The following is a 115,343-nucleotide window of genomic DNA, read 5'->3' on the forward strand; positions in this document are numbered from 1 at the left end:
AACTTCTTAACAAGCGACTCAATTAGTTTATCAAGAACCCAACATGATGTCAAGAACTTTTTAAAATAATTTTTCAACGACTATCGAGTTGGAGGCTCTCAAGCCGTTGTCGCCGTTGCTCTGTCGCAACAACAAATAATATATTACTAGTTGGTTATCATCATTGCAAGTACTTTTTAAAAGTTTTTTCATTTTTATTGAAAATACTTTTATTGATACTCGTTTGAAGTTGCGATTTCAGTAACTATTGTACAAAATGCTACTATAGTATGTCAATAATTCTCGCAGCATACTTTGTTTCAATTTATGTGCCAGCTGCATCATATGATTTTTTCCAACAGTTGAGACAAGCCTACCGGTAATATAGATATCTCCAAACAAAAAGGCATTCCTTCAAGGAATGCCAACATTGATTATTCTTGTGTAGGGTTATGAAATGCCATTGGTGCTGTATCTGGCATCTGGTTCAAGGTTCTCATATCTTCATCACTAATGGTAAAGTCCAACTTCGCATTAGCTTCAATATGTGGAAGTTGTGTTGCCTTTGGTAATGGCAATACTCCATTTTGAATTACAAACTTAATAGCTAGTTGTGGCACACTCACACCATACTTCGTAGCTATTTCATTGATATCAGCATTGTTTAGCAAACCACCAGTAGCTAATGGTGAATATGCTTCTACCAAAATGTCATTATCTTTTGAAAACTTGGTGATCTTAGGTTCTGTATAGCCGACATAATATTGAATTTGATCAACCATTGGCTTTACTTTAGCCATACTCATCACATTCTGTAAATCATGTACATTAAAGTTAGAAACACCGATTGCCTTAACACGGCCGGTTTCATAAATTTCTTCCATTGCACGCCAAACATCAAGATTCTCTTTGTCATAGTTGGAACCCATTTGTCCCCATGGCCATGGGGCGTGTACCAAGTATAGATCCAAATAATCAATATCGAGGTTGTTCATAGTCGTATTGAAGTCTCTGAGAGCACCTTCATATGTTTTGGTTTCACCTGGTAATTTTGAAGTTACGAAGATCTCACTACGATCGATTCCTGAATCTCTAACCGCTTGTCCAACTTCTTTTTCATTTGCATAGGCAAGTGCTGTATCGATATGGCGATAGCCAACTGTCAAAGCATCAAGTACTGCCTTATGTGCCTTACTTGCTGGAATTTGCCATGTGCCAAATGCTACTTGAGGAATTTCTACGTCATTAGATAATTTAAAAGTTTCTGTTAATTGTGTCATTACAATACCTTCTTTAATAGGTTTAAGACTGATTGTTTCCAATCAATAAATGCATCATAAACCTTGAAGTGAACTTTAAGGCAAGTCATTTATTCAATTTTTTTAAAAACTTTTATTGGATTCATTTCATGCACATGCTCATTCAATGTTTTCTGCATCCAAATAATGTCCAGCCAATTTCCAAATTTGAAGCCTGCTTTTTCAAATCTACCCATATCTGAATATCCCATTTTCTTATGAAAGTTGACACTACCTTGATTATTCCCAGTAATACAGGCAAAAAGATTAACGATCCCTTGTTTAGTAAGATCAGCTTCCAAAGATTGATACAACATCCCTCCAATCCCTTTTCCCTTGCTTTCACTATCCAAATATATGCTTGTCTCGGCTGTCCAATCATATGCGGCTCTATCATTGTATTTACTTGCATAAGCATATCCAAGGATTTGACCGTCTTCTTCAGCAATCAAGTACGGATATACCTGTGAAATACTTCGGATACGTTTGGTGAATTCTTCTATTGAGGGAACATCATATTCAAAAGTAATATCAGTTTTTAAAACATACGGTTTGTAAATATCCAATAATGCTTGAACATCACTTTCCATAGCCGATCTGATTTTTATCATTAGTTCATCTACCTTCTATATAACTAGTTCGTTATATCAAATTGACTATTATACAATTCAGAATAAAATCCATGCTTGGCTAGCAAGCTCTGATGCGTTCCTTGTTCAATTATCTTCCCATCATTAATAACTAATATTTGATCAGCACGCTGAATAGTCGACAAACGATGAGCAATTACGAAACTAGTCTTATTTCGCATTAGTGCAGTCATCGCTAATTGCACATCAGCTTCAGTATTACTATCAATTGAAGCTGTTGCCTCATCCAACACTAAGACTGGTGCACCAGTCACAAAAGCCCGAGCGATACTCAATAGTTGTCGCTGGCCTTGAGATAAACTACGAGCATTTTCAGTCAATATTGTGTCATATCCATCAGGAAGCTGGTTAATAAATGTATCAGCGTTAGCTTGTTTCGCCGCTTCTTCAACTTCATTATCAGTTGCTGATGGGCGACCTAGCCGAATATTTTCACGAATGCTCATCGTGAACAAGAATGATTCCTGTTGCACTACAGTGACTAAGCGCCTTAAGTCATACATATGAATAGCAGTAACATCCCTGCCATCAAGCAAAACACGTCCCTTCTTAAGCGGATAAAGATTGGTCAGTAAATTCATAATCGTAGTTTTACCTGCTCCAGTTGGTCCCACGAGTGCTACGACTTCTCCTTGTTTAGCCGTTAAATTGATATCCTTTAGAATGGTCTTTTTGTCATAAGCAAATGTGACATGATCAAACTGAACATTGCCCGCAGTCTGCTTCACAGCCACTGCGTCACTATTATCTTGTTCTGGTTCCTCATCAATCAATTCGAAAACACGTTCTGCACTGGCCAAAGATAGTTGCAATGTATTGATTAAATTCAACACATTATTGATTGGACCAGTGAAATTACGTAAGTAAATTAAAAATGTAAATATTGTCCCGACCGTAATTGCCTTACTACCGGATAATATTGATATTGCGCCAGCCATTGTTATCAATAAATAAGCAACGTTATTTGTCATATTATTGAATGGGCCGATTATTGAAGAAAGTGACTGCGCCTTAAATGCAGCTTTAGTATATTCCCCGTTCGTTCGATCAAATTCTGACATAGTGCTTTCTGTGTGATCAAACAACTGCACCAATTGTTTGCCCGAAACTGACTCTTCGATTTGAGTATTTAAACTACCCAGATCCCGTTGTTGTGTCATAAATGCTTTTTGAGTGATTTTGGAAATAGCTTTTGAAAAAAAGTATGTAGCAACGGAACTCAACAAAGTAATACCAGTCAATAAAGGCGACAAAATCAGCATGGCCATTCCCATGCCAATAACACTGATTATTCCCGTGAATAATTGAACGAATGTTTGCATCAAGGCTGTATTAATATTATCCACATCATTAGTCAAGCGACTCATAACATCTCCGTTATCATGAGTGTCAAAATATTTCATTGGTAGACGCTGTAAATTAGTAAAGACGTCATGTCTAATTCTGGCACTAGTATCTTGGGCAACTTTTATAATGATTGAATTTTGAAAGTACGTAAAAAAACTCGAAACAACATACATTACTGCCATTATTGAACAAATAACTAATAATGCATGCAATTGATTTTTAGAAATGTAGTCATCTATTACCAAACCATTTATACGATTTCCGACAATGGTGACCGCTGTAGTAACGATAGTTAATAAAAAGACAATAAAAAGTTTGATTTTTCGAGCATCCAAATAATTCCAAACCCGTTTCACTGTATCTTTCCAATTGTTAAGTTGAACCTTTTCAGGATGAATATTCCGTGGAACACGTCTATGCATGTCCATTTATGCCACCACCTAACTGTGTCTGAACCAGTTGCCTATAAAACGTTGATTCTTTCAATAGCTCTTTATGCGTACCACTTGCTGATATTCTTCCATTTATCAGAACTATTATTTGATTACAATCCATTACATTAGTAACACGTTGTGAAATGATAATTGTTGTCTTATTCTTACGATATTTTTCAAGACGATTTTTAATTCTGGCATTGGTCTCCTGATCTACAGCACTGGTGGCATCATCCATCACCAGAATATCCGAATTTGGAACAATTGACCGAGCAATATTAAGTCGCTGACGTTGACCTCCAGAAAAGTTCTTACCAGTTTGTTCTACAACGGAATCATAGCGTTTGGGTAATTTATCAATGAATTCTGATGCGTCAGCAATATCTGATGAAACATCTAGATCCTCATCAGTAGCAGACTCATTGCCATAAGTTAAATTACTACGAACAGTTCCTGAAAATAATAACGAATCCTGTAGTGCAACCGTCATTTTCTGATGAACGTCTTGGAGATTCATTTTTTGAATATCAACTCCACCAATTTTTATAATCCCATCGTATTCGTCAAAACTTCTAGTTAATAGTTTTATCAATGAACTTTTGCCTGAACCGGTTGCACCAATTATTCCAAGCCAATCACCATCTGGAACATTAAAAGTCACTTTGTCCAAGATGGGTTCACTAGTCTGATAACCAAAAGTTACATCATCAAATGAAATACTGTCGTCTACAGGTTTATCGTTCGAAGAAGTTGTAACTTGCTTTTTTGGTTCTTCATCAAGTACCGCTTGCACCCTAGCTGAACTAGTTATTGCACGTGAGAATGAAGTAATAATATTTACGGTCTGAATCATTGCGCTAGTAATTTGAATCATATAATTGACGAAAGCAATGATTTGACCATTACTAATAGTTTTACTGATTGCCAAACTACCACCATAACCTAATGCCACAACTACGCCTAGATTAAGCATCAATTGAATGATTGGTGACAAGATCACCGTTGCCATTGCCGCATTTTGACTGGTTTGGCGTAAATGATTGTTTTCATCTTTAAATTGGTTCATTTGGTGATTTTCCAAAACATAGGACTTTATAGTTTTGGCACCCTGTAAGTTTTCTCGCATAATTCTATTAACGGTATCAATTGCTTGCTGCATTTTGGTATATTTTGGAATACTCTTCAATACAACTATCAATAAAAAAATAACTAAAATTGGCATGATAACAAAAAGGATCGGCGCTAAATCGGGACATATAATTATCGACATAACAATGCCACCAAATAAAAGCATTGGGGATCTAACCATACCTCTTGTCATCATCATAACTAATGTTTGCATCTGAGTAACATCGTTAGTAATTCTTGTAATCAAAGTTGCCGGTTCCAAACCACCCGGATTACGATCTATCAACGATATTTCTAACATATGACTGCGTAATTGTTGGCCCATCTTCAAAGATGCATAACTGCCTAAGGTTCCGCCTGTAGCACCAAAAATCAATCCCAACATAGCGAACATAAGCATTAATAGTGCATGATTGATAACGTAATGTAAATCGTTTTTAGCAAGTCCATTGTCAATGATCTGCGACATCAAGGTTGGTTGTTGTAAATCACAAAACACCTCACCCATCATTATTAGTGGTGACATAAAAAAGAATAATTTGGCTCTTCCATGAATGTGCTGCATGATAATCTTAAACAATCCAGAACCTCCTAAATCTAAAAAAAGCGTCACGTATCCATAGCCTAGTAAGGACTAAGATTCCGTAACGCTTATTAGTTTGTCGTTGAATCGTTATAATTCTAGCGCAATCGTTTATTTTTAACAAACAAATAGACCGCACCTACCTTTGTAGATACGATCTATCAATTTATACAAACATATTCCTGTCAACGAAGTCAGTATCATCAATCGGAACTTGATTAATAATTTCATCATGTACCAATAACGATCTGGTCTCAACACCTACTTTGTCATCAGCAACCGTGATGATATTATAACTGGTTGCATCCATTACCAAGTGATTATGATGATTATCACAATTAATGTGATACGCACTCGAATCAGCAGTACTGCATAAAATGTTTTCACGATTAAACTCAGTTGGAAAATGGATATGTCCTGAAAAAATAGCTTTGACACTGCTACCTTGAACAATATCTAATAATTCTTCACTGTTTTGTAAAATACTGTAACGCATATGTATTACTGCCGGACCATCGACTGGATGATGCATGAAGATCAACGACATTTTCTTATCTGAATTCTGGAGCGACCGCTTGAGCCAATCCAGTTGTTCATTATTGATATAGCCCTGCTCAATGTCACCGTAAGTACTATCAATAAAATAAATATCACATAACCCTGTTGCAATACCGTAATAGTACTTCTCTTGTGGTTCTTCTTCTAAATAGCCACGATAAAAGGCCTCTGTTCGATCATGATTGCCTAATATTACATAAATGGGAATATGTAACCTTTGACTCTGATAATCAATGATGTCTTTTAATTTTTGGTAATCAAACTCAACACCTTCATGAACTAAATCACCGCTTATAACAGCCATGTCTGGCCGATCAGGCATTAATTCTACATCTTGAAAAATATTTTGTAGTTTAATGTATGGATCAACTCGCTGATGGTTAGCTGGTTTAGCATCTCTTGGCGTTAAATGAGTATCAGTTATTTGAACTATTTTTAACTCATTAGTTTTCATAAAAGTTAAACCCTGTCCCAGTAAATATTTTTTTGAGAATCTTTATCAAAAATAATACTTGTCCGTTCATCAATTCTAATAAAAACTGTGTCATCAATTTTGCAATCTATATCTTTAGTTACTGCTTTAATGACATGCTGACCATTTAGATCCAGTGTCAACTGAATATATCGTCCGTAATCAACAATCTTAGTTACTTTAGTAGGAACAGAGAATTCACTTTCAGAGTTTTTTGAAACTTTGATATGCTCGGGACGTACTCCTAAAAGGTAATCCTTTGGATCAATACTATTTATTCGATCTAGTTTGACCAACTTTGTTTCATCCATCGTTAAATATCCATCTTGATACCATACTGGCAGCACATTTATTTGTGGAGTACCAATGAATTTGGCTACAAATAAATTAGTTGGATTTTTATAAATATTTTCGGGAGTGTCAACCATTTGAATGATTCCATCATTCATCACAGCAATTCTATCCCCCAAAGCCATAGCTTCTAATTGATCATGTGTCACGTAAACAATAGTTTGTTTATTTCTATCATGAAGGCTTTGAATTTCATCACGAGCTTTTTCTCGTAACTGGACATCGATATTAGACAACGGCTCATCCAAAAGAAATATTTTACTTTTTTTAGCCATTCCCCTGCCCAGAGCCACACGCTGTTTCTGACCACCGGATAATTCTGACGGTAAACGATCCCTGTAATCAGATAAATTCAGCGTTTCCAAAATAGATTCTAAACGTTTCTGTCTTTCATCTTTGGCGACTTTATGAACTTTTAAGGCATATTCCAAATTTTGGTAAACAGTCATGTTCGGATATAGAGCATAATCCTGGAAAACCATCGCAATTGTATGACCATCGTTTGCCTTTTTTTTCAAATCATCCCCATCAATTAAAACTTCTCCATTACTTACAGACTCCAGACCAGCGATCATTCGTAAAGTAGTAGATTTACCACATCCAGAAGGACCTAATAGAACTAAAAATTCTCCTGCCGCAACTTTTAAGTTCAGCTGATCGATAACCTTAGTATTCTTAAAATCTTTAGTAATCTCTTTTAATTCAATAGTTGCGTTATTATCGCTCATTCTCTACCCCTTACTTCAGTCCGCTATTGCTGATGCTATTCAAAATATAACGTTGGAAAATCAAATAAATGATCAATGGTACAACAATCATAATTGATGATAATGCCATAGCTAATGGAAAATTAGTCCCACCCTCACTAGAAATATAATTTTGAAGCGCTAATGGCAAAGTAAAACTACTCTTGTCTTTCAAAATCAACGTTGGCCAAACATATTCATTCCATGAGTTAATGAAGAACATGGCTCCAACACTGATAATGCTTGGTTTTAAAATTGGTAAAACAATATTAAAGAAAATTCGACGATTTGGAATATCATCAATCTTTAATGAATCAAACAAACTTCCTGGAATCTTCTCCATCGTTTTCAAAAAAATCATAATACCCGTTGCATCACATAATTGTGGTAACGCAACTCCTATCACACTATTCAAAAGATTCAGCTTGGCTATAACAAGATAATTGGGAATCATCACAATAGTGAATGGTACAAAAATCGTTGCAACAAACAAAAGATAAATTAAATTCTTATGTTTGAATTGATAATATCGAAAAGCATAGGCAGCTAATAAACCGGTAAATAACTTACCCAAAGTAACTAATGTTGCCATGAAAAATGTGTTCCAGGCCAACCGAGCCAAGTTCACTTGATGATTCAAGGTAGTGTAATTAATTGTCGTTGGTTTATTCGGAATCAAACTCAAAATCGACTGATATGACTCTTGCAATGTCTTAAATGAGTTGGAAATCATGAAGACTACCGGTAACAATGCGATAATTCCAATAATCATCAAAGGTAAATGCCATAAAGCATTCTTCTTCCTATTCATATCTTGACCTGCCTTCCACAAATCTGATTTCTAAGTAGAGCAGTACTAAAAAAATCAAAAATGTTGTAATGGCAAGTGCCGAAGCATTACCTGTCTTATATAGAACAAATGCATTCAAATATGTGTGATACAAAACATTAGAAGATCCATAGTAAGGACCACCAGTTGTAATAACGTTAATTGGCGTAAAAACATATTGAAGTCCTTGCACGATAGTCAGAATCAAAACATAAATGGCAATACTCTTATTCATTGGTAAAACAATATTCCAAATCATACGCCATTTAGGAATTCGATCGATTGTCGTAGCATCTACGATATTCTTCGGTATTGAACCTAACCCTGTTAATAACAAAATGAAATTATATCCAAAAACTTTCCAATTAGTAATCAAACAGATCACTACAATTGCTAGTCCACCTGAGTTAGTCCAATTCGGAAGTACAAAACCACTTTCTCTAAATAGGAACGCAACTGGTCCAGAAACTGGATTCAAGAGCCAAGAAAAAATCATTGCTCCTACTACCAATGAGAACAAACTGGGAATAAAGAAAATAATCTTATATGCACCCTGCATTCGTTTAATAAAAAATTTAACTATTAAAGAAATTACGTATGGAACTATAAAATTCAAAACTAGTAATAAAATAATATAAAAGAAAGTATTCATTAATACTTTTTGATTAACCGGATCAGTAAAGACTTCGATATAGTTTCTCATCCCCACAAAATCCTTCGTTGGCGCGATAAGATTCCAATCAAAGAAACTTAAATAGAAAGTATAAATAATTGGAATAACCATAAAAATAGTTAGTAAAATTCCCGTGGGTAATAAATATATAAACGGTAGAATTTTTTTATTGTTGTGCATTTATCTTTTCCTGCGCCGATTTCAATGTAGATGAAATATCACTACCAGATAAAATCTTGTCACGGGCATCGATCATTGCTTGTTCTGCTTGTAAACCATTCTTAGGGAATGAAGTCCACGGAATTGCCTTGTCTAGTGTATTAACCGCTGGAACTAACATTGGATTCTCACTAACATGGTCTTTGAATTCTTTTGATTCTAGAGCATCCTTAGTTGGAGGTAAGTATCCTGTACCCTTGCTCCAAGTAACTGATGAACTAGTTTTGAACATGAATTTCTCAAATTCCCATGCGGCTTTTTGTTGTGTAGCATCTTGGGCAGTGATAGCCAACATTGAACCACCAACTGGAACAGTAGTCTTATGACCTTCGAAATGTGGAGCAATGATAGCACTTGCGTTGAAGCTGGCACCCTTCTTGATATGTGATGCTTGGGCAATTGTTGTGAATGCCATGGCAACGTCACCCTTAACGAATGAATCCATCCCTTGTGCCCATGGCGTGTGAAGCGCAGTCTTATCTGTAACCATTTCTTGATAAAGCTTGTACGCACCTTCGCCATTTTCACTGGCAAATGCAGCCTTACCGTTCTTTTGAATATCAGCACCATTACTTAACATAATAGCTTGTTGTGCCCAGGTATCACCTGGTTCTTGGATGTACAATCCATACTTGCCACTTTGCTCATTGATACTCTTAGCGGCTTTTTGTACACCTTCCCAAGTGTCTAATGACTTAACATCAATATTGTATTGCTTTAATAAATCCTTATTAACGAATAAAACTGGGGTACTTAATGAATAAGGTAAACCAACTAACTTCTTGTTAGCATCCTTAGCGAATGACAAAGTCTTCGTTGTAAAATGATCAGTAATAAATTTGTCATTACCGTCGAATTTCTTAGCCGCATCAGTTGATGTCATGTATTTGAAGTTACTAGAGAAGTAATTATCATAAGCCCAACCCACTTGGGTAACGTCAGGGACCTTACCTGAGGCTTGAGCCGATTGAAGATTTTGCATCAATCCTTTATACATATTGGGATTGTACTTAGCGGTAACCTTAATATTCTTGTGGGTCTTATTGAACTCTTTAACTAGTTCATCAACCGTCGCGCCACCTTGAGTTTGAGCGTTAACGTGCCAGTAAGTAATGTGTGTCACTGCATTAGCTGAAGTCTTAGAAGTTGATGAGCAGCCTGCAAAAATGACAGCCATCAATGCTAATCCAACCAAAGCTAAAAATTGCTTAAAATATTTTGTTTTCAATTCTTTCCCTCCTGTGTGTAATATATATTAGGGAACGAATGTATATTTCTTATATACTTAATGTATTGTTTGTGTAAAGTTTTTATATTGAGAAATTTCTGTGCCAATATTTTTTAAGCAACTAGCTATACAGCAATAAAAACAATATGTTATTATGTTATAAATTAAATATGATAGATCGGTTGGCGAAAGCTTCAAGGTGATTCCTGCTCAGGGGTGTGAGGAGGGTTATTTTGGGGCTTTTTTTAATCCTCTAAAGGAGAAATATAATTTATGGGTTTCTTAGGAATCTTAGTCCTAATACTAATTACCACAACAATCGTAGGTCATTACTCATCACGCATCGGTGTTCCGGCCGTCATCGGACAACTATTGGTCGGTATCATACTAGGTCCGGCAATCCTCAATTGGGTCAGACCAACTGAGTTTATTCACGTTTTCTCAGAAATGGGAGTAATTATTTTAATGTTCATCGCTGGTATCGAAAGCGACATGAAATTGCTGAAGAAATATCTTAAACCTAGTTTTCTGGTTGCGATTCTCGGAGTTATCGTACCAGTAGCACTAACCTATGGCGTCGGTATGATGTTTCATATGAATGCTATTGAGAGTTTATTCTTGAGTGTTATTTTTGCTGCCACTTCAGTTTCAATCTCTGTAGCAGTCTTAAAAGAACTCAACGTTTTGAATGGAAAAGCTGGCGCAACTATCCTTGGTGCCGCAGTAGTTGATGACATTTTAGCCGTTGTTATTTTAAGTGTTATGGTCAGTCTGCTCGGAGGTGGAAAAACTTCATCTGGAGGACCATCCCTCCTAATAACATTTGCTGAACAAATAATTTATTTCGTCGCAATTTACTTTGTCGTTAAATTTGTAGCTCCGTACATGGCTAAAATCGGTGAAAAATTATTTATCCCCGTTGGCCCTACTATTATGGCAATGATTCTCTGCTTTGGTATGGCATACATTGCTGACTCGATCGGATTAAGTTCCGTTGTTGGTGCTTTTTTTGCCGGAATTGCCATCTCACAAACCCAAGTACGTGAAGAAGTTGACCGTAGTATCGAACCAATCGGATATGCCATCTTCATTCCTGTTTTCTTCGTAAGTATCGGCTTGAATATGACTCTAAACGGGATTGAACATGACCTCTGGTTCATTGTAGTTCTAACTATCGTGGCAATTATTTCGAAGTTACTCGGAGCTGGACTTGGTGCTCGCATATCCAAATTCAATATGAACGAATCGTACATGGTCGGTGCAGGAATGGTTTCTCGTGGAGAAATGGCTCTTATCATTGCACAAATTGGTTATCAATCCAAACTGATTTCCTCAGATTACTACTCCGCTATCATTGCAGCGGTTATCCTAACCACCTTGATTGCTCCATTCCTACTCAAACATGCTGCCAAAACTTCTCCACAAGACTTAAACTAAAAAATCGTTCCCAATTCAAATTTGAATTGAGAACGATTTTTTTATTACGTAAATTATTCAGCTACTTCAATACTTTCCATAACAACAGCATCATTAGGCTTGTCATTATGGTCGCGTTTTACTTTGGCGATTTCTCTAACAACATCCATACCGTCGATAACTTGACCAAAAACTGTATGTCTGTGATCCAACCAAGGTGTTCCACCATTTTTGTATGCAGCAATAACTTCCTCTGGATAACCTGCAGGAGCCATTTGTTTGATCATACGCTTAGGAAGATTTTGATTCGAAACTATAAAGAATTGACTACCGTTAGTATTTGGGCCAGAATTTGCCATTGATAACGCTCCGTCCAAGTTGAATAACTCACTTGAAAATTCATCTTCAAAGGCATCACCATAAATACTTTCGCCACCCATACCAGTACCAGTTGGATCGCCACCCTGAATCATGAAATCAGGAATCACACGGTGAAAAATAACGCCGTTATAATATTCCTTCTTAGCCAATTCAACGAAGTTTTTAACTGTCTTAGGTACTAGTTCATCAAATAATTGAATCTTGATATCACCGTGATTTGTTTTAATAGTAACCTTTGTGCCTGTAGCACTGTCTAAATTTAATTGTGGATACATTTTTTATTCCTTTCGAAGTTCATTTTAATATTTTTCTCGTAATTTAAATTATACCAATAATTATCAGGTATATCTTAATTCAGGACTTATATAAAGGAGTTTTTTCATGCACACGCTAGAAATCATCAATCACGACGTAATCAATGATGATCAGTTAATGATCCATGCCACAGGACAAAATAATTTTACCAATGAATTGCGTCTCAAGGCCGCTATTGCACTAATAAATTCACTATCAGATCTCGACTACACAACTCAAGAAGAATATGACTCCTACATCAAACTATGTAGTACCTTAAAAAAATCCGTTCAATATCTCTAAAATCACGAAATTTTAATTATGTCGTAAAAACGACAAAATAATAAATGGAGAATCACAATGGCAAAAATAGGTATTGAACGACACGACTTAGAATCTGGTGAGGTTCTGAAGATCCTCATTTCAGAAAATTCTCACGTCGATTATTTCGGAGATGACTTAAAGGTCAAGGCAGCCTTGGCACTATTAGATACTTCTGATCCTAATAGATTTTTTGAATGGGGCAAAGATGAATTGTATTACGACCTCTGTGACGCCCTAAAAAGTGCCGTTGAACATTTCGAGAATTAAAAAAAATGGATTCAGAATTACATCTGAATCCATTTTTTTAAAACCACATAGTACCTGCTAACATGGCTGTCAATGCTGTAGCATCATACTTCACGGCGTAATGCTTAACTTGTTCATGCAATACGACCAAAGCCCTTAACGGTTCCTTGGGATGTGAAAAACAATAAGCGGCAATCTTCTTACACAATCTAGTTGAAACCAAATCAACGTCTTCTGACTTCTCTAATTCCTTGGCAGAATCAAGAAGTATCTTCTTAGCATCAGCATTCTGCTTAACATCAGGATCAGAGTATGCCGCACTAATTTGATCCATCATTGTTTTAACTTTTTCATCTCTGGTTTTCATATTCAAATACTCCTTAAAGAGTAAAGTCACTCGTTCAGCTTCAGCTCTTTCCTTTTTGAACCTGGAACGTTTCTTTTCGCGTAGTCCTAACAATGAATCTACACTGATACCAAATGTCTTACTCAAAATGATCAATGATTCTATGTCAGGATAGCTGCGTTCTAATTCCCACTTAGAAATAGTTTGTCGTGAAACATTTAATTTATTTGCCAAATCTACTTGTGTCATTTCATGTTCAACCCGGCATTGCTTAATATTATTTCCAAGTTCTAACGTCAATATAGCACCTCATTCTCCAAAAGACTATGTTTCAAGATGCTCTATTTCGTTGCACCGATACTTTTTTAGTTTCCATTATACATTTTTATCGTTATAACGATAAAAAAAGTACATCTAATTAAAGACATACTTTTCAAAAATTATATTATACTAACGTCAATAGTAGTGAAACTTCCATCTTTATAAATCAAAACAGCACCATAAATGTCGTCATTACCAACTCCCCAATCAGGAATTGGCCCTCCGGCAAAGAACAGGCGCTTGGCTTCCAATTCACCTTCGATGGAATTTTTTACAAAAACTGTCACACCTGCTAAATCAGTGTCCAAAGGATATCCAGTTCTTGGATCAATGACATGATGATACTTCTTGCCATTTATTTCTAAATAACGTTCATAAATTCCAGTTGTGACAGCGGAACATTCGCCAATGCGAACATTACCGATTGTTTCACCACGACTGCTTGTAGGATCTTGCACTCCAACGATCCAATGTCTGTCATCATGAGTGGGACTCTTGCCAACAAAGAGTATATTGCCGCCGAGATCAATAATCCCACTGCCAATACCCATAGCACGCCACAAATCACGAATTCTATCCGCAATATAGCCTTTGGCAATGCCGCCAAGATCTAACTCCATTCCTGACTTCATTAAGAAAACTGACATTTGATTGTCGTCTAACTTAACATCATCAGGATTAATAATGTTCATCCGTTTTTTGATGTCATTGTCATTAGGAAGATTGGCACCCACAAATCCAATTTTCCATAACTTAACTAATGGACCGATCGTTGTATTGAAGCCAAAATTCTGACGACTATATTCAATCGCTGTTTTAATTAAATCGTACGTCGCACTGGAGACCTGAACAGCTTCCACTCCGGCAGCATGATTAATAGCCATCACCTCTGAATGACTGCGATTGACCGTCAATGAATCTTCATATGTTTGGATCAGCTTAAAAGCTTCATTAACCCCACGATCATCGATTGTACCAAAAGTGGTCAAGTTAATAGTTGTTCCTAACGCATAACCAGATTTATCGACACGATGTTGTGCTAAATCAGCTATCATAATTATTCAGTCTTATCTTCTTTTTCTTCATCATGCTCTGAAGCACCAGTTGTAGCATCAGCTTCTGTATCTGCAGCAGCTGGTCCAGTAGCTTCTGCGTCATCATCATGCTTTGAAGCACCTGATGTAGCATCTGGGAAACCATCGAACTTACCATCTTTAACTAGGTTAACAAGGTGACCCACGTTACCAGTGAATTCCATTGTTCCCAAGTATCTTCCGTTCTCATCACGAACTGCGAAATAATTGATCCACACTTTGTGGCCATTCAATGGTAAACAACGTTCAACATGGTCTTGTGTGCCAAGTTTGAATGAATCTAAGATGGCTCTAACACCTGGCAAAGCCTTTGGTGGATGACATTCTTCAACAGTTTCACCAATTTCATTCGGATAACGAACGTGCTCACGATCAGGTTTATCTGAATAAAATGAAAAGTGATCTGTAGCATCAATGAAATCTATTTCAAATGGTAATGTATTAAAGATTTGTTGGATCTCTTTAATTTTCAAACTACCTGTACGGAATTGAACTTTTGCTTCACTACTGATATTTGGTTGTGCCATATTAACGTCTCCCTCTTCTAAGTAACGCATATTTGATTTTACAAATTTATTGAATGCTGCAAAACTATCTTCCAAGTTATGAACAATATTAATATCTGTCACAAAACCATTTTTGTCAAAGGTCTTTGCGGCATTACCGATCAAGACCTCACTACCAGGAAGAACATCCGAGTTCAAGTCAGGTGATAGCAACATTTGACGTAATTGTTGTTGTGCACGTGATGTTCCTTGTGTCCCATAAGAAACACCCACAATCATGACTGGTTTTTCCTTCATAGTCTTATGCTTGTATGACAACCATTCCAAACCACTCTTTAATGCTGCAGGGATCGAGTGATCATATTCTGGTGTTGCAATAATCACACCATCAGCAGTATTGACCTTATTATTAAATCTCCAAACCTCAGTTTGTTCACTGTAAGGCAGGTCCTCGTTGAATGGTGGTAATTGTTTTACTTCTAGTACTTCGATTTCGGCGGCTGTTCTGAAATGCCATTTCATATATTCTAATAATTTACGATTATATGAAAAATCAGCGTTTGTTCCGACAATAGCAACAAGTTTCATAGAGTATTCTTCCTTCCTAAATTATTTGACCTTTTTGAAATCATTAATTTCTTCTGCATATTTTTTGAATCCGGTAAAACATTGTTCCAAGAAACCAACCGTTCCTTGATTGATCAATTCTCCATCATCAGTAAATGCCTTTTTAGCCGTTCCCAAGAAAAATTCATTTCCAGGAAATACTTCTGCAAAAACACCTGGTGAATCTAATATCTCACGTAAGTGTGTTTGTGAGCGAGAGGAACCTTGAGGGTGAATTGATGCACCTACGATCATGACTGGTTTGCCATGTAGTGGATGAATACGATATGATAACCATTCGATGGCACTCTTTAGTGCTGATGGGACCGAATGATTATATTCCGGGCAACCAATAATCACAGCATCGGCTGCTTCAATTCTTTTGGCCAATTCTGTAATTAGTTCAGGATCATGAGCTTCTTCACCTTCAGGATAGTTTTCATTGAACATGGGAAAATCTTTGACCTCATTAATATTTATTTCATCGTCAGCAAAATGATCCTTCATAAATTGTAATAATTTACGATTGTAGGATAATTTTTTATTGGAACCCACGATAGCCTCAATTTTCATAAATAGCCTCCCGCTAATTTATATTTTGGTGTAAATTGCATAATACTTCACAAATATAATTTTAATATTATTTTCCAATATAGGCAAGCGCTTTCAGAATTTATATATACAAATTTATATATTTTATTTAAATTATTGGAATTTTATTTTTTATGACCTCATAAGATATAATAATAAGCATTGAAAGGAAGTCTCGCTGTGAACCTTATCGCTAGCATAAATCGCTTTATAAAAAATATTTTCTTCAAAGTCAACTGGGAAGGAATGGCTCAGCACGCCCTAGGAGTTGTGACTCAGCTAATCCTGCTAACAGTTGTATTACTATTAATAAATTGGATCGGGAAAAAAATAATTAAGCACATTTTTAATAGTAATCTTAAACTAAGCAAAAATCCGATTCCACAGAATAAAATGGATACGATACACACGATCATTTTGAATATTTTTAAATATATTCTCTTATTTTTTTGGATCTATGCCATCCTTTCCGCAATTGGCATCCCTGTTGGAACACTAATCGCCGGTGCTGGAATTTTTAGTTTGGCGATTGGACTTGGCGCACAAGGATTTGTTTCTGATATGGTCAATGGATTTTTCATCCTATTAGAACAACAAATCAGTGTTGGCGACTACATAAATGTCAACGGCATTGAAGGAACAGTTACTTACGTTGGAATTCGAACGACCCAGTTGAAAAGTGTCGATGGGACATTGAACTTCATCCCCAATCGTAATATTACTGTCGTCAGTAATCAATCACGAAATGACATGCGAGCACTAATTGAGATACCTGTTTCCAGTAGTTCTCCATTCGACAATATCAAACAAGTTATTGAACATGTCAGTAAAGAACTCGATTTAAAAGTTTTAAAAATCACTAAAGAACCTTCTATTTTAGGATTCTCCAACTTAAACGATGGTACGCTAGTAATTCAAGTCGTTACTTATACCAAACATGGCGAACAATTTAACGTTAAAAATCTTTTGATGAAAAAATATTTAATTGCCTTAAATAAAGCTGGCATTGAATTACCAAAATAAAAAAGCTGTGATATAACTGTAAAAGGCCCTTGCATTTACATAGTAAATACAAGGGCCTTTTACGTTACACTCTTTTTTTATTAATGGCCGACACAATCAACATCATTGGTCGACGCATTTCGTCTTTCATTCCCGGAATATTCATCATATCTTTCGGTGGCATTGGTTCCACGACCCGACTGATCTGAAAATTATTCGTCAACAGACCATCCAAATAAGTAGTTAAAGTTTTGTGATATTTGACCACTACTTTGCCTAAGAAATCTGTTTCTCTTTTACCTTCATAGAAGTAATTATCAACTGGAAAATCTTTTATCTTACCGTCAGCAGAGTAATTCCATTCTTCACTACCTTGAGCCGTAAAAATTGGATGCTCAACCGAAAAAACAAAGGTCCCATTTGGTTTGAGATACTTACTTATTTTCTGAACAACCTCTTCAAAAGATTCAATATAGTGTAATGCTAAGGAACTAATTACAACATCGAACTTGTTATCTGCAAAATTGATTTTAGAAATATCATCATGCACATAAATTATTTTATCAGTCGCTGTTTTATCTCGAGCCACCTCAAGCATTTTTTCAGACATATCGACTCCGACAATCTCATCGGCTCCTTGTTCAATCGCATAACGGTCATGCCAGCCATAACCACAGCCAAGATCCAGAACGGATTTACCTTTAAAATCAGGTAATATCGGTTTTAGGGTACTCCATTCGCCAGCACCAGTCAGGCCCTTTTGACTACGATTCATTTGACTATATTTTTCAAAAAAATCTTCATTATCATATATATTTTTCATATTTATCTCCATGCAGTTAATTTTTTATTTTTGTACCACATGGAGCAATGCTCTCTTAAATGTAATCATCTTTTATCCCTCTTATAAAGCTCCATGTTCAGTCATGCTGTCGACTGAATCTAAAATAATTTTACTATTATCAGCAATAGGATGCCATCCCAGCACCGACTTAGCTTTTTGATTACTAACATTTCGATTCATATCCAAGAATAATTTTCCTTCTTGAGCTTGGTTATTGAACAAAGCCGTCATTTTGATAAACCAATTAGGCATTTGATGCGACGGAATACCTTCGGCAATATCAGGACATTTTTCTTTTAATAATTCCGCTATTTCTAACATTGAAATTTGTCCGTCAGCAGAGGCTATAAATCTTTGTCCATTTGCTTCTGGGGTTATCATTGCTCGAATATGAATATCAGCTACATCCCTAACGTCAACAATGTTCAACGGTATATTGACCAGGAACTTTTCAGAACCATTTAATAAATTTGTCAGAAGATCAAAACTACCAGAAAAATGACCATTTAACGATGGACCAAATATTGCAACAGGATTAACTGTCGCAAATTCCAAATCAACATCTGGACGTTCTATGTACTGCCAAGCAGCTTTTTCAGCTAATAATTTGGATTTCTCATAGATTGACATACCTGATTGATTTTCATCGGTCCAATCATTTTCAGTCGTTGCTACGTCATGAACCTTTTTACTAAAACCAACTGCTCCAAAATTAGATGTCATCACTACCCGTCTGACATGTGCCTTATTCGCAAGTCTCAATATCCTCACGATGCCTTCAACTGCTGGACGAATCGCGTCTGCCTCATTATCTGGTTTGTTGAAAAAAACTGGCGAAGCAACACTGAATACATAATCAACATTCATCATAGCTGTTTCCCAATTGTTGTCACTAGCTAAATCCGCTTCATAAAAATGTAGATTATCAAATTTTGTGATTCCATTATCCTGCAATGTATTTATTATTTTGTTCTTACTCTTAATTGATCTCATCGTTGTTCTAACTACGTATCCCTGTTGCAATAATTGAAGAATCAATTGTATTCCTAAGAATCCTGTTCCACCTGTTACTAATACTGTTTTTGTCATTATAATTGCTCCATGTTTTTTAATTGAAATATTCATATAATTTCATTAACATGAGAATAAACCCTAAACTATGGTTTATGGCAAATACTTTTTTCAAGGAGTTATAAAATGGAACAAACTTACTCTATAAAAGAAGTCGCCGAATACTTTAATCTATCGATTTCTACAATCAGATATTACGACAAACGCGGATTACTACCGTTTGTATCTAAAAACGATGCTGGATATCGTATTTTCACCTCTTCAGACATGGCATTGATCAAGACTATCTGTTGTTTAAAAGATACCAGCATGCCAATCCGTGACATTAAACTGTACATCGATTACTGCATGGAAGGTACAAAATCGATCGACAAACGAAAAGATTTATTACTAAAACACAAACGCCAAGTCATCCTTGAACAACAAACACTTGAAAATAATCTCAAAGAAATAAATATGAAAATTGACCGTTATTCATCCGGCAATGCTGAAAATATTATTGATACACAAATAAAATACATGCAGCGAGAAAAAAAGAATCTGCATTTGGCAGATCCATTCCATATCAATTGATTTTGAAGATTTATTAAAAAGGTTATAATGGTATCTAATAATCTTAAAAAGGAGTGTCCTTTCATAATGAAAAAAAGAATCAAAGGTTCATGTACAACCATCCTAGTTGGTAAAGACGCCTCCATCGATGGATCAACCATTATCTCAAGAAATGATGACGGCCATGAAGCACTTGATCCTCAGCGATTCGTAGTCGTTCAACCACAAGATCAACCTAGACATTATCAATCAGTTATCAGCAAAGTCGAAATTGAATTGCCTAACGATCCCATGCGTTACACATCAATTCCTAATGCCATTTTAGACAATGGTATCTGGCCCGCAGCTGGTATCAATAGCGAAAACGTCACGATGTCAGCGACTGAAACGATCACGACTAATTCACGCGTACTTGGTGCTGATCCGCTAGTTGCTGGCGGTGTTGGTGAGGAAGATTTGGTAACACTAGTCTTACCATACGTTCACAACGCTCGTGAAGGTGTACAACGTCTTGGTGACATCATTGAAAAATACGGAACTTATGAAACCAACGGTATTGCCTTCTCAGATAATCAAGAGGTTTGGTGGTTAGAAACAATCGGTGGACACCACTGGGCTGCCGAACGTATTCCTGATGATGCATATGTTGTTGCTCCAAATCGGATGAACATTGATGATTTCGATTTTGACTCCGATGACACTATGAACTCAGTTGACTTAAGGGACATTATCGAAAAGTATAATCTTAATCCTGACTTAGATGGAAAATACAATCTTCGTCATATCTTTGGTAGTGCAACGATCAAGGACACTGTCTACAACAATCCTCGTACTTGGTATGGTCAACAATACTTCAATCCTGAAATCAAACAAGATCCAATGGAACAAAATTTGCCATTCATCTGTCATGCAAATCGTAAAATTTCGATTGAAGATGTTAAATTCGTACTAAGTTCTCACTTTGAAAACACTAAATATGATCCTTATGGTAATGGTTCTGAAGCCGATAAGAAGTTATTCCGTCCTATCGGTATCAACCGTAACCATAACGTTCATATCCTCCAAGTTAGAAACAATGTACCTGCTGAAATTGCCGGTGTTCAATGGCTAGCTTACGGTGCTAATACCTTCAATACTGTTGTCCCATTCTACACAAATATCAACGATACTCCCGCAGCGTACAAAGATGCTACTGGAACATTTGATTTGAACAATATGTACTGGTTAAGCACAACAACTGCCCTACTTGGTGACACTGACTATGACTTATACGTCGACATGCGTAACGATTACGAACTCGACGCCATGAGTGCATATCGCAAGATTCAAAATGACACTGACACAGTAGCTGATGGTGCAGATATTTCTAAGGTTCTTGAAGATGCTAATGATAAACTGGCTGACACGGCTTTGAAATTACAAACTAAATTACTTGGTGATATGGTCATCATGGGTTCTGAACATATGAAACTTAGATATAATTTGAATGATTAATTTAAATAGTCCCTATGAGTTCTGTTAAACAGAATTCATAGGGACTATTTTTACATCATCTCACCTATATCAAAATTAAGCCGTTATTATTTGGTTTCCACACTCTATAAGATTTAGAATAGAATAGTATAAATATTTAAATATCAGTATTTCAAAGGAGTCCAATCATGGACGAAACAGAAAAAATTCAAGTTTTATCTGACCTAGTTGCTATCAATACTGCCAATAATAATGAAAAAGAAGTTGCGGAATATCTTCAAAACTTATTTTCTAATCATGGCATCAAATCGAAGATGATCAAATATTCTGATACTCGTTATAACTTGGTAGCTGAAATTGGTTCTGGCAAACCAGTTCTAGCCGTGAGTGGTCACATGGATACGGTTGATACCGGAGATACCACGCAATGGAACACCGATCCACATAAATTAACAGAAAAAGATGGTAACCTCTATGGTCTAGGCGCCGTTGATATGAAGAGTGGTCTCTCCGCATTAGTCATCGCTATGATCGAACTTCACGAAAATAATCAGCCCACATCTGGTACCGTTAGATTATTGGCCACTATTGCGGAAGAAGTTGGCGAATACGGTGCTGACCAGCTAACATCAGAGGGTTATATGGATGATGCCGATGCTTTATTAATCGGTGAACCAGGCGGTTACAATTTTGTTTATACACATATGGGTTCACTCGATCTCAAAGTTACATCTGAGGGCAAAGCCGCTCACAGTTCCATGCCCGACTCTGGTAATAATGCCATTGACCATTTGCTGAACTTCTTGTCCCAAGCTAATTCACAGTTTAAGAACACTGGTAAGAGCGACCCGGTTATGGGTAATTTTATTTTTAACGTCACTACTATCAAAGGTGGTACTCAAGTCAACGCCATCCCTGGTCATGCTGAGGCAGAAATAAATTCTAGAACTCTACCCCAATACACTAGTGACCAAGTTTTGAATGACATCCGATTATTAGTAGACAAATTAAATTCTGAAAATAACGACTATCATTTGAATATCAAAGTCATTATGAAATTGAATCCTGTTAAAGCTGCCAAGGATTCCAAACTATTAAAAATTTCTAGACAAGTGGCTAAAGAACATACTGGCCTAGATGTTGGTAAATACGGCATCGCCGGAACAACTGATGCCGCAATGTTTTTACGTGATAAACCAGATGATTTTGCTTTCGTTATGTTTGGACCAGGAAACGACACTCCACACCAAGTTAATGAATATGTTAATAAAGAAATGTATCTTAAATTTATCGATATGTACAAGGATATATTTGTTAAATATTTGTAATATTAAATCAATAGACAATCATGAACTTTGCTTGTAGACTATGTAGACAAATGTCTAAGGAAAGAAGTTATACATGAGAAGACACATTACGTCATTAGTGCCGTTGTTTGTTTTGGGTGGAATATTTTTAGCTGAATATACAAATGTTTTACCCACGACACTGCAAGCACAAATCGTTACTAATTTATCCAAATCAAAAAATTATTTAGAGTCAACCTTTGACGAGTATGCCCCAAAAATCAAATCACTGACTAACTCTACTAACACTGCCACCGAGAATTCTACCAAACAAGAAACAGCCACATCAAAAGATAAACAAACTGGATCTGCCAACGGTACTCCAGCATTCTCGATGGTAAATAAATTTGTTCTAGGTAATACCTACTACTACCACTTCACTAAAAAAACACCCAAGGTGGCACGACAAGCCTTCAATGACGCCATCTATGCTTACAATCAAACTGGTGTAGTCAAACTGATCGAAGGTAAAGGTAATTCTAGCGTCAACACAGTAACCTTCTCGATTTACTACAAAGATGAAGGACAACGTGCTCAGACATTAGAGCTTGGAACCGGTGGACCTGAATTGACTTATAAGACTAATGATCCCTCCAAGGCGGCCATCAATCATGCTTCAGCCAAGATCAATATGACCTATCCTGAATCTGTTAGCGACTCAGTCACCATGCATGAACTAGGCCACGCTTTAGGATTGAACCATAGTACTGAAACTAGCTCGATTATGTACCCTACTAATCAAGGCGTTAAAACATTGTCTGATGATGATATTATTGGATTGAAAAATATCTATAATAAATAAAATTATTTGATTATACTAATACTTCTAAAATTTAAGGTATGACTGTCATAACAGACTTTGTGCACATAAATAAATTACAAACATTTGAAATTTATTAGTATTTTTTTAATTTAAGCTTTACTTTTTTAAAACAAATGATTATTATAAGTGTCACAAGATAAAGACGACAAGAAAGAAGAGTAAGATCCTTCAGCCTGACAGTGAATTGGGATTAGTGAGAACCCAACCAGTGCTTGAATCATCTGAATAACACTTTCTTATGTTTCTAGCTGAAATGGCTTGTCCAAAGTAGGTTTAGACGTAACCGGTACGTTACCATCGGCAGAGTATAGTAATTTTGTACTCTTATTGAGGTGGCTTATTTTAGATAAGCAACTTGGGTGGTACCGCGAAAGTCTTTCGTCCCTTTTATTAGGGATGGAAGACTTTTTTTGTTACCTGTCTTTCATCAATTAATCAAAAATCAAGGGAGATAATCTTATGCAATTAACAATTCCAGAATCATATGATCCAAAGCTATCAGTCATCGACACACAAAAAGCTATCCGCTACATTCGTGAAACATTCCAAAATGAATTCGGTAAGGAATTAAACCTTTCACGTCTATCAGCACCAATGTTTGTTGAAAAATCAACAGGTCTAAATGATAACTTGAACGGTGTTGAAACACCTGTTTCATTCGACATGAAAGATATGCCTGACCAAACTATTGAAATTGTTCACTCACTTGCTAAGTGGAAACGTGTTGCTTTGAAACGTTACGGCTTCGGAATGCATGAGGGTCTCTACACAAATATGAATGCTATTCGTAAAGACGAAGATTTGGATAACATTCACTCGATTTACGTCGACCAATGGGACTGGGAAAAAATCATCTCTAAAGACGAACGTAATATCGATACTCTAAAGAGTACTGTTCGCGATATTTTCAAAGTTATCAAACACATGGAACACGAAGTTTGGTACAAATTCCCTGAAGCTGTTTATCACTTACCAGACGAAATTCACTTCGTTACAACACAGGAATTAGAAGATAGATTCCCTGACATGACACCTAAAGAACGTGAGAATGCCATTACTAAGGAACTCGGTTGTGTCTTCTTAATGCAAATCGGTGGCAAAATGAAATCAGGAAAACGTCATGATGGCCGTGCTCCTGACTACGATGACTGGAAGCTAAATGGTGATATCTTATTCTGGTACGAACCCCTCCAAATGGCTCTTGAAATATCAAGTATGGGTATCCGTGTCAGCGAAGAATCAATGAAAACTCAACTAAAAGATGCTGATGCTGAAGATCGTCTAAAACTTCCATATCACAAGATGCTCGAAAACGGTGAACTACCTTACACAATTGGTGGTGGTATCGGACAATCACGTCTATGTATGTTGCTGCTTGGCAAGGCTCACGTTGGTGAAGTTCAAGCTAGTGTATGGCCACAAGATATGATCGACAAGTGTTATGAAAACCATATTCAAATTTTGTAATTAGATAAATAATAGGACCCGCTGAAGAATGAATATCTTCAGTGAGTCCTATTTTAATTTTTAAAAACAAATTCTCGATGATATTCCAAATACTCTTTTTTAGGAGAATAACGCTTATGCATTAAAAGTTTCTTATATTGATACTTAGAAAGTTTTTCAAATAATTCACTGTCTATCCGCTTTGAAATAATCATCTTACCCGCATCAGAATAAGTCACTAGTCCCTGTTCAAATGCATCCGCTAACCAATCAACCAAACAAAGTCCATTTTTGAAATCCATCCGTGCATTCTTATTAGAATTCCATGGAACAATTCGCACGACTGACAATTTATCGATATTATCTTCACTGGTAATCGCACACTTATAATTATAATTTGCTTCAATCAAATCAATGAACACTTTTGATGCGGGTTTAAATGTATCCATTTCTCCAATCTCATCTTCAACGAAGAATTCACCCATTTGCTCACTCTGATAAATATATGCGGCAAGTTTTTCTTCATTCTCAGTCAAAATCGAATTATCATTACACAATTCATTTTGGTATTCGATCAATCCGACAAAGTCCTCTTTAGTAACTTGGGTAATTCCGTTCATATTGAAGAAATTATTCCACAATCCACTATGTTTTTTAAAATGCCAATCAAAAGTCTCCAAGTCCGACTTGAATAGTTTGCGATTAAAGACAAATGGCTTTTCTATTTTAATAATAGCCCGGGAAGTTTTCTTATTATCTTGAATCGTTTGACCAATTTCTCCAGCACCGAATAAATAAAACTGATTACGATATTCTGAACCACCACCAGATCTGCGGTAGATAAATAAATCCCCTGGCCGTAATTTTTTATTCAAATCCTTACGCCAACTGTAAATTTTAAAATCCATGTCGTCATGATTAACATTTGAACCCGAATCAATCACGAAATAATTTGTTTTTGAATTATTTAATTCTTCATCATAATTTTGCATATCCGTAGTATAACATTTCAAAAAATTCTACAATCGGCATCATAAATTATAAATAGATTTATACTAATCATAGAAACATTGGAAAAAGGAGTGAAGGAAATGTTTAAAGATAAATATACAAGTTGGGACGCAACTTATGATGTTGCCGTATTAGGTTTCGGTGGTGCCGGTGCTACTGCTGCTCGATTTGCAGCAGATAATGGTGCCAAAGTATTGCTGGTCGATTCAGCTCCTGAGGGTCATGAAGGCGGTAATACTCGCTACGCTGGACAAGTTATTTCATCCGGTGACAGTCTTGACGACTTGAAAGAATACTATAAACAACTCGCTTATCCACTTTCATATGACGAGAAATTGATGAATACATATGTTGAGGGATTATATAAGATTCCTGAATTTCTAGAGAAATACCTTGGTGTTAAACCATTCATCATGGGCGAACACAAAGATTCTCCACTATATGCCGGCTTAAACTTTATGGCTCACGAATATCCTGAACTACCTGGTTCAAAGACTCACGAATTAGTTGCAGTTCATGAAGGAGTGGCAGATGCTGCCCTTTGGAAAAATTTGAGACAACAAGTTTTGGATCGTTCAGACCAAATCGATGTTTTGTATAACACACCTGCTGTCCATTTGATTCAAGATTCCAACAGCAAAAAAATTATTGGAGTTCAAATAAAACGTGATGGTAAGTTACTAGATATCAAAGCAAATCATGGTGTCATTCTGACAACTGGTGGATTTGAAAATAACTCTGAAATGGTCGAAACATACTTGGGTGAAACAAGCTTACACCCAATCGGTTCTCTCTATAATAAGGGTGCCGGTGTTTCAATGGCTGAGGATGTTGGAGCTAAGATGTATAACATGGCAAATTATGAATCTTATGGTATTTTCCATGGGCTAACACCTAAACCTGAAGAAGGACAACGTGCTTTATTCATGCCATTTGATTGGCCAGCATTCCATCAAGGTAGTGTCTTTGTTGTCGGAGACGACGGAACACGTTACTTTGATGAGAATGAAATCCACAGACACGGTCACATTCAAGATCATGGACAATGGAGAATCCCAAATGCTCAATTACATCCATATGTTGTCTTCGATCAGAAGAAATATGATGAATTATCAAGTGATGAGAATGCCCCATATCCTGAATTCTTGAAGATAGTTATTAAGGCTGATAATTTAAATGATCTAGCTAAGGCTATGAATGTTGATGCTGACAAAATTAAAGGTACGATCAATGACTTCAATCACTTTGCAAAAGAAAAACGTGACTATGCTTTCAATCGTGATTCAGAAACATTGACTGCCTTTGATGATGGTCCTTTATATGCCGTTCCATTAGCTCAAGGACTATTGAATACCGTTGGTGGTCCTGTTCATAATGCAAAGGCTGAAGTAGTTGATGCAGATGGAAAAGTCATCCCTAACTTATATGCTGCCGGTGAATTAGGCAGTATGATGGGACGTAAATATAATGGTGGTAGCAATCTTGCTGAAGACTTGATCATTGGTAAAATTGCTGGTGAAAATGCGGCTAAAGGCGTTACATCTGATTTAACCGGGTATGATGCTGAAACATCTGCTAGCCAACACGATGAACACAAAAGTAATGGTACATTAGGTTCAGATATTGCAGAAGATAATTTCGAAACTGGACCTAATCAATATTTGGGTAAATCAACCGCTGGCATGGGCAATGAAATAGTTGTTCGTGTAACTGTTGATGAAAATAATGATATTAAGAATGTTGAAATCCTGAAGCAGAGTGAGTCTGACGATTATGGTAAAAAAGCTGTTGAGCAATTGCCAAAAGATATCGTGGCTAAGAATTCTGTTGATGTGGATGCCATTTCTGGTGCATCTGCCTCTAGCCGTGCTATTAAGGAAGCCGTTAGTGATGCTTTGAAACATGCACAAACTGAGGTCAAAGAATAACTTATAATTTTAGGGGTCAGAAATTTTACAATTTCTGGCTCTTTTTGTTTGGAAAACGTAATTTATTGTATGCAGTATTTGCTACAATTATCTTAATATGGAGGAATTAATATGAAACTTCTACACACTGCTGACTGGCACATTGGACGTACACTGAATGGGTATTCATTATTGGACGAACAAAAGTATGCCTTCAAACAAATTTTACAGATTGCCAAAGACGAACAAGTCGACGGCGTTGTTATTGCTGGAGATATTTATGATCGTGCTATTCCAGGAACTGACGCTATTACTACCTTGAATGAAATGTTCAAATCATTAAACATTGATAACAAATTCCCTATCTTTGCTATCTCAGGAAATCATGACGGTGCCAAGCGTTTAAACTACGGTCGTGATTGGATGCAATTCAATAATTTCCACATTAATACTTTGCTTAAAGAAGCTTTCACACCGGTAGAGACTCAGGATACACAAATATTTATGTTACCGTTTTTCGATCCCATGGATGCTCGCGTTTATTATCAACAACAAGGCATGGCCGAAGAAAAGGTTAAAGATATTAAGACAATTGGGGATGCCATGCAATTAGTTCTAGCAGATATATACGCTGAATTTGATCCTAACAAGAAGCATCTGTTAATTACTCACTTCGCAGTCTCAGCTAGTGCTGATAAGGAAATTGACTTAACTAGTGAAACCACTTCTAAGGTCGGTGGACTGCAAACTCTAACGGCTTCACAATTCGATAAGTTTGATTACGTTATGTTAGGACACATTCACACAAAAAATGCTTCTCCTAGTCTCAATATCAGATATTCTGGTAGCCCTGTAAAATTCAATGTTAAAGAAGCCAAACCTGGATTAAAAAAGGGCGTCTACATTGTTGATACCAATGAAGAAGCTACTAAAACCGACTTCCGAGAAATATTACCCGGCACTGACCTAATTCCACTTGAAGAAACTTGGGAAACTTTATTAGATCCTGACTTTTATTCTAAGCAACCTGTGCGAAAAGACTGGTTCGCGATAACTATAAAAGATTTCGATCGTAGTCAACATACTTCAACTAATGTGCGTGCTCAATTACAAAATATTTATGGAACAGTTGTCGAACTCGATTACGATAATATTGCAAAAAAGTCAGACGAACAAAACACCTCAGAAAATATCAGCCAATTGAGCAATGAAGCAGTTGTCGGGCAATTTTTTGAATCCATTACTGGAGATCCATTATCAAAAACGCAAAAAGCATTAGTTGACGATATTTTTGTTGAATTAGAGAGAGGAGAATAGTTGTGAAACCTGTTTATCTAGAAATGAATTATTTTGGACCACATGAACATTCCATCATCGACTTCAGGCGCTTGGAAGAAGCCCCGATATTTTTAATTGGTGGTGATACTGGTGCTGGTAAATCCACAATTTTTGATGCGATGACCTTTGCCTTATTTGGCAGCACCACCAGTGACCGCAATGCCAAAGAAATGCGTAGTCAATTTGCTCCTGACGATAAGATCACTAGTGTTACTTTTTACTTTGAACAAGGGAATAATCTCTACAAAATAGTTCGCACGCCTGAACAAGAATTAGCTAAAAAAAATAAAGGAACTGGTACAACCAAGAAAAAAACTACCGCCACTTTGAGTATCGTTGACAAAGTTGGTGGTGTTGAAATTCAAAGTATCGCCAGCAAACCCATGGATGTCGGCAATGAAATAGCTGATATTCTTAATCTCTCAGCTGATCAATTCAAAAAAATCATCCTACTACCACAGAATGACTTCTCAGAATTCTTGAAGTCTCCTACTAACAATAAAGAGACTATTCTCAAAAAAATTTTTGGTACACAAATATTTAGTGACTTTACCAACAAACTAAAAGAAAACTACGATGCCGTCAAACAACAAAGTTCAGATTTCGAAACTGAGTTAAAAACTCAAATCAACTCAATGAATCTAAGTGATGAAGAATTAGAATCTCTAGGGCAAGTCGCTGACGATCAACAAGTTGCCTTACTCAAAGAATTCGTAGACAAGCGCAAGACCGCTATGGCGCAATCCCAAACTGCTTCTGATAAAAGTAAAAAAGCAATGGATACCGCTGATGAGAAACTACAAAAAGCTAATAGTATTGCGCAACAATTCGAACAACTAGCTGAACTAAAAAAATCTTATCAAGAAAATATTGTCGATAGAACTTCAGAAATAAACCACTACAAACAGCATATTTCAGAATTAGACTGGGCCAATGGATTCAAAGACACAATACGTGATTTAGATCGAACTAAACGCGAGCATGCACAGAGTTCTCACGATGAACAAACTCTGCAAGAGCAGTTAGAAACTGTTCAAATTCAATTTGATTCTGTTCAAAAGAAGCTAACTGATTTAACTGACAGATCTGATGAATTCGATGCCAAACATAAACGTCTAGATGTACTAGCTAATCTAATTCCTGCAGTAATCCGTTATGAAGAATTAATTAAGAATCTTGAAACAATCAGGCCACAAATCGCAGAATTGAATAAAAAGATCGACGAACAAACTGCTATCTCTGCTTCACTGACTGATGAAATCAAAACTAAACAAGCTAATTTGCTTTCTATTGAAAATCTACAAAAACAAAAAGATGCCGTCTCACATGAAAAAGAAACTTTAGTCGACATTCTTTCTCCTGTTAAAAACCAACAGGACAGTTTGAAAACAGAAATCACCGAATTCGAACGTAAAATTGTTAAATTAAATGATGAATATCAACAGAAGCAAGCTCACTTAGATGCGACTAAAAAAGATTATCAACAAAAAATCGGTACTAGACAATCACTGATGATTGCTCAATTACGACAAGAACTAGTCGCTGGCGAACCCTGCGCTGTCTGTGGTTCTACAGAACATCCCACAGCCACTTTGACTGTTAAAGCTGATGAAACTGAACTAAAGAAATCTATGGAAGAAGTTGATGAATCTCAAAAAGCTTATGCTGCTTCTGAAAACAGTTTAAAAATTGCTCGGGACAACTTAGATGAATTCAACAAAACACTAGCTGATAAAAAAACTGAATTAGCTGAAGTAACAAAACAACTGAATGATAAATATCAAAAGCTAGTAGACACCTCTGAGTTGAACTTTCCTGATAAATTTGAAATGAATGATGTTAAAAATATTTTTGATAAAAAAATTAATGACATCGAAAACAGCCTCACTAAGGCACGCAATTTAGCTAAAGAAATTCAGAATTTGACAGAACAACTAGATCATAATAATCAACAAATCACAAAAATTCAGTTAAATCTGACGGAAAACAAATCTAAACAAGCCACCTACTCTGCTGATTTGAAACAAGTAACTGCAGATATCGATACTGAAAATGAAAAAAATAGTTCCGATCTAAATGAAGAAAAAACTCAGTTGAATCAGGAAATTAGAGACTATGATAAGGAGTTAAAAGAATCTCAAGACAAAGTACATCAGAGTGAAATATCTTTAAAGACTGGTAAGACCCAACTTGCGGATATTGAAAAGCAAATTAAGAAGCAAGCTGCAGTAATGGAACAACTACAAGATAATCTAACAACAGCTCTCAATTCCGAAGATGCCAAAACCAATAATTACGATATTTTGAATAATTGGATCTCTGAACTGAATGCTGATAAATATACAAATATTCAGAAGAATATTTCTCAATACAACAAAGAAAAAGAAATGCTAGACGCCGATATCAAAAAAATATCTGTCTCATTAACTAACGTTAAAGTACCTGATCTTGAAATATTGAAACAAAACTTAGCTGAACAAAAAACCGCCAATAACATTGCTGTTACTAGAGCGGCTCAATTGAAATTGACTTTTGATAATACTGCTAAAATCTTTAAACGGATTCAAAAAATTGTTACTGATCAAAGTAGCTTCTCTAAAAAACTCACCGAAATAACTAGTCTATATAACGTTATCACCGGTAAGGATGGCAATGATGACAAACTAAAGCTAGAAACATATGTTGTTCAAAACTATCTGCGTAAAGTTCTAGATTATGCCAATTCCCACTTCATCAATCTATTATCAAACAATCGTTATACATTTGAATTATCTAGTCAAGGATCTGACAAACGTACTGATCATGGTTTAGATATTAACGTTTATGATAATGAAACTGGAGCGATGCGTTCATCCGACACCCTATCTGGTGGTGAAACCTTTATCGCTGCCTTGTCGATTGCCTTATCATTAAGTGAGGTCGTACAATCCTCTACCAATGGTGTACAGATCGATGCCCTATTCATTGATGAAGGCTTCGGTTCACTCGATCATGAGACCTTAAGTAAAGCTATGACAGCCCTAGAAACAATCGGAGAAAACCGTATGGTCGGTGTGATCAGTCACATTGAAACTATGAAGGCTACTATCGGCCAACAAGTTCTGATCAAGAAGGTCGGCGATGGTAGGAGTACAGTTGAAATTGTTACAAAATAGGATTTAATATAATTGAGGATTACAAAAATTCAGGGAGGGATTTTTATGAATCAACAAGCATGGGTTCCAATACCTGCTGTACTCTATTGGCTGTGGCTGATTCCAATATTCTTTGGAATCAGCTTTGGCGTAGCTTATCATCATGAAAAAAGGCGATTAAGCAATGGAATCTGGTTTAACTTATTCCTATATTCTTTTTTACCAGTAACCGCAATGACAATTCTGGGAACAGATAATCATCCACTTATTATTGTTAGTGTCGCAATATTTGTAATATTTCTACTATTTGTGGGTGTCGCGTTTGCCTTGCAGGCCTTGTTATTATTGTGGAATGCCTGGATTGTTTGGAAACGTGAGAGTCATTCGTTGGCAAATATGCTGACCCTGGTACTCGGAATTGCAATTTTGATTCTGCCGTTCTTTTCCGGATGGCTATCAACACATCTGCCAGCTCTTGCCGTAGAATACATTACTTTAACTGTTAACTTCATTCTATTTTACGTACTATTCTGGTTCTACAATTACCTGACTATGCTTGTGTTATACCAATTCAATCATCCCAAGTATAATCAAGATTACATCATCGTCCTTGGTGCCGGATTATTGAATGGAGACCAAGTTTCACCTCTATTGGGACAACGTATAGACCGGGGATTAACTTTCTACCGTAAGCAAATCAAGAAAACTGGTAAAATTGCCAAGATGATTTTTTCTGGTGGACAAGGTGGAGACGAAAAAATCCCTGAAGGTACCGCTATGTTAAGTTATGCCTTGAAACAGGGATTACCAAAAACTGACGGATTGGCTGAAGTAGAGTCTACAAATACTTATCAAAATATGATCTATTCTAAAAAAATAATTGATGAAGATAACGATAATAATGATTCCAAAGCAATCTTCGTAACCAATGGATATCACACCTTCCGTGCCGGGATGGTTGCCAAACAAGCTGGATTAAAGGCTGATGGAATTGGGGCTCACACTGCTAAGTTCTTCTTGCCTAATGCCATTATTCGTGAGTATATTGCAATATTCATGCGCAATAAATATTGGCATGCGGCTGCTATTGTGTTGATTGTTATTGGATCCGGTGTACTTACTTGGATCAGTTACAGATATGGTGGCAAATAATGAAGAGTAAAGTCATCGTCGTTAGTGGCGTAACTGCTGGTGGTAAAACAACATTGATCAATGCAATTAAAAAGCAATTAAACAATTGCTCGATAGTGTCATTTGATGATTACAGTATTGATGCACTACCATCAGCACCCGATATTTTTACACCCGTTAAAGAAACTGTAAATCAATATGATATTTCCGACCTGCTTGACGATTTGAAAGAAAAGCTAGATAAATTTGAATATATCTTAGTAGATTTTCCTTTTGCTAAAAGGCATAAGAATCTTAATCCTTATATTGACCTATCAATATATATCAACACTCCCTTGGATATTGCGCTAGCACGTGGCATTCTACGTGACTACTCTGATGGAGAAAATATATCGGCTGTGTTTGACTGGTTAAACATATATCTGGATAAAGCCCGCCCTGTGTTTGTGGATTTTCAAGATTATGTTATGAATAGTGCTGATTTGGTTATTGACGGCTCTTTGGAATTAGATAAGAAGTTGGAGATTGCTGAAAGTAAAATAAATGGTATTTAAAAAGAATTGTAGAAATCTATTAAATTGGATTCTACAATTCTTTTTTAATTTTCTTCAAAGTAATAATCATCAATAGAATACGTTCGAACTGGCGTAACATGCAATTGATATTTTTCAATCAATTCTGAAATACCTTGACCATCAATCAATGTAACAGTTTTACCTCCTTGTACCGCTTTTAATCTAGCTTGCAGTGTAAAAAAGCTCGTTGTTATAAAAATGCCATAGTCTACATTCATGCTAAGCATGACACCCTTAAATTTATCTATTTCTGGTTCTGAAACCGACCCATCCGTATATTTCTTACACTGTATGGCCACACGACTAGTCCTAAATTCATCAGATTTAAAATAACCATATCCATCTATTCCATGATCTCCGGACATCATTACTCCCTTTTTGTTATCAAAAATAACTCCCATTTTTGAAATCAAAAGTCTGGAAAAACTTTCAAATTTCTTAGGTGAAAATTGTTTAATTTGATCTAATATTTCTATTTTCCATGTATCCGAAGGATCATCAGAGGAATCATCAGTATTCAATTGGATTTTTTTTATTTTTTTGTCATTATCATTTTTTTCTTTTTCCAATTTTGATTTATTTCGTTTTGCTCTTAGCAAATCTTTTTCATCCCAGTAGTCTCTTATCTGTTGGGATTCTTTCTTATTTGGAAAGTTTGAATGATCGTTTGAACGGCCTTTCTCTGTTAAAACAATATCCTGTCCTCTTTTATATTCCTCTATATAACCCGTTACTACTAATTCTTTCAATCCAAAATTAAAGTCAAAGTCAAAAGGATGATATTTGTTACCATTTGAGGAAATTACTTCTCCAAATGCATCATCATATGAAATAGTATTATCATCCACTATTCCATTTTTTATTGCTTTTCTTGATGCGCTACCTCCTAGAATTTGTAAAGAATCCAAAATATATCTTCTCAACGGTTGTCTTTTATAATTAGCCATTTCATTTTCCCCTTAATGCTAAACATTAATTACATTATATATCTCTCAAACCTGCAATCCATCCCAAGATTTGTTACAATATTCAATACCAAAAGGAGGGCAATAAATGCAATCAATAGACAAAGCAAGAGCCACTGGTTTGGCTCGATTCACTTCTCTGGTGTACTTATACACTGGACTGGGTGTGGCTTTCTGGACTTTGGCAGCTAATGCTATTGCTAGAAACACTTCACTCTCATATACAATTATGAATATGATGAGTGGGCATGCTCTTATCTTTTCACTAGTAATAATCGCGGTCGCCTTTGCGTTCATAAATATGGCAAATCGCTTTGCGACAAGATCGTATGCTATGACGTTCGTCAGTTATGTTCTGTTCTTACTAACAATGTCAGTCTTCGGTGTTCCAGTATTCTACATTTACACAGCTCAAAGTATCGTTCAATCTCTTGCAGTAACATCAGTTATTTTCGTAGTAGCTGCCGGAATTGGTTTCTTCACTAAGAAGGACTTAACAAGTTGGAATAGAACTTTATTGATCGGATTAATTTCAATCATTGTTGTTTCATTTATCAACCTGGTTATCTTCCACAGTACTGTTGCGGCATTACTAGTTAACATTGCTGTTATCATTGTATTCTTGTTCTACATCGCCTTTGATTCACAAAATATCAAACGCATCTATGCCAATGCTCAAGATTCTGAAAACCTTGGTGCTATCGCATTAGTTGCCTCAATTAGTTTGGTAATGGATTTCATTAACATCTTCTTGAGTATTCTTTCTATCTTTGGCAATAGTAACTAGAATTTTGCTTTTAATTGAGGTTTGATTTAATACCTGTTAAAATGTGCTTGTAATAAAAAAGCGACAAACCCTTACAGTAGGTTTGCCGTTACAACTCCACCAAAGTGGTGGCAGGTGTTCAACTAAAGAATAAGCCTAGACCGCCAAGTCTTCGAGGCTTATTTTTTTAGCGTCTTTTTTAGTACCCTGTAAACCAACACTAGACGTATGACCGCAATCAACAGCTGCTCCACTGAAGTAACGATTACCCTTAGTACGCCCAGCATTACAAGTAACACTAGCAAAATATACATCGCTATTCCTTTCATTCAAAATATCCACCACAATATTCACTATCATAGCTTCTACCTCTCTTTCCAGAAGATAGCCACCACTCCGACAAGTTGTAATTACTAGTATGAATTAACAACATTGGAAAACAAAACAATAACCCTAAATATAACAATTTAAATAGAGCTCTAGAAATCCTATAATATAAAGATTTCTAGAGCTCTATTATTTTAATTAGAATATATAAAACATGGAAAGCTATTTAACAATTTCAGCAACTGCCGCATTAACAGCAGCCTTTTCAGCTTCAATCAATGCAACACGAGTTTCAACAACTTTGATATCCATAGTGATTTCACGGGTCATACCAGGTGTATTCAACTTAGGTTCAAAGAATGCTTTGAACTCTGCTAAACGTTCTGGTGTGTGGAAAATCATTGCTGTGACAGTGATGTAAGTAGTGAATTCCATATCTCCACCAACTGTATCATCAAGCCATTGCCAATCATTTCTAATCCAATCCCAAGCGGCTTGTTGTCCGTCATCATTTGCCAAGACACCACGATACCAAGCACGTAAATCTTGTGGCTTGATTGTTTCAGCATCTTCGAATTTACCAATCAATTTGACAATCAACTTAGCGTCAGGTGTGGCTGTCAAAGCGACACATAGGTCTTGTTTGTAACTAGCATCTGAAGATTTACGATATTCATTTAATAGATTATCGAACAAGTCTTCATTACCAAAATTCTTAACTTCATTACGCAGAACATAAGGACGAATGTCAGCTGACATACCAGCCAGATCACTTACATTAGCCGTAAATAATTCATGTGCTGACGCAATTGCATCAGCGTTCTTAGCATACAAAGCAGCATTCAAAACGTATGGACGAGTCAATTGATCGTCATTTGATTCGCCGTCTTTTGGAGTCCAGCCAAGTCTTGCGACTTCTTTGGCACTCAACTTGTCGAACAATACTTGTAGTTGTTTCTCTTCATCAGAACCAGGAGCTACAAACTTCTTCAAATCATTGGCAACACGGTACAGAGCAGCGTTGACAACTGTTGAATGACTGTCCGCAAATTTAGGCAACAATGGAACAATTGATGCATAAGAAATTTGTTTTCCTTCTGCCAACAAACGTAAGTCTTGCAAGACTTGAAGTTGTGAAATAGCATCTAATTCTTCATGATGATCCAAAATATCTTGTAACAAAGTATCATCATACTTAACGATAAAGTGTGAATTATTACCAACATTAACACGGAATGGTTTATCAGCTGCTTGACGTAATTCAGCATAATCACCCAGTGTAATAGCCTTGTCGCTCATGATTGTTGGCACAGCATCGTAGTTACCGTTTAGAGGAATTTGCCATTGACGGCCCTTATCTTCGCCAGCACCGATGAAAAATTGTTGCTGTGACAATGTTAATTTACCATCAACTACTGAGGCACTGACAACTGGATAACCTGGTTGTTGTAACCATGAATTCATGATTCCACCAATGTCCATCCCAGCTGCTTCACCAACGGCTGACCAAAGATCATTACCCTGGGCGTTACTGTATTGATGTGCAGCAAAGTAGTTCTTCAGGCCCTTGCGAAGAGCATCATCACCGACCAAAGCACGCATCATAACTAACATTCTGGCACCCTTAGCATAGACAATGGCACTATCGAATAATGCATCAATTTCAGCTGGATCTTCAACATCAACATGAACTGATTGAACCCCATCAGTAGCGTCACGTTGCAACGCCGCAGGAACATCGGAAGTTTGGAACATTTCCCAAACATGCCAGTCCGGTTCAATTGCATCAACTGAAACATATTCCATCATGTTGGCAAAACTCTCGTTCAACCATAAATCATCCCACCACTTCATAGTTACCAAGTCACCAAACCATTGGTGAGCCAGTTCATGAGTGATCACTGTAGCAACTAATTGCTTAGTATCAAGTGAAGTATTGTCTGGATCAAGCGTTAAGTAGGCTTCACGATAAGTTACTAGACCCCAGTTCTCCATCGCACCAGCTGAGAAATCAGGAAGTGCCAATTGCCATGAATGTGGTAGTGGATATGGTGTTTGATAGAAGTCTTCATAGAATTCAATGGCACGTTTAGCAATATCCAAAGCAAAGTCGAGTTCGTTAGCTTTGTGTGCTTTAGTAGCGAAGACGCCAACTTTTACGCCACTCTTAGTTGTTGTGATCTTGCTTTGAAGATCACCGAAGGCAAAGGCAATAAGGTATGTTGACATGCGAACAGTCGTGTCAAAGTAGTGCACACCATTTTCCTTACGAACTTCAGGCATATTTGCCAAAATTGTTTCGCCAGGTTGCTCATCGAACTTGATAGCCAAATCAAACTTAGCTTTGGCTTCTGGTTCATCAACACTTGGGAATGCTTGACGAGCAAAAGTTGTTTCGAATTGTGTGCCAATGATTTCTTTCTTAACACCAGCAACTTCATAATATGAAGGATAAATTCCCATCATCGAGTCTGTTAGAGGAGCTTTGTATGTCACTGCCAATGTTACTTCACCAGTTTTTAGCAAAGTAATATTGATAGCTTCTTTTTTATTATCAACTTCAAAAGGAACATCGTTACCGTCAGCTTGAACAGATTCAATTTCCATATTTTTTTGTTGAATAAAAATATCTTTCTGTTTAGCTTCACCGTCAATAACGGATTTTCCAGAAATTTGTTTAGTTCCACGATTGATATCTATAAAAATATCGTAATGTGTGGGTTTAAATGTATCATAAGCATGTGTAATTCCAGTCATAAGTCCCTCCGTAATTAAAAAATTATATTCCTTTTCATTATACGACTTTTATTAAATTTTCTCTCATATGATGAAAACATAAAAAAGGATTGATTTTCATCAATCCTTCAGTTTATTTAACTAATTTTCCAACAACAGGCAACTTCGGCAAAACTGACTTCTTGTGTGGAGCATGAGGAATTACTTCTGATAAATCTTGTCCAGCAACATTACCATGATGCTTGCCACCCTTCCATGGCTCAACGTCAGTCATATCATAGACAACACCGTCAATTGCCACGTAAGCCTTATTACCGTTTTGACCATCATACTGTTTCAATTCATCCAGTGTAAATTCTTTATCTGCCATAATCTCTCTCCCTCACCCAAATTATTTTATAAATACATTATGACATTTTAAATTAATTTTAAACAGACATTTGAATTCGTATAAGTTTACTTTACTTTTATAAAACTATACATTACAATAAATTTGTGAGGTGAGATAGATGAAAAAGGACTTCGGTGACAACATCTCGAACAAGGTTTACGAACATCGAGTACTAAAAAGACTGTCACAACAAGAATTAGCTGCCAAGGTTGGAGTTTCCAAACAGACAATTTTTGTCATGGAAAAAGGCAACTACGTCCCTACTCTGTTGTTGGCATTTAGAATCGCAGATTATTTCCAAGTACCATTGACTGAAATTTTTCAATATGAGGAAGGAAACAACAATGATATACACTGACATCTTTACTGGACTCCACCTTTGGGCTGGAGAGTCAATTGCCAATTGGAATCAATTAGTTGGCGGAAGTTTTGTCCTGTTCTTTATTAGTTTTGCGATTATTATGAGAGGATATTATCTCTTTAATGGCTGGAATATTTTTAATAGTGGTGACGAACGTACAAGCAGAATCATCGCTTGTGCCGCTGCTTTTATGTTTGTGGCCTTCATGTGGCAAATTTTCTTTTTACTCAAATACTCCATCGTTTTTCTCATTGGAGGAATATATTTAATGTGGCAACATCATAGAGATTTTAGTTAAAATAATCCAGACAAAATGAATATTCAAATTTCCTTCAAAAAATGTTTGCATTAAAGTCAACTTCAAGGTGTAAGTTATAGCATAGAAATACGAGAGGAAGACTTATAAATGAATAAAACATTTTCTTTTGACAACGACTTGAATATCAACCGTTTAGGTTACGGAACCATGCAACTACCTGGCAAGGGTGTCTGGGGACCATCTAGCGACCCTGAAAATGCCGCCAAAGTTATTACTACTGCTATCGATAATGGAGTAAGCTTCATTGATACCGCTGATGCTTATGGTCCTTTCTACGCAAACTTGTATGTTAGAGAAGCCTTGCGACAGCGACAAGATGCCAAGGTTATGGTTGCCACAAAAGTTGGTAACACTCGCCAAGGTCCTGATTTGTGGGCTCCAGTTGGTGCACCAGCTTATCTTCGTCAGCAAGTAGAATTAAATATGATGTCACTTGGACTAGATCACATTGACCTATTACAATTACACCGTGTTGATCCAAATTATACTTTGGAGGAACAAGTCGGTGAACTTGCTAAGATGCAACAAGAAGGCAAAATCAAGCACATCGGATTAAGCCAAGTTTCAGTTGATGAACTCAAAGCTGCCGAAAAAATTGCACCAATTGTGTCTGTTCAAAATCGTTATAACTTGATTGATCGTACAGATGAAGATGTTCTAAACTATGCCGAATCACAACACATGGCCTTCATCCCTTGGTTCCCGCTCGCAACTGGTGAACTTGCAAAAGGCCAAGAGTTGCAGACTATTGCTACGAAATATAATGCTCAACCCGCTCAAATCGCACTCGCATGGTTACTAAAACGCTCCGATGTAATCCTACCAATCCCTGGTACTAGTTCAACTGACCACGTTGTCCAAAACATCAAGGCACAAAATATTGAATTGAGCCAAGTAGACTTCGATACATTGGATAAACTTGGAAAATAATTTTTCTTGATTTATATCAAGTTCAAAATTGCTGTCACCTCCTATAATAAAAGCATCAAATGAAAAGAGGTTCCTACAATGACTGCAATTCAAGACTACTTAGATGAACGCCAAGAAAAATTAGAATTCTACACCAAAGCAATTACCAACGCTCATGGAAAGAATCACCCCGAAGTATTCAATGTCCGTGATGAATATGTAAAATTACAACTGGCACTCGAGTCCCAGGATAACTTGGATAGTAACTTTGCTGAATTACGTAAAACAACTAATAACTACGCTATTCCTAATGATGTCTGCCCAGTGTTTGAGGCAACCTACCACATGTTAGAAACAGCCGATGCCATCCATACACAAGTTTAGAATCTTAAATAAAGAGGACTAAAAATTCCAAATGGAATTTTTAGTCCTCTTTTAATTTAAATCACCAATACCTATGTGCTTAAAATTACTATACATTATAATCTTCACTGACAATAACAAGTGACTTAATAGCTTCACGTTTATCCATCGCATCATAACCTGCTTTAATGTCATCCAATGCAAACTTCTTAGTAAATACTTTTCCCGGATTTATTTTACCTTTTAACACTGCATCCAAAAGAATTTCCTTATCATAAGTAGTAACGGCTGCGATTCCGCCGCGTAATCCAATGTTCTTAAAGAATAAATTATTAGTATTCATTTCTGGTTTTTGTGGGATCCCGACACGGCCAACAACAGCACCTGGACGACCAACTTTGACCGCTGTATCAACTGATTGTTCTGTTCCAACACATTCAAGAACTGCATCAGCACCAACATTATTTGTCAAAGCCATAATGTGTTCAACTGCTTCATCCCCACGTTCAGGGACAATATCAGTGGCACCGAATTCTTTAGCCATCTTTTGACGGTCTTCGTGACGACTCATGGCAATAATTCGTTTGGCTCCACGCAACTTGGCCGCAATTACACCGCATAATCCAACTGCACCGTCACCCATAACAACAACTGTATCGCCAGCCTTAACCTCGGCTGTTCTAGCAGCATGATAACCTGTTGCCATAACATCGGCCAATGTTAATAGTGAATTGAGCATCGTTTCAGAGTAATCCCTAGGTTGACCCGGAATCTTGACCAAGGCCCAATTAGCGTTAGAAAATCTCAAATACTCAGCTTGATAGCCAGTATTACCTGCGGGCTCTTGATTCATACAGTCGCCATCGAATCCAGCCAAACATGCTGGACAGTGACCACAGCCACAGGTGAAAGGCACAATAACAAAATCACCCTTCTTGATGTCTGTAACGTCTGAACCGACTTCGTCCACAATACCTAATGCTTCGTGACCAACAATTGATCCAATGGGACGATCGGCGAGTCCACGATACCACCACAGGTCCGATCCACAAACACAAGCACGAATGATTTTGATTACCGCATCAGTTGGCTTTTGAAGTGTCGGTTTCGGTGCATCCTCAATTTCAACTCTACCTGGTCCTCTAAATACTGTTGCCTTCATACTACTTCCCCCAATTATTCTTTATTTGTAATCCATATCCAAGAATATCTTACAATTTAAAACGAATCGTTACCAATATTTGAGGGAAATAAATTTAATATGTGCTGGCTGTTTGGTTAGAAATCAGCCACTGACCATTTTGTTTAACAAAGTACATCTTCATTTGTAGAGGCCAAGTATTGACCCCACCACCCCAGATGCTAGCTCTGACTTGATTTTGTCCGATTAGACTGGCCTTGTCACCATCAATCTTAATATCTTTGATATTATCTTCCACTGAATCAAAGTATTTCATCTGTTCATTCTGAATCTGATCGATCCAATCCAGCTTCTTCTGAACATAGCCAGTCATGTGCGTTAATTCCATTGATGGCGTCAAAATTTCATTTAACTTGCTGATGTCCTTTGCGACCATAGCCCTATTTTCTGTTCGATATAATTCAACGATTTTTTCTTTATCAGTCATAATTTATCTCCTTGATTAACTTAGATAATACTATGCTGTTTGATATAGAGCTATTTGTAATTTTGTTGTTATTAATAAGTGTTACTTATGCAAAAAACTTTTCTTGAGTAATTCCGCAAACGATTCGATATAATAACCTGAATTATCAGCCTGCCAATAAGCATAATACTTCTGAATCATCTGTTGTTTACCATTGAACAAGTTGACTGTTCTAATAATCTCAGCATCAAGTTGATTCTGTGTACGATCATTTACGATCAGATAACCTTGATTGGAAGCCACCATAATCTGTGCTTCATCATAGTTTTTTGCCAAAACAAACTCACTCTTAACTCCTAATATCTCTCGATAATAAGACTCATCAACTTCACGCTGTTCTTTATCAGCGATTAGTACACATGGGATATCAGCTAACTCTGACACATCCATTTGTGTCCTTTCATCAGCGAAAGCTGAACGACTGACTGCCAACATGAACTTACTGTCAGTCAAAAATTCATTCACGTATTCATTTGAGAGTGCTCTGCGTTGATCCGCAAAATTAACATCCACCTGACCATTTTTTAGTAGCTCATATAACTGTTCATGATTACCACTAGTAATATTTATCTTCACTTGTGGAAATGATTTAGAAAATTGTGAAACTGTTTTTAAAAATTCCGTTGTACCAAAATTGCGCAAATATCCAACTTTTAATTCCACCTGTTCAGGTTTAACTATTTTGACGGTATTCTCGATCAACTGACTGACACTCTCCAAAATATCTTGACTGTGCGTATAAAAATATTGTCCAGCTTCAGTCACTTCGAAACTGCGACCTTTACGATTGAGTAATTGGATCCCCAATCTACTCTCCAACTCTTTCATTTGTTGCGAGATAGCGGATTGCGAAATATTACACTCCTCTGCTGCTTGAGTGAAACTGTGATTTTTTACGATTGATATAAAATATTGCATTTGTTGAAACATAATTAGCCTCGTAATGTTAGTTTCATCAATTATATCAAAAAAGAGTTAAGGGATTTTCTTCCCTAACTCTCATATTTTTTTATTTTTCACTAATAATCAATAATGACTTAATAGCTTCACGTTTATCCATTGCCTCATAGGCATCTTGAATTTGATCAAGATCAAATCTCTTAGTAAATACTTTTCCAGGATTAATTTCACCATTCAATACTGCATCTAACAAAATTTCCTTGTCATCTGTTGTGACTGAGGCAATCCCCCCACGTAATTCAATATTTTTCCAGAACAAATTATTAGTATTCATTTCGGCTTTTTGTGGGACACCGACACGGCCAACGACTGCACCCGGACGACCAACTTTGACCGCTGTATCAACTGATTGCTCTGTTCCGACACATTCCAGTACAGCATCAGCACCACTGCCAGTTAATTCCATAACTTTTGCGACTGCTTCGTCACCACGTTCAGCGATAATATCAGTTGCACCAAATTCCTTGGCTAACTTTTGTCTATCTTCATGGCGACTCATGGCAATGATCCGTTTGGCTCCAAGTAATTTAGCCGAAAGAACACCACTCAAGCCAACTGCACCGTCACCCATGACAACGACTGTATCTCCCTTTTTAACTTCCGCACTTTTGGCAGCGTGGAAGCCGGTAGCCATGACATCAGCTAGGGCCAAAAAGTTATTCAACATTTCATCTGAATAATCTTCAGGCTTGCCAGGAACCTTAACTAGGGCCCAGTTAGCATTGGTAAATCTCAAGTATTCACCTTGATAGCCACCATTACCACCGGCTTCTTGATTCAAACAATCACCATCAAAGCCTGCAAGACAGGCGGCGCAATGACCACATCCATGTGTGAATGGGGCAATGACAAAATCGCCCTCTTTGATATCAGTCACATCTGATCCAACTTCTTCAACCACACCGATCGCTTCATGACCAACTAATGAGTTGTGATCACGTTTGGAAATACCACGATACCACCATAGATCTGATCCACAAACACAAGCTCTAATGACACGAATAATCGCATCGGTTGGTTTCTCGATTGTTGGTTTTGGTGTTTCTGTAACTGTCATTTTACCTGGTTCGACGAATAAAGCTGCTTTCATAATTTGTATCTCCTTTTGATTTTTGATTACTGAACCTAGCTCTTAACTAAGATTCATATTCAAAATTTTTCCGACTCTTCCACTGTCTAATTTCTAACTTCTGAAACATTGCCATACCAATACTGTGCAGTAATTCCACCATCAGCGAGGAAGTCACTTCCGGTAATAAAAGCACTGCGACGATCCATTAATAATTCTGCCAAACTCGCAATTTCATCTGGTGTCCCTGGACGTTTGGTTACCATCGACTCGAACATCTTCTTATAACCAGCACCACGTGGACCGTTCAATTCATCTAGGGCAAGTGGTGTCATAACGATACCAGGGCTGATGGCGTTGATTCTGGCACCACGAGCTTGCCACTTGACTGATTCCGCCGCCACACGTAAGACATTGGTTCGTTTCGCATATTGATATGCGGCTAGAGAATCTGTGATAACATCTGCTTGTAGAATTGGTAGACTCAACAATTCTTCAGTCGGCGTCATTGCCAAAGCCTTGTTATCTTCAATTGATAATCCCGGTAAACGATGTCCTGATTGAGAAGAAATAACAATTCCCGCTCCATCTGGTGCCATGACCTTTCCGAATTCTTCTAATAAAACTGAAGTTCCATACAGATCAACTTTCAAAACTTCTTCGGCACTGGCTTGTGATGGCGAAACACCAGCAGCGTTGACCAGCCCCATAATATCACCAAGTGATTGTGCTTTGGAGACTACTTCTTTGATTGAATCTCTTGAAGAAAGATTCGCCTTGATAGTTTCCACTGAAAACCCTGCTTCTTGTAATTCTTTTTTCATCATTGCTAATTTATCTTCACTGTAATCAGCCAATAATAATTTACGACCGGCTGAAACTCTTCTAACAATTGCTTCACCGATAGCACCGGCACCAAATAATACGATAACTTCATTGTTCATTATGTATATATCCTCCATTTGTTAACTTTCGAGGTTTATATTACAAGGTGGTGAAGTTTTTACCAATTCCGATTATTGGGTCAATTGATAAGTTAAACTTATCATTCATTTTTACTCAAAATATACTATGATATACATGTAAACAAAAGGAGTGTTATTGTCATGGAAACATTGAATATGATCAATTCACGTAAAGCTGTTCGTGAATACTCAGGTCAAATAACTGATGAACAATTGAACAAAATTCTCATTGCCGCCAACGCTGGTCCTGTTGGTATGGGTAATTATGATGATTACCGTTTAACTGTCATTCAAAATCCAAATGTGCTATCAAAATTAAACAACATTTATGATGCACCAACTGTTGTTGTAGTTTCAGCCAAGAACCCTAGCCGCATGGAATATATTTCATCCGGTGCCATCGTCCACAATATGGAACTTGCTGCCGAAGATTTAGGAATCGGTGCTAACTACAATATGGCCTGCATTGCTTCAATTCCTGAAGGTACAGTTCCAGAATTCTTCAATCCAGTTTTTGCCATTACATTAGGACAAACTAGCGAGAAGTTTGTGGATCGTAAGATTTCTCTGGAGAAAATCAAGACTAATATCGTTAAATAAAAAATAAGTGGGGATTTGTCGATGTATGAAGTCAAAGTCGTAAAATACAAAGATTCATTAGCATTCAAATTACCAAAAAATATAGATATAAATAAAAACGATACATGGATACTAGCAAAAATGTCTAATGGATACTGTTTGGTTCCCAAAATTAACAATCCCTATAAAGGTGCTAAACCAGGATCAATGTATGTACCCGAAGAATGGTAAAAAAATAAGCTAGAACAAATTTTTAAAATCTGTTCTAACTTATTTTTTTAATCATTTTCTTCCAACCACTCATTCAATCGTTTCATGTAAGCATCCGTCTCATCAATAAAAGCCATGTGCCGGCTGTTCGCAAACAAAATCCATTTTGCATTAGGCAATTGATCATACATGGTTTTGGCAATCAACGGCGTACACAAATCATCCGTTCCACTAGTTACCAATGTTGGTGTATCAACGTTCTTTAATCTATTCGTATAATCATAATTTTTCAAATTACCAGTTGGATAATACTCGTTTGGTCCCCAGGCAGTTTCATAAGCTGAATCTCCAAAAATCTTGTCACGGCGTAAAAATTCAGGTGACTCATCCGTAACTGGTCCAGAAGCGTGTTGTTCCATAAAATGGTCATTAGCAACTAAGTAGTCTGGAGCCGTAAAATCATTAGTAGCTTCAGCCTGCACAATTGCCTTCTGATCTTCTGACGACATAAACTTGATCATCCGATGCTGTTCCTGCGCCCAAAGTTGTGATGATGACAAAGTACTGGCAAGGATCATGCTCTTAACACCGCTAGGATTATAGTCACACATATAGATAATCTCCAACATCCCACCCCAAGATTGACCAAGTAAATGAACTTGTTGTAATCCTAAATATTCACGCAATGTCTGTAATTCATCGACCCACGTAGCCGCAGTGTATAATCCATTATCTTCGGGTATATCTGACTTACCACAACCAAGTTGATCATACATAACAATGGGACGTCCAGTCCTTTCAGTTAATTGATCAAACACCTCAAAGTAATTGTGAGTCGAACCCGGCCCGCCATGCAGTAATAATAATGGTGTCTTACCTGAATTCAAATCACCAGTCACTCGGTAGTAAGTTTTGTATTCGTGAAATGGCATGTATCCATCTGTAATTTTCAATTAAACGTCCTCCTATGAAAACAATTATTGACTTTTTAAAAAAGCTAATCAATCAAAAAACAATTACAAAATTGAAATTTGTAATTGTTTTTTGATTATATATAACAAATCTTAACTCCAGCCAGTGAAGAGTACCCATGCAACGTAACGGTCGGACTATCTTCAGTAACAACCGGCGTACCTTCTTCAGTAATACCACTCATACTATTATTATCAATTTGCTTAACAATATTCCAGTCTCTAGGAACATATAACTCAACACCACCAAGTGATACGTCGACATTAATTGTTGCCGTATCTTGAACTGTCACATTTTCAAAATAAACCTTGACGTTACCCATCGTAACATCGATATTAGCTTGCCTAAAATCCTGTGACGTTACATATCTAACACTACTACCCATCTTGACGCTGACATTAATATCCGACTCATCGACTGTCTCAACGTCAACGTTGTGATCATATCTTCTTTGTTGATGCCAATTATAACTACCATGATGATTATATCTCATCCAAGGATGATGCTTGATCAAGAACGGACGAAGGATCAATGACAAACCAATTGAGATCAAAATTGCGGCCCCAATAACCGTCCAAGGAACTATTGCCGTGATGTGCAATGGTTTGGCATACAGTATTGCCAAGAATGCCAGTGAGAACACCGTTCCCGGTACCATAAAATACACCAAGCTCTTAATTAAAATCGCCACAAGAAAAATCGTTGCCACCACTGTCCAAAAACTAAATGTGTAAGTGATCAAATGTAATTGACTGACTACTAAGATCCCCGCACTCAGCAACAAGAACAAACCCCAGAATATTCCATTCCTATTTTTCATCTTCAAAACTCCTTTTTATCTAATCTATTTTTCAATTCCTTCAAGAATCGTCTTGAAACATATAGCGTCTTATAGGTATTTTTGAATTGAACCAAGTTACCAGTCACTGACCTAGTCAGTGAACTTATTTCATCCAAGTTCAAGATCGACGACTTCGATATTCGCAAAAAATTATCCGGTAATTTCTCTTCCAACTCATAGAGACGATGGTGAATCAAAAAGGCATTGTTAGTTGTGTGGGCATAAACATTTCGATCATTAGTTTCGAAGAACAAAATATTCTTGAGTTCCAACGAATAAACCGTCTCACCAACGTAACCGTTGAGCTGACTGAATTCATTTTGTAACTTTTTGATTTGTTTAACTAAATTTTTTAATTCGTCATCATCCGATGGAGATTTTATAACAATCTCTTTTTCCGGATAATCCGAAGATACGTCCACTCTTATTTTCATCCCCAACAACCCTTTCGTTAGATTCATTACACCACATCAAAGTTACCATGTATAGATATTATGACTGAGTGGTTATTTTTGATGTTTAAGTGGTAAGTATTGTCAATACGGCATAATATGTCGTATTGAAATTTTATAATAGTCTCATCAAACAAGAGGAGCGAATAAAATGGCAGGAGAAATAAACCTCGATATCGAAAAGTACTTAGACGAAAAACGCTGGGCTGTTAACATGTTGATCTACAACTACAGTGAACCAACCAGAATTTCTGATGATACGTCAGTCACTTTGTTATCAGATGAAAGACGACGTTTAACCAAACGTGAAGCTCGATTCCAACTGTTTAATGAATATGGTGAATTATATATTGATGGCGCTGATCTAGATGATTTCAGATCTCAGTTCTTCAAGCGACTGGCCGAAAAAAAATCTAAAATCCTACCGCAAGGCACGCCTAACTTACGAATTGTTATTGATCTAATTAACGAGATCGATAAGATGGGACTGCGAGTCGTTGGATCACATCAGGAACTCGATGAATCATGGGATTGTGTCTACGATAACGTAATTCCTGATTTAAAAAATCATGATCTTTCGTTCAAAAAAGAACCTGTGCCCAAAAAATTCGCTTGGGACCATGTTTTTTATGATGTTGTTGATTCTGATGATAACCTCGTTCTCAAACAAATTCCTGAAAAAATGCTTGGTGCAGCATTACTGAGTCTAGTACTGAAAATAAAACCTTACAATATCAAACAAATATTACTATTTCCAAAAATATCTAGTGATATTGCCGCTAACGCCGACACACGTCTGAGATTAGAAAATCACTATTGTTCTGGCTTCAGAGTGGTTAGGTCTATCTCCGACATCAAATTGCTCCCAAATATTCCTATTAAAAAAAGCGACAATTACTTAATAAAGAAGTTTCAATTCGTAAATTCTAAGAATGACCTCGAGTATGGTGGTCCATTTGTGGAAGGCGATGCTCGTGATGCTCTCATACAAGTCTCCTATGACCTTCCTGATGCAAGTAAAGATGATTCCAAAAAACTATCTGACTGGATCGTCAAAACCGCTGACAAAGCTCACGTCTATATTCAACGAAGCGAAAGGCGACAAGACAACAGCTATCTCGTCGAACATTTCATCATCAAGGACAATACCATCGATGACCTGATTGGCAACACACAAATAGCTGATCCGGAATACAATCACGAGACTGTCTTCGAAGTCTTCGATAGCTCAACTGAAGAATCAATGCGTTATGATCTTTCATTCGGTGAACTAGTGACTTACCTATTATCACTACTAATAAAAGAATCTTAAATTATTAATCTAAAATAGCTAAAACGACATATTATGTCGTATCAAAATAATAAAATAGCTTTATCAAATAAGGGAGAGATTAAATTATGACAAACAATACTAATGCATTACCATTCAATACTGTTGATAGCTGGGCTATCTGGAATACACCTGCTGAATCATTAGCCGGTAAAAGCGACATCGAAAGAGAAAAACTATTCGGTGCATCTTATCAACCTGATAGTTTCCCAGACGATGCCTTAACTGGTGATATCTCCGAACAATTGAAACAAGTAAAATATGTTCTCGTTGGTCTAAATCCTGGTAATGCTGCAGTGAAACAAGATCCTAATACTAACTTCTTAAACTTCCACGGTGCAAAGAAGAGTATGGATTATCGCCTAGCTGCCACTCTCTACAACACTGACATGTGGGGTGCCTTCATGACTGACCTAACACCTGTTATCGAAAGTAACAGTAAAAAAGTAAATCCTAGTCAAAGCGATGTCGATATTCTTGAAGCTCATCTCGATGAATTGAATATTCCAAAAGATGCCACAATCGTTGCCTTAGGTGGTGCTTCATATGAAGCCTTGTCGGCACATGCTAAGAGAAATGTTGTAACCATTCCTCATTATTCAGGCGCCAATGGTCATTGGAATGCTGAAAACACACATGCCAAGATTCTTGAAATCACTAAATAAACAATCACCAAAAAACACCTTTCGAACGATCTTGTTCCAAAGGTGTTTTTGAATTAGACATAATATGTCGTATTGAATTGATAAAATATTATTATTAAATAGAGGGAGCGAACAGTATGACTGATGAAAACAATAATATCAATGAACTACTGAAAAATAACATGGGTTTAAATCTGTACACATATGAGTATTCGTCACCTGTAACGTTGGTCAAAGACAGCTTGATCACATTATTCTCTGATGAAAGTTGGCGCTTGAGCCATCATGTTAATCGCTTTGAGACGATAAAAATAGATTCTGAAATAGAATCTAGTATGCTAGATATAAATGATCTCGAAAACTCCATCAATGACCGTTATAATTCTAATGAAATTCCATTACTTTATCATTCAGAATTTCACCCCGACTTCGTTGTCCGCTTCGTGGATAACCTAAATCAACGAGATTTCAATTATGAATATACCGCATGCACTTTCACACAAAGTGCTACAGATTCTTATGAAATATTGAACGATAATTTATTGATTGCAGCATTAAAAAAAGAGAAGCAGACTCATTATCCACAGCTAGTACCTGTCGAAGAAGACAATGACACATTCATGGTTGACCTTGAATACAATAAAGTAATGAAACAAATACCGCACATAGACTCAATCCAAGGTTTATGCAGTGTTTTACCACTTATGGGACCAGAGTTCGATTCCGTGTCACCTGAATCTGTCAGCGCTGTACTATACGCTATCAGTCTAGGGATTAGTAACGATAACATAAAAAAATCAATATTATATCCTACTATGACTCCTGATGAATTAGCCGGCGCAAAATTGATGTATTTGAAATACTGCCATTCTGATATGAATGACTTATCTGCTGAAGCTGCTGTCGATAATATAGGTTATGATTACCCGGATAAAAATGATTCCAATCCTGCATATGACTGTTACTTCTACAGCCCTGACAGTGAAGAACTAACTACATTGATAGCTCACGACGATATTGATTCTGCGTTAACTTACATTTACCACAAAGAATATGATCCTGAACTGAACGCTGATCAACACAAGCTAACCAATGCTTTAATTGATATTGCTGATAAGCACCACTTGTCCATTCAACGTCAGTTACGTCGCAAATCGACTCTCAGTCAAATCAGCCATATTGATTTTGAAAATAAAAAAATAACTGCATACAACAGTACATTAACAAAAGACTACAAAAATAATTGCTGGATCGAATCTGTTTTTGACGTTATTGAAAAAGACAGTCAAAATAAGATTATGTACGATATGACAATAGGTCAACTATTCTCCTACATCGTATCATTAGATTACCCATCTCTGGAGGAATAAATATGAGTGTAAATGACCGCGTTGCTTCAATGTTCATCCGCATGATTCAAGGTGAAACACTTTATCGTGACGAAGAAGCATCTCGCTACAGCAGAACTCCTGATACCATTCAACGAGATATGAAATCCATTAGGGAGTATATCGAAGATAGTGGCACAAATGTCAATTTTGTCAGAAAAGTTGATCCCGCTCGCTACTACATTATCAAGAATACTGATATTCCATTTGAAGAAATCCTTGCTCTACTAAAAATAGTCATTGGGACTCGTTCCTTCAACAAGCCGGAATTTGCTCAATTGCGTAATCGTCTGCTCAGTCAGTTATCAAAAGAAGACCGCGATAAAGCCGCCCGTTTGACCAATAGTACCGTCGCAAAATATATACCTGTCAAATCAAAGTACAACCTACTAGGACGTATCAAGGACTTCTCAGACTACATCGATGATAATCTGGCAATTGATTACAAATATAATAGCAGTACTGGAATCCTACGACAGGGACTGTCTCTACCTGTAAGTATCTACTTTGATACGTTTTATTTTTACGTCATCATGTATAACGAAGAGTCCAATAAGAGTTTCCCTTGCCGACTTGATCGATTCGAAGAATACCATGCTTCGAGGTCCAAAAAAATCAAGCTGCCTCAACAATTAAAAAAGGACGATGGTTCTGAACGTAATAATACTTACTTGTTGAATTATGGTAATTCTGTCCACTTCGAATTATATTTTTCTGGTTATCCGCAAACCGCCCTTGATCGTTTTCCTAATTCTAAGGTCAAACAGACTTTAGATAACGAGGTCCTCATTGAGGGAAATGCTTATACTCAAGGATTAGTCTTATGGATTATGGGACAAGGATCCCGGGTTCGTGTGAAGTCACCTGCTTCACTTATTAGTGCTGTTAAAGACGAGCTAGAGAAGACTATTAAATATTACGAATAAAAATAACACATTAAGAATATAGGAAATTAAAACTCCTAATTCTAATGTGTTATTTTTTTATAGCTCTCAAAATCAATTTAATAGATGCATCACATGTATCTTTAAAATCTATTCCCTGGGTATAAATATTTCTTGCCTGATATAACTTCCATTTTTTATTCATTTCTTTGTTATTCTTTAAAACATTTAATCGCTCATAATACTTATCCAACATAATACCAGTATTCCTATTATTATTTGTAGCTAATAGCGCTTTGTGTAGTAAATTAAAATCAATCTCCAATTTACCGCTATTACAAAATAAATATAAATCATAAAAATCCTTCAATCTGGTATTAAGCTCCATTCTACTAACAGCAGTTTCTAATTTTTCTGCAATGATTGTTTCAATATTATAAGTCATAATATTAATTACTCTATCTTCTAGTAATAATTTATGGCCATAACTAATCGCATGCTCTGTAATTACATCCCCTGTAGAAATATCTATTTTAATATCTACATTTGTGGAATACACAGACGCATCAATATAGATACGATATCCAGAATATTCTGCTTCTTCACGAATATCTTCAATTTTTCTAATTTTTAAATTAATAATATCTTCTGGAACCTTTATTACACAAATCTCCGTAAATACTTCTTTCATTTTTTCTTTACTGACTAAAATACCTGTAACGGAAGTATCAATATCACGGGTAGATCTGGTACTAATACCTAGTATAGATCCAATTAAAAACCCACCTTTTAATATGAGATTATCACAATATTCAGAATATGAAATTCGATCCAATAAGTCATCCAGTATTACTTCCTGCAACATTATTTGTGGCGTTACTTTCTTTTCTCTGGCTATCTTCCTAACATTATACAAAAATTGCTTTTTATCAGAAAAGTCGAGTTTCAAAGTAGAACCTCCATATAATTACTAACTTCTTTTTGAACTTTAAAAATTTTTGAATATTCAACTAATCTATCGAGTTTCTTGCCAGATATCTTTACGTAGCTGTTCATAGCTTGTTTAATGGTTTCAGAATCAGAACGGTCTCTACTTCTCAAAATATCGCACAAAGTTCTTTCAACATTATAGGTAAATACATAATGTCCACCAGGACTTTTAATTTCTTCGATTCCAATATCGTACAATTCATTTTTTTGTCGATAAATTTTTAGCGGTACATCCAAATCGGCACTGTAGCTGTAAGTTAAAGGAAAATTCATTTCGTATGTGTCAGGTGTACGATCAATCATTCCATGAAGAAATAAGGAAGTATCTTTGAAATAAATTCCTTTGGAAAACCTAAACTGCAGTGCAGAAATGTCATCCCCAAACTCATAGGGTTTTACATATACTCCTCGAGCTATCCTATCCAACTTACCTTTGCTATATAGCCAACTCAACATTTTGGTGGAGATACCGTTTTCCTTAGCTTCTTTAGTATTTATTTGTCCCTGATTTTGTTTCAAAAATTCATCGATTATTTCTGTCTGAGTTATCATACTTATCACCTCCACAGTTCCTTGCTGTTCACATATGATACCATATAGTGTGTATAAAAAGGAACTAATAAGGTCAACACTATTTGATTAGATACAAAAAGCGAACCAACAAAGATACACTTTATTGATTCGCATATTTTAAAAACTAAATAATCAAATACTACATTGGTATTCCATGAAAAATTCCACCAACATTAGGATTGATATCATTAAGAATGTCTACACAACCTTCATCACCTTGATCTAGGAACTCCACGGCTTGTGCATAGGTTGTTAATAGTAATGGATCTGATATTTGTGCTAATCCACTAGGATTACATTTATAATCATTTACTAACATTGTACGAATATCGCTAGCAGACTTGCCAAGAACCGTATTTCCAACAGGACTGAAGTTCTTATCATATTGAATATTACTTTGATCACCAGTTACTGTTGATACACCTTCTTTAGCTGTACCATCAAGATTACCGTTGATCCACGTATGACTAGCTACTCGATAGAATGTACCAAAATCATTTCTCACTATTTTGCTTACCTTAAAGGATCCAATTAGAGGTTGTCCTCCTCTATAAGCTGAATCATGAACGACTGTACCGTCATTATCGTTATAACCGATAGAACCAGCCCGATCTGTTGTCAAAATAACGTTGCTATTATTTGAGTTTGTATTAACCTTGCCAGCATTAGCATCATAAGTAACTTCACTAGATTTAACATATTCGCTAGTTGCGACTTGATACATTGATACACCGTTGATCGTCTTAGTCTTGCCAACTCTCCATGGTGTATTAGGTCCTAAAGCACGATTCTTTACTAAAGCTCCATCTGGACTGTAGATGCGAACAATTTCGTTCCCAGTAGTTGCTACACCTGCAGCTGATACGTCTGTTAAGTTGCTTACGGCACTTAGTGAAATAGCAGCGAATCCTGCCATTGCTAAGCTACCAATTAGTTTTTTATTCATTTGTTTTCCCCAGATTATTTATTTTTAATTAGCTTGTTTGTACCAAACTTCATGAGTAGAGTTTGATTCTAGTTTGTTACCAGTTAGAGTATATGTTTCTATACCTGTCTTAGCTTCCCATAGATAACTATATGTAATGGTAATTTGATTACCATTAATTGATACTATACTGTAATTGGCTGGTTCAGTATCTCCAACAGAAACACCACCGGCATTGAAGTATATTTGAGAAGGATTTTTGGAAATGCCTAAAACAGATTGTGATCCAATCCAAGTACCCTTAAAGTCATCTTTAGTTACAACTGAACTAGCTGGGCCATCATAATCAGTTTCTGAAGCTTTAACATATTCTGTTGTAGCAACTTGATACATTTTTTCACCGTTGATAACCTTAGTCTTACCAACTCTCCAAGCTGTGTTAGGGCCTAAGGCACGGTTCTTAACTAAGTTACCATTGGGACTGTAAATTCTAACAATACTGCTACGTGTTGTTGTTACCCCTGCGGCTGATACGTTTGTCATATTGCTGAAGGCACCGATTGAAACGGCTGCGAATCCAGCAATTACTAGACTACCCATAGTACTTTTTCTCATAATACATTTCCCCTTTATATGTATGTATATATTTAAATCATCTTAATTATATATATACAATTACGTATAATCAAGACGATTATTTATAAATCGCTTGTATCCCTCCAAAAATAATTGCATATGTGTTAATCTTTCATACATATAACAATCATTGATTGGGGGAACTTCATGCTTGAAGAAATCGGCATAACAATTCGCAAACAACGAAAATCGCTGAACATGACAATTGAACAATTAGCCGAAAAATCTGGATCATCACCTAGTTTGATTTCGATAATCGAACGTGGCAAGCTAGATAACATTAAGATGCAAAAGCTAAATGACATCGCAGTTGCATTAAACCTACAATTATCAGATTTCTTTCTCAACGAGAATCTACAAGATCCTGATACCTTGAACTTAATCAACTACTTATCGACACTTCCAGAAGACAAACGTCGAGATATAGCCAAATTAATTATGAAGCTAAAAAATCTATAAATTATATTTTTTGACGATCGACCATGCAATTTGTTCAATTGTGTGGTCTTTTTTTAGTACCTTATATTCCTCATCCAATTTAATTGGATCTGGTAAATGATTCAACGTCAAAATATTAAAATTATGAAAATCTACACGACGATGACTTAGTTCATAAATCAAGAACTTCAAGTCTTGTAACTTCTTCATATTTTGAAATATATCCCCCTCTGCTTCCATATATAAATTCCCCCTTTGTATTCTTGTTGAACATTTATGAGGTTACTTTAGCATTCCAATACGGCATAATATGTCGTATTAACTTAATAATAAAAAAAACTCTCGTATATGATATACAAGAGTCAATTTTTAAAACATCGAACTAATTGAAGCGATACTTGATGCAATAACTAAGATGATAATGACATCAATGAATGAAATAACAGCACCGGCAATTGCTAATCCCTTAGGATTTCTAAAAATACCGACAATTGAAAGTGCTGCCCCAACAATCCATAATAACCAGCCTATAAATGGTACCCAGCCTATAAACAAATCGACTAATGCACAAATAAATCCTGCTGTTCCCATTGGATTGGACTGTGCCTTATCCGTCGTGTAATTATTTACAATTACATGTTCTTTTTTTGCGTCTTGATTGTCTTGCATAATATTTCTCCCCTATTAATTTTATGTAATCACCTATTGAATATTACCATATTTTACGTCATTGTATACATATTATCGAATGAAATTTAGTATGTAATGACACAATTCACGATTACTGGAACATTTTACTAAACTGATTAGACATATTATGTCTAATCCAAAAAACTAGACGCCACAGGCGTCTTTTTTAATACCTCGGAACAAATAAAAACTCAGAGGTAGTACATATTATGAAACAGGAAAAGGTATTTGATCTATTTATATTGGACAGTATTCACTTTGCATCAGTCAGGACATTTCAAAATTTGAAATTACATGATAAATTTCAAACAACTATTAATGCAGAGAGTTGTTCATTCAAAATAATTGAAACTGGACAAGTTGATAATTTTAACAAGCAAACTATTGCACCTTATCAAACTGTCTTGCTAAGCGACACTCAAGCAAATAAGTTCATGATCATTGAACCGTGCTAAAAAGGGAGAACTCCTAATCGAGTTCTCCCTTTTTTTTCACATCCTGTAAAATAATATTCTTAAATTCATTCAAATCAATTTCATATAGATCTGCCAGGATAAATAATAATTTACCATCAATGAATTTATTTTTGTTGGTCTCAATCGCACTCAAAACCGAAGTCGATGTCGAATAGCCATATTGTTCTCTAACATCATCGACAACCTGTTGAAGCGTCAGCTCTTTAAAGAATCTTTTTGTTTTTAAATACTTTCCGATTGCAATCATACGCTAAATATAACCTCTATCTATCATATATGCAATTTTACCGTAAAATCTGTTATTTTCCTCATAATCTGTTGAAACATTTGCAAAAATAAATTAATATATAAGTTGTAATCCTGAATTAAGGAAATATTCCTTAATTCAATATGTAAAAGGGTGGAAATTTATATATGTACAGTAATAAATATCTCAAAGCATACTTAATGATCCACAATATCAAACAATCGGATATTGCATTGCTGTTAAGTAAGTCCACATCAACAATTCATAGGAAGAACGAAGATCTAGGATATACGCAAAAAGAAATAATTTTATTACATCAAAAATTGCATATCCCGTTCAAAGTCTTTTTCTATGATTTGTCTGCGGAAGATAGTGAATTCCTGCCTAATTTGTAATGGATTAGTGTCAAAAATATACGCTTGGGGGCGTGCGTATGGAATGACGTGAGAAAAACAAACGTTAAATTATCAAATAGAAATCAAAGGGGATTTTATTATGAATTTATTTATTAAATCAGCAGTCACAAGTATGGCCGCAATCACATTGCTTTCAACTGGCGTATTGGCTACATCACAAAAAGTCGAAGCATCAGCTTCACCGATCGCACGTACTTCTAAAGTTACACGTATTTATACCAAAAAAGGAAATCTAGTAACTAATCGTTCACTAGCATCTAATACTGACTGGCTAACTGGTAAGGTCATAACTTTAAATGGTGAAGATTACACACAAGTTGCTACTAATGAATACGTAAAGAATAATGACGTTTCATTTATTGACCCATATACAGCCGTAGATCCTAACAAGGACAAGATGGTTGGACGTGTCATCATGGGTTCTGACAGAGTCTTTGATACCGCAACTAATAGTGTTAGTTCGACAACACTTGAAGGTGGCAGCGAATGGATCGTTTCTAAGGCTATCTCAAACAAAAACGGACAAACATTCTATAAGATCTCTAAGACGCAATGGGCATTTGGAGAAAACATGATGCTAAATCATCAACTAAATTCGACCTACGATGCTGACTTCGGTGTTACACCAGATAATGATCCCGTTGCTACTGGCAGCTTTGGACCAGCTAGTCAAAGTAATGATGGACTTGTAGTAACGATTAATGCTGGTGATGCCAATATCTATGATGACAGAACTGGTTTGCCAACTTCTAAGACTGTTCCAGAAGGTTCTCAATGGAAAGTCAGCCGTGTTGTTACAGTCAATAATGGTCCTTATTACTTCAAGATTGGTTCACACGAATGGATCGAGGGTGAACACGCCGAAGTAAGTCAGATGCCAAGTCCTGATCACGTTAACTCATTCGGCCCAGCACTATTAGACGGTACTGAATATGGTCATAATCCTTCAAGATACAATGGTTCAACAGTTGTAACTGGTAACGATGATTCCAATACTAGTTCAAATACAAACACTAACACTAATACAAATACCAATAACAACACTACTGGCGATACTAATAACAACAGTGGTTCAACGAATACCAACACTAATACCGGCTCGTACAAGCCAAATGTTGCCAACATCAACAATTATTTTGTTCAATATCTAAATGCCTTACACAAGGCTAACGGTACGGCTCCAGTACATTCATCCGCTGATATGATCAACTACGCTCAACAACGTGCTGCTCAACAAAATGGCGGCAACTTGGATCACTCAACTGCTGCCAAAGACACATCAGAAAATCTATCAAGTACTGGTTTCAAGTACATGAACTATGCTGGCGTTAAGTCTGATAAAGATGCTGCTTACTACCTATTAAAGGGCTGGTATGATGAAGAAGGTAATTACGCTGCCTTAGGACAAGCTGGTCACTTCGGTCACCGTGCCGCTTTGATTTATTCTGGTCCTACAGTTGGTTTGGGTATTACTGACAGTGACGCTTCTTTCGATGCTGACTGGAATGACAGCACATTGAATGCACAGAATGTCCTTTACAATTACACCGGTACAAATCCTAATACTCAATTCATTTCTAAAGATGCAATTTAGTAGAAATCATGACATTAGACATTAGATTTTCCAAAATAATCGAAGAAATCACTGAGGATCTTGAACTCCAAACTGGACTAGTCCTAAATGGTGCTCAATTGCGGGAACTAAAAATCAAACAACACGTGATACTCAATAATTCAGAAGTAAGTCCTTACTTCGACGACATCACAGAGTACCTTGCCAACACCTCACCCAGTGAACGCGTCTGGGAATGCTACAAAGTATTATCAAATAACACTTACATAATCGCTGTACATGTTGAAACTCCCTATATCAGATTAGATACAGCTGATCTCAATGGATAATAATAAACCCCAACCAATTAAGGTTGAGGTTTGTTTTTGTAGCCAAATGTATTAATTAGAATTGCTAAAATAATAACCATAAGTCCCAGCAAGTAGATCCAATGCAATCCACCATATAATACTTGTCTCAAGACCGGTAAGTCATCAGCAGACAGACCTGCCGCAGTTTTTGGATTGATCAATTGGTTGACCATCGTCAAATTAGTCCCTTGATGAGTTGAAATACCATGTTGTATACCAACATTCAACATAATTCCAAAAATAGAAACCATCAAAGTTTGACCCAATGTTTTGGCCAGTGTATTAAATGACGTAGCCACACCAACGTTGTTTTTTGAAACCAAATGTTGTGATTCTACCGTCGTTGTTACAATCGTTATCCCGAATCCAAAACCACTGATGGCAGTTATAACAAGGAACCAGCCGAACTCTGTCATCATTGGAATAAATGCTAGCAGAATACCCGCGAATAATACGATCAATAAACTAAATCTCAGAATTTTACGTGGCGTCCACCTAGTTATCAAATAACTAGTTACGAAGGACCCGATTATCCAGAATATTGAATGTGGTGTTACCGCAAATCCAGCATAAGACACTGGCGTTCCCAATACACCTTGTACCCAAATCGGTATGTAGACTGTTATCGCCATTAAGTAACCACTTATCAAAGCTGCTACTGAATTTTGAACCATGAACGGTCTATTCTTAAATAATTTCAATGAGACAACTGGATTCTCCGCATAACGCTCATGCCGGATAAATTGCCAAAAGGTAACTAAACTAACTACAATAAATGCAGCAACGCTGAGCCAATCTATATCTTTGTAACTCAAAAATTGAAAACTCAACATTAAAAACAACACGCTGATCATCAACCAAAAACTTCCCCAAAGATCGACATTAACCTTACTGTGCTGCTTAGATTCGTGTAAGAATATTTGAAATAATACCATGATAAGTATGCGCAACGGTATATTGACGAAGAACACCCAATGCCAACTTAAGGTATTAACGACAATTCCACCAATCAAGGGTGCTGACAGAGTTGCAATTCCCCAGACTAAATTATTGAGTCCCAAAATTTGTGGTCGTTTTTCGTATGGATATAAGTCTGCAATAATCGTCACAGTTGCTGTCGGCAAGGCCCCGGCACCAACTCCTTGGATCGCGCGCCAAAATACTAGTTCAAGCATGGAATTAGATAACCCGCTCATTAATGAACCAAAAGTAAAAATGGCTAGGCCCACTTGGACGACAGGCTTTCTACCAATCAGGTCTGTTAACTTCCCGTATATTGGGGTCACCATTGCGGTGACTAATAAATAAATCGAAAATACCCAATTCATTAGTGAGACTCCGTGTAAATCACCAACGATAGTGGGTAAGGCCGTCGATAGAATTGTTCCCTCAACAGAACTGACAAAAGTAGCAATGTAAATCGCGATAGTCACCGCAATTACATTTGTTTTTGATTGCGTCAATATTCAAATCCCCCTTTTGAACTGGCAATTAAAATTAAAATAGATACTTTTTATAATGCTACCACTTAATGTGCATACAAGTCATTATTTGTCGAATAAAAGAGGCATTGAATAATTCATTTCAAAGTTAAAACCCCAACCAATTAAGGTTGAGGTTTGTTTTTATCTACTATTCATCTTGGACAGATAATTGTAATTTTTTAACTTCGCGTAATCCCGCATGAATCATTACGAAGACTGTTACCCAAGTTATCACGGCTAGAACTGCGTATCTAATATAACCAAGGTTATCAAACATCGACCAATCCCATAGCATGTGAATAACAATTACTAGCACTAGAAAACGTAAAAAACGAATATTGGTAAATGTACTAGTAGTCAGTTTTTCTGAGCCTTTGACAATTACTAATGCTGCGGTCGCAATTGCACACCACTCAGTATGATCTGAAATTGAACAGAACGTTCTAATCAATGCTGAACTAAGCGATGCTAACTGGTTACCCTCAAACATATATTGAATATTTTCAAATGCAGCGAAACCTGTACCTACTGCTGCACCTATCAATAAACCATTAAATATTCTTTTGATATTCAATTTGTTAACAAAATAGGCCGCAATTAATAATTTTGACGTTTCTTCAATTATTCCAGTCAAAAGAGCCCCTATAAAATCCAAATTAGAAACTATAACTAAATTGTTTATTATAATGGTCAAAATCAAGGATAGAATTCCACCCAATAACATGATTTTCCCAATTCGATAAAAGCTAATATTTTTGAAAATATTAATTTCAAAAAATAATACTAATGCCGACATTGGCACGGCAATACTAATTATCACATCCGTAGCCATTAAATCGCCCATACTCTGATTCAAATTAGTTAATATCGACAGTAGTATTCCGGCAACAATAATTACGATCAGGATTCTCGAGAACAACCACGGCTGTACTTTTTCATCCGAAATTTCTGACAACGCTGGCGTCGTCTTCTTAGTTCCCGCAATAAAAATGTCTTCCGCTTCATCTTCCGTATGCGATTTTAGTACTTCTGCGAAAAAATCTTTCCAGCTGACTTTGACTGCACCAGTTCCACCGGTCCAACCATTCAATCGTGACGTTGCTGAATCAAAGATAGATTTTTTTGGTTCAACAGATTCATTCTTAGTCTCTGTTCCATCATCATTAACCGCCACCAATGGTTTCCCGCATTTAGTACAGAACTTAGCTTTAGCGTTGTTCTCCATTCCACAGTTTGTACAAAAAACTGTACTTGTTGCTTCTTTCAAATCAATTCCCCCATTGTATTAGAAAAACAATCCCAGCAGTCCACCTGCGGTATTTGCATCGCTATTATTTTTTTGATCATTCTCTGCAGTATTCTCATCCCGTTGGACCCACAGCTGATGTTGCTTACGACAATCGCTAGTGTTCTGATAACGGTGAGTCTCACTCTTGCCAGTAAACTGCCACAACAAGTGCGCTGTATCTTTGTATTTGCTCTGCGTTAAACTGATCTTCCAATTACCTAGTGTCTTCGAAGAAATCGCCTGCGCTACACTATTCAACCGGTATTCAATCGCAATTGGACTGGTATCGAAGTGCGAGCTGTTCAGACCTCGCTCAATATCGTAAACGCCCTTTTCACCTGCATTGATCTCAATTGTCTTGGTCACCGGATTAGTCGTCACCTTGTAATCATTTTGAGAAGTGAAATTCTCTCGACTCAGTACGGAATTAACCGTCATCGGAACGTATACCACCCAATAAGCTATCAGCACTATTATCACAGCCGTAAGAGCGATAATCACTTTTTTGTTATGACCGTATTTTTTTATTATTGTGATTTTTTCGGTAGTATTGTTCTCTTTAACTGGTTTTTTAGTTAGTAAATTTTGTCCGCACTTAGGACAGAACTTAACGCCATTTTCAACTTTGTAGCCACATTTTGAACAAAACATCTTCGAGCCCCCTATTATTTACCAACGTGATGCTGAACCTATGAAACCATCGAGCGCCGATTGAACTTCTTGGTCACTAGCATCTTTTTTCTCAGCTGCTTCTTTAGCAGCTTGCTTGGCTTGTCTGAATTCATTGGAATCTTGATAACGGACACTCTCCTGGTTATTAGAATATTCCCACATGATTCTTGGTACATCACTATGCGTAGTCTGAATGATTTGAATCGTCCAACTGCCTGGCAGAGCCTTGCCCATCTTGACGAGTTCCTCCTCAGCACCAATTTGAGCCGTTGAATAATTATTATTCGTTGATGCCGCAACTAAGTTATAAACTTTCGCCTCATCTGCTGTAATGACGATTGTTTTACTTAAGACATTTGCCTGAGTTGAATAACCATTGACTGTGAAACCGTACTTTTGTACGTCAGTTTTTACGACTGTTGGTAAATAGATAAACCGGTAACCTAGAAAGGCCACCAAGACCACAAGCGCAGCCACAATTAATTTTATGATCGTTTTCCTTTTAGTATGCGGTTTAATAGTTCGTTTGTTTTTTGAAACTGTCTCATTGGATGCACTAGAAACCCTTTCGACCTTTTGCCCACAATTAGGACAGAATTCAGCATTTTCTGGTATTTCAACTCCACAATTACTACAATGCATTTTTCTTCCCTCCTAATTTTTCTTAATAATCCAATTAGAACCTGAAGTATCCATTGAATAAGGGGAAGTTTCTCCTTTAAATACGTTAACTAGTTCCCAGTTACCATCCCTTAACGTATATTCCATTTGGTAATCTTCCATTTCTGTCTTAGTACTTCCAAGTTTGGGACCATCGTCCGTTCTGAATTCATGTTGATCTGTATCTGTCTTTTTAACTTTGGCAAATATTTGAACATACAAGTTTGTTACACCGATAGTACTTGTTTCACTATTATTTTTAATTACGACATATGTTGCCTTTTCAGCATCAAAATTATTGTCGGTATCACTTTTGTATAAGGCCGACTTCTTATCAAAGTATTGTTCCATCACTTGATAATTTGCCGCTGAGTCCCCTCGAAGATTATTCGTTCCATCTAATGAATTGCGTAATTCTTCTGATTGATTAGGTAGTTTAGAAGGATCATTGGTACTTGCAGCATCTAAATACTTAGGTAAATCACCAAAGGCCATATCGCTAACACCTTGATTATCTAAATGTGTTAATTTTGTAATCATCTCAACACCATTTCCACTGTTGTAAGATAAGACTCGTTCAAGATTGAATTCTTTATCAAATTTATCAGAATCATCCATTGTTGCCTCGGTTGAATTGCCGGCGGCTGTAAATTCTCTACTAAATAATTCACCTACTAGTGGCAATGGACCACCAATTTTAAGAGCGTCATTTTCATGCAATCTAACAATATTAGTTTTATTAGGATCTAAATGACCGGTGGTTTTTTTGCCATTGTCATAGATATACATCCATGAAGGACCCTTTGGTAATCCGTATGTGTATTCTTTACCTCTCTTTTTTTCCATTTCTTTTGCTTGTTCAGTCTTTTCCTTCTTAGCATTTTCTTTTTCTTTCAATTTGTCAGCTTTAGTTTCTTTAGGTTGTTCTTTCTTCGTGGAATTATCGCTAATTGAAACGTTCCCCGCCGAACATCCCCCAAGAATAAATCCGCCTCCAATTAGTAACACCAACAACGCTGTAAGATTCTTTTTACTCATTATTTTCCCCTTTTTGACTGTATCTCATAAAGATATTATCTTAAATTATAATCCAATTAAATCATAATTCAATATATACTATCAGAACATATTCTTATGGTATTATATTAAATAAGTGCTCATAGGAACTTAAAACAATATCATTTCTTCTTTACCCTTAAAAATAAGACAATAAAAACAAAGAGGTCACAATTATGGAGATTAATGTAGGCGGCAATATTGCTAGAGAACGTCATGCACAAAAAATGACACAAGAACAACTTGCCGAACTTAGTGATCTGACTATTAACTACCTTTCAAAAATTGAGCGTGGTGTGGCCAAGCAATTGAGTGCCAACACGCTTAACAAAATTTCCAAAGCGCTCGGCGTAACCATGGATTCATTGATGAATGGCGAGGATATTAAAACCTCTGAAAAATTCGGTCCTAACTTACGACAGTTGACTAAATTTCTAAATAATCTTGAGAACGAACAAGGTGAACGACTTAGTAAGAGATTGCTGGAAGTTATTAAGTTGAGTCAGAAAACTAATGATTAAGTAAAAAACGATCCGACAAATTGTCGAATCGCTTTTTTTATTTAATACATAAATATCTACTTTGCTAGAACTGCTTTTTGCTTATCATTTTGAGCTTTAGTTAGAATATGACCTCCACCATCAGAAGTGATGGTATAGCCGATATAGCGTGATTTATAAATTTTTTGGCTTGTGGGATCACCAATTGTTAAATCTTTATTCCACTCATGATTCCCATAAACACCCTTTGTTATTTCTGAATGACTGTTACCAAATAGTTTCTGATAAATTGCATAACCTTCAGAATCCATTTGTTTTATGTCTGATTTATATTTTGCAAAATCGGCATCATCATTATCGTTGCCGATTCCATATACAGCTTCACTATCAATATCACTTATTTTTCCACCATAATCACCATTGCTGGCGTAAGTAAGTAATTTAAAAGTATCAGCTTTATTTTCCTTTGCTATTTTATATGTATTATCGATAGCCTTACTGGAATTAAATAAATCAATTGCCGTGTATTTGATCTTCTGATTTACTATCTTATTACCAGAATTATCTGTGTAATTCTTAACCGAAATATCTTGGGACTTAGGTTCGTGATATGTGGAGTTCTCTATATGCTTAATAATAGCTTTTCCAAAACCACTATCAGTGCCTTCTTCTCCATTATTTTTTGTTGGTTGCATGGCTAATCTATTTAAGTTAGCTCCCTGAGCTGACGTACCATCTTGAGGATTCTCTTTATCCTCAGCTTCATCGTATGTAGGATAAATATTAATAATTTTGTCCTGACGGCGGTCAATAGTTTCTCCGCTGTCCCTTTTTGAACCAGACAAATAATATATTGAAATATTACCATCGGCGACTGCCTGAGTTCCCTTATCAAAGTCAGCTTCCTGACCTACGCTAGGTTTATCCTTTTGATAATTCTTAATTTCTTGAATAGCACCAGTAGTAGAGTATTTCTTATCTTGATCTTTAGCTAATTTAATAGTATCAGCATCACTCATAGAACTTATTTTTCCTAAAGTAATGTTGCCGTCAAAAATTTGAAATGCTTGAGTTTTACCGTTTTTCATTACAAAAATAGTGCTAACGATATCATCTTTAGTAATTTCCCCACTCTCTGACCAAGTTTGAACCCATACATGTGTTCCTGAGTTCTTTGCTTGCTGAACAAAAGATACTTTCTTAGGAGTGCCAACTCCAACACTGATGTTATTGCCACTCTTATGTGATCTAGTACCAAAGAACAAGGCAATAATTACTACGATTACAGCAATTATAAGCCACGTTTTCTTTTTGTTAGAGCCTTCAAAGTATTGCTTCATTATTTTTCCCCTCATTATTTAAAATAATAAAAAATAATCCTGACATATTGTTTGCCAGGATTATTTTGCGTTCATGAATTATTTAATTCCTAGATATGGTTCGAATCCTGAATAAGTTTCGACGTTAGTAGGAGTCACATTCAAAGTTGAATCAGTAGACTTAATAAAGTCACCCATTGAAACTTCGTAATATGTATCGGTTCCGTTTGTAACAACACGACGTACTCTCCAAGATGAACCAGCAGGAAGTGTTGTGTAATGTGCTGGATCACCCTTTGTAGCTGTAAAGTACAATGGAGCATCGGCATTACCAACAGTGGCTACTTTAACTTTTGATGTGCTTTGTGTATTTTGTGATGCTTGACCTGAAAGTGTTGAATCAGATGCCTTCAAGTATTCGTTAGTTGCGACTTGATACATTAATTCGCCGTTGATTGTGGCTGTCTTACCAATTGCCCATGGTGTGTTTGGTGATAAGGCGCGGTTTGTGATAAGTACACCATTTGATGTAACTAGACTGGCTGTAACGCCAGGTTTTACAGTTGCAACACTAGCAGCATCTGCTTGTATTGAGCTTGTTGCCATTACCCCGGTTGCTGTCATTGCTAAAGCAGCTACAACAACTACTGATTTTGAAAATAATTTCATAATATCTAATCTCCTTGTTCTTCCTTTTATTTAACAATGACTAAAGTATACATCTTTTTATAATCCAATTGAACTACATTTTTATAATCTTATTGGATTACTTTTCTTATTGACGTAAAAAATAACCTCAGCCTAAAATCAAGTTGAGGTAGAATTAAGCTATAACATGGTAAGGAGAAAAGCTTGATGACAAACTTACATAACAAGAAGTTCGTATTCTTCGACATGGACGGATTATTGATTGATACAGAAGGATTGTACTATTCAACACGCAAAACCGTGCTGGCAAAGTATGGTTTTCCGTTCACAAAAAAAGACAATCAGCATTACATTGCCAAAGGATTCCCTGATACTAATCGTCGACTGCAAGAACTGGCTGGGGATAAAGAACTTGGACAGAAAATGTTTGATGAATCCATGCAACTTTATCATGACAAAGTTGTGGCTGGTGAAGTAACCCTTAAGCCCGGCGCAATCGAGTTTCTTCAATTTTTAAAGGATCATGGTATTGCTCGATATGTGACCTCATCTTCTACACGTGAAATCCTGATGACTAACGTGCACAATGTTGGGATCGAGAATTATTTCACCGATCTGATCAGTGGCGATGACGTGAAGAATAATAAACCCGCCCCTGATATTTACTTGCATGCTTTGAAAGTTACTCATGCCGAACCAGAAGAAGCCGTTGTATTTGAAGATGCTGAAAGTGGAATTCGTGCTGGATTAACTGCTGGAATCGACGTAGTTATCGTGCCTGACCTGTTGCAGCCAAAACCGGAGTTAGCTAAACATGCCGTTGCAGTTTTGGATAGTTTGAAAGATGCTGGGCAGCTATTTGAATAATTTTGGAATACTAAAAAAAGCTCTGACATTGGTCAGGGCTTTAATTTTTGTTTTAGTCCTTCAAGCAAAGTTTCCGAGAAATTAATATTCCTCTCTTCAGCTTGTTGGGCAATATCCGCAGGCAAAGTAGTATTTTTTCTTACATAAGGAACTTTGACTGTTAGTCTGATTTTTTCAAGATCTACACTAACCAAATTAACAATTGCTTGCGGATTTTTCTCTCTAATTATATTTATGTCAGATGATTTAGGAAGTGTTTCTAACTCATACAATGATAATCCTAATGCTTCTGGCGCTCTATCAAGTGCTTCGGCCAAACTGTTACCGTATGTTAACGCATCAGGTACATCGGGGAACTCCACACTGTATACACCCTTTTTATTTTCCGAATCATCGAATATAGCTGGATATACCACTAATCTTTTTTTCATTTTTATTCTCCATATTTTTGTCATTGGATTCATTTCATTTCAACCCTGACTGTTTCAAAATCGAATTATATGTCTTCGGGGGGATACTGTCCTTTAATCTGGAATATGCAACCGTAACGAACCTACCATTGCCATCAGTCAATCTATGATGATCACCAATTATACGTATTTCATAAAAATCATGTTCACCTAATAACTTTAATATTTCTTTTGCTGTATGTTCCATATGTACTCCCATTAGCAATCTCTATTATACGTATTTAGTACGTATCGTCAATTTAATTATCTTTTAATTTTTTAATGAATTAAATTGCCTTATAAAGGAAATTACGGAAAATAATTCTATTTATTCACAATATCTAAAAAAACACCTAAATCAATTATGATTTAGATGCCTTTAAATTACTTTCCTACTGTTTATGCAACCCAATGTGGTATCTCTTTCGCTCATAGCTAAATCCTTCACCGATCACTTCATGAGCATTAAGAACTGTAACAAAAGCTTTGGAATCAACGGATCGAATCAATTGCTTTAATTGCGGCACCTCACGTGGTTGAATAATCAGATAAATAATTTTCTTTTCATCATTTTGATAGCCACCTTCAGCGTTCAGATATGTCCAACCACGATCGAGCGTAATATCAATGATTTGAGCGATCTCTTGATATTTATCAGAAATAATAAACAGTGCTTTGGCACGATTGGGACCTTCTTGTACGGCATCAATTACCCTCGCTAGCACGAAGCTAACGATCAACGAATACATTATGTGATAAAAGTCCAAATACGACAGTGACAAGAATAATACTATGTAGTCCATAATTAAAATCCCTTTACCAGACGACACACCGTATTTTACCTGCCCCACGCGCGCAATGATGTCACTACCACCAGTAGTTCCATTATAGCGAAAGACCAATCCAATACCGAATCCAGATAATATCCCGGCCGCAACGGATGACAACAATAAATCATGATGTAATGGCAATGGATCAATGATAGTTTGCTTAGACCATAGTATTAAAAACAACGACAAACAAACCGTCCCATAAAGCGTATAGAACATAGCGCGTTTACCTAAGAAACGAATACCGATCAGTATCAGCGGGATATTAAGGATCAGAGTACTAACACCAAGATTAATGTGCAAAAAATATCGAATGATCAACGTAATACCACTTAACCCACCATCGGCCAAACCATTGGGAATAGAAATCATATCCAAGCTAAAAGAATAGATGGCACACCCCAGGGTAATCATTAATAGTTCCAAACTATTATATTTGGTCCACCATTTGAAATTCATATTTTCCCCCTCCAATATAATAATTTTTGTTATTAATAATAGTGTACACTGAAATTTCTTTATTTATAGTATAGGCCAAAAAAATACCTTAACCCGACATCAGGCTAAGGCATTAAATATGCATATTTTAACTAGAAATAGTATCGAATTAGTGATCACACCTTAAATGTAAAGCTTGTTATATCAGCTTTAATACACTCAAAATGTATCTAACCAGCTACTCTCATTCAAGACCTATCGAAGACCAAATGAACGCCATTAAAGGCTTTTTAATTTCAAAAATCAACATTTTTTCGCAAAAAACAGCTTTGGAAGTAGCATAAAAGTTACACGGTGCAAATTGGAGAAAAGTCATATCAACAGCAAGCGTAAATCTCTCAATGTCCGGATGGTCTATTTATTTTATAGTTGATAGTGAACTACTGCTTGCAACCTTTGAAGTGATACTTGGCTCGCCTATAAATAACAAGAAATAACAATATTTAGAATTCAGATTGAAGGAATTACATTGATGAAAACGATCCGGCGAACTTCAATCTTCGCCGCCTTGAGCAACACCTTAGTCAATTCCTGAGCGAACACTTGGCACCTGCATCTTTCCTCAATGGCCTGCATTGGACTGATAACAGTATGTGGCTCAAGAAGGTTGACGCCGACACGCATAATGCATTGCCATATGCAAAACTCCAGTTCGAGTACAATGGCACCACTAAGGAAGTCATGACTGGTGCTGACGGCTATGCAGCCTTAAATGACCTCAAGGTTGGCACTAAGATCAAGATCAACAAAGTCACGGCACCAAATGGTTACGTCAATAAAAGTGAACTCAAAGAGATTAATATCGAACCGAATAAAACCATCGAGGTTATCCTTGTAACAAGGAACATCTCGGCAACGTCTTCCTCACCAGGATTGGCCGCGAGTTCGGCACCAGCATGTTCAACGCCTACTACACGCTGAACAGTGCAACTTACGACATCTACACCAGTGCTGGCACCAGAGCCGGCACGATCGACGGGAACGGCAAGGGCACTTTGCAGAGCCTCAAACTCGGAAGCTATTACGCTATCGAAGAAAATGCGCCTGCTGGCTACCTGCTGAACAGCACCTAGCTTCTGACTACAAGTTGGTGAAAACAGTCACGGTTGCAAACAACACCGCATCTGTCTCTGGTTTGGAACTCGACTACTACTGGCAAGAAGTGAAGGCGCCGACTGGCTACGTTCTCGATTCCCCAAAGCACGTGTTCAAGCTCGCCTATGCGGGGCAATCCGTCACGATGGCGACTGCCTCAACCACGGTCAAAGAACAAGTCATCACCGGCGGACCAACTGGCTGATCGTTTTCAGAAACGCTTTTGGTTCGATATTACGGTCACTGAAACAGGAGTTACTATGACGTACATCAACACAACAAATGACAGTGGGGAAAATTGATGGGAAGTTGTAATTCAATCAGTAGACAGCCCCGTGGATTTCCAAATTTGCCAATCAGGGTGTACCACAACCACCTTTTCGGGTTTATCTGAAATAAATGCGATACTATACTTTGCTCTAGTGACAGCAATGTAGTACTTGGTAGGCTTCAATATTTGTTGACCCATCATGAATTTTTTTAGCGGCCCATTAGGGAGAATAACAACGTGATCCCTCGTTATACCCTTACTGTCTCCAAAATTGATATGCGGTAAACCTTTCGGCAGTTTTTTACCTGACCTCTTATCGTAGACCAAATACGTCGGAGAATATATTTCGTTGTATTTTTCAATATCCTCAGATCGTATTAGGAAAACTCCCTCATGTTTCAAATTAACAACATTGGGATTTCCTTGGAGCAATTGTCCAGATGGGTCTACAGAATTTGCAAGTTTTGCTAGCTTAATACCAAACCTCCGGGTTGTCTGTTGAAAGGAAATATCCAACTTTCCAGCATATTTTAACTGTTCAAAAAAATTGGATATATTAACTCCTGTTACATTGATATTCTTCTTTTTCTCCTCATGTGTTTGATAAGTATATTGTTTGGGATCTCCAACCATAACAACACTGAGCTGAGAATCAATTAGAGTCCGTAATAAATCTATGTCTGAACCCGCTAAATCTTGTACCTCATCAAAATAAAGGGTATGGAACTGTTGGTACAACCGTTTGAGAATGGCCTCTCCCTCCATGTCTAGTAATTGAGTTGCAAGAACCACTGTCTCATTGTGCCGAAGCCTGCCGGCGCCTGCATGGTAATAGCCAAGTGTTCCTTTTTTATTATAGTTTCTGAATCCGTATGTCTGAGAAAAATCAATCGTTGTAAAGAAGTTAGCTGTTTCAAGCTTTCCACCTGCAACTGTCTCAAGGTAGGTTGACTGATATGGCTTAATAATATCCTGCAGGAGAAATTCAAACCAGGTTTTTACTCGAATTCTGCTTGGCACCACCCCCAAGTTCATTTCCTGAAGCTGACACAAAATATTTTTCTTACCTTGATTCGTGTAGGTAATGAGAAGAGAGCCCTGTGACGATTGTGTGGCTAAATCACACAGATGAAACGTCTTACCTGCTCCAGCACATGCAAGAATTCCTTCATTTGTTGTGCTCATGTTCTATAGCCTCCATGATGTTTTGCGGAAAGGCAACTTGCTCAGAACTATTGAAAACACGTAACCCCCATTCCGCCTTATGATTTTTCATATAGTTTTCAAGAGTATCAGTGTTGGTTGCTCCATCCGCACTACCACCCATTTCACTCGATTTTTCATGAACAACCGCGTTCAATGTTTCCAGTGATCCTTTTTCCACATTGGCATGAATCATGCTTGGTTCAAGCGTATTCAGTTTAGTGTTTTGTTCAACATAAAAATTAACCATAGAACTGTCCTGCATATACTCCTCATATTTATTCTTCAGAATATCCATGTTTCCATCATTATCAGTAATGACCGAAACAGATTTCTGTATTAGGGTAGCCAAGGATAGATAGCGTTTGAATGCTAGTGAGTCAACAACGATAACGTCAATTCCGTCTTCAATCGGCAATTTACCGTATTGATCTCGATAGGCTCGATTAACGATGAGTTCATCCGTAGGCCCTTCCACTAGAATAACTTTCGATCCAAGAAGCACCCGCAGCGTATTATAGCCTGGTAACTTTTGAAAGTACGCAAAATCGTCATGAGGAAGTTGGGCCAAAGGTTCGATGTTTCCTGATTGACAAAGCAATATATTATTTAATCCTAGTTTATTAGCCACAAAACTACTATGCGTTGAGACGAATTTCTGTCTTTGACTCCCCGCCTCTAAAACGTTTATGAGTTTCGACATGTTCGAATACGAAAGATTGTTTTCAGGCTCCTCAAACAGCAATACGCCATCTCTTGAACTCGATGATCGGCCCACAGCCAGCTCTAGCTCAATCATCTTCTGCAATCCAAAACCGATACTGTCATAAGGAAAGCTATCTACATTTACAGTAATCTCCTGCAACCAATCATCTGGAAGACTATCTTTCACTGACAGTTCAACCTTACGACCAGCTAGTTTCAGTGTATCCTGGTTCGCATCATTAAATTTTCGAATTACTTCATGATCTTTTAACTCTTGGCGGATAGATTCATATACTGTACGAATTTTTGAAGTCTCATCGTCAGACATTGTCTCCCCAAGGTTCGCGTAGACATACCTACCGACGTAATTTGCGTAGCTTTTTCTGGTTCCGTCAATGTAAAACGCCCTAAACGGATTCTTTCGCTGTTGGACTGGATCGCTTTGAAAATACCGTCTAGATACAGAATAGTACTCTGTGGGAATGTCAACAATGGGAATCCCGTTTGACGATCCGGCTTCAATGAGACGACTTGTATATTCCTCAGTAAAATCTGAGTCAAATTTTGCAAGTAATCTAATTCCTGGCAAATCTTCATTTAAAGAGTTGTTTTTCCCCTTATAGGCCGCAAATAAATCCTCGTCTTCAAAGTATATTTCTATCAACAACTCCGGAGGAACGGAATGGTTACCAGCTTGCACGGATTCCTGGTATTGTCGTCGCGATTCCGCGTTGAACAAAGAAGGTGTGATCTCCTTGTCAATAGGCAATGAATTCAGCTTTCCATTCAATGCCATATATATTGCTTCAAGAAGGGTTGTTTTGCCAGACCCATTATCACCGACCAGTATGTTATTCACTTGGCTTATTTCCAGATTCAGATCCTGGTAAATTTTAAAATTTTTGATTACTATTTTTTGAATTTTCAATCTGATTACTCCTTTTTTCTACACTACGTCCAATTATAGTGTAACTTCTCGGAATCTTCACCCTGTGGCTACGCAACTACACGAACTACTCCTTCTCCACGCCAAAGACTAAGGCCAGCAAACGCACGATTCCACTAGACGCAAAAACGCTTGAGCTTCTCTCCGATTGGAAGAAAGCACAAGCGCTTGAGTGCAAAACTGATTTTTTTTCTATCGTTCAACGACGTTCATGCCTTACGGCATTCACATGCTTCGCTATTAATCAGTCTGGATGAGAAACCCACTGGTGATTAAAAAACGCCTCGGTCACGAAGATATTCAGACGACGCTCGGAACTTACGGGCATTTATATCCGAATATGAACTTTGAGGCCGCCAAACGGCTGAATGGTCTAGTTGAAATTTCGACCGCAAAATCAGACGTGGCGCAGGTTCAAAACAACGGTGTTACCGCTGGACTTGCACCAGAAGTTGCACGATAGTTGCACGAACGGGTTAGGCAGTCATTAAAACGTTGATATACCGGCGTTTATAAGTCGATTCTGTCTATTCCCACTCTATGGTAGCTGGCGGCTTAGATGTAATGTCATAGACTACACGATTGACGTGATCTACTTCATTTACGATTCTAACTGAGATTTTTTGAAGTATATCCCAATCGACCTTAGCGAAATCAGCTGTCATACCATCAATTGAGTTAACGGCACGAATTCCGATTGTATAATCGTAAGTTCTACCATCACCCATAACACCAACTGAACGGAAACCAGGTAATACTGTGAAGTATTGCCAAATTTCTTCATCCAATCCAGCTTTTTTGATTTCATCACGAAGGATAAAGTCAGAGTCACGAACGATCTCCAGTTTATCTTCGGTAACGGCACCAACAACACGAATTCCAAGGCCTGGCCCTGGGAATGGTTGACGCCATACTAGGTCATGAGGCATGCCCAATTTTTCACCTAACTCACGAGTTTCATCTTTGAACAAGGTTCTCAATGGCTCGATAAGCTTGAATTGCATGTCTTCTGGAAGTCCACCAACATTATGGTGAGACTTAATTGTTTGAGCAGTACTTGTACCACTTTCGATAACGTCAGTGTACAAAGTACCTTGTGCTAAGAATTCGATTCCGTTCAACTTAGTTGCTTCTTCATCGAAGACTTGGATAAATTCATTACCAATGATCTTACGTTTTGTTTCTGGATCAGAAACTCCAGCTAACTTGTCTAAGAAACGTTTTTGAGCATCAACTTTGATAATGTTCAAGCCAAACTTGCCTTCAAGACTAGCCATAACTTGATCGGCTTCACCCTTACGTAGAAGTCCATGATCAACGAAGATACTTGTTAGCTGTGTACCAATTGCCTTATGCAATAGAACACCAACAACTGATGAGTCGACACCGCCTGAAAGTCCCAGAAGAACTTTCTTGTCGCCTACAGTATCACGAATTTTTTGAATTTGTTGGTCAATGAAATCATCCATTGTCCAATTTGCTTCGGCTTCACAGACGTCGAAGGCGAAGTGCTTCAAAATATCCATTCCATATTCTGTATTACGCACTTCGGCATGGAATTGAACACCGTACATCTTACGTTTTACATCAGCGATAGATGAAATAGGTGCATTCTTACTTGTTGCTGTAACGGTGAATCCTTCTGGTGCTTCACGTACCAAATCACCATGGCTCATCCAAACAACTTGTTCTTCAGGCAATCCCTTGAATAAGGCAGATTCTGAATCAGTAACTTCGATATCAGCCTTTCCATATTCACGATTGTCCGCAGATTCAACTTTTCCGCCCAAGTTGTATGACATCAATTGCATACCGTAACAAATACCAAGCATAGGAATCCCTAGCTTATAAATGTCTTGGTCAATTGAGAAGGCATCTTTGTCATAAACTGAATCTGGTCCACCTGACAAAATAATACCTTTTGGATTAATTTCTTTAATCTCTGCGGCAGTAATTGTATTAGGTAGTAATTCTGAATAGATACCAATATCACGAATACGACGAGTGATCAATTGGTTGTATTGGCTACCGTAATCCAAAACAATAATGCTGTCCGCATCTGGCCATTGTTTGCTCAAATCCATATCCCCCTAGTTTTAATTTATTCTATTGTATATGAAAAACGACTCTCTGTCATACTTTGGAAATGCTTTTTTAGTATTTTCTCAAAAGTATTTTGTCTATTTGGTGATTCTCAGCTTTGTGCAGGATCAAATCAGCTCGAGTCATCGTCGGTTTGATGTAATCACGCAAGTTAACGTAATTGATATTATCCCAAACATTGCGTGCCATCTTCAAGGCCTTCTTCTCGGATACTTGTGTGTACTGATAGTAATAAGAGTGGGGGTCATTGCGCGCTAAGTCCAGCAGCGTCTCGAAACGATTCAGGAACCATTCTTCGATATCATCAACTTCCGCATCAATATAAATTGAGAAGTCAAAGAAGTCACTCGTATAAATATTCGAAGTCTGCGTTAACTGCAAGACATTGATACCTTCAACGATAAGAATATCCGGCTGATTCACTTCTTCATGACGATCAGGGATGATGTCATAAATATTGTGTGAGTATAGCGGATAAGATATCGGACCGGTCGTTGTCTTGACGTCGCTCAAAAACTTCAATAGTTTAGGCATATCGTATGTTTCTGGGAATCCTTTTTTGTCCATCAAGTCACGTTCCTTGAGTATCTTACTAGGATACAGGAACCCATCAGTTGTCATCTGAGAGACATTATACTGCGGATAGGCACGTTCCAGCATGATCTTCAGTAATCTGGCCGTCGTACTCTTCCCGACCGCCACAGAACCGGAGACGCCAATAATAAAGGGGACCTTCTTATTATTGCTATTAAGAAAGTCACTCTTGAGCTTGGTCAACTTACGATAATTCTTCAAATAAATATGCAACAAGTGTCGAATCGGTGCATAGATCGACTTCACATCATCAATTGAAATCTCATCATCCAATGATTTTATTTTGCGCAATTCGCCATCAGTAATAGCTTGCTTGTTGTACTCGCCGTGGAACGTTTCCCACTGTGCACGAGAAAATTCATTATAGTTAGATAAATTTTGCATATAACTAAACCTACTTAACATTTTTTCTGGTATTCTTATATAGTATAGAACTTTTTAGAAGGAACTAATATATGAAAAAAATAGTATTATTTGGAGACTCGATCATGGCGGGATTTCATGACGGCGTTATGAGTGATATACTCACTGACGCTATCCAGAAAAACTTCCCCAAAGACGAAGTCATTAACGTATCCATCCCTGGGTACAAAACCAGTAATGCTGTGACACGTGTTGAACAAGATATCGTAAGTTTGAAACCAGATATAGTTATCTTAGGATTTGGTGCCAACGATATTTCTACAACTGACGAGATCAAACCAGGTAAGTTCTCAACGAATCTATCGACTATGATAGAAACAATTGGAACTTCAAAAGTAATCTTGCTTTCTCCACCGTATACCGACTGGGTCAAGAATCCCACTCGTCCTTGGACTAGACAATTACAATTTGAATTAGTAACTGAACATCTCGCTAAGCAAATGAATGTATCGTATATTGATCTATTGCATCAGATGACTAATCGATCTTCGGTTAATGATCTATTGCAAAAAGATGGACTTCACTTCACCAAAGATGGTTATATCTTACTTGAAAGCAAACTTGTACCAGAAATTAAGGCAACGCTAGTCAAACAAAATGAACTAGTGTCGAATTAGAAGGAGCACTTTATGAATTTAAATATTCCCCAAAAATATTTTATTTTATCGTGCAATGAAAAAGGCAGTGTACGAATTTTTAAGAATACTAGACGTAGGGCCTATTTAGCTGAAAGTTCTTTTTTCGACTTAGCTTTAAACGATATTATCGATTTAACTGATAACAGTGTCATCATTAACAAGGTTTTGCCCGATGATAAGGAGTATCTCAACGAATTCTTCCAGATCATCAACAAAAATCAGGGTAGAAGCGTTACACATGTGCTTCGTGCCATGGCAACGAAAGAAAATATTACCAAGCAGATCTACAACGAAATCGGTGATTCATTGGTCGACAAAGTTGATGTCACTAAGGCTGTAACTGGTGTGGTGTTCAAAACTAACAACTACCTGCCTGACCATCGTGTCAAAGAGGATCTGGTCAGCGATGTCAGAAAAGAATTTCTCAATTCCGGCAGTAAAGTTTCACCTGAAACATTTGCTTTACTGGCAACTCTTTATGGTAGTCACGACTTGAAGACTTATTTCACTCCATTTGAACTCAAGCAACTCAAAACTAATATTGAAGAAAACCAAGATGATCCAACTTACGAAAAATTGTTTGAACTGTCTAAGCGATTGAACCGGGTTATCTTAACGCTTCTAAGCTAAAGTCGAAGTTTATGCTTCGGCTTTTTTGTTGGTTTTGTTGTTCTATTTTCGCTTACGGTTGCGAGATATTTAATCTACCGTGGAGACCGGTTCGAGCCAAGGTCTCGAACCTCGACTTGAAGCTTTTCTTCGAAAATCTCCAAGCTCGTCCTGTGGCTTACGCCACTTTCACGGCTGATTAAATACCTCTCCACCTCCCGCTAAGTTTCTCCCTGAATTAAATAATATGAATTGATTCGATCCATAATTTTCTTAATATATTCATTAGTTAGGGTCTCCACTAGACGGAGATTGAAAGTGATGGCGCAGCACAGGACGTTTTTGAAATTCGCGGTTCATGCGAAGTTCAAAAGCGAAACTTCAGACCGTCCTCCGGCTGAAGTCGATCCCACAGCGGTTCATCACTTTCAACCGGAGGCGGCAAAACATAGAAATACTTATAAATCCCAAAAAAACTTAAATAATCCACCGTAACGTATCCGTGGTAGCATGTAGTCGGAAGAATACGACCATGGAGCGTATATTATGAACAAAATAATAGTATCTACCATAGTTACTATCTTCTTCATCGCCTTGATCCCAGTGACACTGCTGTTTTCATCCGATGTAGCTGTTCGTGATCGTGCTTTCCGCGAGGCCACTACTGTCTTAGATAGCAACGACTCTGCCAAATACGGAGACAATCAACAAACAAAGACTTATCTACGAAATCATCCTTATTTGAAACTACAAAAGCTAACTGATCTTCAAGGTAGCGATGATCAAGGGTCCTTCTTTATAGGAAAAACTAAACAGAATGTTCCATTAAAAATTTATGTAAAATTTGCATCCAATCAAAATAGACTGGAAGACTTCCAACCAGTCCTTCACATTGAAAAGATCAAACTAATGAAAGAAGCAGCTGTCACGAAGACGGCTGCTTCTTTTGATTTAAATTTTTAAAAATTAGCTCTATTGATATTTTAGTGAAAACGTTTTATAATATCAATTGTCGACAACGTGTATGATTTAATTAATACATTAATGCTTTGGAGGAAATTATAATGCAAGAGGAAAAAATTATTACTGAACTAAAACAACAAGATGTTACTAGTATTTCTGATGCAATGGACAGTCTTGGTATTCCCTGTGCTGCTTATGGTATCCAGCCTATTCAACGAAATATTCCATTTTGTGGTCGTGCTTTCACAGTACACTATGTACCATGCGGAATGAAAAAAGGAACTGTCGGTGACTTTCTAGATGATGTTAAACCAGGCCAAGTGGTTGTTATTGATAATGCTGGCAGAACTGACTGCACAGTCTGGGGAGATATTATGACAAATGTTGCCAACACAAATAATATTTCAGCCACAGTAATTAATGGTGTTTGCCGCGATATCCCTGGAATATTGAATACTAATTATCCTGTATATAGCAAAGGATACTACATGGTAACAGGCAAGGAGCGTGTTCAAGTAGATACTATCAATAAACCTGTATCCGTTGGATCAGTTCAGGTCCGCCCTAATGACATTATCATCGGAGATGACACTGGTGTTGTTGTAATTCCTAGTGAAGAAGCTGAAAAGATACTTGAAATTGCTAAGGGTATTCAAAGAAAAGAACAAGAGATAATTCAATTAGTTAAAAATGGAAGTACCTTAAAAGAAGCGCGAGCAAAAATGGGATATTTTCATTTACAATCAAAGCAAAAATAAGGGGATGTCATCATCATGGATTCAAAAAGTAAACGAATGCATCTTTTCTCCATAGTCAGTTTGAGTGCCGTAATGTTTGGAGCATACTCTGGACCAGGTTTTGCTTCTGGTGCACAAACTGTAAGCTATTTTCTTAATAAGGGACCAATTGGCGTATTCACGGGGCCTCTTATTACTGGTTTACTTTGTTTTATATTTTGCATGCTGCTATTTGAAATAAATAGAATATATCAACCTAATAATTATCGAGAAGCTTACAACCAAATCTATCAGGGTAAACATCTTCAATGGTTCTTTGGAAATATCAAGGAACTTCAAGTTATCGTCGTTGTGATAATTTCATTAGCTTTGCAGATATCGACTGTAGCCGAATTAATTTACAGTATTTATGGTGTAAATAAAACATTGACCAGAGTTCTTTTTATTACTGCTGTTGTTGCTCTTTCACTTTGGGGGGCTGGGTTCATTAGAAAAGCCAGTTCAATTCTGTCGGTTTTAATAGTTCTGATTTCACTCTACATTGGTTATAAATGCTTAGGTCCTGCACTACCAGGAATGCATGCTTTCATATCTAGTAATGCCACTCCTAAAGACTTCGGGTATAATTCTCAAGCATTTGCAATCTTCAGCATGTTCACTATTGTTGTATTCTTCATGAATGGATACGATGCCTGTGTTCCTGCTTCAAAGGGAATTGTAAAAACAAAAAAAGACGTTTTGATCGTATCACTATTAACCTCTATTCTTTGTACCTTTATGACTATAATTTTTACAGTTATTTTTGCATCAGGAATGCCCGGAGTTCTAAAACAGTCCGTTCCAACATTGTGGGCAGTTACAACGCTTGGAAAATTTAATGTATTAGGACAAACACTCTATGTAGTCCTATCGATTGCAGCAATGTTAAGTACCTCAATGCATTTTATTTTTGTTGTATCCGAAAGATTTCAATTACCACTCAAAGGATTAATAAAAAATAGTACTGCATTAACTCGTAAATTAATAATTGCTGTCTTCTTCGTCATAATATGTGCTTTATTTAGCCTCTTTGGAGTTTTAAATATCGTAAATTATGGATATACAATTTTTACAATGATTGTGGGTCCAATAATGTTATATCCATTGATTATTTCAGTACCTTATAGAATTATGAAAAAAAATAAATCATTAAAAAAAGTAATTATAAATACATCAAATAACTAAAAAAGGAACGAACAATTATGGATAAAAATGTCGGTTGTCAAATAATCAGTGATTTCAAACGTCCTGACAAAAATTTAATTAAACTTTTTGAAAGTATTCCTGTAGCCAATATTGATGATTGTATGAATCGTCAGGCCGCAGTTTCTTCAGATATTAAGCCAATGAACAGCACTCCCCTCTTAGGATCAGCATTTACTGTACAAGTTCCTCAAGGCGATAATTTGATGTTTCATAAAGCAATGGATCTAGCTGAACCTGGTGACGTAATCGTCATCGACGCTGGAGGTGGTACAAGAAATGCCATCTTTGGTGAAATAATGCTTACATATTGTCAGAGTCGTGGATTAGCAGGAGTTGTCGTAGATGGTTGTGTCAGAGACAAGGCTGAATTGAGCAACATGAAAATTGCAGCTTATGCAAAGGGTGTTGTACCAAATGGTCCATACAAAAACGGACCTGGAAAAATAAACGTTCCAATAACATTCGGTGGCAAAATCGTTAAACCTGGTGACATAGTAGTTGGAGATTCAGATGGACTGATATTCATAGATCCTAAAGATGCAGAATACCTAGCGGAAAAGGCCCACTCTGTAATGAATAAAGAGGCAAACATAAAAAAAGTAATCAAAACTAAAGGTAAATACAACAGACCTTGGGTTGATGATAAATTAACGTCCATAAAATGTAATATCGAATAAATCAAAAGGACAACCAAAAAATTTGGTTGTCCTTTTGATTTTAATTTTAAGAATAGAAATCACTTTGATAATCAACAAACTGTAGTGCTGACTTACATACTGCATTTAAATGCACTGCCAACGCATCCTTACATCCGGATAAATTTCTATCTCGTAACTGATTGATAATTTCCATGTGTTCTCTATATGAATCATCTTTACGATTAGGGTCCTGTGTACTTAATCTGCGCAAGCGTTCTATTTGAATACTCAAAATACCAAGGAATTGAATCAATCGCTTGCTACCGGATTTATTTACAATTAAGCCATGTAATCTTCGATCTGCTTCATGAAGTTTTTCCCAGTCAAAATTTTTAACTGCTTCATCAAAAATCATCTCAACATCATCCAATTCTTTATCAAGAATTCGATCAATACTTTTCTCTAATGCCATAGATTCTAATGCTATCCTTAATTCGAAAATTTCCTTAACGTCTTCCTCATTAAGTTTAGTAACAACAGTTCCTTTGGCTGGAAAACTTTCAACTAAACCCTGAACTTGTAATTCTCTAATTGCTTCTCTTATTGGAGTTCGACTCATTTTTAATTGTTCAGATAATTCAATCTCTTTAATTACGGAACCAGGAATCAGCCTATTAGAAAGAATTGACTCTTTAATATAATCATATGCGATGTCTTTTCGACTTGCCACAATTAAATACCCCCTAAACCTACATAATACTTAATTATACAGCTATTAAGTTTAATTCTAACTTAGTATCCTATTTCGTATAGTATTTTTCAGGTACATGTTCCAACAATTGTGTTAATCCACCAATGGCCGCAATTGTTAATCTGTGCATCGCACGAGATGTAATCGTATAGACTAGTTGTTGCTCATCCTCATCGAATCTATCTTTCGAAGCATTCCACATAATGACCGCATCGAATTCTAGCCCTTTCGCTAAGTAAGATGGCAAAACAATCGTACCTGTGGCTAAACGTTGGTTCTCAGATCTGATCCAAGTTGATTCAACTCCTGCTTTTTCCAGCATCTTCTGAACCTTTTCCGATTCCTCTAACGTTTTGGTTATGATAGCCGTTGTATAATTTTTCTTATTATTTGAATCTACTTGACCAACGACTTGTTGCAAGGATTCTTGTTCGTCCTGTGCCATCAATAGATTTGGTAAGTCACCTTCACGATTGAATGGTTCGATCTTTTGACCGTTCGTTAAGATAGCTTTTGTATAATCAGTGATTTGCTTAGTCGAACGGTATGAGTGTGTTAATTGAACGACGCGTGTTTCATCCGCATTGAATAAACTTTGAACTTCTGACAATAATGTCTGGCTATTTTTCTTTGTAAAGATCGATTGATTCAAGTCACCCAACATCGTATAGCGAGCTCTTGGGAACTTATCCTTCAAGTATGCTAGTTGGAATGGCGTGTAATCTTGAATCTCATCGATGAAGACGAACTTCATGTCAAGTTCGCCGTGTTTACCAGTCACCATATCGTACAAGTATAAATACGGGCTCAAGTCATCCATCGAAATTTGTTTGTGATTGAAGAGGTCAACGAAATCATCAATGTACTGATGCCATTGCTCATCGCTGATGCCATGTTTTTTCAAATCAGTGATTTTAGGTACAGCCTTCAAGAAGTTCAAGTAATTAGTTGAAACATTCAAGAATCGTAAATGAATGATTTGACTGTAAACCTTTTGCATTGCGGCCATAACAATCTTACGGGCTAAGAACTTATGCTCTTCGTCACCGTTTTTGAACTCTTGATCAGCAGTATTGTAGAGCATCTTCAATTGTTCCTGACTCAAATCCTCAATCTGTTCTGAGACCCACTTTGATCGCATCTCTGAACCAACTTTGCGACGTAACATCTTTTGAAGACGTTCAACTGTCGCATCTAGCCTATTACCAAGGTTATATTGTTGACCAAAGCTATAATATATTTCCGCAATTTTTTCTTTAGGAATGAAGATATTTCCTTGGAATTTGATATTCTTGAAGCTAACGCCACTTTGGTTAAGTAACTTACCGTAGTTAGTCAGCGTCTTGAAGAAGCCAATATCGGAAACAAACTTCGAAATATTTTTCTTAACTGGATCTTCTTGTTTTTCAAATTGTTGTGAGAGATTCTCAACTGAAATATTAGGCAAACGACGTGCTAAATACTGTGCATACGTCATCTGAACCATATTTTGTTCACCCATTTCTGGTAGAACGTCTTGAATATAATCATTGAACAACATGTTCGGACTGAACATGACTACTTGACTAGAAGTCAGGGTTCCACGATATCTATATAGAAGAAATGCGATACGTTGCAGGATAGCTGACGTCTTACCTGACCCAGCAGCTCCTTGAACAAATAATAGTTTCGATTTAGTATCACGAATAATTTTGTTTTGTTCCGCCTGAATAGTCTTAACGATCCCCTTCATATGGGTCGATGACTTACCATCAAGAACTTCAAGTAACATTTGATCACCGATGGTTTCTTGTGTATCAAAGTAGGCTTGAATCTTACCATCTTCAACTAAAAATTGGCGCTTCAAAAATAGGTCAACGTTCTGCAACCCATCTGGAGTTTGATATTCAACATCGCCAAGTTTTCCATCGTAATAAATACTAGAAATCGGTGCACGCCAATCGTAGATCAAGAAGTGATCAGTCTTGTCCGTAAAAGAACTCAGACCGATATAGATGGTCTCACGCTTTGGTTCACCCTTTTCTTGAAAATCCAATCTGGCAAAGAAAGGATTCTTTTCCAACTTCTTCAATATCCCCAAACGCTGCTTAGATTGTTGCCAACTGTTGTTACGTTCATCGAGCATTTGTTGCTGCGCATGAATAGAAAGTGCTGAATCCATTGAGATAGCATCGCCATCCATACCAACATGAATGTCATCAAAAGCTCCATTGATAACCTTCAAATCGTCTTCTGCAATATCAATATGTTCTTGTAACTTTTTTTCAGAAGTTTTGATTTTTTGAACGACATCGTCAAGATGTTCTTGTTCAATCATTTTTTCATCTAATTGTTTAACTTTAGATTTTTCCGTCATGTCCACCTCGAAAATTTTAGTTAAATAATATTACCATTTTTATAAAGATAATTCAAAAATTATAACTTATTCGAGGTCCCCATAAACGTTGATATAATACAGTTCATCATTAGATAATAAATATTACATTTTTTAGACATTTCGTATAGTTTATCTGGTACAATTTGGTCATAAAAATGATTATGGAGATGATTCCAATGCAATCACAAATTTACCCATATTTAGCTTTTAAAAATGCTAAAGAAGCCATTGAATACTATCAAGATGTCTTCGGTGCTACTGAAGTTTATCGTCTAAGTCCTAAAGCTGAACAAGCCAAACAGTTCGGCATTCCTGAAGGAGCTGACTTAGAAAGTATGACCATGCACGCCGGATTCACAGTTCTTGGTATGAAAATTGAATGCGCCGATGCCTTCACTGGTAACGCCGATCCATCCGGCCAAGTCTCACTATTATTAGACATCAATAGTGAGGATCCCGAAAGTGCCAAAGCCGCCGACGAATTCTATAAACATCTTGAAGAATCAGAGCAAGTCAACATCACCATGCCATTCGCAGAGCAATTCTGGGGTGGTAAAATGGGTGGATTCACTGATAAATATGGTATCAACTGGATGTTGCATACATCCCCTTGGTCACAAAGTGTCGACCACTCATAAAAGTTAAGTTCTAACTAACTGATGATTAATATGTAGACTGATCATTAAAAAGACGGCAAACACCTACAAGGTGTTATACCGTCTATGTTTAATAGTAATTCCACCGAAGTGATGACTACTATAAAATTATCAAAAAAGAGCTAGACCTATGATTAGGTTTAGCTCTATTTAAATTTATACAATATCGTGAATCACTCAACCATAGCCAAGCCATCAGCATCAAGAATCTTAATCAAGGTATTAGATTTCTTCTCGATCAATTCATCTTTAGCCAACGAACTTAACTTGCGACTAATCGTTTCCGGTGTTGTTCCCAAATATGTCGCAATATCTTTTTTCTTCAAAGGCAATTCAAATTGTTCTTGTTTCAAACCGGCGCTTGTTTCCAACAAATAACTAGCCAAGCGGCTTTCGACACTTGAAGTTGCGGCTTCAGTTGTCTGTTGTTCAAGTTGGACGATCCGTTGTCCGAAAGCATTGACCATATTAACGGCCAACTCTGGTGATGACTTCATCAACTTCTGAAAATCACTACGCTTGATCTGACAAACATCCGTATCCATCAAAGCCTGAGCAAAACTGCCTCGATCTTCATTACTGAAAAGTGCGGCTTCTCCGTCAAAATCACCAGTCTGTAGGATTCTCAACATTTGCTCTTTACCGTTAGAAGCTAATTGAAAAACTTTAGCTTGTCCGTGGGCAACAATCGTCAAGGCATCAGCAGAATCGCCAGCTTGATAAATGTATTCGCCACTTTCAAAGTGTTTGTCTGAAACTAATGAAGCAACTGTACTTGTATCTTCTTCGGACAGTGATTGGAAAATTGTTACCAATTCCACACAATCCTCAGCTGTGTGATTATGAGCTAGATGTGCCATGTCGTTCTCCTTTTCATTGTTGGTTTTTTGCTTTTTTTGCCTCCGGTAGGAAGTGATTGTACCTGATGTGGTACCGACTTCAGCCAATGTCTGAAGTCTTGCTTTGGAACTCTGCAAATCACAGATTTCAAAAAACATCCTGTGCTGTAAGAACGGTAAACCACCGTTCAACATCACTTCCTACCTCCGGCTAATATAGCTTAAGTTATCGATATTTATAACGTTACTAATTTAAGAAGTATTTAACTATTATTTTGCTCAAAGACTATTCTGAATTCTATTCCAAACTCAAAGTTCCAGTACAAGAATTGTAGGTGGAGAGATATTCAACCAGCCGTGAAGGTGGCGTTAGAACGGTGAATTTCCGTTCTTACACCACGGGGCGAGCTTGGAGATTTTCGAAGAAAAGCTTCAAGTCGAGGTTCAAGACCGTGGCTCGAACCGGTCCCCACGGCAGGTTAAATATCTCGGAACTGGAAATAGAAGGACCACAAGGCCCTTCTATCAACTAATATCTAGTCTTCGTCATCCTCATCGTCTTCAAATCCCTCACGAGCATCATTACCAAGTAAAGCTTGATAAATACGGATTTGATGATTGTTCCAACCAAGTAACTCAACGAGAACCTGAGCCATATATGGACGATCTTCATTTTGTGCCAACTTAATTGCACGCGTTACGAACATATTATCAGTTGCGAAATCATTTACAACTGTTTGAATCATACCTTCAGCGTCCAAATACTTGTTAGCACCGTTTTCTTCGACCATTGTGTAATCAGCGTATTCTTTCATTGTTGATGGTGGCAACTCACCCTCATCTAACAATTGGTCAGCAACCTTGTCAAACCAAGCATTATTTTCGTCAATTGTATCATTCAAAACTGCCTTGTAGTTTTCGGCATCGGGACCTTTAACGAACCATTTTAGTTGGTGTAATTTAACATTGATATAAGCGTGATTAGAAACGATGTGACCCGTCATAGCGCCTGCGGTTGGTTTATGATGATCAGCATCAGCTTGTTTTTGCTCTGCCGCAAACTTCTCGTCAATTGTTAACTCTGTCATTATGCAATCTCCTTAGTTTTGATCTTTTTAACTTCATAACCTAATTCAGTAATAACTTTACCTAAATCTTCACCAGTTACTTTTGATTCATCAATATCAGCTTTTACTTTGCCAGCATTGAACATAACTTTGACATCTGAAACTCCGTCTTGATTTGAAACTGCTTTTTGAATTTTTGTCATACATGATGGGCATGTTAATTCGCCTAATTGTAATACTACTTTTGCCATATTTAAGTTCCTCCTAAATATCTTTAACTAACTTACAAGTCATATCATAGCTGCTTTTACGCTACCTTAACTTGATTTGAATCAAGTTTTGGAGCTTTTTTGAAAGATTTTATTCTGAGTAATCTCATTGCATTGAGAATAACAACTAAGATACTGAATTCATGGACAAACATCCCGCTTGCCATATGAATAACACCTACTAATAGACCAATTAACAATAGTGCAACGGTACCTACAGCAATGATAATATTCTCTTTGGTATTTGCGACTGTCTTCTTAGCTAGAACATACGAATGTGCAAGTGCATCAAAACTTGATTTGACCAAAACAACATCAGCTGTTTCGATAGCAACATCTGTACCTGTACCCATACCAATTCCGATGTCAGCAGTAGCGAGTGAAGGCGAATCATTGATACCATCACCAACGAAGGCAACATGATGTCCTTCATCGGTAAACTTCTTAACAAAATCAACTTTTTGTTCAGGTAATAATTCTGCATGAACTTCGTCAATAGGTAGTCTGTCCGCAACATGTTGTGCGGCAATCTTGTTATCGCCAGTAAGCATTACAACACGCTTGATACCGGCTTTTTTAAGTGCAGTCAATCCTTCAAAGGCATCTGATCTGAGTTGATCATTAACACCGACAACAATCTTCAATTCTTTGTTCACAGCCATCAAGACGATTGAATCACCTTGATTGATACGTGCATCGATTGCTTTTCTAGCATCTTCACTAATAACAACGTTATTAGCTTTCATAAGACGTTCGTTACCAACTAAGATATTGCCATCTGTACTCTGTAAGCCTTGACCCTTAACGGTATCTAGTTCTGGTAGATCTGTAGTTGCTTTGACATTTTCAGAATCAATGTGCTTAACAATCGCACGACCCAACGGATGATCTGACGTACCTTCAACAGCACTAAGTAGTGCCATATCCGATTCTTTTTCATTACCAAAATGAGTTAACTCTGAAACACTCATTTGACCAGTTGTTAGAGTACCAGTTTTATCAAGTACCAATGTATCAACTTTTGAGAACGTATTTACAACATTTCCACCTTTCATCAAAATACCATTCTTAGCACCATTACCGATACCGGCAACATTAGAAACTGGTGCACCGATCACTAAGGCACCAGGGCATCCCAAAACTAGAACTGTGATTGCTAATGGGAAGTCTTGTGTGAAGATCCAAACCAGAATACCAATGACTAACACAGCTGGTGTGTAATATGTCGCAAATTTATCAATGAATCTAGCCGCTGGCGAAGCACTATCTTGGGCTTCTTCAACCAGTTCGATGATTTTTCCGAAAGTGGTATCTTCGCCGACTGAAGTTGTCTCAACGGTGATTGTTCCGTTGTCAGTTAGTGATCCAGCAAAAACTTTGTCACCGACTGTTTTTTCAACGGGAGTTGATTCCCCAGTGATTGAAGCTTCATTCATATATCCTTTACCTTCGATGATCTTGCCATCGACAGGAATTTGACCACCAGGCTTAACGATTACGTGGTCCCCTTCGTCAACATCATCAACATCAACTGTAGAAATATTTCCGGCTTCATCCACAACTTCAGCGGTTGTTGGAGCCATTTTTGTAAGATTCTTAACAGAGGAACGCGTCTTTTGTAGAGTTCTTTGTTCCAAGTAACTACCAAACAAGAACAGGAATGTAACTACGGCTGATTCTTCGTATTCTCCGATAACGAAAGCACCAATGACAGCAATTGAAACTAATAATTCAATACTGATAACTTTGTTCATTAAGGCTGTCCAAGCATGTAAGAATACTGGGATAGCTCCGACGATACTTGCGATGATCATGGCTGGTGTTTCAACCATCGGTATGTTTAAAAACTTTGCGGCGAAACTCACAACAATTAAAATTGCGATTGCCGCAGTCATTCTATTTTGATTTTTTTGAACCCATATATTAAATTTCATATTGTCTTTCCTCCTAAGCACAAATACATTGTATTAGGTTTGGAAAGAGTCCAACTTGATTAAGGTCAAGTTTTGCAAAAAAGTACAAAAAAAGAGCAAACCGGCGGTTTACTCTTTTAATTTTTTAAATAAGTCCCACGAAGAAGGATGAACCATAACAACAAAACTGTAAAACCAATTGCTGTTAATAGATAACCTTGGTCATTCCCCGTCTTAGGCAACGTCTGTGCAATATCATTAGCTGAACTAGTATCAGTTGCGGCTGATGCCGTACCATTTTGCAGTGACTTCAAATCATTAGACAAGTTCTTCAAATCATTCATCATGTTAGACAGGTCCGAAGTATTGACTAGGTTAGATAGATCTAATGAGGACAATCCATCAAAGTCCAAATTAAAGTCGAGCAATGAATCCAAACCATAATCAGGGCTGTTCAAGCTGAGTTGACCCGGAATCAATTTACTCAAGTCATCCAAACTATCAATATTAAAGTTGAATTTTAAATAATCATTGTCACCCTTGGTGTACTTGAAAATGTTGCTTGGATCGATCGTCTTATTATTGATCATATTAATATTGACCGCTGAATCGCCTAACTTCTTATTGTAAGCAATCGTCATAGCAACATTATAAGTTCCATCGTCATTCGGCGTGATAGTCGCTGTATTGGTTAAGTAATTGGCTGCCTCTGACCCACTCTTATCATTCTTAACTACTTTGTAAGTAATGCTTTGGCCATCCTTACTCTTAGTGATAGTCGTCGTTGACTTTGGATCTTCAATAATAACGTTCTTTGAAGTATCAGTATTATCTGATATCAATGGCATTGTAGTAGTCGTCTGACTGTTGGCCTTTGTAGCATCAGTGATTGATTTCAAGTTATCCAATAACGTACTTCTACTATTAGTAGCTCCGCTAGCAGTGGCCGTATCAAACTTAAAATCAACATTAGATTTTGTCAGTTCAATTCCTAATGCTTTGGTCTTTGACTCTAATGTACCTGCAATCTTGTTATTCAATTCATCCAAACTATTAACCGTGAAGCTAACATCTTGTTTTGTCGTACCATTGTCATCATAATTGGCTGATACATCTGGTGTTTGTCCATCAATTGAAGTAACTGATAATGACTTCAATTTTGGCAAACTCATGGTTAGTGTAACTTTGTATGTTCCATCGCCATTTTGCGATATTTTGGCTGTCTTTGTGAAATAAACACTGTTGGAGTCTACATTATCAGTGCCACTTTGATAAACATCATATGAAATATTTTGTGAATTTGTGGTATCCGACGAAGCTTGTGCAACTTGCGTAGTTGATACCATTGGTAAATTGTTTTCAACAACAGTTGTTACTCCCCCGAGCAACATGACTGCAGTTAATAATTTGACTAATTTTCTCTTCATCGTATCGCCCCCAAGCATATAAATCTTATCATATTTTAACTCACATAGTCACCATAATACATTGTAACAATAGGGTTTTAAACAAATAATTGATTTTGATCAATAGCTTTCATAATTTATTGAACCAATTTAAGAAACCGATGCCACAATTTTAATATTAAAGCCATCTTTATAATTTATATAATATACAATATATCTATGTCAGTGCTTACAAATAATCTTAGTTAGGTATCTATATCTAATAAATAGTCACTACTAAAGTAGATTTAAATTAAATTGATTAAAGAAATATTACAAAACATTTGGACTAGCCCGGTCTTAGGTTATATACTATTAATATTACATTCAGGAAGGTGAAATTATATGAAACAAGGCACAACAATTATCACTCTCGATAATGGCTACCATTTATGGACAAACACTCAAGGTCACGGCGACATCCAATTGCTTTGCCTACACGGCGGACCTGGTGGAAATCACGAATACTACGAAAACTTCGGTGAAAAACTCGCTGACCTTGGCGTTCAAGTATCAATGTATGATCAACTAGGATCATGGTACTCAGACCAACCCGACTACAGCGACCAAGCCATCGCTGACAAATATCTTACTTATGAATACTTCGTTGATGAAGTTGAAGAAGTTAGACAAAAATTAGGACTTGATAACTTCTACCTCATTGGACAATCATGGGGCGGAGCATTGGTTCAAATGTACGCTGCTAAATATGGCCAACATTTAAAGGGGGCCATCATCTCAAGTATGGTCGATGAAATTGGTGACTATGTAGAAAGCATTAACCAATGTCGTTTGGACACACTTGGTCCTGACAAAGTTAAGTACATGGAAAAAATCGAAGCTGAAAACAATCTTTCTGATGCTACATATCAAAGTTATGTCGATGTCTTAAATGCAGAATACATCGACCGCAAACAACCAACATCGATCAGACACTTGATCGACACAACCGCTACTGGTGTCTACGGTGTTTTCCAAGGTGACAATGAATTTGTTATTACTGGTAAATTAAAAGACTGGCACTTCAGAAAACACCTTAAAGAAATCAAAGTCCCAACTTTGATCACATTCGGTGAACATGAAACCATGCCAATTCCCACAGCCAAAATCATGCAAAAGGAAATTCCTCATGCACGCTTAGTTACTACACCAAATGGTGGACACCATCATATGATCGACAATGCTCCCGTTTACTTCGATCACTTGGAGACATTCATCAAAGATGTTGAGAATGACAATTTTAATGACTAAATAAAAAGTTCAGAACGAAGTTAATTCTTCATTCTGAACTTTTTTTGTTTAAAAATCTTCAAATATCTTAATGCCTGATTGTTCCAAAGTCTTACCGGTCAAAAACTTCTTAACCTCTGCGGAAAACTTACTAGGAACAATATCTAACATCAGATCATTAGCCTGTATCTCACGTGAATTAGGCGAAGTATTCAAGACTATTAATATTTTTTTGTCTCCTTGCCAATAAGTATAACCAATACCATAATCGACTAAATAAAATGGTGAGAACTCGGCTTCATTGATCCACGAATGATCATGACGCCATTGATACCACTTCTGCACCTCAGCTTGAATCACTTTATCAGCATGGTTCCATGGGAAGTATGCACGATTCTCAGGATCTTTGCCACCAGTAAGACCAGCTTCATCTCCATAATAAACACAAGGAACTCCGGGCATCGTGAATAATAACCCAAAGGCTTGTTGTAGCCAATCATGATTACCATGTAACATTGTTAGGATTCGTTCCGTATCATGACTACCGATATTATTAAAATTATAATTAAAGACGGTTTTCGGATAATTTTCTTTCAGCGTCATTAATTCAAGCCACCACTCTGATGGTTTCAGGTCACCGGTCAACACTCGCATGATCAATTTGCGCAATGGATAATTCATCACTGCCTGCAACATTCCACCTTCAAGATAATGACGACGACGGCCGTAAGCTAATTTGTGAGAAGCGTCTTCCCAAACCTCGCCGATCAGGACTTTATTAGGATAACGATCCAGTGCTTGACGGATTCCCATGATGAACTCATCTGGTAGTTCATCTGCCACATCTAGTCGCCAACCATCAATGCCACGTGACGTCCAGTAATCAATGACCGAATCCTTACTGCCATAGATAAAATTTTGAAAGTCCAGATTATTCTTGTTGACAGTTGGTAGATCAGTCACACCCCACCAACTGTCATATTCCTTGGGATATTTTGTAAAGTTGAACCAAGGATAATATGGGCTGTCTGTTGACTGTTCGGCACCAATCGTATTGTAATAACCACTCTGATTAAAATAACGCGAGTTGACTCCCACATGATTGAAAACACCGTCCAAAATCAAATACATTCCGGCCTCGTGTATCGCTGAAACCAAATGATCAAAGTCAGCTAACGTTCCTAACACAGGATCAATTTTTAAATAGTCCCCTGTGTCATAACGATGATTGCTCATGGCTTCAAAAATTGGACTCAGATAAATTACCGTTACACCAAGTTGTTTCAAATACGGAAGTTTTGCTTCGATACCACGGAGATTACCACCGTAGAAGTCCCAACGAATAATCTCTTGTTTTTTATTGCGGATATACATTGGTAAGTCCGCTTTCTGTCCATAAATAAAGCTATTAGGTTTCGGATTATTAACATGTCCATCTGGATTACCATTGTTAAAACGATCAACAAATATCTGGTATGCCAGTCCATGTCGGTACCAATCCGGAATTGGCTCCACATGATCAACAACGGTTAACTGATACATCTGAACATCAGAACGGCTATTATAAATAACACCTTCACCGCCGAAACCACCATCCAAACAACCATAGAAACACTGTTCTCCAGTCGTGATCACTTCAAAATAATAAAAATACAAGCTAGCATTATTGGGAATAAATTCAGCACAATAATACGGTGCATGCATATTCATTATTTCCTGATGTTCTGTATCCCAATGTCCATCTTGAGCAACATGCAAAATAACTTTTTGAATCTCATCGCTTGAATGAGCCTTGATCTTAAAATGTACAGCTGACAGTTTTTGAATAGCGCCAAACGGAGACTTGTCAGTTAACTGAAAAGAGTCATATTCAATAACTACGCTCATTAAAATTTCTCCTATATCTACTTCAATATACGATCATATGGAACTTGCCAAATATCCTCGCCATATCTTGCCACAGCGTAATCAGCTGAGAATGTTCCTGAAGCCGCAATGTTTGCTAACGACTTTTGTTCCCAAACCTTTTGGTCAGTGAAGTCTTGACTGATCTGTTTTTGTTGCTGAACATATCCCGCATAATCAGCTAAGACAAAGTATTCATCGTTGTAACGGATCAATGAATCGTAGATTTCCTGTCCTTCAGTTGAGACGCCAGGAATAGTACCATCAACCAATGTTGACAATATTCGTTGTAATTCAGGATTCTTATCCGAAAATTCACTGGCATGATAATCACCACGGTGATAGTAACCATAGACATCATCGGCTGTTAAACCAAAAGTATACTCATTTTCAGCTCCAGCAGCTTGAACGATATCAATATTAGCTCCATCCATAGTTGCTAAAGACAAGGCGCCATTAGTCATCAACTTCATATTGCTGGTACCTGAAGCTTCCTTAGAAGCCGTGGAAATTTGTTCACTGATATCTGCCGAAGGAATGATCAATTCACCTAATGACACTCCATAATTAGGAATGAAGACGACTTTGAGCTTGTCACCAACTGCCTTGTCATTATTGACTAGATCGGCTACAGCATTGATCAACTTGATAACGGATTTCGCATAATGATAACTTGGGGCAGCCTTAGCACCGAAGATATGCACTCGTGGGACAACTTTTTTTTGTGGGTGATCCTTAATATCTAAGTACTCACGAATGATTTCAAACACATGTAACAACTGTCGTTTATATGCATGAAGTCGTTTGATCTGAACGTCATAGATTGCATTAGTTTTGATCGTAATGCCAAGTTCTTCTTTGACATATTTTGCCAAATTCTTCTTATTTTCAATTTTGACATCTTCAAGATTTTGTAAGAAATCATCATCATCTTTGAAAGCTGACAAGGTCTGAATTTCTTTGGGATTATAGCGCCAAGATTTACCGATCTTGGAGTCAATTAGATTAGACAAAGGTTCATTCGCCAACTGTAACCAACGACGATCAGCAATTCCGTTAGTCTTGTTATTGAAACGTTCAGGATAGATTCGATACAAGTCCTTCAAAACATCCTTTTTCAACAATTCAGTATGTAACGGTGCTACACCATTGACACTGTGACTACCGATCACGGCTAGATAAGCCATTCTGACAGAGCCATTGCCCAATGGAGCAGTGTTATCGACTGTATTCTCACCAAAAATCGGCAACTTCTGCTTACGATAACGACGATCTATTTCTTCAACAATTTGATAAATCCTTGGAAGCATACCTCTGAACATATCAATTGGCCAAGTCTCCAAGGCCTCTTGCATGATCGTATGGTTAGTGTAACTCATTGTCGCAACAGTAATCTGCCAGGCTTTATCCCATGGACAGTCGTATTCATCTAGCAAAATACGCATCAACTCCGGAATCACCAATGTCGGATGGGTATCGTTAATATGAATCGAAACCTTACGAGCAAAGTCCTTCAAAGTTATGTGATCCAAAAAATAATGTCGAACAATACTTTGAACACCTGCTGACGAAAAGAAATATTCTTGACGAAGTCTTAGTGAACGACCAGCAACATTCGAATCATCTGGATACAAGACTTCAGTTATTTGATCGATACGGTCACGTTGTGCTTGTGAATAAAAAGTCTGATCAGCACTTGGTGGTAGTTCGGCTGACCACAGTCTCATCGTATTTGTAACGTCGTTATGATAACCAACTATTCCAACATCATATGGTACGGCTAGGACATCATCTGTCTGGTCATAGACTGGTCGTAAATGTCCGTCCGCTTGTTTTTGAAGCCAAACATGACCGCCAAATCTTACTAAACAAGCACGGTTTTCACGCCTGATTTCCCAAACATTACCGTTTCTCAACCAATCATCTGGTAATTCAACTTGATATCCATTCATGAAAACTTGTTTAAATAGACCATAACGATAACGAATACCGTTACCATTACCGGCCATTCCCAAGCTAGCCATAGAATCCAAATAACAAGCTGCTAGACGTCCTAATCCACCATTACCTAAACCTGGATCTGGCTCACTTCGACAGATTTTTTCGAAATCCAATCCTAGCTTATTTAGACCTGATCTAACAGTATCTAAAATATCCAAATTAAGCAGATTAGATTTCATTAAACGCCCAGGTAAAAATTCAATTGAAAAATAATAAACTTGTTTTGCATCTTTTTGGCGATAATTTTTCGAAGTATTTTTCCAATTACTACTGTCATAGCGTTTTAGTAAATTTCCCAAAGCCATTAGTTGTTCCAATGGTGAAGAGTCCTTAACGTCGATGGCGTACGTGGCTTTGACTTCATTAACGAAGTCTTTAGTAAATTTTGTTTCATCTAATTTCATATTTATAACTCCCATCAATCGTTAGGATAATTAATCAGACAGTTCTTGATACAATTGGCGGTATTTTCGTGCCGATTTTTGCCAGCCAAAGTCTTGTTTCATACCCTGGAACCTTATCTTTTGCCAAGTCTTGGGATCATCATGATAAATGTCATACGCCTTATTCATCATCTTGCCCAAAACGCTGGCACGATAATCATCGAAACCAAACCCAGTACCTTCGTCAGTGAAATGATTATATGGCTTAACCGTATCACGTAAACCGCCAACCGAATGAACTAACGGGATACTTCCATAACGCATAGCCATCATTTGTGATAATCCACAAGGTTCGAACGCTGATGGCATTACGAAAACATCACTGCCGGCGTAGATCTGTTGTGCTAGTTTGACATCAAATTCAATTGCGGCTACAAATTTATCAGGGAAAGCATCTTGATAGCCTCTGAATCCATTCTCAAGGTCTGGATCACCTGTACCCAAAACAATAACTTGAGCATCATGATTATGTAAGAAATCATTTAATGCCGCTAGTAACAGATCCATACCTTTTTGTCTGGTCAATCTTGATACTACCGCAAAAATTGGTACATCGACTTGTGGAAGTCCTAGAGATTTTTGTAGAGCGTGTTTGTCTTTTGTTTTATTAGTCATATCGTCAACTTGGTAGTGTGAGTAAATATTAGGATCAGTGGCTGGATCATAAACTTGGGTATCAATTCCGTTGACTATTCCTTGGAGCTTATACGAATTATCTTGGAGGATACCATCTAAGTTTTCACCAAATTCTGGCGTCTGAATCTCTTGGGCGTAACTTGGAGATACTGTCGTTACAGCATCTGCGTAATAAATTCCACCCTTCATGAAATTGACATTACCATAATATTCAACAGAGCCCTCATCGAAGGTTTCTGTTCCAATGCCAAACAAACTCTCTAAAACAACTGGATCATAGATACCCTGGAATTGAATATTATGAATCGTTAGAACTGTCTTGATATGACGATACGAATCGATCCAGTTGTACTTATCTTTCAACAGCACCGGAATAAACGCCGTGTGCCAATCATTACAATGAATCACGTTAGGAATATAGTTGACCTTTTCCAGCATTTCACAGATGGCTAATTGATAGAAGGCAAAACGCTCACCGTCATCCCAATAACCGTAGATACCGTCGCGGCCAAAATATTCTTCGTTGTCGATCAAATAATATTGTATGCCATCAAGTTTCAAAGTTTTTATTCCGCAATACTTGGATTGATTGCCAACTTGAACTTGGAAATACATCAACTCTTTAATCTCTGAACGATATTTATCTGGAAAAAGTTTTTTATAATATGGAATTACCACCCGCAACTCAACGCCATCTTGAATCAATGCCTTTGGCAATGCCAAGCTGACATCCCCTAGGCCACCGGTCTTATAAAATGGTGCTGCTTCTGCGGCCGCAAATAAAACTTTACTCATTAGTGACCTCCGTCTGTCTGAATATTCTCTTACCTTTGCCGATTACCAGTGGTTCATCTGGTGTTCCTTTTAATTCAAGGTTCGGACCGATCACAACATTCTTGTCTATCACAGCATTTTCAATAGTTGTGCCGACACCGATTCTGGTTCCCTGCATGATAACCGAATCTTGAATCAAACTATCACGATTAATGAAGACATTTCTGAAGATAACCGAGTTATCAATTTTCCCTTCGATATAACCACCAGTTCCGCATAAACTACCTTTAACTTGCGAACTCTTAGCGAAGAAAGTCGGAATTTCATTTTTGACCTTAGTATAGATCTGACGCTGACTATAAAACAGCGCTCTGAAATTATCTTCCTTAAGAATCGACATACTAGCCTTGTAGTAACTAGGAATATCGTGAATATTGGCATAGAAACCGGTGTATTCAAAAGCATTAGCGTTGTGTTGAATAACGGCTCGTTTCATCAAGCGTTCCAGACTGATCAAATCGCCACGTTGATTGGCTTCATTCAAAATATCAACTAGATCGACGGTACTCATCAAGTAAATATTCAAGTCTTTGGCTAATTTACCTTCACTAGATGGAAACGTCTTAGAAGCCTGAACAACTGAAGTTGCCATGCCATTCTCAGTCAACTGCAAAACAGTGTTTGTGGGTTTGACCTCACTCGCATCGACACTCTTGTAGACGGTCGTAACACGATTATCACGTTCTTTGTGATAGCGCAGCAATGCCTTCAGATCAATGTTACAAATATTTCTAGTCCCCATAACAACAGTATATTCACTGTTACTACGTTTGAGAAATAAAATGGCATTATCGTAATAATGATGTAGCAAAGTATCTTTCTTCTCAGGTGCTATCAATGACAAATCATTGTATGGGAAGTTGAATAATCCGCCGCGGATCGTGTCCAAATTCCAATCATTACCACTACGGATGTGATCAGAAACAGAGCGTCCTGAACGTGGCGAGGCGATCATGACATTTTGGATACCTGCGTTAGCAATGCTAGATAGTGGGAAGTCCAACAAACGATACCGACCACCAAATGGCAATGTTCCCACTGGACGAGCAATTGTTAAAGGTTCTAGTTTTTCCCATGGTTCAACTAAGTTGATAACGGCACTTACACTGTTATGTTTCATGATTTCTTAACCCCCAGAACTTAGCCATAACCTACCACGGCGATATCTTTTTCAGTACCCTTAACTTCCGCTCCATCACCAATAACCGCTTCTTCACCGACCAATGCGTGATCAATGACAACATTCTTACCGATCGTCGCTCCGGGCATGATCATACTGTCCACAATGCGACTACCGGTCCCGACCGATACACGTTGTGAAAGAATCGAATGATCGACCTCACCAGCAACATAGCAGCTGTCAACGATCATTGAATTATTTACATTACTTGTACTAGTTAAGAACATTGGTGGTAAAACCTGGGCTTTCGAATTTATCCGCCAATTGTGGTCCCCAATATTTAGACTGTTGTGTGGTGAAAGGAATTCCATATTGGCTTGCCACAAACTGTGGATCGTACCAACATCACGCCAATAGCCATCAAAGGCATAAGCATAAGTTGACTCATTATTGGCAAGATACATTGGAATAACATTCTTACCGAAGTCTTCCAGCGAATTATTAGTTGTAAAACTCGTTGTTAAGTAGTTTCTCAAAGTTGCCCAATTAAAAATATAAATTCCCATTGAAGCTTTATCACTCTTTGGGTGTTCAGGTTTCTCTTCGAATTCAATAATACGATCAGTTTCATCCGTATTCATCATACCGAATCGCTTGGCCTCTTCCATTGATACCGGAATAACTCCAACTGTTAATGATGCTTTCTTAGCCTTGTGATATTCCAACATGGCACCATAATCCATCTTATAAATATGATCCCCAGATAGAACTAATAAGTACTCAGGATTTTGCTGATCAATATATTCAATATTTTGATAAATAGCATGTGCAGTTCCTTCGAAGAACTTCTCACCTTCACTAGATGAAAAAGGTTGTAACACCGTTACACCACCGTTTTGATCATCTAGCCCCCAGCTCGAACCATTACCGATATGAGCATTGAGTTCCAGTGGCTGATACTGGGTAACAACACCAACAGTATCAATTCCTGAATTGGCACAATTACTCAAAGTAAAATCAATAATGCGGTAACGACCTCCAAACGGAATTGCCGGTTTGGCAGTGGACTTAGTCAACTTACCCAAACGTGTACCTTGCCCACCGGCTAAAATAATTGCTAACATTTCATTTTTTTCTGTCATAGTGACTCACCCCTACTTCAATTTGGTTGGTCGAATCAATAACGCTCCCATTGCTGGTAGTGTTGTAGTAAAACTTGCAGGTTGTCCATTGAATGGTGTCTTGTCAGCCGTAAATTTGATTTCTGGCTTCGTCCAAGTGCCACCATAGTTGACATCTTCAGTGTTAATTAATAATTCATATTCACCTGCATAGGGAACACCGATACGATATTCTTTGCGTTCAACTGGTACAAAATTAAAAGCCGCAACTACAAATTGATGCTTACGCTTGCCTTGACGAATGAATCCCATCGTCGAATTCTGTGCATCATCTGTATTAGAATAGATCAATCCTGCTGGTTCATAGTCCTGTTCCCATAAGGGACGATTGTCACGATAAATACTATTAAGTGATTGCATAAATTCCTGCATCTTGTGATTCAGAGGATCTTTGAGATCCACCCACTCTAGCTGGCTCCAATCACGCCACTCGAGAAATTGCCCCCATTCAGATCCCATGAAGGTCAACTTCTTACCTGGAAATACCAATAGATATGTCATCAATGTTCGCAAATTAGCGAATTGATTGTATCGATCACCTGGCATCTTATGCATCAGTGATTTTTTACCGTGAACAACTTCATCGTGTGAAAATGGCATAATAAATTTTTCGTTGTACATATAAACAAACGCAAATGTTAATAGATCAAAGTGATCACGTCGATATAGTGGATCCATCTCAAAGAACTTCAATGTGTCATGCATCCAACCAAGATTCCATTTGAAATCAAAACCTAACCCACCATTGGCTACTGTATCTGTGACACCTGAATAGGCCGACGACTCTTCGGCGATCATCAAAACATCAGGATGCTCCTGATGAACAACGTTATTCAAACGTTGTAAGAACTCAATTCCTTCAAGGTTACGATTATCACCTTTTTGATTAGTCAGACCTTCTTTGCCAACATCGTAATCAAGATAGAGCATATTAGATACTGAATCCACTCTTAAACCGTCCAAATGACATTGTTCTAACCAATAAAGCGCACTCGAGATCAAAAAGCTCTGAACTTGAGCTTTGCCAAGGTCAAAGTTCCAAGCACCCCAGCCACGATTATTGGCACGATTTTCATCCTGATATTCATACGTGGGCGTGCCATCATATTGATATAGTGCATCGTAATTTCGAATAAAGTGCCCTGGGACCCAATCGACGAAAACACCAATGTTAGCTTGATGAAGCTTATCAACTAAATCTAAGAATCCATCGACTCCACCAAAACGACTAGTTATCGCGAAGTAGCCTAATTGTTGATACCCCCATGAAGCATCTAATAAATGCTCCATTACTGGCATCAATTCAACATGCGTGTAATCCATTTTTTTGAGATATGGGATCAGTTCATCAGCGATTTCTTCATAACTGTAGTAACTATCATCTTCATGTCTACGCCATGAGCCCAAATGTAATTCATAGATATTCATTGGACGTTTCTTGGCATCACTGCGCTTTCGTCGAGCTAACCACAGGCTATCATGCCATTTTTTATCGACAGGTTTGACTACTACCGCTGCATCCCCAGGCTTTTTTTCAAATTCTTTAGCATAAGGATCGATTTTTAGATGGCGTTCGCCATCTGGTCCAGTAATTGCCAACTTGTACAATGAACCAGGATCAACTCCGTTGAATTCACCGTGCCAAATTCCAGTTGTACCAACCTTGGTCAATTCAGAATCTTGCCATTGGTTGAAATCACCAACTACCGCAACTGATTTGGAGTGTGGAGCCCAAACAGTAAATGTAGTTATACCATCATTTAAAACATGACAACCTAGAAATTCATAACTCCTAAAAGACTTACCAGTATTGAATAAATAACCACTTTCGGCTAATACATGTTCCAATACCAAATCGATCACTTCCTTTGCTTAAAATGTGAAAAAATGAACTATTATTCATTTTATACTTTCATTATAAGTTAGTTTACAATTATTGTATTGCTTTTCATGAAATTAATTATATTATTTACAAACCATACATATACGTTGTGTATCCTTGATATAACAGCTGTTTACGGTGCTATTATATGTCGGTAACGGTTATTTGTAAAAGAATATATAACCCATATTTTATTTCTGAAAATTGATTTTTTGGAGAAGTGAAAAAATCACAATATATAAAATACAAGTTTTTTTATCTGACTATACCAATTGTATTTTTGGGTAAAAAAATAGAACTCCGAAGAGTTCTATAAACATAATTATTAATTTGTAACGCTCTCGACTGCCGTCCAAGTAAAGATCGACTTGTACTGGCCTGAACTGTTATTAAGTACATTGAACTTCAGCCTCATATTATTTTTAAGTTCACTGTCAAAATTTTTATATGCTGGACTATCCACGGTTGGTGGATCAACGTAACCGACCGTGACTGGATCTGAATCATCACTAATGAGTGTACCGTTCCAATATAAGTCCGCAGCTAACGTTTTGTTGTTAGTTGTATTAACAAACTTATTAGTACTCAAATTCAATTGTATTTTACCCTCTGTGCCTGTTGAAGAAGGCATATGCCCGTCATATACCGTCAGTGAATCTCCACTTAAGGTTGGTGCCGCTGTGACATCACCGTTATTATCTCCAGATCCTGGATCATGAGATCCAAAATCGATTGTTGGGGCAGTTATCCTGAAGTCAGAACCTACTATAAAATAAAAATCAACCGAAGAGGAGACTTGGCCAGTTTGCCCCGAAACATACTGGTACTGGGCCTTATGTATTAAACTATCATTAGCAGATCCCCCACTGGATGTATTAAGCGTGCTTAAGTCAATTGTTTTTTCAGCGGGATAATTGTGAATAATCCCGGCATTAGTAAAGATATTTGTTTTGGTTCCATCAATAACAAAGTTGAAAGTTCCTACTCCGTTACTATTTAATAAAACACTTACATCCAAGTTATTATTTCTAGCAACATATGGGTTATCAGCTGAAGTATCCGCACTAGGACTAACAATCTCCAAAGATTGTTCAAGTGGAATGACAATAACTGTATTAGTATCGCTAGAAGAGCCGCTAACCGTAGAATTTAGATATATTCTATGTGGACCGGAAGGATATGTATCTATGAATGAGCCCTGAATGGTAGCGGTAAATTTATGAACCTGTCCTAAGGATCCCGTAAACGATTGAACATAGTGCCAATTAAGTGAACCATTCTTTGAAGCATCAAATTGACAATATAAATTGAAAGTTGTCGTGGTATTGCTGTACCAAGTTCCGCTTATTTGATAGTTACTACCAATTGGGACTGTTGGTGCACTCGCAGTATTATTTGCGGGATTATCAAGAGTCATAGTAATCCCGCTAGGACCGGTTGTAATAGGCTCTGACGCTAGTGTCAGAGCACGTGTTGCCATCAAAGCACTAGCTCGACTGAATCCAGAATACACTGTTTTACTAGCAGCGATATTCACTACACTTCCACCCACATCAGACCAGTTACCATCAGAATCTTTAATCCAAAAATACAGAGTATGATTTCCAGATTGACCAGCTAAGTTTATTTTTTCATCCAATGAATGAACTACTAAGTTCTGACCTTCTGTTTCACTTTGTGTATAACTAGAAACTTTTGAAGCTTTCGATGAATCGTTTTGATCCAAACTATAATATAAATCAACGTTTTGACTATCATAATCATACCAATTACCAGTAACTTCATAACTAGTTCCAGTACTTACCGGACTAGCCTCTGTTCCGGCATTGATCAAATTCAAAACTGGTTTGTTTGAAATATCAACGTTTCCTGAATTGATTTCGTTAGCTGAATCAATTGATGTAAGACTCTTTACAGCTAAATTATTATTGCTCATATCACGAACAATCAAATTATCATTCTCAGACTCTTTCATCTCTACATTAAATGAACCAGCATATTTATCATTCATTTTATTTTTCAAATTAACGATCACGTAATGACTGTCCTTATTGGTAATAACATTAGAATCACCTAACTCAATCTTCAAATAATCTATATCCAAATTATCATAATCAGGTGAATACAAGATCAATTGACTGCCGCTATTGGTTAATTGAAAGTCAACAGTTGTATTGTAGTCATCGTTATCAGTTATTACATTATTTATCTTAGCGGTTACAGAATCAGCATTAGTAGCCGCAATGATACCGATAGTATTAACTATTGCTACTAACAAGCTCAGTGCAATTACCAAAAAGGGTAAAATTATCCTCTTTTTATTTTTCATTTCTATTCCCTCATTTTTTAATAAGACACATATAGCATAATGTATATAATCATCTACATTATATCAGGGTATAAGTGTGCTAATAGTTGACGATGAGGAAAATATGAATTCTTTTATCAAAAAAGTATTCAAAACAAAAAAAGGGCCCTCATTGAGGACTCTTAAATTATTTCTATATGACTAAGTTGTAATTATTTTGCAGCTTCTGCAGCAGCATATACAGCATTTCTCTTCTTCATTTGACGTGCGTACCAGATAAAGATCAATAGGTATGCAGCTAATGCAAGAGCAGCGTAAAGTACAAATGTGATTTGTCCTTTAGATGCGTTACCAACAAGGTAAGCCAAGAATTTTTCAATAGGACCTTCCATTGTTGAGTGAGAAATCATTGTTCCTGATGCAAGACCCTTAGGGAATGCACCAAGCTTCTTAGCTGTTTCAGTAACCATAGGAGCAGCTAATGTACCGGCCCATAGGAAGACAGGTAATTCCAAAGCACCGATAACGATCATACGAACAATCTTACCACGTGTAACAACTAGTAAGGCTGGTGTAACACCCATGGCGATGATACCACCAAGAGGTAAAATCTTGTTTCCAGGTAATACTAAAGCTTCTAGTAACATGATAGGTGCAAGAACGTTAGCGGCAGCCCAGATTTCAGCACGTCCGGCGATAAATGGCCAGTCAAGTCCAACGTTCATTGTTCTACCTTTAAGTCTTCTGTTGGCAAAGTCTGTAATACCTTGTGATAATGGTTCAACAGCAGCGATAAACCATGAACCGATAAGTGAGAATAATTCCAAACAGAAAGCAGCAGTAAATGAAAGTGTAAAGATTTCTTTAACACCTTGGTGCGAAAGTAAACCGATAAAGATACCTAGATAAACACCAATGGCGAATTTGCTTCCCCAGAAACCGATCTTTTTATTCAAATCAGCAGCATCGAAATCAAATTTGTCTAACCATGGGAAGATAACATCAAAGATCTTATCAAACACCATGATAAGAGGGTTCATCATGTAGTTCATATGTGTTGTTGTCATAGGGTTTGAAGCTGGAGCATGAAGTAGATCGTTAAAAGTAGGTTTCATCAAGTCTGAGTTGATAATCTTCAAAACACCAATGAAAATAACAAGAATTGTAGCGATTAGTAAGTTTGCACCAAAGAACATTGCAAGCAAACCAACGAAAGCTAGATGCCAGATATCGAAAATATCAACATCCAATGTATTAGTCTTGTTCAACACGATCATGATAACGTTGACGATAACCATGATAAGTAAGAAGAACAATGTATATGGAGAACCCCATGTAATAGTAGCCAATGGAGCCCAACCTAAGTCAGTAACTGATAATTGAATACCAGTTGATTTAACGAAGGCATTCAATGCGTCTTGGAAGGCTGTTGTCAACAATCCAATAACGGCACTGATAGCTGTAAGAGCGATGGCTAATTTAATACCACCCTCCAAAGCCTTAGAAAACTTAACTCTAAATACCAACGCGATAATTGTTAAAACAATTAACATCATAGGTGCAGCACCTAAGTCAATTAATGGTTTGAACACCGCATTGGCGAAACTAATTATTCCTGACATATCTGTTTCCCCCTAGAATTTTATGTCGGTAGATCTAACGCCAATGAAACTATAAAACTCGATCAAACGCCTGGAGCTAATGTCTAGCCCTTGCCGCTTTCCTTAATAACCTTTTCAACGGCATCATATACAGGTGCAGCCATAGCAGGCATTCTGTATAAGATAGGACCAGCATCAACAACAGGAACATCTGATGTGAATCCCAAATCTGTAGCAGCGATTGGTGTGAATAGGTCGTAGTTCTTCATCATATCTTCTGTGATGTCTTTAACCATAACGGCATCAGCTTGGACATCATAACCACGGTTACCCATTTCTGTTTCCAATGCATCTTTGATTTGGTGACTTGAGTTAACTCCAGCACCACAAGCAGCTAAAATTTTGAACATAATAAACACTCTCCTTTTGGTTAATCATTATCTTTTGCATATTGCATAAACTTACGATTCAAGAATGAATAAATATCCTTAGGATCGCTAGCCTTAAAGAATGAAACGAGCTCGTTCTCGGAAGTACGAGCCATGAAGTCCATGATTTGAGCGAGGATGTTTGATTGTCCCTCAGGATCATCATTCAAAATCATGAACAAAAACCTAACATCGAATTCTTTCGATGGATCAATCATATTGTGGAAAGAAATCGAATTAGTTAATTTGATTGGGACGATCATTCGTGTTTTGACGAACTCGCTCTCCGTATGTGGAATTGCGATGTTTGGTATCTTTGGTGATACAACTGACATATCGATCCCGGTTGGATAGTTTTTCTCACGTTCCAACAAATTATTAATGAAATCCTCCGTTACTAGATCCTTTTTATATAATGACTCTGCTACTTCACGAAAAACCTCTTCTTGGTTGGAAGCATTCGAGATGAATACCTCGTTTTCGTTAAATAGTGGATCAGTAGCCAAATTGCTCATTAATGCCACCACCTGCCTATTGGTTGTTTGTTTTTGTTTACAAGGCAATAGTAAACGCTATCATAAAAATTGTCAACAATTATTGATAAACTTATGATTTTGCTTACTTTCCTCCTATATTAGCAACTTAATCAAAATGAAAAGGCTTTAAAATTTCAAACAAAAAGCATTGACAATAAACATTATAGATGCTAAATTGTGTTTGTAACGAACAATAGTAAACAAAAAGAGGTGGTCTTTTGTTAAAAAAGGAACGCTTTCTAAAGATAATATCCGAATTGGATAAGAATGACATCGTTACTGTTAATGACTTAACTTCCTTACTAGATGTATCCGATATGACGATACGTCGAGATCTTGAGGAATTATCGGAATCCGGTAAATTGATCCGAATTCACGGTGGTGCTCAAAAAGTTAATGTTTCTCCATTAGAGGAAGCTTCACATGCTGAGAAGCGTGAAGTTCATATAAAGGAAAAACAGGAAATTGCCAAGTTAGCAGCCAATGAAATTCGCAACTTCGATACTGTCTTTGTCGGCCCTGGTACAACATCGGAATTAATTGCTCCCTATATTAAGGGTGTTAATTCTTTGCGAATTGTCACTATCAGTATTCCTGTCTTTGAAAGTTTTAGAAACGCTGACGTTCAATGTGAATTGATTTTAGCCGGCGGAATTTACAGAAGCAGATCAGGAACATTAATAGGTGCTTTAGCAAGTAATGCTGTTAGTGGACTGAAGTTCGATAAGGCTTTTGTAGGTGTCAACGGGATCCAGAATTCACAGATCATGACCGCTAACACTGAAGAAGGTCGTATCCAAAGCGTTGCTTTAAACAATTCTCAGACAAAATATATCGTAGCTGACAAGTATAAGTTGAATAGAAATGATTTTTATACTTTCTACAGCTTAGACGATGTTGATTATCTGATTACCAACAAGGACACATCTTATGAAACTTTAGATTACTATCAACAATATGTAAGAGTTATCAATGATAATAGGAGGAATTAATTTATGAAAATTGCACTAGCTTCAGATAAAGCAGGTTTTGAATTGAAGGAACATATCAAGAGTTACTTACAAGGCGAAGGCAAGGGTTATGAAGTTATTGACCTAAGCGAAAAGCCAGCTGCTGATTTCGTTGATTCATCAGTTGAACTTGCACACTACATTCTTGATGGAAAAGCTGATCGTGGTGTTATGTTCGATCAATATGGAACAGGCTCAGCTATGGCAAGTAACAAGATTCATGGCATGGTAACAGCTAACGTTGTTGAAGAGAACACAGCTCATATGACAACACAACACAATGGTGCAAAGGCTATCGCAATGGGTGCCGGAATCGTTGGACCTACAAAAGCTGAAGGAATCGTTGATTCATACTTAGGTGTAAATTACGCAGGTGGACGTCACCAAATCCGTCTAGATATGCTTGAAAAATTAATCTAATTAAAAAATTCAATTTGATAACAGGAGGAATATTTTATGATTATTGCACTAGGAAACGACCATATTGTTACAGATGTTAAAATGCAAATCTCAGATATGTTAAAGGCTATGGGTAACGAAGTTATCGATGTCGGAACATATGATAATACAAGAACTCACTATCCAATATACGGACTACGTGTTGCTAACTTGGTTCGTGATGGCAAGGCTGATTATGGTGTTGTTCTATGTGGTACCGGTGTTGGTATCTCAACTGCCGCTGATAAAAACAAAGGTGTACGTGCAGCTCTAGTTAATGATACAACTACTGCTAAGTATGCTAAGGAACATCTAAATGCTAATGTTATTAGTTTTGGTGGTGCTGTTGTTGGTGAACATTTGGCTGAAGATATCGTTAAAACATATCTTGCTGCTGATTACAAAGGTGAGGATGACGACCTTGTTGCTAAGATCGATGCTCTTGAACCAGACAATCCAGAACAACATGACAATCCTCACTTCTTCGATCACGAAATGAAGTTATGGAATGAAGGATACTACCACGACTAGAGAGTAAAGCGTGGAAAAAGGAGCTTTATATGAGTAATTCAGTTCTTACAATTACAATGAACCCTTCTGTTGATATCTCTTACCCATTAGATCATTTGAAGATCGACACGGTCAATCGTGTTAAAGAAGTTTCAAAGACTGCTGGTGGTAAGGGTCTAAACGTTACTAGAGTTCTCAAACAATTAGATGTTCCCGTAACAGCATCTGGTATTATTGGCGGAACGATCGGTCAATATATCTTGAATCAGCTCGACGAAAACAAAGTCGATCATGCATTTATGAAAATTAATCAAGAATCTCGTAACTGTATCGCCATTTTGCATGACGATGGAGATCAAACTGAAATTCTTGAATCGGGTCCTAGCCTTTCTGAATCTGACGAAGAAAGCTTCTTGGAACATTTTGAAGACCAAGTAAGTGGATTCTCATTAGTTACAATTTCAGGAAGTCTACCTCAAGGTTTGTCAACTGCCCTCTACTCTAAGATGGTTAAAGTTGCGGCAAAGCATAACGTACCCGTGATTCTAGACAGTTCTAACGAAGCTTTGAGATTAGCGCTCGAAGCAGATGTTAAACCATTTATGATCAAACCTAATCAAGACGAAATAGCTCAACTTATAGGCAAAGAAGTTGTCGACTTAGACGACTTGAAGGAAAAATTAGCAACCGAAGAAATATTCCAAGATATTCCTTGGATCGTAGTATCACTTGGCTCAAAGGGTTGTTTCGTAAAACACATCGATAAATTCTTTAAAGTAAACATACCTAAGATCCACGCCGTCAACCCTGTCGGCTCAGGTGATTCTACTGTTGCTGGTCTTGCCGCTGGTATCGTAAATCAAGAAAGTCCAGAAGACGTTATGAAACGCGCAATGACTGTTGGAATCTTGAATACCCTTCAAGAAAAGACTGGATATATTGACATTAATCAATATAAAGATTATTTTGAAAAGGTAAACGTAGTTAACTACTAATTTGTTTAAAAAAATCGGAGGAATTAAATACATGACACCAAAGAAATATGCAGCACTCGAGAAAATGTCTAACAAAGACGGAGTTATCGCCGCACTTGCTATTGATCAACGTGGCTCACTAAAGAAAATGCTAGCCGCAGCTTCAGGCAAGCCAGCCAACGAACATGATATCGTTGAATTCAAGAAAGTTATTTCTAGTGAATTAACACCTTATGCTTCATCAATCCTACTTGACCCAGAATATGGTCTTCCAGCAGCTAAGGTTCGTGCTGATGGTTCAGGTCTTCTAGTTTCATACGAAAAGACAGGATATGACACAACAGCCGCTGGTAGAATGCCAGACTTGATCCCAGAATGGTCTGTACGTCGTCTCAAGGCAGCCGGAGCTGACTCAATCAAGTTCTTGATCTACTTCGATCCAGATGAAGATAAGACAATCGTTGATCACAAAGAAGCCTTTGTTGAAAGAATCGGTTCAGAATGTGCCGCAGAAGACATTCCTCTATTCGTTGAACTAGTTACATACGATGACTCGATCAGTGACGTTGCTGAATATGCTAAGATAAAGCCTCATAAAGTTATTGAAACAATGAAAGAATTCTCAAAACCTGAATACAAGATCGATGTTTTGAAGGTTGAAGTTCCTATTAACCTTGACTACGTTGAAGGATTCAATGGTGATAACAAAGCCGTTTATACTAAAGAAGAAGCTGTTAAGTACTTCAAGGAACAATCAGATGCTACTGACAAGCCTTATATCTTCTTGAGTGCCGGTGTTACTGCTGAAGCATTCAGAACAGAACTTAAGATGGCTAAAGAAGCCGGTGCTAAGTTCAATGGTGTTCTTTGTGGACGTGCTACATGGAGAAACGGTGTAGAACCATTTGCTAAAGATGGTGAAGAAGCCGGTAAGAAGTGGATGAACACTGAAGGTAAGAAGAATATTGATGAATTGAACGAAGTATTAGCTGAAACAGCTACTTCATGGAAAGACAAAGTTTCAAAAGACTAATTTAAATTTAAATCCGATGTTTTGACAATTTGACGATCTCAGATGAGGTCGTCTTTTTTTGTGTTTTCTTAGATATAATTGACCCATATTATTAAAATAGTTTTTGTATAAAATGAATTATTATGATGTATACATAATGTTAAACTTATACCAATATATAAGTAAGGAGAGGATTTATGCGGCTTAAAAAGTTTATCCTAACAATGTTCGCCCTCCTATTAGCTCTCGCCTGTTTTCAATCTTTTAGCAAGAATGTATTAGCTGAAGATACAGACACTGAACCAAATGCAGAAGACGTAGGATACTACCACAAACCTACTAAAGACGTTAGAAAGTTCTTTGGAATCTGGCTATCAACCGGATTCGCATTACAACCAAAAGAAAACAGCTATGTTGTTGTCGATAATACAACTACACTGCGGACTGATTCCGCCCGTTCGGCAGTTTATGCTGTTGCTTCATTTACTAGAAAAGCTAGATACCAATGGTATCAATACAAAGTTGGCGATAAAGAATGGACCAAGGTCAGTAAAGCAAACGGTGGTACCCAAGAAAATCTAGTTATCACTGGTAAAACAGCCGATGAAACTACCTACTACCAATTACAAGTTCAATGGCAAGGATTGATCTGGAACTACTTTGCCAAGAAAATTTATTCTCAAGTAGCAGCTGTCCATACTGTTCCTGAACCTACCGATGGTAAGGAAATGACCATCCGAACAGACGACGATTATATTTACAGTACCTCATTCGATATGGCTCAAACATCAACCTATGCTCACGCTGATGTTGTTCCCTCAAACTATACTGGTGAAGTAACTTGGAGTGTCGACGATACTTCCCTAGCTACTATTAATGAGGATACGGGACTATTAACAGCCGTAACCAAGCCTGAAGTACATGGTACTGTAACTGTTATCGGTACTCTCCATAATCCTGTCGGAGATGATATTCAAGCCACTAAAGAAGTTAAAATTGGGCAAGGTTTGGAAGATCAAACCGTTAAGGCTGGTGACAAAGCCACATTCTCTATCGAGGGTAACCTTGGCGAATTGGATAATGATGGTGACGATGGCGATGACGGTGATGAAGGTGGCGATACCAGTGATGGAGATAATGAGTACAGTGTCAAATGGTATCGAGATAATCCCGATGGTTCCAGAGTTCAGATCAACAAGGGTGATGAGACCAACGGTGCGCTCTCAGTAACGACTGATGCCACTACCATGGAAGATGACAACCAAAGTAAATATCAAGCGGTTATCAATGTTAAATTGGGAACACTGAATAAGAGTTACACCACTAACAAAGCCACTCTGACAGTTATTCCTGATGGCGCCCCAGATATCAAGATCAAAAATAGTCTCATCAACAGCGATTACCACGATGAACTAGATACCGATCTTCATTTATTTGGCGTCAACGCTGGTGATAAGATAACCGAAAGTGCCACGATCACTAATAATAGTGGCACCGGAGTTTTGACAAATGGGACATATCACCTACCGATTAGAGAAAGCTCTACCATAAATTCCGTCGTTGTGGATGATCAGGAATTATCTGATGATCACTATGAAATAGTTGATAATACTAAAAGCGAAACCAAAGAATTAGTGGTCAAAAATCTGGGTTTCAGTACTAAACAAAGCCATACCGTCGCAGTAACTTCCACAGTCGGAGCTATCGATGAAAAAGAAACTCAACGAACAACACCTTACGTACTCGGGCAAGTTTCTACTGCTGATGACTATCGTAGTGATGGTGATGAGGAAGCAATTACCTACTTAACTAACCAAATTCAAATGACAGTCAAGGATATAGATTTTGGTACCATAACTCCCTTTTCTGCCAATGAAATAATTTATCGACCTGATAATTTGAATGAACCTGAAAATGTCGTTGAAGTTGATGACCAGAGACGTAATTTGAATTCTGCCGAGGTTCGTGTGCAGCAAGCTAGTGATTTTACCAATGCTGCCGATGTGAAATTATTAGGTAGTCTTCAATACTACGAAGATGGCATTGGTTACGATATTTTGGGAAAGGATCAAGTAATCCAAACAACCAATGAGGGTAATTCTGTTCCTTCAATCGGTTGGGCCAAAGAAAATGGGATTTTATTACATATGAACGATAATAATTTAGTCGCCGGTAAATATAACACTGAGTTAAAATGGTCAATTGTTGAAAGTCTTTAGATACTAAAAAAACAATCTCATAAGAGATTGTTTTTTTAGTTCTATTTATTCATCATTACATCCAGAATTGCTGAATCAGTTTGACCAAAGCCATTCGTAACTAACTTACCTAATCCACGAATTGTTTCATCAATATCTTCTTGCACCAGACCATTAGTTGCTGGTATCTCTACCCCTTGAATCGCCAAGTCAACCGCACGACACATTGATGAAATTGAAGTCGCAACCTTCATCGCGCAGGAACATCCCGCACCGTCACAGACCATCCCTGCAGCATCTCCAATCATATTCTTGATAGCTGAACAAGCCTCTTTGTAATCATTCGTTAACAAGTAGATTGAGCCGGTTGCAGCACCCATAGCCGCAGAATCAGTTGCACAAAACGCTGATAACACCGGTAAAAACGCATGAATGTACAATGCCGTTAGATGTGAAAGCGTCAAAGCTCTGATCAACTTTTCTTCGCCAGACTTCTCATGTTTAGCAACGATACAAACCGGAATAGTTGCTGTTATACCTTGGTTTCCCGAACCTGAATTAGACATTGCTGGTAATTGTGATCCACCCATCCGAGCATCCGAAGCGGCTGCCGAGTAAGAGATTATTTGTTCTGTCAAACTACTATTACTTTG

Annotated in this window: 114 protein-coding genes, 2 pseudogenes and 1 other annotated feature (1 of these 117 running past the window's edge); of the genes and pseudogenes, 48 read left to right on the forward strand and 68 right to left on the reverse strand. The window is 37.2% G+C overall.

The features are described from left to right. Window positions 1–413 precede the first annotated feature (413 nt). The 9 genes from EKM68_RS02510 to EKM68_RS02550 form a co-directional block, all read right to left on the reverse strand. Window positions 414–1,259 (reverse strand): aldo/keto reductase, encoded by an 846-nt coding sequence (locus tag EKM68_RS02510; RefSeq protein ID WP_125588087.1) that lies wholly within the window; start codon window positions 1,257–1,259, stop codon window positions 414–416. An 89-nt stretch (window positions 1,260–1,348) separates the two neighbouring features. Beyond that, window positions 1,349–1,888, reverse strand: coding sequence for a GNAT family N-acetyltransferase (locus EKM68_RS02515; protein ID WP_125588088.1), 540 nt, complete (start codon window positions 1,886–1,888; stop codon window positions 1,349–1,351). 23 nt (window positions 1,889–1,911) lie between these two features. Continuing rightward, a complete protein-coding gene (locus EKM68_RS02520; protein ID WP_125588089.1) occupies window positions 1,912–3,702 on the reverse strand; it encodes an ABC transporter ATP-binding protein in 1,791 nt (596 codons plus the stop codon). Beyond that, entirely contained in the window at window positions 3,689–5,416 is a 1,728-nt protein-coding gene (locus tag EKM68_RS02525) for an ABC transporter ATP-binding protein (protein ID WP_125588090.1), read from the reverse strand. Before EKM68_RS02525 ends, EKM68_RS02520 begins: the two co-directional genes overlap by 14 nt. 169 nt (window positions 5,417–5,585) lie before the next feature. After that, window positions 5,586–6,431, reverse strand: coding sequence for a metallophosphoesterase family protein (locus tag EKM68_RS02530; RefSeq protein ID WP_125588091.1), 846 nt, complete (start codon window positions 6,429–6,431; stop codon window positions 5,586–5,588). Window positions 6,432–6,436: 5 nt separating this feature from the next. Further along, window positions 6,437–7,528 (reverse strand): ABC transporter ATP-binding protein, encoded by a 1,092-nt coding sequence (locus EKM68_RS02535; protein WP_125588092.1) that lies wholly within the window; start codon window positions 7,526–7,528, stop codon window positions 6,437–6,439. A gap of 10 nt (window positions 7,529–7,538) precedes the next feature. Beyond that, the gene (locus EKM68_RS02540; RefSeq protein ID WP_125588093.1) at window positions 7,539–8,357 is read right to left on the reverse strand and encodes a carbohydrate ABC transporter permease; all 819 of its coding nucleotides are present in this window, start codon (window positions 8,355–8,357) and stop codon (window positions 7,539–7,541) included. Continuing rightward, window positions 8,350–9,228, reverse strand: coding sequence for a carbohydrate ABC transporter permease (locus tag EKM68_RS02545; RefSeq protein WP_125588094.1), 879 nt, complete (start codon window positions 9,226–9,228; stop codon window positions 8,350–8,352). Before EKM68_RS02545 ends, EKM68_RS02540 begins: the two co-directional genes overlap by 8 nt. Further along, window positions 9,215–10,495, reverse strand: coding sequence for an ABC transporter substrate-binding protein (locus tag EKM68_RS02550; RefSeq protein ID WP_225422948.1), 1,281 nt, complete (start codon window positions 10,493–10,495; stop codon window positions 9,215–9,217). The genes EKM68_RS02545 and EKM68_RS02550 overlap by 14 nt, the downstream gene beginning before the upstream one ends. Before the next feature lie 273 nt (window positions 10,496–10,768). Here EKM68_RS02550 and EKM68_RS02555 point away from each other — a divergent pair, with 273 nt between their 5' ends. After that, window positions 10,769–11,932, forward strand: a complete 1,164-nt coding sequence (locus EKM68_RS02555) for a cation:proton antiporter (RefSeq protein ID WP_125588095.1) — start codon at window positions 10,769–10,771, stop codon at window positions 11,930–11,932. A 53-nt stretch (window positions 11,933–11,985) separates the two neighbouring features. On the opposite strand, the gene EKM68_RS02560 is transcribed toward EKM68_RS02555, so the two are convergent. After that, window positions 11,986–12,567: a peptidylprolyl isomerase gene (locus tag EKM68_RS02560; RefSeq protein WP_125588096.1), complete on the reverse strand. Its 582-nt coding sequence runs from the start codon at window positions 12,565–12,567 to the stop codon at window positions 11,986–11,988. A 106-nt stretch (window positions 12,568–12,673) separates the two neighbouring features. On the opposite strand from EKM68_RS02560, the gene EKM68_RS02565 reads away from it, so the two are divergent. Both EKM68_RS02565 and EKM68_RS02570 read left to right on the forward strand, forming a co-directional pair. Continuing rightward, window positions 12,674–12,889 (forward strand): hypothetical protein, encoded by a 216-nt coding sequence (locus tag EKM68_RS02565; RefSeq protein ID WP_125588097.1) that lies wholly within the window; start codon window positions 12,674–12,676, stop codon window positions 12,887–12,889. Window positions 12,890–12,946: 57 nt separating this feature from the next. Then, entirely contained in the window at window positions 12,947–13,177 is a 231-nt protein-coding gene (locus EKM68_RS02570; protein WP_125588098.1) for a hypothetical protein, read from the forward strand. A 37-nt stretch (window positions 13,178–13,214) separates the two neighbouring features. On the opposite strand, the gene EKM68_RS02575 is transcribed toward EKM68_RS02570, so the two are convergent. The 4 genes from EKM68_RS02575 to EKM68_RS02590 form a co-directional block, all read right to left on the reverse strand. Beyond that, window positions 13,215–13,802, reverse strand: a complete 588-nt coding sequence (locus EKM68_RS02575) for a helix-turn-helix domain-containing protein (RefSeq protein WP_125588099.1) — start codon at window positions 13,800–13,802, stop codon at window positions 13,215–13,217. 140 nt (window positions 13,803–13,942) lie between these two features. After that, window positions 13,943–14,878 (reverse strand): FAD:protein FMN transferase, encoded by a 936-nt coding sequence (locus EKM68_RS02580; RefSeq protein WP_125588100.1) that lies wholly within the window; start codon window positions 14,876–14,878, stop codon window positions 13,943–13,945. A 2-nt stretch (window positions 14,879–14,880) separates the two neighbouring features. Beyond that, complete coding sequence (locus EKM68_RS02585) at window positions 14,881–16,011, reverse strand: NAD(P)H-dependent oxidoreductase (protein ID WP_125588101.1); 1,131 nt, start codon at window positions 16,009–16,011, stop codon at window positions 14,881–14,883. A gap of 21 nt (window positions 16,012–16,032) precedes the next feature. Beyond that, window positions 16,033–16,602, reverse strand: a complete 570-nt coding sequence (locus EKM68_RS02590; RefSeq protein WP_125588102.1) for an NADPH-dependent FMN reductase — start codon at window positions 16,600–16,602, stop codon at window positions 16,033–16,035. Window positions 16,603–16,800: 198 nt separating this feature from the next. Between EKM68_RS02590 and EKM68_RS02595 the strand changes: the two genes are divergently transcribed. Continuing rightward, window positions 16,801–17,643 (forward strand): mechanosensitive ion channel family protein, encoded by an 843-nt coding sequence (locus tag EKM68_RS02595; protein WP_125588103.1) that lies wholly within the window; start codon window positions 16,801–16,803, stop codon window positions 17,641–17,643. A gap of 64 nt (window positions 17,644–17,707) precedes the next feature. On the opposite strand, the gene EKM68_RS02600 is transcribed toward EKM68_RS02595, so the two are convergent. Further along, complete coding sequence (locus tag EKM68_RS02600) at window positions 17,708–18,445, reverse strand: class I SAM-dependent methyltransferase (protein ID WP_125588104.1); 738 nt, start codon at window positions 18,443–18,445, stop codon at window positions 17,708–17,710. A gap of 81 nt (window positions 18,446–18,526) precedes the next feature. Continuing rightward, window positions 18,527–19,555, reverse strand: coding sequence for an NAD-dependent epimerase/dehydratase family protein (locus tag EKM68_RS02605; RefSeq protein WP_125588105.1), 1,029 nt, complete (start codon window positions 19,553–19,555; stop codon window positions 18,527–18,529). A 108-nt stretch (window positions 19,556–19,663) separates the two neighbouring features. Here EKM68_RS02605 and EKM68_RS02610 point away from each other — a divergent pair, with 108 nt between their 5' ends. From EKM68_RS02610 to asnA, 5 genes are all read left to right on the forward strand, one after another. Beyond that, window positions 19,664–20,110, forward strand: coding sequence for a MerR family transcriptional regulator (locus tag EKM68_RS02610; RefSeq protein ID WP_125588106.1), 447 nt, complete (start codon window positions 19,664–19,666; stop codon window positions 20,108–20,110). A gap of 66 nt (window positions 20,111–20,176) precedes the next feature. Next, window positions 20,177–21,583 (forward strand): C69 family dipeptidase, encoded by a 1,407-nt coding sequence (locus EKM68_RS02615; RefSeq protein WP_125588107.1) that lies wholly within the window; start codon window positions 20,177–20,179, stop codon window positions 21,581–21,583. A 167-nt stretch (window positions 21,584–21,750) separates the two neighbouring features. Next, window positions 21,751–22,890, forward strand: coding sequence for an ArgE/DapE family deacylase (locus EKM68_RS02620; RefSeq protein ID WP_125588108.1), 1,140 nt, complete (start codon window positions 21,751–21,753; stop codon window positions 22,888–22,890). Between the two features lie 73 nt (window positions 22,891–22,963). Next, entirely contained in the window at window positions 22,964–23,710 is a 747-nt protein-coding gene (locus tag EKM68_RS02625; protein ID WP_125588109.1) for a matrixin family metalloprotease, read from the forward strand. Window positions 23,711–23,867: 157 nt separating this feature from the next. Then, window positions 23,868–24,120: a binding site (T-box leader), on the forward strand. 70 nt (window positions 24,121–24,190) lie between these two features. Further along, window positions 24,191–25,198, forward strand: a complete 1,008-nt coding sequence (asnA, locus tag EKM68_RS02630) for an aspartate--ammonia ligase (RefSeq protein WP_125588110.1) — start codon at window positions 24,191–24,193, stop codon at window positions 25,196–25,198. A 53-nt stretch (window positions 25,199–25,251) separates the two neighbouring features. Here asnA and EKM68_RS02635 read toward each other — a convergent pair whose 3' ends face one another. Further along, on the reverse strand, window positions 25,252–26,190 hold the full coding sequence (locus EKM68_RS02635) for an HNH endonuclease (protein ID WP_164509335.1): 939 nt from the start codon (window positions 26,188–26,190) through the stop codon (window positions 25,252–25,254). Between the two features lie 78 nt (window positions 26,191–26,268). Between EKM68_RS02635 and EKM68_RS02640 the strand changes: the two genes are divergently transcribed. From EKM68_RS02640 to EKM68_RS02660, 5 genes are all read left to right on the forward strand, one after another. After that, window positions 26,269–28,116, forward strand: a complete 1,848-nt coding sequence (locus EKM68_RS02640) for an FAD-binding protein (RefSeq protein ID WP_125588112.1) — start codon at window positions 26,269–26,271, stop codon at window positions 28,114–28,116. Window positions 28,117–28,227: 111 nt separating this feature from the next. Next, window positions 28,228–29,412, forward strand: coding sequence for an exonuclease SbcCD subunit D (locus tag EKM68_RS02645; RefSeq protein ID WP_125588113.1), 1,185 nt, complete (start codon window positions 28,228–28,230; stop codon window positions 29,410–29,412). Window positions 29,413–29,414: 2 nt separating this feature from the next. Continuing rightward, window positions 29,415–32,588, forward strand: a complete 3,174-nt coding sequence (locus EKM68_RS02650; protein WP_125588114.1) for an AAA family ATPase — start codon at window positions 29,415–29,417, stop codon at window positions 32,586–32,588. Between the two features lie 45 nt (window positions 32,589–32,633). Beyond that, window positions 32,634–33,719, forward strand: coding sequence for a YdcF family protein (locus EKM68_RS02655; protein ID WP_125588115.1), 1,086 nt, complete (start codon window positions 32,634–32,636; stop codon window positions 33,717–33,719). Beyond that, window positions 33,719–34,252: a nucleoside/nucleotide kinase family protein gene (locus tag EKM68_RS02660; protein WP_191987367.1), complete on the forward strand. Its 534-nt coding sequence runs from the start codon at window positions 33,719–33,721 to the stop codon at window positions 34,250–34,252. The genes EKM68_RS02655 and EKM68_RS02660 overlap by 1 nt, the downstream gene beginning before the upstream one ends. A 44-nt stretch (window positions 34,253–34,296) precedes the next feature. Here EKM68_RS02660 and EKM68_RS02665 read toward each other — a convergent pair whose 3' ends face one another. Next, window positions 34,297–35,220, reverse strand: a complete 924-nt coding sequence (locus EKM68_RS02665; RefSeq protein WP_125588116.1) for a restriction endonuclease — start codon at window positions 35,218–35,220, stop codon at window positions 34,297–34,299. A gap of 106 nt (window positions 35,221–35,326) precedes the next feature. On the opposite strand from EKM68_RS02665, the gene EKM68_RS02670 reads away from it, so the two are divergent. Then, entirely contained in the window at window positions 35,327–36,025 is a 699-nt protein-coding gene (locus tag EKM68_RS02670; protein ID WP_125588117.1) for a Bax inhibitor-1/YccA family protein, read from the forward strand. Between the two features lie 135 nt (window positions 36,026–36,160). On the opposite strand, the gene EKM68_RS02675 is transcribed toward EKM68_RS02670, so the two are convergent. The 3 genes from EKM68_RS02675 to EKM68_RS02685 form a co-directional block, all read right to left on the reverse strand. After that, window positions 36,161–36,364, reverse strand: a complete 204-nt coding sequence (locus EKM68_RS02675; RefSeq protein ID WP_125588118.1) for a hypothetical protein — start codon at window positions 36,362–36,364, stop codon at window positions 36,161–36,163. Window positions 36,365–36,553: 189 nt separating this feature from the next. After that, window positions 36,554–39,088, reverse strand: coding sequence for a M1 family metallopeptidase (locus EKM68_RS02680; RefSeq protein WP_125588119.1), 2,535 nt, complete (start codon window positions 39,086–39,088; stop codon window positions 36,554–36,556). Between the two features lie 112 nt (window positions 39,089–39,200). Beyond that, on the reverse strand, window positions 39,201–39,437 hold the full coding sequence (locus tag EKM68_RS02685) for a cytochrome b5 domain-containing protein (RefSeq protein WP_125588120.1): 237 nt from the start codon (window positions 39,435–39,437) through the stop codon (window positions 39,201–39,203). Between the two features lie 139 nt (window positions 39,438–39,576). Between EKM68_RS02685 and EKM68_RS02690 the strand changes: the two genes are divergently transcribed. From EKM68_RS02690 to EKM68_RS02705, 4 genes are all read left to right on the forward strand, one after another. Continuing rightward, the gene (locus EKM68_RS02690; RefSeq protein WP_125588121.1) at window positions 39,577–39,816 is read left to right on the forward strand and encodes a helix-turn-helix transcriptional regulator; all 240 of its coding nucleotides are present in this window, start codon (window positions 39,577–39,579) and stop codon (window positions 39,814–39,816) included. Next, window positions 39,803–40,117: a DUF2178 domain-containing protein gene (locus EKM68_RS02695; RefSeq protein ID WP_164509336.1), complete on the forward strand. Its 315-nt coding sequence runs from the start codon at window positions 39,803–39,805 to the stop codon at window positions 40,115–40,117. The genes EKM68_RS02690 and EKM68_RS02695 overlap by 14 nt, the downstream gene beginning before the upstream one ends. A 108-nt stretch (window positions 40,118–40,225) precedes the next feature. Further along, window positions 40,226–41,068 carry an aldo/keto reductase gene (locus tag EKM68_RS02700; protein ID WP_125588123.1) on the forward strand — a complete coding sequence of 281 codons (843 nt, stop codon included), beginning with the start codon at window positions 40,226–40,228 and terminating at the stop codon, window positions 41,066–41,068. A 78-nt stretch (window positions 41,069–41,146) separates the two neighbouring features. Continuing rightward, complete coding sequence (locus tag EKM68_RS02705) at window positions 41,147–41,431, forward strand: iron-sulfur cluster repair di-iron protein, ric (protein ID WP_125588124.1); 285 nt, start codon at window positions 41,147–41,149, stop codon at window positions 41,429–41,431. Between the two features lie 88 nt (window positions 41,432–41,519). Here EKM68_RS02705 and EKM68_RS02710 read toward each other — a convergent pair whose 3' ends face one another. From EKM68_RS02710 to EKM68_RS02730, 5 genes are all read right to left on the reverse strand, one after another. Further along, complete coding sequence (locus tag EKM68_RS02710; RefSeq protein WP_125588125.1) at window positions 41,520–42,572, reverse strand: zinc-dependent alcohol dehydrogenase family protein; 1,053 nt, start codon at window positions 42,570–42,572, stop codon at window positions 41,520–41,522. Window positions 42,573–42,666: 94 nt separating this feature from the next. Next, window positions 42,667–43,038, reverse strand: coding sequence for a nuclear transport factor 2 family protein (locus tag EKM68_RS02715; RefSeq protein WP_125588126.1), 372 nt, complete (start codon window positions 43,036–43,038; stop codon window positions 42,667–42,669). Window positions 43,039–43,119: 81 nt separating this feature from the next. Then, window positions 43,120–44,007, reverse strand: coding sequence for a LysR family transcriptional regulator (locus tag EKM68_RS02720; RefSeq protein WP_125588127.1), 888 nt, complete (start codon window positions 44,005–44,007; stop codon window positions 43,120–43,122). 79 nt (window positions 44,008–44,086) lie between these two features. Further along, window positions 44,087–45,127: a zinc-dependent alcohol dehydrogenase family protein gene (locus tag EKM68_RS02725; protein WP_125588128.1), complete on the reverse strand. Its 1,041-nt coding sequence runs from the start codon at window positions 45,125–45,127 to the stop codon at window positions 44,087–44,089. A gap of 86 nt (window positions 45,128–45,213) precedes the next feature. Next, on the reverse strand, window positions 45,214–46,050 hold the full coding sequence (locus EKM68_RS02730) for an SDR family oxidoreductase (protein WP_125588129.1): 837 nt from the start codon (window positions 46,048–46,050) through the stop codon (window positions 45,214–45,216). Between the two features lie 162 nt (window positions 46,051–46,212). Between EKM68_RS02730 and EKM68_RS02735 the strand changes: the two genes are divergently transcribed. Both EKM68_RS02735 and EKM68_RS13660 read left to right on the forward strand, forming a co-directional pair. Further along, window positions 46,213–46,671, forward strand: a complete 459-nt coding sequence (locus tag EKM68_RS02735) for a nitroreductase family protein (protein ID WP_125588130.1) — start codon at window positions 46,213–46,215, stop codon at window positions 46,669–46,671. Between the two features lie 21 nt (window positions 46,672–46,692). After that, window positions 46,693–46,881 (forward strand): transcription elongation factor GreAB, encoded by a 189-nt coding sequence (locus EKM68_RS13660; protein WP_225422949.1) that lies wholly within the window; start codon window positions 46,693–46,695, stop codon window positions 46,879–46,881. A 47-nt stretch (window positions 46,882–46,928) separates the two neighbouring features. Here the strand turns inward: EKM68_RS13660 and pepI are convergent, their stop codons facing one another. From pepI to EKM68_RS02755, 3 genes are all read right to left on the reverse strand, one after another. Next, on the reverse strand, window positions 46,929–47,813 hold the full coding sequence (gene pepI, locus EKM68_RS02745) for a proline iminopeptidase (RefSeq protein ID WP_125588131.1): 885 nt from the start codon (window positions 47,811–47,813) through the stop codon (window positions 46,929–46,931). A 95-nt stretch (window positions 47,814–47,908) separates the two neighbouring features. Next, the gene (locus EKM68_RS02750) at window positions 47,909–48,652 is read right to left on the reverse strand and encodes a LiaF transmembrane domain-containing protein (protein ID WP_125588132.1); all 744 of its coding nucleotides are present in this window, start codon (window positions 48,650–48,652) and stop codon (window positions 47,909–47,911) included. Between the two features lie 2 nt (window positions 48,653–48,654). Next, window positions 48,655–49,107 (reverse strand): LytTR family DNA-binding domain-containing protein, encoded by a 453-nt coding sequence (locus EKM68_RS02755; protein WP_164509337.1) that lies wholly within the window; start codon window positions 49,105–49,107, stop codon window positions 48,655–48,657. A 169-nt stretch (window positions 49,108–49,276) separates the two neighbouring features. Between EKM68_RS02755 and EKM68_RS02760 the strand changes: the two genes are divergently transcribed. From EKM68_RS02760 to EKM68_RS02775, 4 genes are all read left to right on the forward strand, one after another. Further along, window positions 49,277–50,437, forward strand: a complete 1,161-nt coding sequence (locus EKM68_RS02760) for a hypothetical protein (protein WP_125588134.1) — start codon at window positions 49,277–49,279, stop codon at window positions 50,435–50,437. Between the two features lie 86 nt (window positions 50,438–50,523). Next, window positions 50,524–51,120 carry a uracil-DNA glycosylase family protein gene (locus tag EKM68_RS02765; protein WP_125588135.1) on the forward strand — a complete coding sequence of 199 codons (597 nt, stop codon included), beginning with the start codon at window positions 50,524–50,526 and terminating at the stop codon, window positions 51,118–51,120. 116 nt (window positions 51,121–51,236) lie between these two features. Further along, window positions 51,237–52,469, forward strand: coding sequence for a hypothetical protein (locus EKM68_RS02770; protein WP_125588136.1), 1,233 nt, complete (start codon window positions 51,237–51,239; stop codon window positions 52,467–52,469). 2 nt (window positions 52,470–52,471) lie between these two features. Continuing rightward, a complete protein-coding gene (locus tag EKM68_RS02775; RefSeq protein ID WP_125588137.1) occupies window positions 52,472–53,413 on the forward strand; it encodes a helix-turn-helix transcriptional regulator in 942 nt (313 codons plus the stop codon). A gap of 49 nt (window positions 53,414–53,462) precedes the next feature. Here EKM68_RS02775 and EKM68_RS02780 read toward each other — a convergent pair whose 3' ends face one another. The 4 genes from EKM68_RS02780 to EKM68_RS02795 form a co-directional block, all read right to left on the reverse strand. Beyond that, window positions 53,463–54,320, reverse strand: coding sequence for a nucleotidyl transferase AbiEii/AbiGii toxin family protein (locus EKM68_RS02780; protein WP_125588138.1), 858 nt, complete (start codon window positions 54,318–54,320; stop codon window positions 53,463–53,465). Continuing rightward, window positions 54,317–54,910, reverse strand: a complete 594-nt coding sequence (locus tag EKM68_RS02785; RefSeq protein ID WP_404810790.1) for a type IV toxin-antitoxin system AbiEi family antitoxin domain-containing protein — start codon at window positions 54,908–54,910, stop codon at window positions 54,317–54,319. The genes EKM68_RS02780 and EKM68_RS02785 overlap by 4 nt, the downstream gene beginning before the upstream one ends. Window positions 54,911–55,073: 163 nt before the next feature. Continuing rightward, the gene (locus tag EKM68_RS02790) at window positions 55,074–55,880 is read right to left on the reverse strand and encodes a hypothetical protein (protein WP_125588140.1); all 807 of its coding nucleotides are present in this window, start codon (window positions 55,878–55,880) and stop codon (window positions 55,074–55,076) included. 24 nt (window positions 55,881–55,904) lie between these two features. Beyond that, on the reverse strand, window positions 55,905–56,474 hold the full coding sequence (locus tag EKM68_RS02795) for an SLAP domain-containing protein (protein WP_125588141.1): 570 nt from the start codon (window positions 56,472–56,474) through the stop codon (window positions 55,905–55,907). A 168-nt stretch (window positions 56,475–56,642) separates the two neighbouring features. Between EKM68_RS02795 and EKM68_RS02800 the strand changes: the two genes are divergently transcribed. Next, the gene (locus EKM68_RS02800; RefSeq protein WP_125588142.1) at window positions 56,643–56,954 is read left to right on the forward strand and encodes a helix-turn-helix domain-containing protein; all 312 of its coding nucleotides are present in this window, start codon (window positions 56,643–56,645) and stop codon (window positions 56,952–56,954) included. On the opposite strand, the gene EKM68_RS02805 is transcribed toward EKM68_RS02800, so the two are convergent. Together EKM68_RS02805 and EKM68_RS02810 are read right to left on the reverse strand one after the other, a co-directional pair. Continuing rightward, entirely contained in the window at window positions 56,949–57,173 is a 225-nt protein-coding gene (locus EKM68_RS02805) for a hypothetical protein (RefSeq protein WP_125588143.1), read from the reverse strand. The two genes, EKM68_RS02800 and EKM68_RS02805, sit on opposite strands and share 6 nt — an antisense overlap. 129 nt (window positions 57,174–57,302) lie before the next feature. Then, window positions 57,303–57,602: a hypothetical protein gene (locus EKM68_RS02810; protein WP_125588144.1), complete on the reverse strand. Its 300-nt coding sequence runs from the start codon at window positions 57,600–57,602 to the stop codon at window positions 57,303–57,305. A 230-nt stretch (window positions 57,603–57,832) separates the two neighbouring features. Here EKM68_RS02810 and EKM68_RS02815 point away from each other — a divergent pair, with 230 nt between their 5' ends. Further along, window positions 57,833–58,078, forward strand: coding sequence for a hypothetical protein (locus EKM68_RS02815; protein WP_125588145.1), 246 nt, complete (start codon window positions 57,833–57,835; stop codon window positions 58,076–58,078). A gap of 13 nt (window positions 58,079–58,091) precedes the next feature. Here EKM68_RS02815 and EKM68_RS02820 read toward each other — a convergent pair whose 3' ends face one another. Next, a complete protein-coding gene (locus tag EKM68_RS02820; RefSeq protein ID WP_125588146.1) occupies window positions 58,092–58,346 on the reverse strand; it encodes a hypothetical protein in 255 nt (84 codons plus the stop codon). A gap of 167 nt (window positions 58,347–58,513) precedes the next feature. On the opposite strand from EKM68_RS02820, the gene EKM68_RS02825 reads away from it, so the two are divergent. From EKM68_RS02825 to EKM68_RS02835, 3 genes are all read left to right on the forward strand, one after another. Beyond that, the gene (locus tag EKM68_RS02825; protein ID WP_125588147.1) at window positions 58,514–58,741 is read left to right on the forward strand and encodes a hypothetical protein; all 228 of its coding nucleotides are present in this window, start codon (window positions 58,514–58,516) and stop codon (window positions 58,739–58,741) included. Between the two features lie 100 nt (window positions 58,742–58,841). Then, the gene (locus EKM68_RS02830; protein WP_125588148.1) at window positions 58,842–60,356 is read left to right on the forward strand and encodes an SLAP domain-containing protein; all 1,515 of its coding nucleotides are present in this window, start codon (window positions 58,842–58,844) and stop codon (window positions 60,354–60,356) included. 8 nt (window positions 60,357–60,364) lie between these two features. Beyond that, on the forward strand, window positions 60,365–60,664 hold the full coding sequence (locus tag EKM68_RS02835) for a hypothetical protein (RefSeq protein WP_125588149.1): 300 nt from the start codon (window positions 60,365–60,367) through the stop codon (window positions 60,662–60,664). Window positions 60,665–60,681: 17 nt separating this feature from the next. On the opposite strand, the gene EKM68_RS02840 is transcribed toward EKM68_RS02835, so the two are convergent. The 5 genes from EKM68_RS02840 to EKM68_RS02860 all read right to left on the reverse strand — a co-directional run bounded on the left by EKM68_RS02840 (window position 60,682) and on the right by EKM68_RS02860 (window position 65,827). Next, window positions 60,682–62,148, reverse strand: coding sequence for an MFS transporter (locus EKM68_RS02840; RefSeq protein WP_125588150.1), 1,467 nt, complete (start codon window positions 62,146–62,148; stop codon window positions 60,682–60,684). A gap of 169 nt (window positions 62,149–62,317) precedes the next feature. Beyond that, window positions 62,318–63,436, reverse strand: a complete 1,119-nt coding sequence (locus EKM68_RS02845; RefSeq protein WP_125588151.1) for a PrsW family intramembrane metalloprotease — start codon at window positions 63,434–63,436, stop codon at window positions 62,318–62,320. 18 nt (window positions 63,437–63,454) lie between these two features. Then, complete coding sequence (locus tag EKM68_RS02850; RefSeq protein ID WP_125588152.1) at window positions 63,455–64,108, reverse strand: zinc-ribbon domain-containing protein; 654 nt, start codon at window positions 64,106–64,108, stop codon at window positions 63,455–63,457. A gap of 18 nt (window positions 64,109–64,126) precedes the next feature. Next, a complete protein-coding gene (locus EKM68_RS02855; RefSeq protein ID WP_125588153.1) occupies window positions 64,127–64,771 on the reverse strand; it encodes a zinc-ribbon domain-containing protein in 645 nt (214 codons plus the stop codon). Between the two features lie 12 nt (window positions 64,772–64,783). After that, complete coding sequence (locus EKM68_RS02860; protein WP_125588154.1) at window positions 64,784–65,827, reverse strand: hypothetical protein; 1,044 nt, start codon at window positions 65,825–65,827, stop codon at window positions 64,784–64,786. Window positions 65,828–66,021: 194 nt separating this feature from the next. Here EKM68_RS02860 and EKM68_RS02865 point away from each other — a divergent pair, with 194 nt between their 5' ends. Continuing rightward, a complete protein-coding gene (locus EKM68_RS02865) occupies window positions 66,022–66,366 on the forward strand; it encodes a helix-turn-helix domain-containing protein (RefSeq protein ID WP_125588155.1) in 345 nt (114 codons plus the stop codon). 56 nt (window positions 66,367–66,422) lie between these two features. Here EKM68_RS02865 and EKM68_RS02870 read toward each other — a convergent pair whose 3' ends face one another. Together EKM68_RS02870 and EKM68_RS02875 are read right to left on the reverse strand one after the other, a co-directional pair. After that, on the reverse strand, window positions 66,423–67,685 hold the full coding sequence (locus EKM68_RS02870) for a hypothetical protein (protein WP_125588156.1): 1,263 nt from the start codon (window positions 67,683–67,685) through the stop codon (window positions 66,423–66,425). A 78-nt stretch (window positions 67,686–67,763) separates the two neighbouring features. Next, window positions 67,764–68,333, reverse strand: a complete 570-nt coding sequence (locus tag EKM68_RS02875) for an SLAP domain-containing protein (protein ID WP_125588157.1) — start codon at window positions 68,331–68,333, stop codon at window positions 67,764–67,766. Between the two features lie 186 nt (window positions 68,334–68,519). Here EKM68_RS02875 and EKM68_RS02880 point away from each other — a divergent pair, with 186 nt between their 5' ends. Next, window positions 68,520–69,179 (forward strand): HAD family hydrolase, encoded by a 660-nt coding sequence (locus EKM68_RS02880; RefSeq protein WP_125588158.1) that lies wholly within the window; start codon window positions 68,520–68,522, stop codon window positions 69,177–69,179. 32 nt (window positions 69,180–69,211) lie between these two features. Here the strand turns inward: EKM68_RS02880 and EKM68_RS02885 are convergent, their stop codons facing one another. The 3 genes from EKM68_RS02885 to EKM68_RS02895 all read right to left on the reverse strand — a co-directional run bounded on the left by EKM68_RS02885 (window position 69,212) and on the right by EKM68_RS02895 (window position 70,917). Continuing rightward, window positions 69,212–69,610 carry a type II toxin-antitoxin system HicB family antitoxin gene (locus EKM68_RS02885; protein WP_125588159.1) on the reverse strand — a complete coding sequence of 133 codons (399 nt, stop codon included), beginning with the start codon at window positions 69,608–69,610 and terminating at the stop codon, window positions 69,212–69,214. A gap of 34 nt (window positions 69,611–69,644) precedes the next feature. Beyond that, window positions 69,645–69,836: a type II toxin-antitoxin system HicA family toxin gene (locus EKM68_RS02890; RefSeq protein ID WP_125588160.1), complete on the reverse strand. Its 192-nt coding sequence runs from the start codon at window positions 69,834–69,836 to the stop codon at window positions 69,645–69,647. Between the two features lie 184 nt (window positions 69,837–70,020). Continuing rightward, complete coding sequence (locus EKM68_RS02895) at window positions 70,021–70,917, reverse strand: YitT family protein (protein ID WP_125588161.1); 897 nt, start codon at window positions 70,915–70,917, stop codon at window positions 70,021–70,023. Between the two features lie 639 nt (window positions 70,918–71,556). Here EKM68_RS02895 and EKM68_RS13895 point away from each other — a divergent pair. Continuing rightward, window positions 71,557–72,241, forward strand: a pseudogene (locus tag EKM68_RS13895) (SpaA isopeptide-forming pilin-related protein); the annotation flags it as partial. A 126-nt stretch (window positions 72,242–72,367) separates the two neighbouring features. Here the strand turns inward: EKM68_RS13895 and EKM68_RS02905 are convergent. Next, window positions 72,368–73,507 carry a UvrD-helicase domain-containing protein gene (locus tag EKM68_RS02905; protein ID WP_125588162.1) on the reverse strand — a complete coding sequence of 380 codons (1,140 nt, stop codon included), beginning with the start codon at window positions 73,505–73,507 and terminating at the stop codon, window positions 72,368–72,370. After that, on the reverse strand, window positions 73,491–75,158 hold the full coding sequence (locus tag EKM68_RS02910; protein WP_125588163.1) for an AAA family ATPase: 1,668 nt from the start codon (window positions 75,156–75,158) through the stop codon (window positions 73,491–73,493). The genes EKM68_RS02905 and EKM68_RS02910 overlap by 17 nt, the downstream gene beginning before the upstream one ends. Before the next feature lie 59 nt (window positions 75,159–75,217). Between EKM68_RS02910 and EKM68_RS02915 the strand changes: the two are divergent. Beyond that, a pseudogene (locus tag EKM68_RS02915) lies at window positions 75,218–75,639 on the forward strand (site-specific integrase); the annotation flags it as partial. Window positions 75,640–75,703: 64 nt separating this feature from the next. On the opposite strand, the gene guaA reads toward EKM68_RS02915, so the two are convergent. Together guaA and coaA are read right to left on the reverse strand one after the other, a co-directional pair. Continuing rightward, on the reverse strand, window positions 75,704–77,254 hold the full coding sequence (gene guaA, locus EKM68_RS02920; protein WP_404810787.1) for a glutamine-hydrolyzing GMP synthase: 1,551 nt from the start codon (window positions 77,252–77,254) through the stop codon (window positions 75,704–75,706). A 76-nt stretch (window positions 77,255–77,330) separates the two neighbouring features. Continuing rightward, complete coding sequence (gene coaA / locus EKM68_RS02925) at window positions 77,331–78,257, reverse strand: type I pantothenate kinase (protein WP_125588165.1); 927 nt, start codon at window positions 78,255–78,257, stop codon at window positions 77,331–77,333. A 71-nt stretch (window positions 78,258–78,328) separates the two neighbouring features. Here coaA and EKM68_RS02930 point away from each other — a divergent pair, with 71 nt between their 5' ends. The 6 genes from EKM68_RS02930 to EKM68_RS02955 all read left to right on the forward strand — a co-directional run bounded on the left by EKM68_RS02930 (window position 78,329) and on the right by EKM68_RS02955 (window position 83,165). Then, window positions 78,329–78,913: an SGNH/GDSL hydrolase family protein gene (locus EKM68_RS02930; RefSeq protein ID WP_125588166.1), complete on the forward strand. Its 585-nt coding sequence runs from the start codon at window positions 78,329–78,331 to the stop codon at window positions 78,911–78,913. Window positions 78,914–78,925: 12 nt separating this feature from the next. Next, on the forward strand, window positions 78,926–79,564 hold the full coding sequence (locus tag EKM68_RS02935) for a GPP34 family phosphoprotein (protein ID WP_125588167.1): 639 nt from the start codon (window positions 78,926–78,928) through the stop codon (window positions 79,562–79,564). Between the two features lie 525 nt (window positions 79,565–80,089). Then, window positions 80,090–80,506: a hypothetical protein gene (locus EKM68_RS02940; protein WP_125588168.1), complete on the forward strand. Its 417-nt coding sequence runs from the start codon at window positions 80,090–80,092 to the stop codon at window positions 80,504–80,506. Between the two features lie 101 nt (window positions 80,507–80,607). Continuing rightward, the gene (locus tag EKM68_RS02945) at window positions 80,608–81,264 is read left to right on the forward strand and encodes an RraA family protein (RefSeq protein WP_125588169.1); all 657 of its coding nucleotides are present in this window, start codon (window positions 80,608–80,610) and stop codon (window positions 81,262–81,264) included. A gap of 15 nt (window positions 81,265–81,279) precedes the next feature. Next, entirely contained in the window at window positions 81,280–82,467 is a 1,188-nt protein-coding gene (locus tag EKM68_RS02950; RefSeq protein WP_125588170.1) for a hypothetical protein, read from the forward strand. Window positions 82,468–82,484: 17 nt separating this feature from the next. After that, window positions 82,485–83,165, forward strand: a complete 681-nt coding sequence (locus tag EKM68_RS02955) for an RraA family protein (RefSeq protein WP_125588171.1) — start codon at window positions 82,485–82,487, stop codon at window positions 83,163–83,165. Between the two features lie 46 nt (window positions 83,166–83,211). Here EKM68_RS02955 and EKM68_RS02960 read toward each other — a convergent pair whose 3' ends face one another. Beyond that, window positions 83,212–83,856 carry a GntR family transcriptional regulator gene (locus tag EKM68_RS02960; protein WP_125588172.1) on the reverse strand — a complete coding sequence of 215 codons (645 nt, stop codon included), beginning with the start codon at window positions 83,854–83,856 and terminating at the stop codon, window positions 83,212–83,214. Between the two features lie 70 nt (window positions 83,857–83,926). Continuing rightward, window positions 83,927–86,233, reverse strand: coding sequence for an RNA polymerase recycling motor HelD (gene helD, locus EKM68_RS02965; RefSeq protein ID WP_125588173.1), 2,307 nt, complete (start codon window positions 86,231–86,233; stop codon window positions 83,927–83,929). A 197-nt stretch (window positions 86,234–86,430) separates the two neighbouring features. Between helD and EKM68_RS02970 the strand changes: the two genes are divergently transcribed. Then, entirely contained in the window at window positions 86,431–86,892 is a 462-nt protein-coding gene (locus EKM68_RS02970; RefSeq protein ID WP_125588174.1) for a VOC family protein, read from the forward strand. 191 nt (window positions 86,893–87,083) lie between these two features. On the opposite strand, the gene EKM68_RS02975 is transcribed toward EKM68_RS02970, so the two are convergent. The 5 genes from EKM68_RS02975 to EKM68_RS02995 all read right to left on the reverse strand — a co-directional run bounded on the left by EKM68_RS02975 (window position 87,084) and on the right by EKM68_RS02995 (window position 92,425). Next, window positions 87,084–87,770 (reverse strand): Crp/Fnr family transcriptional regulator, encoded by a 687-nt coding sequence (locus tag EKM68_RS02975; RefSeq protein ID WP_125588317.1) that lies wholly within the window; start codon window positions 87,768–87,770, stop codon window positions 87,084–87,086. 515 nt (window positions 87,771–88,285) lie between these two features. Further along, window positions 88,286–88,837, reverse strand: a complete 552-nt coding sequence (locus EKM68_RS02980) for a ferritin-like domain-containing protein (protein ID WP_125588175.1) — start codon at window positions 88,835–88,837, stop codon at window positions 88,286–88,288. Further along, window positions 88,837–89,067, reverse strand: a complete 231-nt coding sequence (locus tag EKM68_RS02985; protein ID WP_125588176.1) for a heavy-metal-associated domain-containing protein — start codon at window positions 89,065–89,067, stop codon at window positions 88,837–88,839. The genes EKM68_RS02980 and EKM68_RS02985 overlap by 1 nt, the downstream gene beginning before the upstream one ends. A 56-nt stretch (window positions 89,068–89,123) precedes the next feature. Beyond that, window positions 89,124–91,019: a heavy metal translocating P-type ATPase gene (locus tag EKM68_RS02990; RefSeq protein WP_125588177.1), complete on the reverse strand. Its 1,896-nt coding sequence runs from the start codon at window positions 91,017–91,019 to the stop codon at window positions 89,124–89,126. A gap of 116 nt (window positions 91,020–91,135) precedes the next feature. Next, the gene (locus EKM68_RS02995) at window positions 91,136–92,425 is read right to left on the reverse strand and encodes an LPXTG cell wall anchor domain-containing protein (RefSeq protein ID WP_164509338.1); all 1,290 of its coding nucleotides are present in this window, start codon (window positions 92,423–92,425) and stop codon (window positions 91,136–91,138) included. Between the two features lie 363 nt (window positions 92,426–92,788). Between EKM68_RS02995 and EKM68_RS03000 the strand changes: the two genes are divergently transcribed. After that, the gene (locus EKM68_RS03000; RefSeq protein WP_125588179.1) at window positions 92,789–93,694 is read left to right on the forward strand and encodes a proline-specific peptidase family protein; all 906 of its coding nucleotides are present in this window, start codon (window positions 92,789–92,791) and stop codon (window positions 93,692–93,694) included. A 48-nt stretch (window positions 93,695–93,742) separates the two neighbouring features. On the opposite strand, the gene EKM68_RS03005 is transcribed toward EKM68_RS03000, so the two are convergent. The 10 genes from EKM68_RS03005 to EKM68_RS03050 all read right to left on the reverse strand — a co-directional run bounded on the left by EKM68_RS03005 (window position 93,743) and on the right by EKM68_RS03050 (window position 108,527). Continuing rightward, window positions 93,743–95,560, reverse strand: coding sequence for a glycoside hydrolase family 13 protein (locus tag EKM68_RS03005; RefSeq protein ID WP_125588180.1), 1,818 nt, complete (start codon window positions 95,558–95,560; stop codon window positions 93,743–93,745). 17 nt (window positions 95,561–95,577) lie between these two features. Continuing rightward, window positions 95,578–97,983: a glycogen/starch/alpha-glucan phosphorylase gene (locus tag EKM68_RS03010; RefSeq protein ID WP_125588181.1), complete on the reverse strand. Its 2,406-nt coding sequence runs from the start codon at window positions 97,981–97,983 to the stop codon at window positions 95,578–95,580. Between the two features lie 30 nt (window positions 97,984–98,013). Next, entirely contained in the window at window positions 98,014–99,453 is a 1,440-nt protein-coding gene (gene glgA / locus EKM68_RS03015; protein WP_125588182.1) for a glycogen synthase GlgA, read from the reverse strand. Then, window positions 99,446–100,612: a glucose-1-phosphate adenylyltransferase subunit GlgD gene (gene glgD / locus EKM68_RS03020; RefSeq protein ID WP_125588183.1), complete on the reverse strand. Its 1,167-nt coding sequence runs from the start codon at window positions 100,610–100,612 to the stop codon at window positions 99,446–99,448. Before glgD ends, glgA begins: the two co-directional genes overlap by 8 nt. Window positions 100,613–100,632: 20 nt before the next feature. Further along, complete coding sequence (locus EKM68_RS03025) at window positions 100,633–101,736, reverse strand: glucose-1-phosphate adenylyltransferase (protein ID WP_318530718.1); 1,104 nt, start codon at window positions 101,734–101,736, stop codon at window positions 100,633–100,635. Window positions 101,737–101,766: 30 nt separating this feature from the next. After that, a complete protein-coding gene (gene glgB, locus EKM68_RS03030) occupies window positions 101,767–103,647 on the reverse strand; it encodes a 1,4-alpha-glucan branching protein GlgB (RefSeq protein WP_125588318.1) in 1,881 nt (626 codons plus the stop codon). A 353-nt stretch (window positions 103,648–104,000) separates the two neighbouring features. Continuing rightward, window positions 104,001–106,004 (reverse strand): hypothetical protein, encoded by a 2,004-nt coding sequence (locus EKM68_RS03035; protein ID WP_125588185.1) that lies wholly within the window; start codon window positions 106,002–106,004, stop codon window positions 104,001–104,003. Between the two features lie 191 nt (window positions 106,005–106,195). Continuing rightward, window positions 106,196–107,605 carry a PTS galactitol transporter subunit IIC gene (locus EKM68_RS03040; RefSeq protein ID WP_125588186.1) on the reverse strand — a complete coding sequence of 470 codons (1,410 nt, stop codon included), beginning with the start codon at window positions 107,603–107,605 and terminating at the stop codon, window positions 106,196–106,198. A gap of 83 nt (window positions 107,606–107,688) precedes the next feature. Then, entirely contained in the window at window positions 107,689–107,994 is a 306-nt protein-coding gene (locus tag EKM68_RS03045) for a PTS sugar transporter subunit IIB (RefSeq protein WP_164509339.1), read from the reverse strand. Between the two features lie 20 nt (window positions 107,995–108,014). Beyond that, window positions 108,015–108,527, reverse strand: coding sequence for a PTS sugar transporter subunit IIA (locus EKM68_RS03050; RefSeq protein ID WP_125588187.1), 513 nt, complete (start codon window positions 108,525–108,527; stop codon window positions 108,015–108,017). A gap of 239 nt (window positions 108,528–108,766) precedes the next feature. Between EKM68_RS03050 and EKM68_RS03055 the strand changes: the two genes are divergently transcribed. The 6 genes from EKM68_RS03055 (at window position 108,767) to EKM68_RS03080 (ending at window position 114,711) form a co-directional block, all read left to right on the forward strand. Continuing rightward, window positions 108,767–109,540, forward strand: coding sequence for a DeoR/GlpR family DNA-binding transcription regulator (locus tag EKM68_RS03055; RefSeq protein ID WP_125588188.1), 774 nt, complete (start codon window positions 108,767–108,769; stop codon window positions 109,538–109,540). A 3-nt stretch (window positions 109,541–109,543) separates the two neighbouring features. Then, window positions 109,544–109,978, forward strand: a complete 435-nt coding sequence (gene lacA / locus EKM68_RS03060) for a galactose-6-phosphate isomerase subunit LacA (protein WP_125588189.1) — start codon at window positions 109,544–109,546, stop codon at window positions 109,976–109,978. Between the two features lie 36 nt (window positions 109,979–110,014). After that, a complete protein-coding gene (lacB, locus tag EKM68_RS03065; RefSeq protein ID WP_125588190.1) occupies window positions 110,015–110,527 on the forward strand; it encodes a galactose-6-phosphate isomerase subunit LacB in 513 nt (170 codons plus the stop codon). 29 nt (window positions 110,528–110,556) lie between these two features. After that, window positions 110,557–111,501, forward strand: coding sequence for a hexose kinase (locus EKM68_RS03070; RefSeq protein ID WP_125588191.1), 945 nt, complete (start codon window positions 110,557–110,559; stop codon window positions 111,499–111,501). A 31-nt stretch (window positions 111,502–111,532) separates the two neighbouring features. Continuing rightward, window positions 111,533–112,513, forward strand: coding sequence for a tagatose-bisphosphate aldolase (gene lacD / locus EKM68_RS03075; RefSeq protein ID WP_125588192.1), 981 nt, complete (start codon window positions 111,533–111,535; stop codon window positions 112,511–112,513). Between the two features lie 176 nt (window positions 112,514–112,689). Then, window positions 112,690–114,711, forward strand: a complete 2,022-nt coding sequence (locus EKM68_RS03080; RefSeq protein WP_125588193.1) for an Ig-like domain-containing protein — start codon at window positions 112,690–112,692, stop codon at window positions 114,709–114,711. 41 nt (window positions 114,712–114,752) lie between these two features. On the opposite strand, the gene EKM68_RS03085 is transcribed toward EKM68_RS03080, so the two are convergent. Continuing rightward, window positions 114,753–115,343: the final stretch of an L-cysteine desulfidase family protein gene (locus tag EKM68_RS03085; RefSeq protein WP_225422950.1), read on the reverse strand. Its footprint extends 714 nt past the window's final position; 591 of the gene's 1,305 nt are visible here — the last part of the coding sequence; the start codon falls outside the window, past its right edge — the gene reads right to left on this strand; its stop codon occupies window positions 114,753–114,755.

The sequence above is a fragment of the Companilactobacillus jidongensis genome (assembly GCF_003946575.1).
GTDB lineage: Bacteria > Bacillota > Bacilli > Lactobacillales > Lactobacillaceae > Companilactobacillus > Companilactobacillus jidongensis.

Bases quoted from the DNA above. Each gene is read 5' to 3' on its own strand.
- EKM68_RS02510 (WP_125588087.1), bottom strand. From the start codon at position 1,259: ATGACACAATTAACAGAAACTTTTAAATTATCTAATGACGTAGAAATT.
- EKM68_RS02515 (WP_125588088.1), bottom strand. From the start codon at position 1,888: ATGATAAAAATCAGATCGGCTATGGAAAGTGATGTTCAAGCATTATTG.
- EKM68_RS02520 (WP_125588089.1), bottom strand. From the start codon at position 3,702: ATGGACATGCATAGACGTGTTCCACGGAATATTCATCCTGAAAAGGTT.
- EKM68_RS02530 (WP_125588091.1), bottom strand. From the start codon at position 6,431: ATGAAAACTAATGAGTTAAAAATAGTTCAAATAACTGATACTCATTTA.
- EKM68_RS02535 (WP_125588092.1), bottom strand. From the start codon at position 7,528: ATGAGCGATAATAACGCAACTATTGAATTAAAAGAGATTACTAAAGAT.
- EKM68_RS02540 (WP_125588093.1), bottom strand. From the start codon at position 8,357: ATGAATAGGAAGAAGAATGCTTTATGGCATTTACCTTTGATGATTATT.
- EKM68_RS02545 (WP_125588094.1), bottom strand. From the start codon at position 9,228: ATGCACAACAATAAAAAAATTCTACCGTTTATATATTTATTACCCACG.
- EKM68_RS02555 (WP_125588095.1), top strand. From the start codon at position 10,769: ATGGGTTTCTTAGGAATCTTAGTCCTAATACTAATTACCACAACAATC.
- EKM68_RS02560 (WP_125588096.1), bottom strand. From the start codon at position 12,567: ATGTATCCACAATTAAATTTAGACAGTGCTACAGGCACAAAGGTTACT.
- EKM68_RS02565 (WP_125588097.1), top strand. From the start codon at position 12,674: ATGCACACGCTAGAAATCATCAATCACGACGTAATCAATGATGATCAG.
- EKM68_RS02570 (WP_125588098.1), top strand. From the start codon at position 12,947: ATGGCAAAAATAGGTATTGAACGACACGACTTAGAATCTGGTGAGGTT.
- EKM68_RS02580 (WP_125588100.1), bottom strand. From the start codon at position 14,878: ATGATAGCTGATTTAGCACAACATCGTGTCGATAAATCTGGTTATGCG.
- EKM68_RS02585 (WP_125588101.1), bottom strand. From the start codon at position 16,011: ATGAAACTTGTTGCTATTGTCGGAACAAACGCTGATTTTTCATATAAT.
- EKM68_RS02590 (WP_125588102.1), bottom strand. From the start codon at position 16,602: ATGAAAATTGAGGCTATCGTGGGTTCCAATAAAAAATTATCCTACAAT.
- EKM68_RS02600 (WP_125588104.1), bottom strand. From the start codon at position 18,445: ATGAAAAATATATATGATAATGAAGATTTTTTTGAAAAATATAGTCAA.
- EKM68_RS02605 (WP_125588105.1), bottom strand. From the start codon at position 19,555: ATGACAAAAACAGTATTAGTAACAGGTGGAACAGGATTCTTAGGAATA.
- EKM68_RS02610 (WP_125588106.1), top strand. From the start codon at position 19,664: ATGGAACAAACTTACTCTATAAAAGAAGTCGCCGAATACTTTAATCTA.
- EKM68_RS02615 (WP_125588107.1), top strand. From the start codon at position 20,177: ATGAAAAAAAGAATCAAAGGTTCATGTACAACCATCCTAGTTGGTAAA.
- EKM68_RS02620 (WP_125588108.1), top strand. From the start codon at position 21,751: ATGGACGAAACAGAAAAAATTCAAGTTTTATCTGACCTAGTTGCTATC.
- EKM68_RS02625 (WP_125588109.1), top strand. From the start codon at position 22,964: ATGAGAAGACACATTACGTCATTAGTGCCGTTGTTTGTTTTGGGTGGA.
- asnA (WP_125588110.1), top strand. From the start codon at position 24,191: ATGCAATTAACAATTCCAGAATCATATGATCCAAAGCTATCAGTCATC.
- EKM68_RS02640 (WP_125588112.1), top strand. From the start codon at position 26,269: ATGTTTAAAGATAAATATACAAGTTGGGACGCAACTTATGATGTTGCC.
- EKM68_RS02645 (WP_125588113.1), top strand. From the start codon at position 28,228: ATGAAACTTCTACACACTGCTGACTGGCACATTGGACGTACACTGAAT.
- EKM68_RS02655 (WP_125588115.1), top strand. From the start codon at position 32,634: ATGAATCAACAAGCATGGGTTCCAATACCTGCTGTACTCTATTGGCTG.
- EKM68_RS02660 (WP_191987367.1), top strand. From the start codon at position 33,719: ATGAAGAGTAAAGTCATCGTCGTTAGTGGCGTAACTGCTGGTGGTAAA.
- EKM68_RS02665 (WP_125588116.1), bottom strand. From the start codon at position 35,220: ATGGCTAATTATAAAAGACAACCGTTGAGAAGATATATTTTGGATTCT.
- EKM68_RS02670 (WP_125588117.1), top strand. From the start codon at position 35,327: ATGCAATCAATAGACAAAGCAAGAGCCACTGGTTTGGCTCGATTCACT.
- EKM68_RS02675 (WP_125588118.1), bottom strand. From the start codon at position 36,364: ATGATAGTGAATATTGTGGTGGATATTTTGAATGAAAGGAATAGCGAT.
- EKM68_RS02680 (WP_125588119.1), bottom strand. From the start codon at position 39,088: ATGACTGGAATTACACATGCTTATGATACATTTAAACCCACACATTAC.
- EKM68_RS02685 (WP_125588120.1), bottom strand. From the start codon at position 39,437: ATGGCAGATAAAGAATTTACACTGGATGAATTGAAACAGTATGATGGT.
- EKM68_RS02690 (WP_125588121.1), top strand. From the start codon at position 39,577: ATGAAAAAGGACTTCGGTGACAACATCTCGAACAAGGTTTACGAACAT.
- EKM68_RS02695 (WP_164509336.1), top strand. From the start codon at position 39,803: ATGATATACACTGACATCTTTACTGGACTCCACCTTTGGGCTGGAGAG.
- EKM68_RS02700 (WP_125588123.1), top strand. From the start codon at position 40,226: ATGAATAAAACATTTTCTTTTGACAACGACTTGAATATCAACCGTTTA.
- EKM68_RS02705 (WP_125588124.1), top strand. From the start codon at position 41,147: ATGACTGCAATTCAAGACTACTTAGATGAACGCCAAGAAAAATTAGAA.
- EKM68_RS02710 (WP_125588125.1), bottom strand. From the start codon at position 42,572: ATGAAGGCAACAGTATTTAGAGGACCAGGTAGAGTTGAAATTGAGGAT.
- EKM68_RS02715 (WP_125588126.1), bottom strand. From the start codon at position 43,038: ATGACTGATAAAGAAAAAATCGTTGAATTATATCGAACAGAAAATAGG.
- EKM68_RS02720 (WP_125588127.1), bottom strand. From the start codon at position 44,007: ATGTTTCAACAAATGCAATATTTTATATCAATCGTAAAAAATCACAGT.
- EKM68_RS02725 (WP_125588128.1), bottom strand. From the start codon at position 45,127: ATGAAAGCAGCTTTATTCGTCGAACCAGGTAAAATGACAGTTACAGAA.
- EKM68_RS02730 (WP_125588129.1), bottom strand. From the start codon at position 46,050: ATGAACAATGAAGTTATCGTATTATTTGGTGCCGGTGCTATCGGTGAA.
- EKM68_RS02735 (WP_125588130.1), top strand. From the start codon at position 46,213: ATGGAAACATTGAATATGATCAATTCACGTAAAGCTGTTCGTGAATAC.
- EKM68_RS13660 (WP_225422949.1), top strand. From the start codon at position 46,693: ATGTATGAAGTCAAAGTCGTAAAATACAAAGATTCATTAGCATTCAAA.
- EKM68_RS02750 (WP_125588132.1), bottom strand. From the start codon at position 48,652: ATGAAAAATAGGAATGGAATATTCTGGGGTTTGTTCTTGTTGCTGAGT.
- EKM68_RS02755 (WP_164509337.1), bottom strand. From the start codon at position 49,107: ATGAAAATAAGAGTGGACGTATCTTCGGATTATCCGGAAAAAGAGATT.
- EKM68_RS02760 (WP_125588134.1), top strand. From the start codon at position 49,277: ATGGCAGGAGAAATAAACCTCGATATCGAAAAGTACTTAGACGAAAAA.
- EKM68_RS02765 (WP_125588135.1), top strand. From the start codon at position 50,524: ATGACAAACAATACTAATGCATTACCATTCAATACTGTTGATAGCTGG.
- EKM68_RS02770 (WP_125588136.1), top strand. From the start codon at position 51,237: ATGACTGATGAAAACAATAATATCAATGAACTACTGAAAAATAACATG.
- EKM68_RS02775 (WP_125588137.1), top strand. From the start codon at position 52,472: ATGAGTGTAAATGACCGCGTTGCTTCAATGTTCATCCGCATGATTCAA.
- EKM68_RS02790 (WP_125588140.1), bottom strand. From the start codon at position 55,880: ATGAATAAAAAACTAATTGGTAGCTTAGCAATGGCAGGATTCGCTGCT.
- EKM68_RS02795 (WP_125588141.1), bottom strand. From the start codon at position 56,474: ATGAGAAAAAGTACTATGGGTAGTCTAGTAATTGCTGGATTCGCAGCC.
- EKM68_RS02800 (WP_125588142.1), top strand. From the start codon at position 56,643: ATGCTTGAAGAAATCGGCATAACAATTCGCAAACAACGAAAATCGCTG.
- EKM68_RS02805 (WP_125588143.1), bottom strand. From the start codon at position 57,173: ATGGAAGCAGAGGGGGATATATTTCAAAATATGAAGAAGTTACAAGAC.
- EKM68_RS02810 (WP_125588144.1), bottom strand. From the start codon at position 57,602: ATGCAAGACAATCAAGACGCAAAAAAAGAACATGTAATTGTAAATAAT.
- EKM68_RS02815 (WP_125588145.1), top strand. From the start codon at position 57,833: ATGAAACAGGAAAAGGTATTTGATCTATTTATATTGGACAGTATTCAC.
- EKM68_RS02820 (WP_125588146.1), bottom strand. From the start codon at position 58,346: ATGATTGCAATCGGAAAGTATTTAAAAACAAAAAGATTCTTTAAAGAG.
- EKM68_RS02825 (WP_125588147.1), top strand. From the start codon at position 58,514: ATGTACAGTAATAAATATCTCAAAGCATACTTAATGATCCACAATATC.
- EKM68_RS02830 (WP_125588148.1), top strand. From the start codon at position 58,842: ATGAATTTATTTATTAAATCAGCAGTCACAAGTATGGCCGCAATCACA.
- EKM68_RS02835 (WP_125588149.1), top strand. From the start codon at position 60,365: ATGACATTAGACATTAGATTTTCCAAAATAATCGAAGAAATCACTGAG.
- EKM68_RS02850 (WP_125588152.1), bottom strand. From the start codon at position 64,108: ATGTTTTGTTCAAAATGTGGCTACAAAGTTGAAAATGGCGTTAAGTTC.
- EKM68_RS02855 (WP_125588153.1), bottom strand. From the start codon at position 64,771: ATGCATTGTAGTAATTGTGGAGTTGAAATACCAGAAAATGCTGAATTC.
- EKM68_RS02860 (WP_125588154.1), bottom strand. From the start codon at position 65,827: ATGAGTAAAAAGAATCTTACAGCGTTGTTGGTGTTACTAATTGGAGGC.
- EKM68_RS02865 (WP_125588155.1), top strand. From the start codon at position 66,022: ATGGAGATTAATGTAGGCGGCAATATTGCTAGAGAACGTCATGCACAA.
- EKM68_RS02870 (WP_125588156.1), bottom strand. From the start codon at position 67,685: ATGAAGCAATACTTTGAAGGCTCTAACAAAAAGAAAACGTGGCTTATA.
- EKM68_RS02875 (WP_125588157.1), bottom strand. From the start codon at position 68,333: ATGAAATTATTTTCAAAATCAGTAGTTGTTGTAGCTGCTTTAGCAATG.
- EKM68_RS02880 (WP_125588158.1), top strand. From the start codon at position 68,520: ATGACAAACTTACATAACAAGAAGTTCGTATTCTTCGACATGGACGGA.
- EKM68_RS02885 (WP_125588159.1), bottom strand. From the start codon at position 69,610: ATGAAAAAAAGATTAGTGGTATATCCAGCTATATTCGATGATTCGGAA.
- EKM68_RS02890 (WP_125588160.1), bottom strand. From the start codon at position 69,836: ATGGAACATACAGCAAAAGAAATATTAAAGTTATTAGGTGAACATGAT.
- EKM68_RS02895 (WP_125588161.1), bottom strand. From the start codon at position 70,917: ATGAATTTCAAATGGTGGACCAAATATAATAGTTTGGAACTATTAATG.
- EKM68_RS02905 (WP_125588162.1), bottom strand. From the start codon at position 73,507: ATGAGCACAACAAATGAAGGAATTCTTGCATGTGCTGGAGCAGGTAAG.
- coaA (WP_125588165.1), bottom strand. From the start codon at position 78,257: ATGCAAAATTTATCTAACTATAATGAATTTTCTCGTGCACAGTGGGAA.
- EKM68_RS02930 (WP_125588166.1), top strand. From the start codon at position 78,329: ATGAAAAAAATAGTATTATTTGGAGACTCGATCATGGCGGGATTTCAT.
- EKM68_RS02935 (WP_125588167.1), top strand. From the start codon at position 78,926: ATGAATTTAAATATTCCCCAAAAATATTTTATTTTATCGTGCAATGAA.
- EKM68_RS02940 (WP_125588168.1), top strand. From the start codon at position 80,090: ATGAACAAAATAATAGTATCTACCATAGTTACTATCTTCTTCATCGCC.
- EKM68_RS02945 (WP_125588169.1), top strand. From the start codon at position 80,608: ATGCAAGAGGAAAAAATTATTACTGAACTAAAACAACAAGATGTTACT.
- EKM68_RS02950 (WP_125588170.1), top strand. From the start codon at position 81,280: ATGGATTCAAAAAGTAAACGAATGCATCTTTTCTCCATAGTCAGTTTG.
- EKM68_RS02955 (WP_125588171.1), top strand. From the start codon at position 82,485: ATGGATAAAAATGTCGGTTGTCAAATAATCAGTGATTTCAAACGTCCT.
- helD (WP_125588173.1), bottom strand. From the start codon at position 86,233: ATGACGGAAAAATCTAAAGTTAAACAATTAGATGAAAAAATGATTGAA.
- EKM68_RS02970 (WP_125588174.1), top strand. From the start codon at position 86,431: ATGCAATCACAAATTTACCCATATTTAGCTTTTAAAAATGCTAAAGAA.
- EKM68_RS02975 (WP_125588317.1), bottom strand. From the start codon at position 87,770: ATGGCACATCTAGCTCATAATCACACAGCTGAGGATTGTGTGGAATTG.
- EKM68_RS02980 (WP_125588175.1), bottom strand. From the start codon at position 88,837: ATGACAGAGTTAACAATTGACGAGAAGTTTGCGGCAGAGCAAAAACAA.
- EKM68_RS02985 (WP_125588176.1), bottom strand. From the start codon at position 89,067: ATGGCAAAAGTAGTATTACAATTAGGCGAATTAACATGCCCATCATGT.
- EKM68_RS02990 (WP_125588177.1), bottom strand. From the start codon at position 91,019: ATGAAATTTAATATATGGGTTCAAAAAAATCAAAATAGAATGACTGCG.
- EKM68_RS02995 (WP_164509338.1), bottom strand. From the start codon at position 92,425: ATGAAGAGAAAATTAGTCAAATTATTAACTGCAGTCATGTTGCTCGGG.
- EKM68_RS03000 (WP_125588179.1), top strand. From the start codon at position 92,789: ATGAAACAAGGCACAACAATTATCACTCTCGATAATGGCTACCATTTA.
- EKM68_RS03005 (WP_125588180.1), bottom strand. From the start codon at position 95,560: ATGAGCGTAGTTATTGAATATGACTCTTTTCAGTTAACTGACAAGTCT.
- EKM68_RS03010 (WP_125588181.1), bottom strand. From the start codon at position 97,983: ATGAAATTAGATGAAACAAAATTTACTAAAGACTTCGTTAATGAAGTC.
- glgA (WP_125588182.1), bottom strand. From the start codon at position 99,453: ATGAGTAAAGTTTTATTTGCGGCCGCAGAAGCAGCACCATTTTATAAG.
- glgD (WP_125588183.1), bottom strand. From the start codon at position 100,612: ATGAAACATAACAGTGTAAGTGCCGTTATCAACTTAGTTGAACCATGG.
- EKM68_RS03025 (WP_318530718.1), bottom strand. From the start codon at position 101,736: ATGTTAGCAATTATTTTAGCCGGTGGGCAAGGTACACGTTTGGGTAAG.
- EKM68_RS03035 (WP_125588185.1), bottom strand. From the start codon at position 106,004: ATGAAAAATAAAAAGAGGATAATTTTACCCTTTTTGGTAATTGCACTG.
- EKM68_RS03040 (WP_125588186.1), bottom strand. From the start codon at position 107,605: ATGTCAGGAATAATTAGTTTCGCCAATGCGGTGTTCAAACCATTAATT.
- EKM68_RS03045 (WP_164509339.1), bottom strand. From the start codon at position 107,994: ATGTTCAAAATTTTAGCTGCTTGTGGTGCTGGAGTTAACTCAAGTCAC.
- EKM68_RS03050 (WP_125588187.1), bottom strand. From the start codon at position 108,527: ATGAGCAATTTGGCTACTGATCCACTATTTAACGAAAACGAGGTATTC.
- lacA (WP_125588189.1), top strand. From the start codon at position 109,544: ATGAAAATTGCACTAGCTTCAGATAAAGCAGGTTTTGAATTGAAGGAA.
- lacB (WP_125588190.1), top strand. From the start codon at position 110,015: ATGATTATTGCACTAGGAAACGACCATATTGTTACAGATGTTAAAATG.
- EKM68_RS03070 (WP_125588191.1), top strand. From the start codon at position 110,557: ATGAGTAATTCAGTTCTTACAATTACAATGAACCCTTCTGTTGATATC.
- lacD (WP_125588192.1), top strand. From the start codon at position 111,533: ATGACACCAAAGAAATATGCAGCACTCGAGAAAATGTCTAACAAAGAC.
- EKM68_RS03080 (WP_125588193.1), top strand. From the start codon at position 112,690: ATGCGGCTTAAAAAGTTTATCCTAACAATGTTCGCCCTCCTATTAGCT.